This is a genomic window from Escherichia sp. E2562, from assembly GCF_005781075.1.
In the GTDB taxonomy this organism is placed as follows: domain Bacteria; phylum Pseudomonadota; class Gammaproteobacteria; order Enterobacterales; family Enterobacteriaceae; genus Escherichia.
This window is the reverse complement of the sequence record NZ_VATM01000005.1, coordinates 85,104-200,446: the sequence shown is the minus strand read 5'-3', so window position 1 is coordinate 200,446 and position 115,343 is coordinate 85,104. Positions and strand designations below refer to the sequence as shown.

At 51.6% G+C, this 115,343-nt stretch carries 101 protein-coding genes, 6 tRNA genes and 3 pseudogenes (1 of these 110 only partly in view); 45 read left to right on the top strand and 65 right to left on the bottom strand.

From position 1 onward, the window contains the following. From ypdF to glk, 4 genes are all read right to left on the bottom strand, one after another. Window positions 1-613, bottom strand: the 5' portion of a protein-coding gene (gene ypdF / locus FEK43_RS09880; protein WP_130207344.1) for an aminopeptidase. Its footprint begins 473 nt before the window's first position; the window shows 613 of its 1,086 coding nt (coding positions 1-613); it begins with the start codon at window positions 611-613; the stop codon falls past the left edge of the window. A gap of 15 nt (window positions 614-628) precedes the next feature. Then, window positions 629-1,876, bottom strand: coding sequence for a PTS fructose transporter subunit IIC (locus FEK43_RS09875; RefSeq protein ID WP_000985352.1), 1,248 nt, complete (start codon window positions 1,874-1,876; stop codon window positions 629-631). Window positions 1,877-1,897: 21 nt separating this feature from the next. Beyond that, window positions 1,898-2,224: a PTS fructose transporter subunit IIB gene (locus FEK43_RS09870; RefSeq protein ID WP_000038455.1), complete on the bottom strand. Its 327-nt coding sequence runs from the start codon at window positions 2,222-2,224 to the stop codon at window positions 1,898-1,900. 218 nt (window positions 2,225-2,442) lie between these two features. Next, the gene (gene glk, locus FEK43_RS09865) at window positions 2,443-3,408 is read right to left on the bottom strand and encodes a glucokinase (RefSeq protein ID WP_130207348.1); all 966 of its coding nucleotides are present in this window, start codon (window positions 3,406-3,408) and stop codon (window positions 2,443-2,445) included. Window positions 3,409-3,612: 204 nt separating this feature from the next. Here glk and FEK43_RS09860 point away from each other — a divergent pair, with 204 nt between their 5' ends. Together FEK43_RS09860 and ypeC are read left to right on the top strand one after the other, a co-directional pair. Next, entirely contained in the window at window positions 3,613-4,698 is a 1,086-nt protein-coding gene (locus FEK43_RS09860) for an ion channel protein (RefSeq protein WP_135408091.1), read from the top strand. 114 nt (window positions 4,699-4,812) lie between these two features. Further along, window positions 4,813-5,139 carry a DUF2502 domain-containing protein YpeC gene (ypeC, locus tag FEK43_RS09855; protein WP_130216879.1) on the top strand — a complete coding sequence of 109 codons (327 nt, stop codon included), beginning with the start codon at window positions 4,813-4,815 and terminating at the stop codon, window positions 5,137-5,139. A gap of 142 nt (window positions 5,140-5,281) precedes the next feature. On the opposite strand, the gene FEK43_RS09850 is transcribed toward ypeC, so the two are convergent. Further along, window positions 5,282-6,520 (bottom strand): Nramp family divalent metal transporter, encoded by a 1,239-nt coding sequence (locus tag FEK43_RS09850; RefSeq protein ID WP_130216878.1) that lies wholly within the window; start codon window positions 6,518-6,520, stop codon window positions 5,282-5,284. A 335-nt stretch (window positions 6,521-6,855) separates the two neighbouring features. On the opposite strand from FEK43_RS09850, the gene nupC reads away from it, so the two are divergent. Next, window positions 6,856-8,058, top strand: coding sequence for a nucleoside permease NupC (nupC, locus tag FEK43_RS09845; RefSeq protein WP_064526382.1), 1,203 nt, complete (start codon window positions 6,856-6,858; stop codon window positions 8,056-8,058). A gap of 227 nt (window positions 8,059-8,285) precedes the next feature. Here nupC and FEK43_RS09840 read toward each other — a convergent pair whose 3' ends face one another. From FEK43_RS09840 to FEK43_RS09825, 3 genes are all read right to left on the bottom strand, one after another. Beyond that, window positions 8,286-10,475, bottom strand: a complete 2,190-nt coding sequence (locus FEK43_RS09840) for a sensor domain-containing phosphodiesterase (protein WP_130207356.1) — start codon at window positions 10,473-10,475, stop codon at window positions 8,286-8,288. Between the two features lie 208 nt (window positions 10,476-10,683). Continuing rightward, a tRNA-Ala gene (locus FEK43_RS09830) sits at window positions 10,684-10,759 on the bottom strand. 39 nt (window positions 10,760-10,798) lie between these two features. Then, window positions 10,799-10,874, bottom strand: a tRNA-Ala gene (locus FEK43_RS09825). Window positions 10,875-11,094: 220 nt separating this feature from the next. On the opposite strand from FEK43_RS09825, the gene FEK43_RS09820 reads away from it, so the two are divergent. Further along, entirely contained in the window at window positions 11,095-11,454 is a 360-nt protein-coding gene (locus FEK43_RS09820; RefSeq protein WP_130207360.1) for a YfeC-like transcriptional regulator, read from the top strand. Window position 11,455: 1 nt separating this feature from the next. Further along, window positions 11,456-11,848 (top strand): YfeC-like transcriptional regulator, encoded by a 393-nt coding sequence (locus FEK43_RS09815; RefSeq protein ID WP_130207362.1) that lies wholly within the window; start codon window positions 11,456-11,458, stop codon window positions 11,846-11,848. Window positions 11,849-11,900: 52 nt separating this feature from the next. Here the strand turns inward: FEK43_RS09815 and gltX are convergent, their stop codons facing one another. Beyond that, a complete protein-coding gene (gltX, locus tag FEK43_RS09810) occupies window positions 11,901-13,316 on the bottom strand; it encodes a glutamate--tRNA ligase (RefSeq protein WP_130207364.1) in 1,416 nt (471 codons plus the stop codon). Window positions 13,317-13,574: 258 nt separating this feature from the next. On the opposite strand from gltX, the gene FEK43_RS09805 reads away from it, so the two are divergent. The 5 genes from FEK43_RS09805 (at window position 13,575) to FEK43_RS09785 (ending at window position 15,322) form a co-directional block, all read left to right on the top strand. Further along, window positions 13,575-13,650, top strand: a tRNA-Val gene (locus tag FEK43_RS09805). 44 nt (window positions 13,651-13,694) lie between these two features. After that, window positions 13,695-13,770 (top strand) — tRNA-Val (locus FEK43_RS09800). 46 nt (window positions 13,771-13,816) lie between these two features. Beyond that, window positions 13,817-13,892, top strand: a tRNA-Val gene (locus FEK43_RS09795). A 4-nt stretch (window positions 13,893-13,896) separates the two neighbouring features. Further along, a tRNA-Lys gene (locus tag FEK43_RS09790) sits at window positions 13,897-13,972 on the top strand. A gap of 351 nt (window positions 13,973-14,323) precedes the next feature. Then, entirely contained in the window at window positions 14,324-15,322 is a 999-nt protein-coding gene (locus FEK43_RS09785) for a bile acid:sodium symporter family protein (protein WP_135407484.1), read from the top strand. Here the strand turns inward: FEK43_RS09785 and FEK43_RS09780 are convergent. The 3 genes from FEK43_RS09780 to zipA form a co-directional block, all read right to left on the bottom strand. Continuing rightward, window positions 15,319-15,537, bottom strand: coding sequence for a DUF3820 family protein (locus FEK43_RS09780; RefSeq protein WP_111948453.1), 219 nt, complete (start codon window positions 15,535-15,537; stop codon window positions 15,319-15,321). The genes FEK43_RS09785 and FEK43_RS09780 overlap by 4 nt on opposite strands. A gap of 1 nt (window position 15,538) precedes the next feature. Then, entirely contained in the window at window positions 15,539-17,554 is a 2,016-nt protein-coding gene (ligA, locus tag FEK43_RS09775; RefSeq protein WP_130207368.1) for an NAD-dependent DNA ligase LigA, read from the bottom strand. Between the two features lie 70 nt (window positions 17,555-17,624). Then, a complete protein-coding gene (zipA, locus tag FEK43_RS09770; protein ID WP_130260672.1) occupies window positions 17,625-18,605 on the bottom strand; it encodes a cell division protein ZipA in 981 nt (326 codons plus the stop codon). A 229-nt stretch (window positions 18,606-18,834) separates the two neighbouring features. On the opposite strand from zipA, the gene cysZ reads away from it, so the two are divergent. The 5 genes from cysZ to crr all read left to right on the top strand — a co-directional run bounded on the left by cysZ (window position 18,835) and on the right by crr (window position 23,714). Beyond that, window positions 18,835-19,596 (top strand): sulfate transporter CysZ, encoded by a 762-nt coding sequence (gene cysZ / locus FEK43_RS09765; protein ID WP_130207372.1) that lies wholly within the window; start codon window positions 18,835-18,837, stop codon window positions 19,594-19,596. A gap of 184 nt (window positions 19,597-19,780) precedes the next feature. Next, on the top strand, window positions 19,781-20,752 hold the full coding sequence (gene cysK / locus FEK43_RS09760; protein ID WP_000034402.1) for a cysteine synthase A: 972 nt from the start codon (window positions 19,781-19,783) through the stop codon (window positions 20,750-20,752). A gap of 382 nt (window positions 20,753-21,134) precedes the next feature. After that, entirely contained in the window at window positions 21,135-21,392 is a 258-nt protein-coding gene (gene ptsH, locus FEK43_RS09755; protein ID WP_000487600.1) for a phosphocarrier protein Hpr, read from the top strand. Between the two features lie 44 nt (window positions 21,393-21,436). Further along, window positions 21,437-23,164 (top strand): phosphoenolpyruvate-protein phosphotransferase PtsI, encoded by a 1,728-nt coding sequence (ptsI, locus tag FEK43_RS09750; protein ID WP_000623129.1) that lies wholly within the window; start codon window positions 21,437-21,439, stop codon window positions 23,162-23,164. 40 nt (window positions 23,165-23,204) lie between these two features. Next, window positions 23,205-23,714 (top strand): PTS glucose transporter subunit IIA, encoded by a 510-nt coding sequence (gene crr, locus FEK43_RS09745; protein WP_000522247.1) that lies wholly within the window; start codon window positions 23,205-23,207, stop codon window positions 23,712-23,714. Between the two features lie 41 nt (window positions 23,715-23,755). Here crr and pdxK read toward each other — a convergent pair whose 3' ends face one another. Next, a complete protein-coding gene (gene pdxK / locus FEK43_RS09740) occupies window positions 23,756-24,607 on the bottom strand; it encodes a pyridoxine/pyridoxal/pyridoxamine kinase (protein WP_130257428.1) in 852 nt (283 codons plus the stop codon). Between the two features lie 103 nt (window positions 24,608-24,710). Here pdxK and FEK43_RS09735 point away from each other — a divergent pair, with 103 nt between their 5' ends. Then, window positions 24,711-25,079: a YfeK family protein gene (locus FEK43_RS09735; RefSeq protein ID WP_000719945.1), complete on the top strand. Its 369-nt coding sequence runs from the start codon at window positions 24,711-24,713 to the stop codon at window positions 25,077-25,079. Window positions 25,080-25,081: 2 nt separating this feature from the next. Here FEK43_RS09735 and cysM read toward each other — a convergent pair whose 3' ends face one another. From cysM to murR, 7 genes are all read right to left on the bottom strand, one after another. Further along, on the bottom strand, window positions 25,082-25,993 hold the full coding sequence (cysM, locus tag FEK43_RS09730; RefSeq protein ID WP_135407487.1) for a cysteine synthase B: 912 nt from the start codon (window positions 25,991-25,993) through the stop codon (window positions 25,082-25,084). A gap of 133 nt (window positions 25,994-26,126) precedes the next feature. Further along, entirely contained in the window at window positions 26,127-27,224 is a 1,098-nt protein-coding gene (gene cysA / locus FEK43_RS09725) for a sulfate/thiosulfate ABC transporter ATP-binding protein CysA (protein ID WP_135407489.1), read from the bottom strand. Then, window positions 27,214-28,089, bottom strand: a complete 876-nt coding sequence (cysW, locus tag FEK43_RS09720) for a sulfate/thiosulfate ABC transporter permease CysW (RefSeq protein ID WP_000852695.1) — start codon at window positions 28,087-28,089, stop codon at window positions 27,214-27,216. The genes cysA and cysW overlap by 11 nt, the downstream gene beginning before the upstream one ends. Next, entirely contained in the window at window positions 28,089-28,922 is an 834-nt protein-coding gene (cysT, locus tag FEK43_RS09715) for a sulfate/thiosulfate ABC transporter permease CysT (RefSeq protein WP_000458420.1), read from the bottom strand. Before cysT ends, cysW begins: the two co-directional genes overlap by 1 nt. Continuing rightward, on the bottom strand, window positions 28,922-29,938 hold the full coding sequence (gene cysP / locus FEK43_RS09710; RefSeq protein WP_130221987.1) for a thiosulfate/sulfate ABC transporter substrate-binding protein CysP: 1,017 nt from the start codon (window positions 29,936-29,938) through the stop codon (window positions 28,922-28,924). The genes cysT and cysP overlap by 1 nt, the downstream gene beginning before the upstream one ends. A gap of 172 nt (window positions 29,939-30,110) precedes the next feature. After that, window positions 30,111-30,902: an SDR family oxidoreductase UcpA gene (gene ucpA, locus FEK43_RS09705; RefSeq protein ID WP_000517431.1), complete on the bottom strand. Its 792-nt coding sequence runs from the start codon at window positions 30,900-30,902 to the stop codon at window positions 30,111-30,113. A 128-nt stretch (window positions 30,903-31,030) separates the two neighbouring features. Continuing rightward, window positions 31,031-31,888, bottom strand: a complete 858-nt coding sequence (gene murR, locus FEK43_RS09700; RefSeq protein ID WP_131162080.1) for an HTH-type transcriptional regulator MurR — start codon at window positions 31,886-31,888, stop codon at window positions 31,031-31,033. Window positions 31,889-32,059: 171 nt separating this feature from the next. Between murR and murQ the strand changes: the two genes are divergently transcribed. The 3 genes from murQ to pbp4b are packed head-to-tail and all read left to right on the top strand — an operon-like array spanning window position 32,060 to window position 35,691. Further along, on the top strand, window positions 32,060-32,956 hold the full coding sequence (gene murQ, locus FEK43_RS09695; RefSeq protein WP_131162081.1) for an N-acetylmuramic acid 6-phosphate etherase: 897 nt from the start codon (window positions 32,060-32,062) through the stop codon (window positions 32,954-32,956). 3 nt (window positions 32,957-32,959) lie between these two features. Then, window positions 32,960-34,384, top strand: a complete 1,425-nt coding sequence (gene murP, locus FEK43_RS09690) for a PTS N-acetylmuramic acid transporter subunit IIBC (protein WP_135407492.1) — start codon at window positions 32,960-32,962, stop codon at window positions 34,382-34,384. Window positions 34,385-34,386: 2 nt separating this feature from the next. Next, on the top strand, window positions 34,387-35,691 hold the full coding sequence (gene pbp4b / locus FEK43_RS09685) for a penicillin binding protein PBP4B (RefSeq protein WP_135407494.1): 1,305 nt from the start codon (window positions 34,387-34,389) through the stop codon (window positions 35,689-35,691). A 238-nt stretch (window positions 35,692-35,929) separates the two neighbouring features. Here pbp4b and yfeX read toward each other — a convergent pair whose 3' ends face one another. The 4 genes from yfeX to FEK43_RS09665 form a co-directional block, all read right to left on the bottom strand. Next, window positions 35,930-36,829 carry a porphyrinogen peroxidase gene (gene yfeX / locus FEK43_RS09680; RefSeq protein ID WP_000084590.1) on the bottom strand — a complete coding sequence of 300 codons (900 nt, stop codon included), beginning with the start codon at window positions 36,827-36,829 and terminating at the stop codon, window positions 35,930-35,932. Between the two features lie 95 nt (window positions 36,830-36,924). Next, complete coding sequence (locus tag FEK43_RS09675; protein WP_130207392.1) at window positions 36,925-37,497, bottom strand: RpoE-regulated lipoprotein; 573 nt, start codon at window positions 37,495-37,497, stop codon at window positions 36,925-36,927. 206 nt (window positions 37,498-37,703) lie between these two features. After that, on the bottom strand, window positions 37,704-38,153 hold the full coding sequence (locus tag FEK43_RS09670) for a DUF2919 domain-containing protein (protein WP_130207394.1): 450 nt from the start codon (window positions 38,151-38,153) through the stop codon (window positions 37,704-37,706). After that, on the bottom strand, window positions 38,140-38,565 hold the full coding sequence (locus tag FEK43_RS09665; protein WP_000406000.1) for a GNAT family acetyltransferase: 426 nt from the start codon (window positions 38,563-38,565) through the stop codon (window positions 38,140-38,142). The genes FEK43_RS09670 and FEK43_RS09665 overlap by 14 nt, the downstream gene beginning before the upstream one ends. Window positions 38,566-38,778: 213 nt before the next feature. On the opposite strand from FEK43_RS09665, the gene amiA reads away from it, so the two are divergent. The 6 genes from amiA (at window position 38,779) to FEK43_RS09635 (ending at window position 43,182) form a co-directional block, all read left to right on the top strand. Then, complete coding sequence (amiA, locus tag FEK43_RS09660; protein ID WP_130207396.1) at window positions 38,779-39,648, top strand: N-acetylmuramoyl-L-alanine amidase AmiA; 870 nt, start codon at window positions 38,779-38,781, stop codon at window positions 39,646-39,648. A gap of 3 nt (window positions 39,649-39,651) precedes the next feature. Beyond that, a complete protein-coding gene (gene hemF / locus FEK43_RS09655) occupies window positions 39,652-40,551 on the top strand; it encodes an oxygen-dependent coproporphyrinogen oxidase (RefSeq protein ID WP_138158522.1) in 900 nt (299 codons plus the stop codon). A gap of 120 nt (window positions 40,552-40,671) precedes the next feature. Next, window positions 40,672-40,965 carry a DUF1778 domain-containing protein gene (locus FEK43_RS09650; protein ID WP_131162085.1) on the top strand — a complete coding sequence of 98 codons (294 nt, stop codon included), beginning with the start codon at window positions 40,672-40,674 and terminating at the stop codon, window positions 40,963-40,965. After that, window positions 40,949-41,353 (top strand): N-acetyltransferase, encoded by a 405-nt coding sequence (locus tag FEK43_RS09645; RefSeq protein WP_240783033.1) that lies wholly within the window; start codon window positions 40,949-40,951, stop codon window positions 41,351-41,353. Before FEK43_RS09650 ends, FEK43_RS09645 begins: the two co-directional genes overlap by 17 nt. Before the next feature lie 208 nt (window positions 41,354-41,561). Beyond that, a complete protein-coding gene (locus tag FEK43_RS09640) occupies window positions 41,562-42,824 on the top strand; it encodes a DUF1963 domain-containing protein (RefSeq protein WP_135407497.1) in 1,263 nt (420 codons plus the stop codon). A gap of 40 nt (window positions 42,825-42,864) precedes the next feature. Further along, complete coding sequence (locus tag FEK43_RS09635; protein ID WP_131162088.1) at window positions 42,865-43,182, top strand: hypothetical protein; 318 nt, start codon at window positions 42,865-42,867, stop codon at window positions 43,180-43,182. 70 nt (window positions 43,183-43,252) lie between these two features. On the opposite strand, the gene eutR is transcribed toward FEK43_RS09635, so the two are convergent. The 18 genes from eutR to maeB form a co-directional block, all read right to left on the bottom strand. Next, window positions 43,253-44,311, bottom strand: a complete 1,059-nt coding sequence (gene eutR / locus FEK43_RS09630) for an HTH-type transcriptional regulator EutR (protein ID WP_131162089.1) — start codon at window positions 44,309-44,311, stop codon at window positions 43,253-43,255. Between the two features lie 45 nt (window positions 44,312-44,356). Next, window positions 44,357-44,857: an ethanolamine utilization microcompartment protein EutK gene (gene eutK / locus FEK43_RS09625; RefSeq protein WP_130207402.1), complete on the bottom strand. Its 501-nt coding sequence runs from the start codon at window positions 44,855-44,857 to the stop codon at window positions 44,357-44,359. A gap of 12 nt (window positions 44,858-44,869) precedes the next feature. Further along, on the bottom strand, window positions 44,870-45,529 hold the full coding sequence (eutL, locus tag FEK43_RS09620) for an ethanolamine utilization microcompartment protein EutL (protein WP_001111027.1): 660 nt from the start codon (window positions 45,527-45,529) through the stop codon (window positions 44,870-44,872). A gap of 9 nt (window positions 45,530-45,538) precedes the next feature. Then, complete coding sequence (gene eutC, locus FEK43_RS09615) at window positions 45,539-46,426, bottom strand: ethanolamine ammonia-lyase subunit beta (protein ID WP_135407499.1); 888 nt, start codon at window positions 46,424-46,426, stop codon at window positions 45,539-45,541. A 20-nt stretch (window positions 46,427-46,446) separates the two neighbouring features. Then, window positions 46,447-47,808, bottom strand: a complete 1,362-nt coding sequence (gene eutB, locus FEK43_RS09610; RefSeq protein WP_000769975.1) for an ethanolamine ammonia-lyase subunit alpha — start codon at window positions 47,806-47,808, stop codon at window positions 46,447-46,449. Window positions 47,809-47,819: 11 nt separating this feature from the next. Continuing rightward, a complete protein-coding gene (eutA, locus tag FEK43_RS09605; RefSeq protein WP_135407501.1) occupies window positions 47,820-49,223 on the bottom strand; it encodes an ethanolamine ammonia-lyase reactivating factor EutA in 1,404 nt (467 codons plus the stop codon). Then, entirely contained in the window at window positions 49,220-50,446 is a 1,227-nt protein-coding gene (gene eutH / locus FEK43_RS09600; protein ID WP_000512347.1) for an ethanolamine utilization protein EutH, read from the bottom strand. The genes eutA and eutH overlap by 4 nt, the downstream gene beginning before the upstream one ends. Window positions 50,447-50,562: 116 nt before the next feature. Next, window positions 50,563-51,750: an ethanolamine utilization ethanol dehydrogenase EutG gene (gene eutG / locus FEK43_RS09595; RefSeq protein WP_135407503.1), complete on the bottom strand. Its 1,188-nt coding sequence runs from the start codon at window positions 51,748-51,750 to the stop codon at window positions 50,563-50,565. Continuing rightward, window positions 51,740-52,576, bottom strand: a complete 837-nt coding sequence (gene eutJ, locus FEK43_RS09590) for an ethanolamine utilization protein EutJ (RefSeq protein ID WP_135407505.1) — start codon at window positions 52,574-52,576, stop codon at window positions 51,740-51,742. The genes eutG and eutJ overlap by 11 nt, the downstream gene beginning before the upstream one ends. Window positions 52,577-52,586: 10 nt before the next feature. Next, window positions 52,587-53,990: an aldehyde dehydrogenase family protein gene (locus FEK43_RS09585; protein ID WP_135407507.1), complete on the bottom strand. Its 1,404-nt coding sequence runs from the start codon at window positions 53,988-53,990 to the stop codon at window positions 52,587-52,589. A gap of 11 nt (window positions 53,991-54,001) precedes the next feature. Next, the gene (gene eutN / locus FEK43_RS09580; RefSeq protein ID WP_000762196.1) at window positions 54,002-54,289 is read right to left on the bottom strand and encodes an ethanolamine utilization microcompartment protein EutN; all 288 of its coding nucleotides are present in this window, start codon (window positions 54,287-54,289) and stop codon (window positions 54,002-54,004) included. A gap of 106 nt (window positions 54,290-54,395) precedes the next feature. Continuing rightward, on the bottom strand, window positions 54,396-54,689 hold the full coding sequence (gene eutM, locus FEK43_RS09575) for an ethanolamine utilization microcompartment protein EutM (protein WP_000387713.1): 294 nt from the start codon (window positions 54,687-54,689) through the stop codon (window positions 54,396-54,398). A gap of 38 nt (window positions 54,690-54,727) precedes the next feature. Next, window positions 54,728-55,744 (bottom strand): phosphate acetyltransferase, encoded by a 1,017-nt coding sequence (gene pta, locus FEK43_RS09570; protein ID WP_138158520.1) that lies wholly within the window; start codon window positions 55,742-55,744, stop codon window positions 54,728-54,730. After that, complete coding sequence (eutT, locus tag FEK43_RS09565) at window positions 55,741-56,544, bottom strand: ethanolamine utilization cob(I)yrinic acid a,c-diamide adenosyltransferase EutT (protein WP_135407510.1); 804 nt, start codon at window positions 56,542-56,544, stop codon at window positions 55,741-55,743. The genes pta and eutT overlap by 4 nt, the downstream gene beginning before the upstream one ends. Beyond that, window positions 56,541-57,242 (bottom strand): ethanolamine utilization acetate kinase EutQ, encoded by a 702-nt coding sequence (gene eutQ / locus FEK43_RS09560; protein ID WP_130216810.1) that lies wholly within the window; start codon window positions 57,240-57,242, stop codon window positions 56,541-56,543. The genes eutT and eutQ overlap by 4 nt, the downstream gene beginning before the upstream one ends. Continuing rightward, window positions 57,217-57,696 (bottom strand): ethanolamine utilization acetate kinase EutP, encoded by a 480-nt coding sequence (eutP, locus tag FEK43_RS09555; RefSeq protein ID WP_135407512.1) that lies wholly within the window; start codon window positions 57,694-57,696, stop codon window positions 57,217-57,219. The genes eutQ and eutP overlap by 26 nt, the downstream gene beginning before the upstream one ends. A 12-nt stretch (window positions 57,697-57,708) precedes the next feature. Then, window positions 57,709-58,044, bottom strand: a complete 336-nt coding sequence (eutS, locus tag FEK43_RS09550; protein ID WP_000356956.1) for an ethanolamine utilization microcompartment protein EutS — start codon at window positions 58,042-58,044, stop codon at window positions 57,709-57,711. 286 nt (window positions 58,045-58,330) lie between these two features. After that, window positions 58,331-60,610: an NADP-dependent oxaloacetate-decarboxylating malate dehydrogenase gene (maeB, locus tag FEK43_RS09545; RefSeq protein ID WP_135407515.1), complete on the bottom strand. Its 2,280-nt coding sequence runs from the start codon at window positions 60,608-60,610 to the stop codon at window positions 58,331-58,333. A 287-nt stretch (window positions 60,611-60,897) separates the two neighbouring features. Between maeB and tal the strand changes: the two genes are divergently transcribed. Continuing rightward, window positions 60,898-61,848 carry a transaldolase gene (tal, locus tag FEK43_RS09540; RefSeq protein ID WP_135407517.1) on the top strand — a complete coding sequence of 317 codons (951 nt, stop codon included), beginning with the start codon at window positions 60,898-60,900 and terminating at the stop codon, window positions 61,846-61,848. A 20-nt stretch (window positions 61,849-61,868) separates the two neighbouring features. Then, window positions 61,869-63,872, top strand: coding sequence for a transketolase (tkt, locus tag FEK43_RS09535; protein WP_130222005.1), 2,004 nt, complete (start codon window positions 61,869-61,871; stop codon window positions 63,870-63,872). Window positions 63,873-63,923: 51 nt separating this feature from the next. Here the strand turns inward: tkt and FEK43_RS09530 are convergent, their stop codons facing one another. From FEK43_RS09530 to aegA, 3 genes are all read right to left on the bottom strand, one after another. Further along, the gene (locus FEK43_RS09530) at window positions 63,924-64,967 is read right to left on the bottom strand and encodes a DUF1176 domain-containing protein (RefSeq protein ID WP_135407519.1); all 1,044 of its coding nucleotides are present in this window, start codon (window positions 64,965-64,967) and stop codon (window positions 63,924-63,926) included. A 125-nt stretch (window positions 64,968-65,092) separates the two neighbouring features. After that, entirely contained in the window at window positions 65,093-65,668 is a 576-nt protein-coding gene (gene nudK / locus FEK43_RS09525) for a GDP-mannose pyrophosphatase NudK (RefSeq protein ID WP_000193711.1), read from the bottom strand. 67 nt (window positions 65,669-65,735) lie between these two features. Beyond that, a complete protein-coding gene (gene aegA, locus FEK43_RS09520; protein WP_135407521.1) occupies window positions 65,736-67,715 on the bottom strand; it encodes a formate-dependent uric acid utilization protein AegA in 1,980 nt (659 codons plus the stop codon). A 205-nt stretch (window positions 67,716-67,920) separates the two neighbouring features. On the opposite strand from aegA, the gene narQ reads away from it, so the two are divergent. Next, window positions 67,921-69,621, top strand: coding sequence for a nitrate/nitrite two-component system sensor histidine kinase NarQ (gene narQ / locus FEK43_RS09515; RefSeq protein WP_130207433.1), 1,701 nt, complete (start codon window positions 67,921-67,923; stop codon window positions 69,619-69,621). 163 nt (window positions 69,622-69,784) lie between these two features. Then, window positions 69,785-72,898 carry a multidrug efflux RND transporter permease AcrD gene (gene acrD / locus FEK43_RS09510; protein ID WP_130207435.1) on the top strand — a complete coding sequence of 1,038 codons (3,114 nt, stop codon included), beginning with the start codon at window positions 69,785-69,787 and terminating at the stop codon, window positions 72,896-72,898. A gap of 92 nt (window positions 72,899-72,990) precedes the next feature. On the opposite strand, the gene ypfM is transcribed toward acrD, so the two are convergent. Then, entirely contained in the window at window positions 72,991-73,050 is a 60-nt protein-coding gene (gene ypfM / locus FEK43_RS09505; RefSeq protein ID WP_001386977.1) for a protein YpfM, read from the bottom strand. A gap of 378 nt (window positions 73,051-73,428) precedes the next feature. Between ypfM and FEK43_RS09500 the strand changes: the two genes are divergently transcribed. Genes FEK43_RS09500 through FEK43_RS09490 form a run of 3 tightly spaced genes read left to right on the top strand, consistent with a single transcriptional unit; the run spans window position 73,429 to window position 75,144 of the window. Beyond that, the gene (locus tag FEK43_RS09500) at window positions 73,429-73,785 is read left to right on the top strand and encodes an ArsC family reductase (RefSeq protein ID WP_135407523.1); all 357 of its coding nucleotides are present in this window, start codon (window positions 73,429-73,431) and stop codon (window positions 73,783-73,785) included. Window positions 73,786-73,788: 3 nt separating this feature from the next. Next, window positions 73,789-74,916, top strand: coding sequence for a succinyl-diaminopimelate desuccinylase (gene dapE / locus FEK43_RS09495; RefSeq protein ID WP_130207439.1), 1,128 nt, complete (start codon window positions 73,789-73,791; stop codon window positions 74,914-74,916). Window positions 74,917-74,943: 27 nt separating this feature from the next. Beyond that, on the top strand, window positions 74,944-75,144 hold the full coding sequence (locus FEK43_RS09490) for a YpfN family protein (protein WP_000383836.1): 201 nt from the start codon (window positions 74,944-74,946) through the stop codon (window positions 75,142-75,144). A gap of 97 nt (window positions 75,145-75,241) precedes the next feature. Here FEK43_RS09490 and ypfH read toward each other — a convergent pair whose 3' ends face one another. The 6 genes from ypfH to dapA form a co-directional block, all read right to left on the bottom strand. After that, window positions 75,242-75,940 carry an esterase gene (ypfH, locus tag FEK43_RS09485; RefSeq protein WP_135407525.1) on the bottom strand — a complete coding sequence of 233 codons (699 nt, stop codon included), beginning with the start codon at window positions 75,938-75,940 and terminating at the stop codon, window positions 75,242-75,244. A 73-nt stretch (window positions 75,941-76,013) separates the two neighbouring features. Beyond that, the gene (gene tmcA, locus FEK43_RS09480; protein ID WP_135407528.1) at window positions 76,014-78,029 is read right to left on the bottom strand and encodes a tRNA cytosine(34) acetyltransferase TmcA; all 2,016 of its coding nucleotides are present in this window, start codon (window positions 78,027-78,029) and stop codon (window positions 76,014-76,016) included. A gap of 14 nt (window positions 78,030-78,043) precedes the next feature. Continuing rightward, window positions 78,044-78,907 (bottom strand): neutral zinc metallopeptidase, encoded by an 864-nt coding sequence (locus tag FEK43_RS09475; protein ID WP_130207445.1) that lies wholly within the window; start codon window positions 78,905-78,907, stop codon window positions 78,044-78,046. A gap of 167 nt (window positions 78,908-79,074) precedes the next feature. Then, window positions 79,075-79,788, bottom strand: coding sequence for a phosphoribosylaminoimidazolesuccinocarboxamide synthase (gene purC, locus FEK43_RS09470; RefSeq protein ID WP_001295467.1), 714 nt, complete (start codon window positions 79,786-79,788; stop codon window positions 79,075-79,077). Between the two features lie 211 nt (window positions 79,789-79,999). Then, window positions 80,000-81,034, bottom strand: coding sequence for an outer membrane protein assembly factor BamC (gene bamC, locus FEK43_RS09465; protein ID WP_130207447.1), 1,035 nt, complete (start codon window positions 81,032-81,034; stop codon window positions 80,000-80,002). 16 nt (window positions 81,035-81,050) lie between these two features. Next, a complete protein-coding gene (gene dapA, locus FEK43_RS09460) occupies window positions 81,051-81,929 on the bottom strand; it encodes a 4-hydroxy-tetrahydrodipicolinate synthase (protein WP_130207449.1) in 879 nt (292 codons plus the stop codon). A 146-nt stretch (window positions 81,930-82,075) separates the two neighbouring features. Between dapA and FEK43_RS09455 the strand changes: the two genes are divergently transcribed. Next, window positions 82,076-82,648, top strand: a complete 573-nt coding sequence (locus FEK43_RS09455) for a glycine cleavage system transcriptional repressor (protein ID WP_130207451.1) — start codon at window positions 82,076-82,078, stop codon at window positions 82,646-82,648. Further along, window positions 82,648-83,118: a thioredoxin-dependent thiol peroxidase gene (gene bcp / locus FEK43_RS09450; RefSeq protein ID WP_130207453.1), complete on the top strand. Its 471-nt coding sequence runs from the start codon at window positions 82,648-82,650 to the stop codon at window positions 83,116-83,118. The genes FEK43_RS09455 and bcp overlap by 1 nt, the downstream gene beginning before the upstream one ends. 108 nt (window positions 83,119-83,226) lie before the next feature. On the opposite strand, the gene FEK43_RS09445 is transcribed toward bcp, so the two are convergent. Further along, window positions 83,227-84,288: an AI-2E family transporter gene (locus FEK43_RS09445; RefSeq protein ID WP_130207455.1), complete on the bottom strand. Its 1,062-nt coding sequence runs from the start codon at window positions 84,286-84,288 to the stop codon at window positions 83,227-83,229. Between the two features lie 212 nt (window positions 84,289-84,500). Between FEK43_RS09445 and bepA the strand changes: the two genes are divergently transcribed. Both bepA and arsC read left to right on the top strand, forming a co-directional pair. Next, a complete protein-coding gene (bepA, locus tag FEK43_RS09440) occupies window positions 84,501-85,964 on the top strand; it encodes a beta-barrel assembly-enhancing protease (protein WP_130260490.1) in 1,464 nt (487 codons plus the stop codon). A 20-nt stretch (window positions 85,965-85,984) separates the two neighbouring features. Then, window positions 85,985-86,344 carry an arsenate reductase (glutaredoxin) gene (gene arsC, locus FEK43_RS09435; protein ID WP_130222014.1) on the top strand — a complete coding sequence of 120 codons (360 nt, stop codon included), beginning with the start codon at window positions 85,985-85,987 and terminating at the stop codon, window positions 86,342-86,344. A 137-nt stretch (window positions 86,345-86,481) separates the two neighbouring features. Here the strand turns inward: arsC and FEK43_RS09430 are convergent, their stop codons facing one another. From FEK43_RS09430 to upp, 3 genes are all read right to left on the bottom strand, one after another. After that, window positions 86,482-87,183: a DnaA inactivator Hda gene (locus FEK43_RS09430; protein WP_074399451.1), complete on the bottom strand. Its 702-nt coding sequence runs from the start codon at window positions 87,181-87,183 to the stop codon at window positions 86,482-86,484. Window positions 87,184-87,278: 95 nt separating this feature from the next. Then, window positions 87,279-88,568, bottom strand: coding sequence for a uracil permease (gene uraA, locus FEK43_RS09425; protein WP_130207461.1), 1,290 nt, complete (start codon window positions 88,566-88,568; stop codon window positions 87,279-87,281). A gap of 88 nt (window positions 88,569-88,656) precedes the next feature. After that, window positions 88,657-89,283 (bottom strand): uracil phosphoribosyltransferase, encoded by a 627-nt coding sequence (upp, locus tag FEK43_RS09420; RefSeq protein WP_130207463.1) that lies wholly within the window; start codon window positions 89,281-89,283, stop codon window positions 88,657-88,659. A gap of 168 nt (window positions 89,284-89,451) precedes the next feature. Here upp and FEK43_RS09415 point away from each other — a divergent pair, with 168 nt between their 5' ends. Further along, window positions 89,452-90,228, top strand: a complete 777-nt coding sequence (locus tag FEK43_RS09415) for a hypothetical protein (protein ID WP_135407530.1) — start codon at window positions 89,452-89,454, stop codon at window positions 90,226-90,228. 30 nt (window positions 90,229-90,258) lie between these two features. On the opposite strand, the pseudogene FEK43_RS09410 reads toward FEK43_RS09415, so the two are convergent. Together FEK43_RS09410 and FEK43_RS23050 are read right to left on the bottom strand one after the other, a co-directional pair. Continuing rightward, window positions 90,259-90,606: pseudogene (locus FEK43_RS09410) on the bottom strand (family 1 glycosylhydrolase); the annotation flags it as partial. Continuing rightward, window positions 90,599-90,703: pseudogene (locus tag FEK43_RS23050) on the bottom strand (family 1 glycosylhydrolase); the annotation flags it as partial. The pseudogenes FEK43_RS23050 and FEK43_RS09410, both read right to left, overlap by 8 nt. A 398-nt stretch (window positions 90,704-91,101) precedes the next feature. Between FEK43_RS23050 and purM the strand changes: the two are divergent. The 4 genes from purM to ppx all read left to right on the top strand — a co-directional run bounded on the left by purM (window position 91,102) and on the right by ppx (window position 96,564). Then, window positions 91,102-92,139: a phosphoribosylformylglycinamidine cyclo-ligase gene (gene purM, locus FEK43_RS09400; RefSeq protein WP_130207469.1), complete on the top strand. Its 1,038-nt coding sequence runs from the start codon at window positions 91,102-91,104 to the stop codon at window positions 92,137-92,139. Then, the gene (purN, locus tag FEK43_RS09395; protein WP_135407533.1) at window positions 92,139-92,780 is read left to right on the top strand and encodes a phosphoribosylglycinamide formyltransferase; all 642 of its coding nucleotides are present in this window, start codon (window positions 92,139-92,141) and stop codon (window positions 92,778-92,780) included. The genes purM and purN overlap by 1 nt, the downstream gene beginning before the upstream one ends. 172 nt (window positions 92,781-92,952) lie before the next feature. Further along, complete coding sequence (gene ppk1, locus FEK43_RS09390) at window positions 92,953-95,019, top strand: polyphosphate kinase 1 (protein WP_130207473.1); 2,067 nt, start codon at window positions 92,953-92,955, stop codon at window positions 95,017-95,019. A gap of 3 nt (window positions 95,020-95,022) precedes the next feature. Then, complete coding sequence (ppx, locus tag FEK43_RS09385) at window positions 95,023-96,564, top strand: exopolyphosphatase (RefSeq protein WP_130207475.1); 1,542 nt, start codon at window positions 95,023-95,025, stop codon at window positions 96,562-96,564. A gap of 44 nt (window positions 96,565-96,608) precedes the next feature. Here ppx and FEK43_RS09380 read toward each other — a convergent pair whose 3' ends face one another. Next, window positions 96,609-98,852 carry a sensor domain-containing phosphodiesterase gene (locus tag FEK43_RS09380; protein ID WP_135407535.1) on the bottom strand — a complete coding sequence of 748 codons (2,244 nt, stop codon included), beginning with the start codon at window positions 98,850-98,852 and terminating at the stop codon, window positions 96,609-96,611. Window positions 98,853-99,033: 181 nt separating this feature from the next. Beyond that, window positions 99,034-99,174: a hypothetical protein gene (locus FEK43_RS22820; protein ID WP_165383276.1), complete on the bottom strand. Its 141-nt coding sequence runs from the start codon at window positions 99,172-99,174 to the stop codon at window positions 99,034-99,036. 28 nt (window positions 99,175-99,202) lie between these two features. On the opposite strand from FEK43_RS22820, the gene FEK43_RS09375 reads away from it, so the two are divergent. The 3 genes from FEK43_RS09375 to FEK43_RS09365 all read left to right on the top strand — a co-directional run bounded on the left by FEK43_RS09375 (window position 99,203) and on the right by FEK43_RS09365 (window position 100,780). Then, window positions 99,203-99,394, top strand: a complete 192-nt coding sequence (locus FEK43_RS09375; protein WP_165383277.1) for a YfgG family protein — start codon at window positions 99,203-99,205, stop codon at window positions 99,392-99,394. A gap of 312 nt (window positions 99,395-99,706) precedes the next feature. Continuing rightward, on the top strand, window positions 99,707-100,225 hold the full coding sequence (locus tag FEK43_RS09370) for a glycine zipper 2TM domain-containing protein (RefSeq protein WP_165382790.1): 519 nt from the start codon (window positions 99,707-99,709) through the stop codon (window positions 100,223-100,225). Window positions 100,226-100,240: 15 nt separating this feature from the next. Then, entirely contained in the window at window positions 100,241-100,780 is a 540-nt protein-coding gene (locus FEK43_RS09365) for a DUF5384 family protein (protein WP_138158518.1), read from the top strand. Window positions 100,781-100,912: 132 nt separating this feature from the next. Here the strand turns inward: FEK43_RS09365 and guaA are convergent, their stop codons facing one another. Both guaA and guaB read right to left on the bottom strand, forming a co-directional pair. Beyond that, entirely contained in the window at window positions 100,913-102,490 is a 1,578-nt protein-coding gene (guaA, locus tag FEK43_RS09360; protein WP_135407537.1) for a glutamine-hydrolyzing GMP synthase, read from the bottom strand. Window positions 102,491-102,558: 68 nt separating this feature from the next. Next, complete coding sequence (gene guaB / locus FEK43_RS09355; protein ID WP_001296289.1) at window positions 102,559-104,025, bottom strand: IMP dehydrogenase; 1,467 nt, start codon at window positions 104,023-104,025, stop codon at window positions 102,559-102,561. 161 nt (window positions 104,026-104,186) lie between these two features. Between guaB and xseA the strand changes: the two genes are divergently transcribed. Further along, window positions 104,187-105,563, top strand: coding sequence for an exodeoxyribonuclease VII large subunit (gene xseA, locus FEK43_RS09350; protein ID WP_135407539.1), 1,377 nt, complete (start codon window positions 104,187-104,189; stop codon window positions 105,561-105,563). Between the two features lie 68 nt (window positions 105,564-105,631). Here the strand turns inward: xseA and FEK43_RS09345 are convergent, their stop codons facing one another. The 3 genes and pseudogenes from FEK43_RS09345 to sinH form a co-directional block, all read right to left on the bottom strand. After that, window positions 105,632-112,081: a DUF823 domain-containing adhesin gene (locus FEK43_RS09345; protein ID WP_138158516.1), complete on the bottom strand. Its 6,450-nt coding sequence runs from the start codon at window positions 112,079-112,081 to the stop codon at window positions 105,632-105,634. Between the two features lie 116 nt (window positions 112,082-112,197). Beyond that, window positions 112,198-113,163, bottom strand: coding sequence for a SinI family autotransporter-associated protein (locus FEK43_RS09340; RefSeq protein WP_131162108.1), 966 nt, complete (start codon window positions 113,161-113,163; stop codon window positions 112,198-112,200). A 55-nt stretch (window positions 113,164-113,218) separates the two neighbouring features. Continuing rightward, window positions 113,219-115,343, bottom strand: a pseudogene (gene sinH / locus FEK43_RS09335) (intimin-like inverse autotransporter SinH); the annotation flags it as partial.

The window sequence follows — 115,343 nt, the reverse complement described above, 5'->3', positions numbered from 1 at the left end:
CTGCAACAATCTTGTCGCTGGCTTTACCGTGCGGCAGCGCCCCACGCCAGCCGCTGGCGACAATGGTGTCAAAAGAGGCTTTTTCTGCGCCCTGCTGGCGCATAAACCACTCCAGTTCAGCGGCTATCTCGCATTCGCTCATCCCCGCCTGAATAAAGCGGCGAATATGCTCTGCGCCACGATCGGCAATCCCACAGGCGAGGCGGATTTTCTCCACCTCCTCTGGCGTTTTGATTTGCCGCAGCACATCCGGCGTGGCGCTTACCAGTTTCGCATTGAGTTCAGACTGCCAGCGGTGCGCGGTTTCCCAACTCACCTGCTGGCCTTCAAAACCGAGCGTTTGCAACTGCTCATCGGCAATGATTTGCCTGACGATGGTGGCAAGCGTGTGCATCGCGTCGAGCAAATGCAGCTGGTAGCCTTGCGTGCGGGCTTCTACATCCGCGTAATAGCGCGAGTCCACCAGAATGTGCGCACTTTCACGGCTAATCACCACATAACCTGATCCGGTGGAGATCCCCAGATGCGGCTGTTTGTTCTGCCGTGAGGAAAGGAGCACCGCATCCAGTTGTTGCGCCTTAAGCCAGTCGCGCAGCGAAGCGAGTAATGTCATCTGGATTTTTCCTTCTTACAGGCTATCGATTAACAATTTGCCTTTGCGGAACATCATCAGACGCAGGAACACCACCATCAGCGCAGTAATGATTGCTCCCAGCGCGATCCCCGCCATATAGACGCCCAGATTAGTGACCAGCGGCCACGCCCAGATAGCGGATTCCGGGAACCATTGCACTGCGCCCAGCCAGACAGCAGCAGTGGAACCGACAATCGCGCCAACCATATAGGACGGAATAGCGGTGATGGGGCTTTCCAGCGCAAACGGAATCGCACCTTCACTGATCCCCATAAACGCCAGGAACATCGCGGTTTTACCCTGCGGATAAAGCTGGGCGTTAAACAGGCGTTTGCCAGTTAAGCGACGATCGATAATGGTCGCCAGACCCAGACCAATCGGCGGAATAACAATAGCGATAGAACGCGCGGTGACTGGTAATACATGGTCGGTGGTAAAGCTGAAGGCGACGAAACCAGCTGCTTTGTTGATTGGACCACCCAAGTCGATTGCGGTCGCCGCAGCAATGCCCATTGCGTACATCAGCGCGCCCTTCTCACCAGCAGCGGTCAGCACGGTACGGATCCCGCCGTTGATCCAGCCACCAAACGGCGTGATCACGTAGTACATCGCCAGCATGACAAAAATGGCGGAAAGAATCGGTAGCAAAAATGTGGTTTTGAACGCTAACAGGAAATCCGGTAACTGGATTTTCTGGTTCATCCATTTCACGAGGTAACCCGCGACGATAGAAATAATCAGCGCACCAATGAAGGTAGACGGAACTGGTGAAGAGGTCGCCCACTGCATAGTGCTGGGATCGAAGTTCAGCAGTTGCGTGGGCTGGGTAGACATCAACCCGCCGATAAACCCAGCCGGGAACGCCAGTTTGCCGCCAATAGAATTCGCCACAAAAGCGGCAAACATCGGAATGGCAAAGCCAAACAGCACGCCGCCAAAGGACTGCGACAGCCAGGCAAATTTCAGTAAGGAGAGGTCGAAACCGGAAAATTTCCCGCTATTAAGAGCATCCATAATGCCGATGTCTGCGGGAATTTTAAGCCAGCTATAAGCAATCAGCTGGCTGAAAGCGAGGATCACACCGCCCATAATTAAGGTCGGCACCATGCGTGAAATCCCTGACATCACATGCTGCGGGAGTTCACCCCAGAAGCTGGTTTTAGAGGCCTGCGGATTCTTAACTGCCGCTGCCGCACCGGATGCGCCAGGCACAACGGTTGCACTGCGTTTTTTAATGGCCATAACAATTATCCCTGTCGAATATTACTGTTGTTCAGCGGCAATCATCTCTTCGATTTCTTTGATGATGCCCGCAGCGTTTTTAATTGCGTCCTGCAAAGTGATTTCATAAACGTCGCGTGATTCGAAACGCTCGTTATCTTCTGGTGTTACTGCCACGGAATGAATGATGATGGTCGCTTCGGCAATATCCTGCGCCGTCAGGCGGTTCTGGATGCCGTCCGCGCCCTGGGTTTCAATTTTCACTTCATAGCCGGCTTCCACTGCCGCTTCTTCCAGCGCCTGGGCGGCCATAAAGGTGTGAGCCAGGCCCATTGGGCAGGCACATAAGGCAATCAGTTTCTTACTCATCGTTATTTCCTCGTTTGTTTATAGTTGACGAATGAAATTATGAACGTGCAAAACAAATTGCCGTTACCAGACAAATAATGCATTTACTGGAGAATTAATCCCGTAGTGCGGAAGTGTGACGCAGGTCGGCCTTGTGAAGAGACACAAAGAAAAATTGAATTAACTGATTGATTTAAAAGATTATCGGGAGAGTCACCTCCCGATATGACAGGAAGGATTTACAGAATGTGGCCTAAGGTCTGGCGTAAATGTGCACCGGAACCGAGAAGCCCAGGGTTATCGTGCACAATTAAATAGACCGGAATATCATGAACATAATCTTTAAAGCGCCCTTTGTCTTCAAAAGCGGCACGGAAACCGGAGGCTTTGAAGAACTCAAGGAAACGCGGAACGATACCGCCCGCAATATAGACGCCGCCAAATGTTCCGAGATTGAGCGCCAGATTGCCGCCAAAACGCCCCATAATGACGCAAAACAGTGACAACGCGCGGCGGCAATCGGTGCAGCTGTCAGCCAACGCGCGTTCGGTAATATCTTTTGGCTTGAGATTTTCCGGCAGGCGGTTGTCCGCTTTCACAATCGCGCGATACAAATTCACCAGTCCAGGGCCAGAGAGCACGCGTTCAGCCGAGACATGGCCAATTTCCGCGCGCAGTATTTCAAGGATAATGGCTTCTTCTTCACTGTTTGGCGCAAAATCAACGTGACCGCCTTCACCAGGCAGGCTTACCCAGCGTTTATCGACATGGACCAGATGTGCGACCCCAAGCCCTGTCCCGGCACCGTACACCGCGACAGGTTTACCTTCAACTGGTTCTGCGCCGCCAAACTGGATCAGATGCTCTTTTTTCAGCATCGGGATCGCCATCGAAACCGCCGTAAAATCGTTAATAATCTCCAGGTGGCTAAAACCGAGATTCTTTTTCATTTCGGCAATCGAAAACGCCCAGGTGTGGTTGGTCATTGCCACCCAGTCACCGGTAATTGGGCAAGCAATGGCGATGCAGCCATCTTTCACCTCGACTTTATTCTCTTCAAGATAAACGCGAATGACCGCTTCCAGGCTGGGATAATCAAGCCCTGAATAGGTTTTAGCCTGCGAGATTTCACCACTGGCAATATCACACAGAGCAAGACGTGCGTTAGTACCGCCCACATCACCGACTAATGCATACTTTGTCATTCTTCAACTGCTCCGCTAAAGTCAAAATACTTCTTTCTCACACTGTAAATACGTGGGGGCATAACAACAACGCCGAAAAGGCAGGCTCCCTGTAAATATCGATCTGGGTCACACATTTACTTTATCGTTTCAGCATCAATTGCAGCGATGTCTTTGTGCAAGCTGGGCAAACTAAATATCTGAACCCGCATAAAGGAATAGAACATGCTCCATCCGCGAGCCAGAACCATGTTGTTATTATCGCTCCCCGCGCTGGCAATTGGGATTGCGTCCAGTCTTATTCTGATGGTGGTAATGAAAATCGCCTCGGTATTACAGAATCTGCTCTGGCAACGACTGCCGGGAAGTCTGGGGATAGCCCAGGATTCACCGCTCTGGATCATCGGAATTTTAACGCTGACAGGGGCTGCTGTTGGGCTAGTCATCCGTTTCAGCCGGGGTCATGCCGGGCCGGATCCTGCCAGTGAAGCGCTGATAGGCGCGCCAGTCCCTCCCTCTGCGCTACCAGGACTGATCGTAGCATTAATTCTCGGTCTTGCTGGCGGCGTCAGTCTTGGGCCGGAACATCCCATTATGACCGTCAATATCGCCCTCGCGGTGGCGATTGGCGCGCGTCTGTTACCACGAGTGAACCGGATGGAGTGGACTATTTTAGCCTCTGCGGGCACCATCGGCGCACTGTTTGGCACACCTGTTGCGGCGGCGTTGATATTTTCGCAAACCTTAAATGGCAGCCACGACGTTCCACTTTGGGATCGTCTCTTTGCGCCGTTAATGGCAGCGGCGGCTGGTGCGCTAACCACCGGATTGTTTTTCCATCCTCATTTTTCGCTGCCCATTGCTCGTTACGGACAGATGCAGTTAGCAGACATCATCAGTGGTGCAATTGTGACGGCGATCGCCATTGCGGCAGGTATGGTTGCAGTGTGGTGTTTCCCACGGGTGCACGCGATGATGCATCAGATTAAAAATCCGGTCCTCATGCTGGGGGTTGGCGGCTTTATTCTCGGTATTCTGGGTGTTATTGGTGGGCCTGTTTCGCTATTTAAAGGGCTGGACGAGATGCAGCAAATGGTGACAAATCAGGCTTTCAGCACCAGCGATTACTTTTTGCTGGTGGTAACGCGCGATGGCTGGCTAAGTTTGTTTATGGCGGCGGTCGTTGTACCTGATTCCACATTGTTACCGCTATTGTGTATCGTCATGCTTCCGGCATGGTTATTACTGGCAGGTAAACCGATGATGATGGTGAATCGTCCAAAACAACAGCCACCCCACGATAACCTTTAGCAAAAAATGCTCTGCCTTATGATTTAAGAGTTATGGCGATGAAACGGGGCTTTACCTCCCCGTAATATTGCGTTAACAGGCCGCTGACGGCTTCGATCGTGAAGGAGAATAACAATGTTCAGGTCACTGTTTCTGGCGGCCGCCCTGATGGCATTTATCCCGCTTGCAGCAAACGCAGGTGAAATTACCTTGCTGCCATCAATTAAATTACAAATTGGCGATCGCGATAATTATGGTAACTACTGGGACGGTGGTCACTGGCGCGATCGTGACTACTGGCACCGTAATTATGAATGGCGTAAAAACCGCTGGTGGCGTCATGATAATGGCTATCACCGTGGCTGGGATAAGCGTAAAGCGTATGAGCGTGGCTATCGCGAAGGCTGGCGTGACCGTGATGATCATCGCGGAAAAGGCCGTGGACATGGGCATCGTCATTAAACACATTCGCTAATGAAGCACAATGCCTGATGCGACGCTTGCGCGTTTTATCAGGTCTACAAACCCGCAACATTTAACGCGTAGGGCGGATAAAGCGTTTACGCCGCATCCGCCAGTGGTGCCTGATGCGACGCTCATTCAACTACAGCCCCAATGCCGTTCCCACCAACAACCAGATATTCAGCGTTACCACCAGCACCACAATCATCCAGCCGATTTGTTTAACCCATTTGCTATTCACCAGATCGCCCATCAACTTGCTGTCACTGGTGAAAATCAGCAGCGGCACCAGCGCCAGAGCAATACCAAAACTGAGCAGCACCTGACTCATAACCAAAATCCGTGTCGGATCCAATCCCATCAGAATGACAATAAATGACGGCAGCATGGTTACCGTACGGCGTACCCACAGCGGAATATGAAAGCGAATGAACCCCTGCATCACCACCTGCCCTGCCAACGTACCCACTACCGTTGACGAAAGCCCCGCCGCCACCAGACTTAAACCAAAAACCGTTGCCGCAGCATTGCTTAACAGCGGTTGCAGCGTAAGGTAAGCCTCATCAAGATCGGCAACACCAGTATGACCAGAAAAGTGAAACGCGGCGGCAGCCGTTGCCATCATTGCCAGATTGACAAAGCCAGCGATGGTCATGGCAATCGCCACATCCCATTTAGTCGCAGAGTAACGTTGCTGGCGTGAACCACCGTGTAGATGCTGGGTAAGCGAAGAGTGAAGATAAATCACATGCGGCATAATCGTCGCCCCTAACACGCCAGCCGCCAGGAAGACCGCTTCCGAGGTCGGTAAACTCGGTATCGCCATACCTTTGCTCAACTGCACCAGATTCGGTTGGGAGAAAATCAGCTCAACAATGTAGGCCGCCGCGACAAACAACAGAAGCCCACCAATCACTTTCTCCAGCGGTTTTTGCCCGCGACGTTGCAGCATTAAAATCAGGAAAGTGGCGATACCTGTCAGCACCGCCCCCTGCAATAAAGAAACACCAAGAATGAGTTTGAAACCGATCGCCGCACCAATAAATTCCGCCAGATCGGTCGCCATCGCAATAATTTCCGCCTGGACCCAATAGAACCAGACTACCGGACGTGGGTAGTGATCGCGAATTTGCTCCGCCAAATTTTTACCAGTGGCAATCCCGAGTTTGGCCGAGAGGATCTGAATCAGCATCGCCATCAGGTTGGCCCAGACGACCACCCACAGCAGTTGATAGCCGAAGCTGGCGCCCGCCTGAATATTGGTCGCAAAGTTACCGGGATCGATATAACCAATCGCCGCAATGAACGCAGGTCCCATTAATGCGAGCCTCATCTTGCGCGCTGCCCGACCGCTGCTACTCTCAACGCGATAGTTCGTCATCTTGTGCCTCTAAAACATAGCCTTTGCTATGTTTCATGCTATGTCAAACGAGAATGATTATCAAATTCATTTAAATGGATTGTGGTGATTTCTCTGATAGACCAGGATTATGACTACGAAAAGATTGATGATTTGAATGTTATAATTATGTTTAATGTTAGCACATTTACATAACTTTCAGCTTCCATACACAACATAGCAAATATGTATGACAGGTCACTATTTTTGAAGCTTGTCACAGGACGTCATTATAGTGTGTGTCAGATCTCGTTTTCCTTACCCATGTTACATAGAATGTGCACGGAAATTTAACCTGCCTCATATTTGGAGCAAATATGGACCGCGTCCTTCATTTTGTACTGGCACTTGCCGTTGTTGCGATTCTCGCACTGCTGGTAAGCAGCGACCGCAAAAAAATTCGTATCCGTTATGTTATTCAACTGCTTGTTATCGAAGTGTTACTGGCGTGGTTCTTCCTGAACTCCGACGTTGGTCTGGGCTTCGTAAAAGGCTTCTCCGAAATGTTCGAAAAACTGCTCGGATTTGCCAACGAAGGGACTAACTTCGTCTTTGGTAGCATGAATGATCAAGGCCTGGCATTCTTCTTCCTGAAAGTGCTATGCCCAATCGTCTTTATCTCTGCGCTGATCGGTATTCTCCAGCACATTCGCGTATTGCCGGTGATTATCCGTGCAATTGGTTTCCTGCTCTCCAAAGTCAACGGCATGGGCAAACTGGAATCCTTTAACGCCGTCAGCTCCCTGATTCTGGGTCAGTCCGAGAACTTTATCGCCTATAAAGATATCCTCGGCAAAATCTCCCGTAATCGTATGTACACCATGGCAGCCACGGCGATGTCCACCGTTTCTATGTCCATCGTTGGTGCATACATGACGATGCTGGAACCGAAATACGTAGTTGCTGCGCTGGTACTGAACATGTTCAGCACCTTTATCGTGCTGTCGCTGATCAACCCTTACCGTGTTGATGCCAGCGAAGAAAACATTCAGATGTCCGACCTGCACGAAGGCCAGAGCTTCTTCGAAATGCTGGGCGAATACATTCTGGCAGGCTTCAAAGTGGCCATTATCGTTGCCGCAATGCTGATCGGCTTTATCGCCCTGATCGCTGCACTGAACGCTCTGTTTGCTACCGTGACTGGCTGGTTTGGCTACAGCATCTCCTTCCAGGGCATTCTGGGCTACATCTTCTATCCGATTGCATGGGTGATGGGTGTTCCTTCCAGTGAAGCACTGCAAGTAGGCAGCATCATGGCGACCAAACTGGTTTCCAACGAGTTCGTTGCGATGATGGATCTGCAGAAAATTGCGTCCACGCTCTCTCCGCGTGCTGAAGGTATCCTCTCTGTGTTCCTGGTATCCTTCGCTAACTTCTCTTCTATCGGGATTATCGCAGGTGCCGTTAAAGGCCTGAACGAAGAGCAAGGTAACGTGGTTTCTCGCTTCGGTCTGAAACTGGTTTACGGCTCTACGCTGGTGAGTGTGCTGTCTGCGTCAATCGCAGCACTGGTACTGTAAGCGAATCCATTAAAAAAGCCGGGGATAATTCCCCGGCTTCAGTTTGTTGACAAAGTGTGCTCTGTTTATGCCGGATGTGGCGTGAACGCCCTACCCAGCCTACAAAACAACGCAAATTCAATAAATTGTGTTTCCATGTAGGCCTGATAAGCGCAGCGCATCAGGCAATTGTCCGTTTGTCATCAACCTCAAATGCCGGGGATAATTCCCCGGCATTTTTACGCCTGTTAATCAACTAATGGTTGCGGGCGACCAATTAAATACCCTTGCAGATATTGCACCCCGAGCTTATGCAATAGCGCCTGCTGCTGTTGCGTCTCGACAAACTCCGCGACCACACTCAATGACTTCGCTTTCGCCAGATCGGTAATTGATCTCACTATCATCGCATCCAGTGTATTAGTGACGATATCCTTAACGAAGACGCCATCAATCTTGATGATATCAGCCTGCAAACGTTTTAACCGTTCGTAGTTGGCATAGCCTGTGCCAAAGTCATCAATCGCAATACGGAAGCCAAACTTATGCAGTTGTTCGATATTGTACATACTGCTTTCTGCGTTAGAAAACGCCTGCTCCTCGGTGATCTCAATAATCACAGCCTCCGGGGAGACACGGTAACGTTTAAACAGACGAATAATTCGCCCGGCGATATTCTTTTGCAGCAGAGTGAGCGGCATTAAATTGACTGAAAAGCGCGGGCCTTTCTTGTCACAAGGGTGGGTTGCCAGCCACTTCAGCAGGGATTCCAGCACCTGTAAATCGAATCGCGCGCTAAGGTTAAACTGAGCAATAAGGGGCAGAAACTTATCCGGGGTCATAATGCCGCCGTCATACTTCAGTCGCGCGAGGATCTCATCATAACCTTCACCCTCTTTGTTGCGAATTGGCTGGGCGTAGAGAAGCAAATCACCCTGATCTAACGCCGTGCGAATGGTATTCAGCAATAGCACCTGTTTAGTGGTCTGCCCGGAAACCATCTCCTCTCTGCTGTCCAGCGCCAGCACATGATGATGTGCGCAGGATTGCTCCGCCAGCCAGCTTAACTGCCCCAGCATTGGCTGCAGAGTATCCTGATTACCGTCAAAACGTCCCCAGGCAGCACCATAGCCCATATCCAGCCCGGTATTGTTCCAGTGGATTTGCCGACTGTTGAGAATGTTAACCATATGCTGTAACCGCCCTTCCGTTTCCGGCCCGGTCAGTACCAACAGCAATTCGCTCCCCGGCAATTGATACAACTTTTCGTTTTCCTGCATCAACGGCAGCAATGTACGGTAAATTGAGCGAATACAATGAACGCGCATCATTAACCCGTAATGGCGACTCATAAACTCAAGATTATCAATGCGCAGACAGCAAAAACTCTTACCAGCCTCTTGCTCCTGCGATTGCTCCAGTGCGCGAAAGTTGGGTAATAGCGTTAACGGATCGGTCAGTGCCTGCAAATGCCAGCGACGGTTAAGCCATTCGCTACGATAATAAATGCGTACCATATAGAGCAGGCAAACGCTAAAGGAAATCAGCACTGCGAGAATAAATGCCAGCGAATATTCGGTTAGTACCCCTTGCAAAAAGTTCTGGTTGTAATTCAGAAGGCAAAGCGTTGAAACAGCCCAAGTGAGATTTAAAAACGGATAGCGAAGCTTACCGACACCGAGGGTAAAGATGATAAAGAAAACAGGTACCAGATAACCGGCAATAAAGTCATTTTCATACGGTGTGCACATCAGAAGTAGCAACACGCTAAGAGCTGCCAGCCAGCTTAAGGTAAATGCGCGTTTCTCTTTGCTCAACGACGGAGCGATATCCCTACGCCACAATATCTGTGCAAAGTGGGGACTTACAATCATGCGGGTGAGATAGTAAAAAAGCATGTTGTAAATCAGCACTGCGGTGAAAAGGCTTAGCAAATCAACGACCGTGAAAATGGCATCCGCATCGCCGAAAAAGGTAGATATCTTTAGCGGGAAATCAAAGAAGCTCCCCACAAGATACATGCTGCATTTGATGCCGATCGGTGTCACCAAACCAAGCCAGAACAGACGTTGCCAGACATATCGGCTGGTCAATCCATAACGCCAACGCGTCCCCAGCTGCCAGCGTAATATTGCGCAGGCACACAACACGACAAACGTCTGGCTACCGAGCATGACCGCGGTCTGTAAAAAAGAGAGATGAAAGTTCCACAGATTGGTGCAAAACATCCCGCATAAAACAGGAACGACACCGCGCCAGCCAAAGATAAACAAGATTGACAGCATTACGCACAGTGGCATCCACGCCAGGAAAATATAGCTGGAATGGATAACAGCAAGTGGCGAGATAAAACGGGATAGCTGAATAAGTACCACGGTGAGCGTAAACGCTAGTGCAAATATCTTGATATTTTTTATCAGGTTATGCTCCACAAACATGAGTACACTACTCTCACTGATCGGGGTTTTAAGGCACACAAATAATATGTTTATTCGCATCGCGAAGCAAACAGGGACCGACCTGTTGCCGATATTTCATCCAATGATGTTTCCAACAGGCAACACTAACCTGGAAGGTAGACTGTATTACAAAAGCGGCAAAAAGCAGAGACAAAAAACCCCCGCTTCGCAGCGAGGGTTTGAAATTTGGTGGAGCTAAGCGGGATCGAACCGCTGACCTCTTGCATGCCATGCAAGCGCTCTCCCAGCTGAGCTATAGCCCCACGAGTCGTTTACGTACCAAATTTGCTGGGTGCAAAATTTGGTGGAGCTATGCGGGATCGAACCGCAGACCTCCTGCGTGCAAAGCAGGCGCTCTCCCAGCTGAGCTATAGCCCCATCACGTAAAGCTTGTCGAGTTGACGGGCGGCATCATATGAATTCCGCCCGAATGTGTCAACGGCAAATTGCAAGGCGTAGTTTCAATCGCTGAAAAATCAGGCAAATGAACTATTTTGGATAGTCGCTCGCATTCAGTAGTTATTCCTGTCACGGTTTCTTGTAAAGTGGTGTTATAAAATGAACCACTAATAGACCCGCAATCATTCAGGGAATTGTTATGTTCAAGGAGAGGATGACGCCAGATGAACTTGCCAGGCTGACCGGTTATAGCCGCCAGACCATTAATAAATGGGTACGCAAGCAAGGCTGGACGACATCACCAAAACCAGGTGTCCAGGGTGGCAAGGCCCGGCTGATTCACGTCAATAAACAAGTTCGTGAATATATTCGTAATGCAGAACGTCCGGACGATCAAAGAGAGGCACCTGAACTGTCTGCCGATACGCCTCTTGAAGTGCTGCTGGTGACGCTGGCGAAAGAGATGACGCCTCTTGAACAAAAACAGTTTACATCCTTGCTTCTGCGGGAAGGGATTATCGGATTATTACAACGCTTAGGGATTCGCGACAGCAAATAATATGAAAAGATTACGTAATAAAATGACCACCGAAGAGCTGGCGGAATGCCTGGGTGTGGCTAAACAAACTGTTAACCGTTGGATCAGAGAAAAAGGCTGGAGAACGGAAAAATTTCCCGGCGTGAAAGGAGGTCGTGCCAGACTTATTCTGGTCGATTCGCAGGTTTGCGAGTTTATTCAGAACACGCCTGCGTTCCATAACACACCAATGTTGATGGAAGCTGAAGAGAGAATTGCTGAATACGCTCCTGGAGCACGCGCCCCGGCGTATCGACAAATTATCAACGCGCTAGATAATATGACTGACATTGAGCAGGAAAAAGTCGCGCAATTTTTGTCACGTGAAGGAATTCGCAATTTCCTCGCCCGTCTCGATATTGACGAATCAGCATAAATAAAAAAACGGCAGGATATTATCTCCTGCCGTTTATCTTTTTATACGCTAATTACTGCTGATTTTCGCGTTCAGCAATAAAGGCCAGCGCTTTGTTGATACGCTCAATGCTACGTGTCTTACCGATCGCGTGAACGGTAACGTCCAGCGCCGGAGACTGCCCCGCACCGGTAACGGCGACACGCAGCGGCATACCAACTTTACCCATGCCCACTTCCAGCTCATCCGCCGTTGCCTGAATTGCGTGGTGAACATTTTCCGCCGTCCAGTCAGTGATAGCAGACAGTTTATCGCGCACTACTTCCAGCGGCTGACGCGCTACCGGACGCAGATGTTTTTTCGCAGCATCGGCATCAAACTCAGCAAAATCTTCGTAGAAATAACGGCAGCTTTGCGCCATCTCTTTGAGCGTTTTGCAGCGTTCGCCCAGCAGTTTCACCAGCTCAGCAAGCTGCGGACCGTTACGGGTATCAATATTTTCCTGCTCGATGTGCCACTGTAAGTGAGTAGCCACATACTCCGGCGGCAGCGCGTTAATATAGTGATGGTTCAACCACAGCAGTTTGTCAGTGTTGAACGCACTGGCAGATTTGCTGACGGCATTCAGGGTGAAGTACTTGATCATCTCTTCACGGGTGAAGATTTCCTGATCGCCGTGAGACCAGCCCAGACGCACCAGATAGTTCAACAGTGCTTCTGGCAGATAGCCGTCGTCGCGGTACTGCATTACGCTGACTGCACCGTGACGTTTGGACAATTTTTTACCGTCATCACCGTTGATCATAGAAACGTGCGCGTAAACCGGTACGGGCGCTTTCAGTGCTTTCAGGATGTTGATCTGGCGCGGCGTGTTGTTGATATGGTCTTCACCACGGATGACGTGAGTGATTTCCATATCCCAGTCGTCAACCACCACACAGAAGTTATAGGTCGGAGAACCATCGGTACGGCGGATAATCAGATCATCCAGCTCCTGGTTGCTGAACTCGATCGGACCACGGATCTGATCGTCAAAAACAACGGAACCTTCCTGTGGGTTAGCAAAACGTACAACGCACGGTTCATCATCAGCGTGATGTTCATGGCTGTGGCGGCAACGGCCGTCATAACGCGGCTTCTCGCCTTTTGCCATCTGCTCTTCACGCAGCGCTTCGAGGCGCTCTTTAGAGCAGTAGCATTTATAGGCAGTACCCTCTTCCAGCATCTGATCGATCACCGCGTTATAGCGATCGAAACGTTTGGTCTGGAAGTACGGGCCTTCATCCCACTCCAGACTCAGCCAGTTCATGCCATCCATAATGGCTTCGATAGCTTCCGGCGTGGAACGCTCAAGATCGGTGTCTTCAATACGCAGCACGAACTCACCGCCGTGGTTACGTGCAAAAAGCCAGGAGTAAAGAGCAGTACGCGCGCCGCCAACGTGCAGATAGCCTGTTGGGCTTGGCGCGAAGCGAGTTTTGATTTTCATGAAATGGCCTTACGTTTAGAAAGATGCCGACAACCGGCAAATCCTGGAAAAATTGAGTGGGCGATATTCTATCACTCCCGCCTGATTCCTCAATGTAGTTCGGGTTGCTACCTTACGCATTATTGTTTTCGTTGACAAATTGCGCAATACGGTCTGTTTTGTGATCGCCTTGCTTAAATTTACGACGAACGAACAATTTCTTTAGAAAATGCGTTGACTCATTTCCAACTCTCCCTATAATGCGACTCCACACAGCGGGGGTGATTAGCTCAGCTGGGAGAGCACCTCCCTTACAAGGAGGGGGTCGGCGGTTCGATCCCGTCATCACCCACCAACTACTTTATGTAGTCTCCGCCGTGTAGCAAGAAATTGAGAAGTGGGTGATTAGCTCAGCTGGGAGAGCACCTCCCTTACAAGGAGGGGGTCGGCGGTTCGATCCCGTCATCACCCACCACCTTCTCGCCAGCTAAATTTCTTGTAAAAATGTGAAGTACCGAAGTGGGTGATTAGCTCAGCTGGGAGAGCACCTCCCTTACAAGGAGGGGGTCGGCGGTTCGATCCCGTCATCACCCACCACTTCGGGTCGTTAGCTCAGTTGGTAGAGCAGTTGACTTTTAATCAATTGGTCGCAGGTTCGAATCCTGCACGACCCACCAATGTAAAAAGGCGCCCTAAAGGCGCCTTTTTGCTATCTGCAATACTCAAAGATTCGAACCTGCAGCAGGTTCGAGTTGAGCGCAGCGAACTCCGTGTAACATTCTTTATTCAATAAAATACCCGTTCTAAAACCAGCGCTGACCACGCTAAAACTGCTATGTACATCAGTAGTAATAACCTTCTGTGATTTTTTCGGCTGTCACATAGTTTCCTCAGTTAACAGCCCCTATTTGCCAACCAGGTGAAGCTCCCTCTGACTTCCCATTACCACGCACAAATTGATAAGCAATTCAGTTTTATTTATCAATCAGAACAACGCACAATGAAAGCATCGGTCATCTGGAGTCTTTATGAAACTTTTTCGTATCCTCGATCCTTTCACTTTAACCTTGATCACGGTGGTATTGCTGGCTTCTTTCTTTCCGGCCAGCGGCGGTTTTGTCCCCTTCTTTGAAAATCTGACCACGGCAGCTATTGCCCTGTTGTTCTTTATGCACGGTGCGAAGCTGTCGCGTGAGGCGATAATTGCTGGCGGTAGTCACTGGCGATTGCATTTGTGGGTAATGTGCAGCACCTTCGTACTGTTTCCGATTCTGGGCGTACTGTTTGCCTGGTGGAAACCGGTAAATGTCGATCCGATGCTCTATTCCGGTTTTCTCTATTTGTGCATTCTCCCGGCTACCGTGCAGTCTGCAATCGCCTTTACTTCAATGGCGGGCGGTAATGTCGCGGCGGCGGTTTGTTCTGCGTCGGCATCCAGCCTGCTGGGGATTTTCCTTTCGCCGTTGCTGGTCGGTCTGGTAATGAATATCCACGGAGCAGAAGGCAGTCTGGAACAGGTCGGTAAGATTATGTTGCAACTACTGCTGCCGTTCGTGCTGGGACATCTTTCTCGGCCGTGGATTGGTAACTGGGTAGCACGCAATAAAAAGTGGATAGCAAAAACCGACCAGATATCCATTCTTTTGGTCGTTTATACGGCATTCAGCGAAGCCGTCGTTAACGGCATCTGGCACAAAGTCGGTTGGGGTTCGCTGCTGTTTATTGTGGTAGTTAGCTGCGTATTGCTGGCTATTGTGATTGTGATTAACGTCTTTATGGCGCGTCGACTGGGTTTCAATAAGGCGGATGAAATCACTATCGTCTTCTGTGGCTCGAAAAAGAGTCTGGCGAATGGTATTCCGATGGCGAACATTCTGTTCCCCACATCGGTGATCGGTATGATGGTACTGCCGTTGATGATTTTCCATCAGATCCAACTGATGGTTTGCGCGGTACTGGCGCGTCGTTATAAGCGCCAGACCGAGCAACTGCAGGCGCAGCAGGAAAGCAGCGCCGGAAAAGTTTAAAGCGGACGTTTCAGGGGCTGGACCAGTTGCGTCAGCCCCTCGGTTTTAATCAGCAACGTGATTTGCATTAACTCACCGAGTTTGCCTGCCGGAAACTCATCTTTGCGGGCAAACCACAGCAGATACTCTTCCGGCAGGTCGATTAAGCGACGCCCTTTGTACTTGCCAAACGGCATCACCGTATTGGCAATTTCAATCAGCTGCTCTTTCTCCACCTCAGCTCCCCAGCAAACGCAGCATTTCAGCTTCGTCGATGACTTCAATACCCAGTTCCTGCGCTTTCGCCAGTTTAGAACCTGCAGCTTCTCCGGCAATCACCAGATCGGTTTTCTTCGACACGCTGCCCGCCACTTTCGCGCCCAGTTCGATCAAGCGAACTTTAGCGTCATCACGCGACATCTGACTTAAGCTACCGGTGAGCACCACGGTTTTACCGGCAAACGGGCTGTCGATCTCTTCCGCGTTAATCACCACCGGCGCAGGCCAGTGAACGCCTTCCGCCAACAGCTCGCTGATGACATTGCGGTTGCTTTCTTCGGCAAAGAAGTTGTGAACATGAGATGCCACCACGATCCCGACGTCTGGCACTTTTTGCAGCTCTTCAATCGAGGCTGATTCCAGCGCTTCCAGCGTGCCAAAATATGCCGCCAGACCGGCTGCGGTAGCCTCACCGACTTCACGGATGCCAAGGGCATAGAGGAAGCGGGCAAAGGTGGTTTCTTTCGCTTTTTCCAGCGCGTTAACCACATTTTGTGCCGATTTCGGCCCCATTCGCTCCAGCCCGGTAAGTTTGCCTGCGGTGAGTTTGAACAGGTCCGCCGGAGTGTGAACGTATTCTTTTTCAACCAGCTGGTCGATAATTTTGTCACCCATGCCATCAACGTCCATCGCACGACGGGAAACAAAGTGTTTCAGCGATTCTTTACGTTGAGCACCGCAAATCAGGCCACCAGTACAGCGGGCCACCGCTTCGCCTTCCACACGTTCCACGTCAGAACCACATACCGGACAATGCGTCGGGAATACAACCTCACGGGTATCTTCCGGGCGTTCAGAAAGCACGACGTTCACCACTTGTGGGATCACGTCACCTGCGCGGCGAATCACCACTTTATCGCCAATGCGTAAACCGAGACGTTCAATTTCGTCGGCATTATGTAGTGTGGCGTTGCTCACCAGCACGCCTGCAACATGGACAGGTTCTAGACGCGCAACGGGCGTAATCGCACCTGTACGCCCAACCTGAAACTCTACATCGCGCACAAAAGTCATTTGTTCCTGCGCAGGGAATTTAAACGCAACAGCCCAGCGCGGGGCGCGGGAAACAAAGCCAAGTTGCTCCTGCTGCGCCAGCGAGTTGACCTTAATGACTACACCGTCAATATCAAAGCCCAGCGTCGGGCGGTCTTCTTCCACTTTGTGGTAAAACGCCAACACGTCTTCTGCTGATTCGCAAAGCGTTACCCGATCGCTGACTGGTAATCCCCACGCTTTAAACTGCATTAAGCGGCCCAGATGAGTGTCCGGCAACTCGCCACCTTCCAGTACGCCAACGCCATAGCAGAAGAAAGTAAGCGGTCGCTTCGCAGTAATACGCGGATCAAGCTGGCGCAGAGAACCTGCCGCCGCATTACGTGGGTTAGCAAACACTTTTCCGCCCGTGCGTCGCGCCTCTTCGTTAATCTTCTCAAAGCCCGCCTGCGGCAGGAACACTTCACCACGCACTTCCAGACGTGCTGGAATATTCTCACCATGCAGTTTCAGCGGAATGGCGCGAATGGTACGCACGTTAGACGTGATGTCTTCCCCAGTAGTGCCATCGCCACGGGTTGCCGCGCTTACCAGTACACCATTCTCATACAGAATGCTGACGGCAAGCCCATCGAGCTTTAACTCGCAGCACCAGGTCACTTTTTCGTTGCTTTTCAGACGATCCTGTACGCGTTTGTTGAAGGCGAGAAAACTCTCTTCATCAAATACGTTATCCAGCGACAGCATTGGTACTTCATGACGGATCTGGCTAAAGGCTGCCAGCGGCGCAGCACCTACACGTTGGGTAGGTGAATCAGGGGTAATCAGCTCTGGGTGTTTGGCTTCCAGCTCACGCAACTCGCGCATCAGCCTGTCGTATTCAGCGTCGGGAATTTCCGGCGCATCCATCACATGATAAAGATATTCATGGTGGCGAAGCGTCGTTCGCAGTTCTGTCAGTTGTTGTTCGATTGATTCCATATCGCACCATCAATGCTAAAAACCCCCGACAAGCGGGGGTTCGAAAAGAAGTTAATTTGCCCTAAGTGTATCAGGCGTTGGCGTCTTTGACTTCGCGGATGATGTCCTGATACTCGCGCAGTTTCTGCGGAGTCATCATACGGCGCTGATCGTCAAGCACTACGCCGCCTACTTCATCGGCAATATGCTGCGCGGATTGCAGCATCAGCTTGAAGTTTTGCAGTTCATCACCGTAAGACGGCACCTGCATGAAGATAGTGACACCCGGCGTTGTGAAATCCTTCATTTCAGGATCAAAGGTTCCCGGTTTCACCATATTCGCCAGGCTGAATAATGCCGGGCCGCTGCCATCCGGGCTAAGATGGCGATGATAAATATTCATATCGCCAAAGATAAAGCCCGCCTGTTGAATGCTATTAAGAAGCAGTTCACCGTTTAGCTCGCTACCGTGATGCGCCGCGACGTTCATGATGATCACCGCTTCTTTGCGCTTCGGCTTATCCATCACAGGCGCTGGTTCAGCTACAGGTTCAGGCTGTGGTGCCGCTACAGGTTCCGCGGTCTGGAAAGTAGGCTGCGGAGCTGGAGGCACCTGCGAAACAACCGGCTGTTCAGGCTGCGGCGGGTAAGCCGGCTGCTGTACTGGCTGCGGTTGTTGCACTGGCTGCGGTTGCTGAACAGGCTGCGCTGAATGCGGAGCATGTTGCGGCGGTACCTGCGCTTCAGGCGGCTGCTGAACCGGTTGACGCGGTTGCGCAGACGCATAAGGCGGTTGGTACTGGTGTTGCGGCGACGGACGAGCAGCCTCATGCTCCTGGGCGTTAGCCGGGGCATGATTTACGCGGTGAACACGAACCTCACCAACGCCCTCATCATCTTCGACATCCTCGTCATAAGAATCGTCGTCACGTTTTGACTTCATTCGTTTTAGTGGCCGATCGCGAAACATAGAAGATCGTTCTTTACGGCTGGTCCAGAAACCATGTACCAGTAAAGCGATTATGGCGATCGCGCCAACAATGATTAATATCAGACGCAAATCCTGCATCATTATATTCTCTGTTGTTCTAACACCTTGCCACCACGGCAAACATTTACTCACTAAGAGTATTTGTCGATTACCTCAAGTGCAAGTGCACTATTAACTTTCACAGCACAAAGATAGATGAAATCGTGCTTTTTGCTGGTTTTTCGAACATATCCTAACTGTCCATTGCGCAAATACCCGGTAAAATACGAAGAACTTTCCTGGGATTGGTCAAAAGGAGCATATCCTGATTATGGTTTCAACATTCACATCTGCCTCACGCAGCGGTTTTTACTATTTTGCGCAAGGCTGGAAGCTCGTCTCGCAACCTGGGATTCGCCGTTTTGTCATCTTACCGCTGTTGATCAATATCTTGTTGATGGGAGGCGCGTTCTGGTGGCTCTTTAGCCAGCTGGATGTTTGGATCCCGTCGTTAATGAGTCACGTACCTGACTGGCTGCAATGGTTGAGCTATTTGCTGTGGCCTGTAGCGGTTATCTCCGTGCTACTGGTTTTTGGCTATTTTTTCTCCACCATCGCCAACTGGATTGCCGCACCATTTAACGGTTTGTTGGCTGAACAACTGGAAGCAAGACTGACTGGCGCTACGCCACCGGATACCGGTATTTTCGGCATCATGAAAGATGTGCCGCGGATTATGAAACGTGAATGGCAAAAGTTTGCCTGGTATCTGCCGCGCGCGATTGTATTGCTGATCCTTTACTTCATCCCTGGCATTGGGCAAACCGTTGCACCGGTGCTGTGGTTCCTGTTCAGCGCCTGGATGTTAGCCATCCAGTACTGCGACTATCCGTTCGATAACCACAAAGTGCCATTCAAAGAGATGCGCACTGCCCTGCGCACGCGCAAAATCACTAATATGCAGTTTGGTGCTTTAACCAGCTTGTTCACGATGATCCCGGTACTCAACCTGTTCATCATGCCGGTGGCCGTTTGTGGCGCTACGGCGATGTGGGTCGATTGCTACCGCGCTAAACATGCATTATGGCGGTAACAATTTACCGATTATTTTGTAAACATTATGTGTGGAACAGGGGTGGCTTATGCCGCCCCTTATTCCATCTTGCGAGCCATTATTTCCCTTCTGCATATAGATATGCTAAATCCTTACTTCCGCATATTCTCTGAGCGGGTATGCTACCTGTTGTATCCCAATTTCATACAGTTAAGGACAGGCCATGAGTAAGATTTTTGAAGATAACTCGCTGACTATCGGTCACACACCGCTGGTTCGCCTGAATCGCATCGGTAACGGACGTATTCTGGCGAAGGTGGAATCCCGAAACCCCAGCTTCAGCGTTAAGTGCCGTATCGGTGCCAATATGATTTGGGATGCCGAAAAGCGCGGCGTACTGAAGCCGGGCGTTGAGTTGGTGGAGCCAACCAGCGGCAATACCGGGATTGCACTGGCGTATGTGGCTGCCGCTCGCGGTTATAAACTCACTCTGACCATGCCGGAAACCATGAGTATTGAACGCCGCAAGCTGCTCAAAGCGTTAGGTGCAAATCTGGTGCTGACCGAAGGTGCTAAAGGCATGAAAGGTGCGATTCAAAAAGCGGAGGAAATTGTTGCCAGCAATCCAGAAAAATACTTGCTGCTGCAACAATTCAGCAATCCGGCAAACCCGGAAATTCATGAAAAAACCACCGGCCCGGAGATCTGGGAAGATACTGACGGTCAGGTCGATGTGTTTATTGCTGGTGTCGGCACTGGCGGTACGCTGACCGGCGTCAGCCGCTACATTAAAGGCACCAAAGGCAAGACTGACCTCATCTCTGTTGCCGTAGAACCAACCGACTCTCCCGTTATCGCCCAGGCGCTGGCAGGTGAAGAAATCAAACCCGGGCCGCATAAAATCCAGGGCATCGGTGCTGGCTTTATCCCAGCTAACCTTGATCTCAAACTGGTCGACAAAGTTATTGGCATCACCAATGAAGAAGCCATCTCTACTGCGCGTCGCCTGATGGAAGAAGAAGGCATTCTTGCCGGGATCTCTTCTGGCGCGGCTGTTGCTGCGGCGTTGAAACTACAAGAAGATGAAAGCTTTACCAATAAGAATATTGTGGTTATTCTTCCATCATCGGGTGAGCGTTATTTAAGCACTGCACTGTTTGCCGATCTCTTTACCGAGAAAGAATTGCAACAGTAATGCCAGCTTGTTAGAAATGCGTAAAAAAGCACCTTTTCAGGTGCTTTTTTGTGGCCTGCTTCAAACTTTCACCCCTCCTGGCATTGATTCAACTTGTCGGAACTGGTATTTAACCTGACTAATTATTTTGATGCGCGAAATTAATCGTTACAGGAAAAGCCTTAGCTGAATCGATTTTATGATTTGGTTCAAGTCTTCCTTTAGCGGCATAATGTTTAATGATGAACGAAACGTCAGCGGCCAACATCCGCCAGCAATGGACTGTATAGAGCACTTCGTGCGTCGCGTCTGTTAAAACTGGCGCTAACAATACAGGCTAAAGTCGAACCGCCAGGCTAGACTTTAGTTCCACAACACTAAACCTATAAGTTGGGGAAATACAATGTTCCAGCAAGAAGTTACCATTACCGCTCCGAACGGTCTGCACACCCGCCCTGCTGCCCAGTTTGTAAAAGAAGCTAAGGGCTTCACTTCTGAAATTACTGTGACTTCTAACGGCAAAAGCGCCAGCGCCAAAAGCCTGTTCAAACTGCAGACTCTGGGCCTGACTCAAGGCACCGTTGTGACTATCTCTGCAGAAGGCGAAGACGAGCAAAAAGCGGTTGAACATCTGGTTAAACTGATGGCGGAACTCGAGTAATTTCCCGGGTTCTTTTAAAAATCAGTCACAAGTAAGGTAGGGTTATGATTTCAGGCATTTTAGCATCCCCGGGTATCGCTTTCGGTAAAGCTCTGCTTTTGAAAGAAGACGAAATCGTCATTGACCGGAAAAAAATTTCTGCCGACCAGGTTGATCAGGAAGTTGAACGTTTTCTGAGCGGTCGTGCCAAGGCATCTGCCCAGCTGGAAACGATCAAAACGAAAGCTGGTGAAACGTTCGGTGAAGAAAAAGAAGCCATCTTCGAAGGGCATATTATGTTGCTCGAAGATGAGGAGCTGGAGCAGGAAATCATAGCCCTGATTAAAGATAAGCACATGACCGCTGATGCAGCTGCTCATGAAGTTATCGAAGGTCAGGCTTCTGCCCTGGAAGAACTGGATGACGAATACCTGAAAGAGCGTGCGGCCGACGTACGTGATATCGGTAAGCGCCTGCTGCGCAACATCCTTGGGCTGAAGATCATCGACCTGAGCGCCATTCAGGATGAAGTAATCCTGGTTGCCGCTGACCTGACGCCGTCTGAAACCGCACAGCTAAACCTGAAGAAGGTGCTGGGTTTCATCACCGACGCGGGTGGCCGGACTTCCCACACCTCTATCATGGCGCGTTCTCTGGAACTGCCAGCCATCGTGGGTACCGGTAGCGTCACCTCTCAGGTGAAAAACGACGACTATCTGATTCTGGATGCCGTAAACAATCAAGTTTACGTCAATCCAACCAATGAAGTTATTGATAAACTGCGCGCCGTTCAGGAGCAAGTTGCTTCTGAAAAAGCAGAGCTTGCTAAACTGAAAGATCTGCCAGCAATTACGCTGGACGGTCACCAGGTCGAAGTGTGCGCTAACATCGGTACTGTTCGTGACGTTGAAGGTGCAGAGCGTAACGGCGCTGAAGGCGTTGGTCTGTATCGTACCGAATTCCTGTTCATGGACCGCGACGCGCTGCCAACCGAAGAAGAACAGTTTGCTGCTTACAAAGCGGTGGCTGAAGCGTGTGGCTCACAGGCAGTTATTGTTCGTACCATGGACATTGGCGGCGATAAAGAGCTGCCGTACATGAACTTCCCGAAAGAAGAGAACCCGTTCCTCGGCTGGCGTGCTATCCGTATCGCGATGGATCGTAAAGAGATCCTGCGCGATCAGCTTCGCGCTATCCTGCGTGCCTCTGCTTTCGGTAAATTGCGCATCATGTTCCCGATGATCATCTCTGTTGAAGAAGTGCGTGCACTGCGCAAAGAGATCGAAATCTACAAACAGGAACTGCGCGACGAAGGTAAAGCGTTTGACGAGTCAATTGAAATTGGCGTAATGGTGGAAACACCGGCTGCCGCGACAATTGCGCGTCATTTAGCCAAAGAAGTTGATTTCTTTAGTATCGGCACCAATGATTTAACGCAGTACACTCTGGCAGTTGACCGTGGTAATGATATGATTTCACACCTTTACCAGCCAATGTCACCGTCCGTGCTGAACTTGATCAAGCAAGTTATTGATGCTTCTCATGCTGAAGGCAAATGGACAGGTATGTGTGGTGAGCTTGCTGGCGATGAACGTGCTACACTTCTGTTGCTGGGGATGGGTCTGGACGAATTCTCTATGAGCGCCATTTCTATCCCGCGCATTAAGAAGATTATCCGTAACACGAACTTCGAAGATGCGAAGGTGTTAGCAGAGCAGGCTCTTGCTCAACCGACAACGGACGAGTTAATGACGCTGGTTAACAAGTTCATTGAAGAAAAAACAATCTGCTAATCCACGAGATGCGGCCCAATTTACTGCTTAGGAGAAGATCATGGGTTTGTTCGATAAACTGAAATCTCTGGTTTCCGACGACAAGAAGGATACTGGAACTATTGAGATCATTGCTCCGCTCTCTGGCGAGATCGTCAATATCGAAGACGTGCCGGATGTCGTTTTTGCGGAAAAAATCGTTGGTGATGGTATTGCTATCAAACCAACTGGTAACAAAATGGTCGCTCCGGTTGACGGCACCATTGGTAAAATCTTTGAAACCAACCACGCGTTCTCCATCGAATCTGATAGCGGCGTTGAGTTGTTCGTTCACTTCGGTATCGACACTGTTGAACTGAAAGGCGAAGGCTTCAAGCGTATTGCTGAAGAAGGTCAGCGCGTGAAAGTTGGCGATACTGTGATTGAATTCGATCTCCCGCTGCTGGAAGAGAAAGCCAAGTCTACCCTGACTCCGGTTGTTATCTCCAACATGGACGAAATCAAAGAACTGATCAAACTGTCCGGTAGCGTGACTGTGGGCGAAACCCCGGTTATTCGCATCAAGAAGTAATTCTTGCCGCAGTGAAAAATGGCGCCAATCGGCGCCATTTTTTATGCTTCCGCCAACGGCGGCAAAATCAATTCATCGCTCTCATGTTGCTGGGTGTAGCGCATCACCTCCAGTACGCGTAAGCCTGCGCTATGTACCGCGTCAGTTAATTCCTTACCTTTCAACAAGCCACTGATGAGCTGGGCGCAAAACAGATCGCCTGTTCCTTTAAGGTCCGTCTTTACCCGAGAATGGGAAATGACATTCACGCTGTCGGCACTGACCACTACCACCTGCATCTCCTGATTTTCTTCGTTACCAGAGGCGCTGGTAATAACCACCCATTTTAATGTGTCTGAAAGCAAACTTTTTGCTGCGGCAATGGCGCTGTCGAGATCGCGGCAGTTTTTACCGGTCAGGATTTCCAGCTCAAAGATATTTGGCGTAATTCCCTGCGCCAGTGGCAACAAATATTGCCGATACGCCTCCGGAAGATCAGGTTTGACGTAGATACCGCTATCAATATCGCCAATGACCGGATCGACCATAATCAATAAGTCAGGATGGTTTTCTCGTAATACAGTCAGCCACTCGGCAAGTATTTTGATTTGCGACGCGGTTCCCATATAACCGGTGGTGACAGCGCGCAGCTGGCGCAGCGCATCACGCTCCTGTAGTGCGCGTAAATATCCGCTAAACCATTCGTCCGGAATCGCACCACCGTAGAACGTATCATAATGTGGCGTATTGCTGAGCAACACGGTCGGCACGGCAAAGACATTCAGGCCGTTCTGTTTAATAGCAGGCACGGCAATGCTGTTGCCTACGCTGCCATACACCACCTGCGACTGCACAGCGACAATATCCGCCTGCAACGCTCTGCTCTTATCGTTAAACAACAACAAACTACTCATTTAATTTTTCTCCTTGCCGATGATCCTCATCGCATCCCAACCGAAACTTTACCTGATTTTGGCAGTCAAATCGGCTATCACAAAACAAGGATATGGTAATTCAGTGAAGAAAATCATTTGTCTGGTCATTACGCTGCTAATGACACTCCCCGCTTACGCGAAGTTAACTGCCCACGAAGAAGCCCGCATCAACGCCATGCTGGAGGGATTAGCACAGAAAAAGGATTTGATATTTGTGCGCAACGGTGATGAACATACCTGCGATGAAGCAGTTTCCCACCTGCGCCTGAAGCTGGGCAACACCCGAAACCGCATTGACACTGCCGAACAATTTATTGATAAGGTTGCCTCGTCATCATCGATTACCGGGAAGCCTTACATCGTGAAGATGCCCGGTAAGAGCGATGAAAATGCGCAACCTTTTTTACATGCACTGATTGCGCAGACGGATAAAACAGTGCCTGCGCAATAATCTTAGATCCCCGCCCCCTGGCTAAAGTGCTCTTCCCCGAATACCCCGGTGGAAAGGTAGCGATCGCCGCGATCGCAGATGATCGCCACCACCACCGCGCCAGGGTTAGCTTTTGCCACGCGTATCGCGCCAGCAACCGCACCGCCAGAGCTTACGCCGCAGAAAATCCCTTCCCGCACCGCCAGTTCGCGCATGGTGTTTTCCGCATCGCGCTGATGAATATCCAGCACCTCATCCACCAGCGAAGCGTTAAAGATGCCAGGCAGATATTCCGCAGGCCAGCGGCGAATGCCGGGAATACTGCTGCCCTCTTCCGGCTGCAGGCCGACAATGGTCACCGGTTTGGATTGCTCACGCATAAAGCGTGACACGCCGGTAATGGTGCCGGTCGTCCCCATGCTGGAGACAAAATGGGTAATGCGACCGCCAGTTTGCTGCCAGATTTCCGGCCCGGTGGTGGTGTAATGCGCATAAGGGTTATCGGGATTATTGAACTGATCGAGCAGCTTGCCTTCACCACGATTTGCCATTTCAAGCGCCAGATCGCGCGCTCCTTCCATGCCCTGTTCTTTGGTAACCAGAATCAGTTCCGCGCCGTAAGCCAACATCGCCGCACGGCGTTCCTGACTCATGTTGTCCGGCATCAGCAATTTCATGCGATAGCCTTTTAGCGCGGCAATCATCGCCAGCGCAATGCCAGTATTGCCACTGGTGGCTTCAATCAGGACATCACCCGGTTTGATTTCTCCGCGCTTTTCCGCCTCGACAATCATCGATAGCGCGGCACGATCTTTTACCGAACCTGCCGGGTTATTGCCTTCCAGTTTTAACCACACTTCACTGCCGTTATTCGGCCCCATTCGCTGCAACTTCACCAGAGGCGTATTGCCTATTGTTTGTTCTAATGTACTCACGATCTCTATCCATACGTGGTGTTGCCTGATGCGACGCTTGCGCGTCTTATCAGGCCTACAGGTTACAAACCTTGCCATTAAAAAGCCCGGATCGCGGGAAGCGCCTCCGGGCGTTTAACATTCACTCAACCTATCAGGCGCTTTGTGCGAGAGCAAGTTCCTCATCTCGGGTTTCGATACGCTCGTCGCCGTTATACAGCCGCGCATGTTGCAGACCAACGAATAAACGCTCGCCACGCTGCGGGGCATCGTCGCCATGCATCACGACCGTCAGCGGTTCGTTGTACCACCCCAGCGGCTGCACCACTAATTGGGTGTAGTGACCTTTCGGGCTGGCTTCCAGCACCTGGACCGGCAGTGGCGATTCAAGGCTGGTGCGGCGGCTGATATCCACTTCCCACGGGCGCAGGAAGAGATCCACTGGCCCCTGATACGCAGGCGTGTAGCCCAGCGGCCAGCGATGTGCGCCAACGTGGAACTGCCCACCGCGAATGGTGCCACGCAGGCGGTTCACTTCGCCCATAAATTCGAGCACAAAACGGGTCGCCGGTTCGCGCCAGACCTGATCCGGTTCATCGGCCTGTTCGATATTGCCCTGGCTCATCACCACCACGCGGTTGGCGACTTCCATCGCTTCTTCCTGGTCGTGGGTAACGAACACGCTGGTGAATTTCAGTTCTTCATGCAGTTGACGCAGCCAGCGACGCAGCTCTTTACGCACCTGCGCATCCAGCGCGCCAAACGGTTCATCGAGCAGCAGAATTTGCGGTTCCACAGCCAGCGCACGCGCCAGTGCCACACGCTGTTTCTGCCCGCCGGAAAGCTGCGCCGGATAACGATCCGCCAGATGGGCAAGCTGCACCATTTCCAGCAATTTTGTCACTTTCGCTTTGATCGCCGCCGCATTCAGGCGCTCGCGACGCGGCAGCACCGTCAGGCCAAAAGCGATATTGTCGAATACCGTCATATGGCGAAACAACGCGTAATGCTGGAAGACGAAACCGACTTTACGGTCGCGCGCGTGCAGGCGGCTGACGTCGGTGCCGTGGAAGCGAATATGCCCGCTGGTTTGATGCTCCAGCCCGGCAATAATGCGCAGCAGCGTGGTTTTTCCGGAACCGGACGGCCCCAGCAACGCGACCATCTGACCAGAAGGAATATCCAGTGAGATATCGTTCAGCACCTGGGTGCGACCAAAAGACTTCTTAATATTGGCAATCTCAATGCTCATGATGTTCCTCCTGCTGCGCGCGTTTTTCCTGATTTTCCAGGCGCCACTGCAACATACTCTTTAAAAACAGGGTGATAATCGCCATCAGCGTCAACAACGCGGCGGCGGTAAAGGAGCCGACGGTGTTGTAGTCCTGCTCCAGCAATTCAATCTGTAACGGCAGCGACAGGGTTTCGCCGCGAATCGAGCCGGAAACCACAGATACCGCGCCAAACTCGCCAATCGCGCGGGCGTTGGTCAGCACCACGCCATAAAGCAGCGCCCAGCGAATATTCGGCAATGTGACGCGGCGGAACATCTGCCAGCCAGACGCGCCAAGCAAAATCGCCGCTTCGTCTTCCTGGCTGCCCTGGCTTAACATCACCGGCACCAGCTCGCGCACCACAAACGGACACGTCACGAAGATGGTGACCAGCACCATTCCCGGCCAGGAGAACATAATTTGCAGATTATGTTCATCCAGCCAGCCGCCCAGCGGGCCGTTAGAGCCGTAGAACAGCAGATACACCAGGCCTGCGACCACCGGAGAGACGGCAAACGGGATATCCAGCAGCGTCAGCAGCAACTGACGCCCAGGAAAATCAAAACGTGTCACCAGCCAGGCCAGCAGGATGCCGAACACCAGGTTCACCGGCACGGCAATCAGCGCAATCATTACCGTCAGCCAGATGGCGTGCAGCATGTCTGGATCGGCCAGATTCTGTAAAACCGGCATCAACCCTTTGCTGAATGCCTGTACGAAGATGTAAATCATCGGCACCAGCAGGATGAACGCCGAAACCAGCATCCCGGTGCCAATCAGAAACCATTTGCCCCAGTTAATCGGGCGCGCGTCATAACGCTTCAATTGGGTAACTTCCGCCATTAATGACCTACCACACGCCGACCAAAGCGACTTTGCAGAGTGTTAATTGAGAACAACAGCAGGAGGGATGCCGCGAGGATCACCGAGGCAATCGCGCTCGCCGCCGGGTAATCAAACTCCTGTAAGCGAACGAAAATCATCAGCGACGTCACTTCCGTCTTCCAGGCGATGTTCCCGGCGATAAAAATTACCGCGCCAAACTCACCGAGGCTACGGGTAAACGACAGCGCCACGCCCGCCACCAGCGCCGGAGAAAGCTCCGGCAGCACCACTTTACAGAAACTCTGCCAGCGCGTTGCGCCGAGCGTTTCTGCCGCTTCTTCATATTCCGGGCCTAACTCTTCCAGCACCGGCTGCACGGTACGCACCACAAACGGAATGCTGGTAAAGGCCATCGCTACCGCAATCCCCAGCCAGGTGTAGGTGACTTTGATATCAAACTTCGCCAGCCATTCACCGTAAAAACCGTTCACAGAAAAGAGCGAGGCCAGCGTCAAACCGGCCACCGCCGTTGGCAGCGCAAAGGGTAAATCCATCAGTGCATCAAGCAGCGTGCGGCCAGGGAAGCGATAACGGGTTAAAATCCACGCCATCAGCAGGCCGAAAACGCCGTTAAAAATCGAAGCCACAAACGCCGACAGCAGCGTCACTTTGTAGGCCGCGACCACCTGCGGGTTGGTGATCACTTCCCAGTACTGCGCCCAGCTCATCTCAGAAAGCTGCATCACCAGCGCGGAGAGCGGCAGCAGCAAAATCAGGCACACAAACAGCAGACTGGTGCCAAGGCTTAAGGTAAAGCCCGGCAGCACGCGTCTTGATGAAACTGCAAACATCAGTTACGCCCCGCCGCTAACAGCTTGTCTAACTCGCCGCCGCTGGTGAAGTGAGTTTTCATCACTTCCGGCCAGGAGCCAAATTTGTCTTCCACGCGGAACAGCTCGGTCTGCGGGAATTTATCTTTCAGTTTGTCCATGACTTCCGGATTATTTACGCGGTAGTAATAGTCGGTGATGATGGTCTGCGCCTGCGGGCTATAGAGCCAGTTCAGGTAGGCTTTGGCAGCTTTTTCTGTGCCGTTGGCCTGCACGTTTTTATCGACCCATGCCACCGGAAATTCCGCCAGAATGTTGGTTTTCGGAATAACGACTTCAAAGCCCTGCGCTTCGTACTGTTTGCGGATATTGTTCACTTCCGATTCAAAGCTAATCAGTACGTCGCCCAGGCCGCGCTCGGCAAAAGTGGTGGTCGCACCACGACCGCCGGTATCGAACACTTCAACGTTTTTCAGGAACTGGGTCATAAACTGTTCGGTTTTGGCTTTATCGCCACCGTCGGCTTTATCCGCCGCACCCCATGCCGCAAGATAGGTGTAACGCGCGTTACCGGAGGTTTTCGGATTCGGGAAAATCAGCTTCACGTCGGAGCGCACCAGATCGTTCCAGTCGTGGATATTCTTCGGGTTACCCTTGCGCACCAGGAAGCCCATGGTGGAGTAAAACGGCGAACTGTTATTCGGCAGGCGCGACTGCCAGTCCGCCGGGATCAGCTTGCCTTTGTCATGCAGGATTTGTACGTCGGTCACCTGGTTATAAGTTACAACGTCTGCTTTTAAGCCCTGTAAAATCGCCAGCGCCTGTTTTGATGACCCGGCATGAGATTGTTTAATCGTCAGTTTGTCGCCGCCGTTATCTTTTGCCCATTGCTGTTCAAACGGCGGGTTCAGGGCGGCAAACAGCTCGCGGGAGACGTCATAAGAACTGTTCAGCAGTTCTGTTGCCTGTACATGGCCTGCCAGCAGCAGAGAAGCAACCAACGCGAGATATTTCTTTTTCAGTAAGTTAACAGCCATTGCGCACCCTTTTATATTTAATGACTTTCTAATAGCCATCATATTTATAACGGGCATGAAAGGAGTAACGGTTTTATATACCGTTTGGTGATTTGGAAGTTGAAAAGGGAATAAGAACCGGGTTCAAAACGAAATCCTCCCCACACACATGCAGGGAGGAAACAGAGGTGAATCAGATACCGACGCTAACCGTCTCCGGCAGTGTGCTGCCGCCATCAATCACATTCTGTGTACCGGTTAAATAGCTGGATTCATCCGATGCGAGGAAGGCTGCCAGTTCGCCGACTTCCAGCGGATCGGCGAGGCGACGCATCGGGATTGCTTTTGCCATTTCAGTCAACACCGATTCTGGATCTTCCGGGTTCGACTGACGGGCAATACTTTCCGCCATTGGCGTGCGCACGTAGCCCGGACAAATCGCATTTACGCGAATACCAGACTGCGCGTACTCCACCGCCAGCGATTTAGTCAGGCCAACAATCGCCGCTTTCGTTAAGGCATACGCCGTTTCGCCAGGATCGGCCACCATATCGCCAGTGACTGAAGACATCATCACAATGCGGCCATCTTTGCGGGCAATCATCTCCGGCAGCACCGCCTTTGTGACGTTCCATACGCCTTTAATATTGATATCAATATGGAAATCGCGATCGTCATCGCTCATATCGAGGAAACTGCCCAGGCGACAAACGCCTGCGTTATTCACCAGGATATCAATGCGCCCTTCTTTTTCCTTCGCGCGCTTGATAGCAGCAGCTACCGACGCCGGGTCTCGCACATCGGCGACAACCGCCGTACAGCGATGACCACGACCACACAGTTCGTCCGCCAGCTTTTCGATCTCAGGGGAGATATCCAGCAAGATTAGATTCGCGCCATGACGTGCAAAAGTTCTGGCAATTCCTTCGCCAATTCCCTGCAATGCGCCTGTAATCAGTGCTGTCTTGCCCGTGAGTTTACCCATTTTAATGCTCTCCTTGTTAATACAGAGCGTTACACTCCATTCCCTCTGAAAATACAGGATAAACAAAATATTGCTGCGTATCAGCTCACTAATTCAGGAAAATCTCAATCCAGTCGCTGCTTTATGCATCATTTTAGGCGTTGTGTTAGCTCACTGCTGCGCTCAATCATTTTCAATGACTCCACATCATTGAGTTGCACCAGGCCAACAAACAGTAAATCGGTAACAGAATTTTGCGCCGTGCGGGTAGACATCGACGAGCTACGCCATTCGGTTTCGCCGGAAACGGTATCGAGCGTGAAATGCGCCAGCCGCCGCAGCGGAGAGTCAGTCAGAGAAGTAATGGCAATCACCGTTGCCCCCTGCTTTCGTGCCGCTTCTGCGCACAAGACAATCTCTTTTTTACTGCCGCTGTAAGAGATAGCGATTTGTACATCGCCTTTTTTTAACGCCTGGGAAACGGTGGCTTGTACGTGCGTGTCGGCTTCGCAGGCCACGCGATAGCCAATTTTCATCAGTTTGAACGACAGATCGCGCCCCACCAGCGCCGATCCGCCCAGGCCCGTTATCTGAATAAATGGCGCTTTACTGATGACATCAATGATTTTTTGCAGCCGCGCGTAATCGAGCAACGCGCAGGTTTGCTCCAGCGCTAGCTCTTTTTCGCGATTCAGTTTGCGCGCGATCACTTCCAGCGAATCATCACTGGTAATCGAACTGTGCAGGTGCAGTGCCGTGGCATTCGTTTTCTCCCGGCTGGCACTGTATTCGCCAATTAACGCCATACGCAATTCAGTAAACCCTTGCGCGCCGAGTTTCTGAGCGAACTTCACAATACTCGACTGGCTAATACCGAGCTGTTTCGCCATATTTCGTGAAGAAACAGATTTCAGTTCGCTCACCCTGGCCTGCAGAAAGTCGGCTATCTTTTGCTCATTTTCAGTAAAGTCACTTTCTGCATTGCGTAATTTTGTCAGGTACAACATCTTCCACTCCCTCACCACATCCTGCGCGCAGCATAGCACACGGATTTTGCCCTTTGACGCTCTTCACACTCTGTGATTTCAGACTCAATGATTCCTTTAAAGCTAGCAAATTGAGATATATGATTCCATCAATATGCAATTATTTGATTGTGAATACTAAGGTCACCACTGATGCAACTTGAAAAGATGATTACAGAAGGCTCGAATGCCGCCTCGGCTGAAATTGACCGCGTTTCGACGCTGGAAATGTGCCGGATTATCAACGATGAAGATAAAACCGTACCACTCGCCGTTGAGCGCGTACTGCCAGATATCGCAGCGGCGATCGATGTTATTCACGCCCAGGTGAGCGGCGGCGGCCGTCTGATTTACATCGGTGCGGGGACTTCTGGTCGTCTGGGTATTCTTGATGCCAGCGAATGCCCTCCCACCTACGGCGTGAAACCGGGCCTGGTGGTTGGTTTGATTGCTGGGGGCGCATATGCCATTCAGCACGCGGTGGAAGGCGCGGAAGATAGCCGGGAAGGCGGCGTTAACGATCTGAAAAATATTAATTTAACTGCACAGGATGTGGTGGTCGGTATTGCCGCCAGCGGTCGTACGCCGTATGTGATTGCCGGACTGGAATACGCCCGCCAGCTCGGTTGCCGCACGGTCGGTATTTCCTGTAATCCGGGAAGCGCGGTTTCCACCACCGCAGAGTTTGCCATTACGCCAGTCGTCGGGGCTGAGGTAGTTACCGGTTCTTCGCGAATGAAAGCTGGCACGGCGCAGAAACTGGTGCTCAATATGCTCTCCACCGGTCTGATGATTAAGTCAGGCAAAGTGTTCGGCAACCTGATGGTCGATGTGGTCGCCACCAATGAAAAACTGCATGTACGCCAGGTCAATATCGTCAAAAACGCCACCGGATGTAGCGCTGAGCAAGCGGAAGCGGCATTGGTTGCCTGCGACCGCCACTGTAAAACGGCTATTGTGATGGTGCTGAAAAATCTCGATGCCGCAGAAGCTAAAAAACGCCTGGATCAACATGGCGGCTTTATTCGCAAAGCTCTGGAAAAGGAATAACCCATGGCTAAAGAGATCAGCAGTGAACTTCTGAACACCATTCTTACCCGGGTCGGTGGCCCGGGAAACATCGCCAGCTGTGGTAACTGTATGACGCGTCTGCGTCTAGGTGTACATGACAGTTCACTGGTTGATCCCGATATCAAAACCCTGGAAGGTGTAAAGGGCGTCATTTTGACCAGCGATCAGGTGCAAGTGGTCTTTGGGCCGGGCAAAGCGCATCGTGCCGCAAAAGCCATGAGCGAGTTGCTGGGCGAAGCACCCGTGCAGGATGCCGCAGAGATCGCCGCCCAGAATAAACGCCAGTTAAAAGCCAGACAAACTTCCGGCGTGCAACAATTTCTCGCCAAATTCGCCACCATCTTTACACCGCTGATCCCCGGTTTTATTGCTGCGGGTCTGTTGCTGGGGATAGCGACGCTAATCGCCACGGTGATGCACGTTCCGGCAGATGCTCAGGGAACGCTGCCCGACTCGCTGAATTTTATGAAGGTGTTCAGCAAAGGCTTGTTCACCTTCCTGGTAATTCTGGTGGGCTATAACGCGGCCCAGGCGTTCGGCGGCACGGGCGTCAATGGCGCAATTATTGCCGCGCTCTTTTTGCTCGGTTATAACCCTGCTGCCACCACTGGTTACTACGCCGGATTTCACGATTTCTTCGGTCTGCCCATCGATCCGCGCGGCAATATTATCGGCGTGTTGATTGCCGCCTGGGCCTGCGCCCGCATTGAAGGCATGGTGCGCCGCTTTATGCCGGACGATCTCGACATGCTGCTGACCTCGTTAATCACTCTGTTGATCACCGCTACGCTTGCGTACCTGATCATTATGCCGCTGGGCGGCTGGTTATTCGAAGGTATGTCGTGGCTGTTTATGCACCTGAATAGTAATCCGCTCGGTTGTGCGGTTTTAGCCGGGCTGTTCCTGATCGCCGTGGTGTTTGGCGTGCATCAGGGCTTCATTCCTGTTTATCTGGCTTTAATGGACAGTCAGGGGTTCAACAGCTTATTTCCAATCCTTTCGATGGCGGGCGCGGGCCAGGTGGGCGCGGCGATGGCGCTCTACTGGCGGGCGCAACCGCACAGTGCACTACGCAGTCAGGTGCGCGGGGCGATAATTCCCGGTCTGCTGGGCGTTGGTGAACCGTTGATTTACGGCGTCACCCTGCCCCGCATGAAGCCGTTTGTTACCGCCTGTTTAGGCGGCGCGGCGGGCGGTTTGTTTATCGGGCTGATAGCCTGGTGGGGTCTGCCAATGGGCTTAAACAGCGCCTTCGGACCGTCTGGCCTGGTGGCACTACCGCTGATGACTTCCGCTCAAGGTATCCTTCCGGCAATGTCGGTATATGCAGGTGGGATTCTGGTGGCATGGGTTAGTGGGTTTATTTTCACCACGTTCTTTGGCTGCCGTAACGTCAATCTGGACTGATTATGAAACGGACAATGCTCTATCTTTCTCTGCTGGCTGTCAGCTGTAGCGTCAGCGCCGCAAAATACCCCGTTCTGACAGAAAGTTCGCCAGAGAAAGCAGGGTTCAATGTCGAACGGCTTAACCAGATGGATCGCTGGATTAACCAGCAAGTTGATGCCGGTTATCCCGGCGTAAACCTACTGATTATTAAAGATAATCAGATTGTGTATCGCAAAGCCTGGGGGATGGCGAAAAAGTACGATGGCAGCGTGTTGATGGCGCAGCCTGTAAAAGCTACCACCGAGACGCTGTATGACCTGGCCTCAAATACCAAAATGTACGCCACTAACTTCGCTCTGCAAAAGCTGATGAGCGAAGGCAAACTGCATCCTGACGATCTGATTGCGAAATATATTCCAGGGTTTGCCGACAGTCCAAATGACACCATCAAAGGCAAAAACACGTTGCGGATTTCTGATCTGCTGCATCACAGCGGCGGTTTCCCGGCGGACCCACAATACCCGAATAAAGCGGTCGCGGGCGCGTTATATTCCCAGGATAAAGGCCAGACGCTGGAGATGATCAAGCGCACGCCGCTGGAGTATCAGCCCGGCAGCAAACATATCTACAGCGATGTCGATTATATGTTGCTTGGATTTATCGTCGAGTCAGTTACTGGCCAGCCGCTTGACCGCTATGTTGAAGAGTCGATTTATCGTCCACTCGGCCTGACGCATACGGTATTTAACCCGCTGCTGAAAGGCTTTAAACCGCAGCAAATTGCCGCGACGGAACTGAACGGCAATACCCGCGATGGCGTGATCCACTTTCCGAATATCCGCACCTCCACTATCTGGGGTCAGGTGCACGATGAAAAAGCGTTCTATTCGATGGGCGGCGTTTCCGGACACGCAGGTTTGTTTTCCAATACCGGCGATATTGCGGTGTTAATGCAAACGATGCTGAACGGCGGTGGCTATGGTGATGTGAAGCTGTTCAGTGCGGAAACGGTGAAGATGTTCACCACCAGCTCAAAGGAGGACGCCACTTTTGGCCTTGGCTGGCGCGTGAATGGTAATGCCACCATGACGCCGACGTTTGGCACGCTGGCAAGCCCGCAAACGTACGGTCACACGGGCTGGACCGGGACGGTAACCGTTATCGATCCGGTCAATCATATGGCGATTGTGATGTTAAGCAACAAGCCCCATTCGCCAGTTGCCGATCCACAAAAAAATCCCAATATGTTCGAAAGCGGTCAGTTACCGATTGCAACTTATGGTTGGGTAGTTGATCAGGTGTATGCGGCGTTAAAGCAGAAGTAATAAAAAGGCCAGTCAGTTTTGTTACTGGCTGGCCTGAGACTGCTGACAAACGCAATACTGCCTGATGCGCTACGCTTATCAGGCCTACGCGGCCCCTGCAATGTATTGAATTCGCACGATTTGTAGGCCGGATAAGACGTTTACGTCGCATCCGGCGTGTACAACGCGCACTTTATCAACAATCTGAAGCCAGTCAGTAATGCTATTGGCTGGCCTTTAATCATCGAATCAGAAACGCTTACAGCGCCATCAACTTGTCCAGCGACGGCGCGAAGTAATAGCCGCCAGTGACCGGTTTGGTAAAACGCAACATCGCATCACGTTTGCCATCGGTATCGCCAAACATGCTCAGCAGTTGCTGCTCAATGTTATGCAGACGCGCGCAGTAGGCGCAGAAGTACAGACCGTGAGTGCCACTGGCGGTGCCGTACGGCAGGCTCTGACGAACAATCTTCAGTCCTTTGCCATCTTCTTTTAAATCAACACGGGTCAGGTGAGAGGTTTCCGGACGCTCGTCGCCATCAATCTCTTCGTTGGCTTCTTTGGTACGGCCGATCATCATCTCTTGATCGTGAACGCTCATACGGTTGAGTTGCTTCAGGTTGTGCTCCCAACGCTGCACAAACACATAGCTGCCGCCCGCATCCACGCCGTCTTTGATAACCGCCACTTCGCGACGCGTCTCTTCACCCGCCGGGTTTTCTGTGCCGTCAACAAAGCCGCTCAGGTCACGCTCTTCCACCCAACGGAAGCCATGGATCTCTTCTTTCACTTCAATGCAGTCGCCAAAGGCTTCCATCGCTGCCTGAGCGACAGAGAAGTTTACGTCGTGACGCAGAGAAAGAATGTGGATTAACACATCGAACTGAGTGGTCGGCGCAAGACCTTTGCCGTAGCCCGGAAAATCTTTCAGCTCTTCGGCACCAACGCCGCCGCTCAGAGCACGCCAGGTGTTGTTACCAAAGGCAACGACTGCACCAAGATGTGCGTCCGGGAATTTCGCTTCAAAAGTTGCCAGTTTGTCGGCAAATGTTTTACTGGCCGCACGCAGGGCATCAACTTCCCCTTTTACGTTGGCTTCGATCCAAATCGCCGCGCGGCAATGTTCTGGCAAAATGCCACTCTGAACCTGAGACATTGTTCCTCCTGAAAATAATAATGCCACGCAATCCGTGGCATTGTTGGGCGCTATTTTACGTGTTTTTTGTGATTAGCGGTTTGCTCAGACGCAAATTAACGTCGCCAGATAATTTTACTGACTTTCCAGTTTTTCAAGGTATCGTCCGAAGGCATTAACCCTTCAGGACCACTCCATTCACCGCTGAACTGGTAGCTAATATGTTGACTGCCTTCAGCTTTACATTCGACAGCACGATCATCACCATCTGCTTTTTGGCAATTGCCAAATGCTTTGCTGTAAAGGTCGCTAAACGGTGTACCGATTTTAACACCGGAGTCCGCAGGAATATCGCTATCTGAAACGTCAATGCGGCTGATTGTACCTTGATCACCATTGATGACCATCGCCACGCTGTCGCCTTTCATCACTTCAAAAAAGCGCACTACATTACCGTTAGCGGTTTTCATTCCGCTGCGCAGGCGATAATCACCATCAAGCGCATCGGCAATAGCTTGTTCTTGTAATGGTGTGGACGCCGTTAATTCACCCACGCCCTGCTCGCTCACTTTGGTAGATGAACCAAACCAGTTCCACGGATTAGCGGCAGACCAGTTAACTGACGACATAGTGGAACAGCCGGTCAGCATCAACGGCATAGCGCATAACATTAAACGCAGCGATTTCATCTCACTTCCTTTGGTTATTCAATAACGTTGCTTGGAGTGCAAATTTGCAAAAAAGTGCCGCTAGAGGTAGATGACAAACACAAAATTGCCTGATGCGCTACGCTTATCAGGCCTGCTTTTTCCTGCAATATCTTGAATTTTCGATGTTTTGTAGGCCGGATAAGGCGTCCACGCCGCATCCGGCATAAACAAAGCGCACCTCTGCGTTATTCTTTTTCTTCATTAAAACAAGCGCGTAAACGTCGATTAGTCAGCAGCCAGATTAACGCCACAATATCCGCCACTACCAGCGCCAGACCGATTCCGCTAACCGATTCACCGTTCAGCCACAGCCACGGTTGCCAGCAAAGTAAAACCACTTGCGCCAACAGCAACAGAAAATAGAGCCCATGCCAGATACGGGGAAACGTAGCCCGCCGACCACTCAGCAAAAACGCCAGCACTGCTGGAATGCCGGGAATTAACCCCAGCCAGAAATTATCATGATCGGGATAAAACAGATTCAGCAGCGCAGTACCCTGCTCACGCGACGCACCGGCAATCACAAACAGCACCCAGGTTCGCGCCTGAAGCAGTAGCACAAGCCAGAAGAGAAAAGGTAAACGCAGGCGTCCGTGCGCATCATAATGGACAGGATGAAACTCAGTACTCTTCATCTTCAATCAAACGCTTACCCAGACTCAGCACATCAGCGTGTTCATATCCCAGGCGTTCGTACATTCCGAGCACCATGTCATTGTCTTCCGGCACGTTGATCTGAATTTTCGGGCAACCGCGGGCAATCAGCTTTTTCTCCAGCCGATTAAGCAAGGCGTTAGCAATGCCGCGCCCGCGAAACTCCGGATGCACGCCAAGATAATAAGCAGACCCACGATGCCCGTCATAACCGCCCATCACCGTTCCCACCACTTCACCATTCACTTCCGCGACCAGGAACAAACTGACGTCATGGTTCATCTTGCGTTCGATGTCCATTTCCGGATCGTTCCACGGACGCAGCAAGTCGCAACGCTCCCAAAGGGTGATGACCTCTTCGAAATCTTCCTGGCGAAATACGCGTATCTCCATGGTATGAGTTACCTTTTTGGGGGTTAAAAGGGTGATTATGGCGTGAACGACCGAATTAGCCAATATCTGACGAAAATCGGTTGAAAAAGTGGCATAATGACGCGTTGTCATTTATTGAAATGAAAAGTAAAACAATTCTCACCAGCAAACCGTCGTAACGGATTACGCGATACGATATAACATCTGGAACTTCATTATTACAACTCAGGCCGTATGAGCACTTTTAAACCACTAAAAACACTCACTTCGCGCCGCCAGGTGCTGAAAGCCGGATTGGCTGCCCTGACGTTGTCAGGAATGTCACAAGCCATCGCCAAAGAAGAACCTTTAAAAACCAGCAACGGACACACTAAGCCGAAAGCCAAAAAAGCTGGGGGCAAGCGGATAGTCGTTCTCGATCCGGGTCACGGCGGGATTGATACCGGTGCGATTGGCCGCAACGGGTCAAAAGAAAAACACGTGGTGCTGGCGATTGCCAAAAACGTCCGTTCAATTTTGCGCAATCATGGCATTGATGCGCGGCTGACGCGTTCTGGCGATACCTTTATTCCACTGTACGATCGCGTTGAAATCGCCCATAAACATGGCGCTGACCTGTTTATGTCAATTCACGCCGACGGCTTTACCAACCCGAAAGCCGCTGGTGCATCGGTCTTTGCCCTCTCTAACCGTGGCGCAAGTAGCGCGATGGCAAAATATTTGTCGGAACGCGAAAACCGTGCTGATGAAGTTGCCGGGAAAAAGGCGACCGACAGGGATCACCTATTGCAACAAGTGCTGTTTGATCTGGTGCAAACAGATACCATTAAAAATAGTCTGACGCTCGGCTCGCATATTCTGAAGAAGATTAAGCCGGTGCATAAACTGCACAGCCGCAACACCGAACAAGCGGCATTTGTGGTGTTGAAATCACCGTCGGTTCCTTCGGTGCTGGTGGAAACTTCGTTTATCACCAACCCGGAAGAAGAACGGCTATTAGGCACGGCGGCGTTTCGTCAGAAAATCGCCACAGCGATTGCTGAAGGCGTGATCAGTTATTTCCACTGGTTTGATAACCAGAAAGCACACTCGAAAAAGCGGTAAGTTATGAAACCCGACGCACACCAGGTTAGACAGTTCCTCCTCGACCTTCAGGATACAATTTGCCAGCAACTGGCCGCCGTAGATGGCGCAGAGTTTGTCGAAGATAGCTGGCAACGTGAAGCTGGTGGCGGCGGGCGTAGTCGGGTGTTGCGTAATGGTGGCGTTTTCGAACAGGCGGGCGTCAACTTTTCTCACGTCCATGGCAACGCGATGCCCGCTTCCGCGACCGCTCATCGCCCGGAACTTGCCGGGCGCAGTTTCGAGGCGATGGGCGTATCGCTGGTAGTGCATCCGCATAATCCGTACGTTCCCACCAGCCACGCGAATGTGCGGTTTTTTATTGCCGAAAAACCGGGTGCCGATCCCGTCTGGTGGTTTGGCGGCGGCTTCGACTTAACTCCATTCTATGGTTTTGAAGAAGACGCCATTCACTGGCATCGCACCGCCCGTGACCTGTGCCTGCCATTTGGTGAAGACGTTTATCCCCGTTACAAAAAGTGGTGCGACGATTACTTCTACCTCAAACATCGCAACGAACAGCGCGGCATTGGCGGGCTGTTCTTTGATGATCTGAACACGCCAGATTTCGACCACTGTTTTGCCTTTATGCAGGCGGTAGGCAAAGGCTACACCGACGCTTACTTACCGATTGTTGAACGGCGTAAAGCAATAGAATACGGCGAACGCGAGCGCAATTTCCAGTTGTACCGCCGCGGGCGCTATGTCGAGTTCAACCTGGTATGGGATCGCGGGACGCTGTTTGGCTTACAAACCGGCGGGCGCACCGAGTCTATTCTGATGTCGATGCCGCCACTGGTACGCTGGGAGTATGATTATCAGCCAGAAGCAGGCAGCCCGGAAGCAGCGTTGAGTGAGTTTATTAAGGTCAGAAATTGGGTGTAACATCATGAAAATAAAAGAAAAATCATAATTCTCTGTTTGTGATTTGAAATTGCCCCTGTTTAATTTGTGTGCCATAGTGACACCATAATTGTTAGTCATCACTAACATTGAGGTATTATTATGGCTAAGAACATCGAACGAAAAGACACTCGCCTGGTTGCCAGAACATCTTTAGAAATACAGGAAATGATTCAAAGAGCTGCAGATTATTGTGGTTCAACTGTGTCACAATTTCTTATTGAATCTGCTGTGGATAAAGCACGCAACGTCATTGAACGTACTGAAGCGTTGCATTTATCTATGGCAGGAGCAGATGCACTGGTTGCTGCCCTTGAGAATCCACAAAGACCTAATCAAAAACTGCTAAAAGCAGCGCAAAACTACAAGGATGTAGTGAATGTCCGTGATAATTGAAGAGATAACTCAGCAGCATAATCGGAAACTTTTTGACTGTGGGAATCACGAATTAAATCAGTTTTTACAACAGCAAGCCCGGCAGAAAATAGTCAAACATATAGCAAAAACCTATGTGGCCTGCCGAAAATCAGCCCCCACAAATATCATTGGTTATCATACTTTATCAGGATATTCTGTTATTATTCCTCCTGTTTGCAGAGAATATAAAAACTATCCTCATCCTCTTAATGCGGTAAAACTGGCAAGGCTCGCGGTCGATTGTTTAAATCAGGGCGAGCGTTTGGGAGAAAAATTACTTATTGATGCCATCTATAGAACTGTATTAGTTGCCGAGCAAATTTCAGCTATTGGGCTGTTCGTAGATCCACTCCCCCCCCCAAAGTGATGCCTTTTTACGAACAATATGGATTCTTAAAAGCTGATTGTGGTGATACATCACGTACAGAAATGTGGCTGCCGATTAAAACGTGTATTGAAACAGCCAGTATATTGTTATAAATAAAGTACGTTATTAACGGCAGAGAATTAACCATATATGTGACTTCTAATAACCTTATCTTTCAATTTATTATCTTCAGGCAAGGAGCGCCCCAATGACTGACCGTATTCCCTGTAAAAGCCCCGCGTGTACATCAACCATTCTGCCACAAACCGCGGCGCGTACTGACGGATACTGTATGCCCTGCGTTCAGGCCCAACAGCAGCGTGAGCACGATGAATATATCAGGAAAAACAAAAAGACCGTGAATGCGTTTGCAGGGTTAAGCGATCCAGTTGCTATGCTGAAATTAGTTCACCAGCCGCGAAAATTCGATGCGTTAATCGAGTGGACTCCCTGCCCCGTTCCCACCGATGCCCTGTATCAACAACTGACCGCCGATCAAGCGCAGCAGATGGCTGATTACGCCACAGACCGCTTTGCATCTGGTGAATATAAGCTCGCTCAGGAGATTTGTCTTTGTCTGGCGGCGTTTACCCAGGCGAATCTGGATGCGTATTTCAGAGAATGGATCTCTTACGATGATTTGGACAGTGATTCTTACATGCCTTTTCACCGTGCCCCCATGAACGTTCGCGATACGCTGTTAGAACGGGTTGAGGTTGATGCAGACAACAGAAATTGTATTCTGCAATGTCTGGCATGGATCGGGGATGACATTGTTGTCGAACGTTTTGCCCACTGGCGCAATAGCCCGCCGCCGTGGCGCAGTTCACTTTACATCGCGCCTGAAGAATATGCGCATGAGGCCGGTTGGGAGCTAACCGCTGAAGGGCAAAGGCGTAATCTCTATTTTCCTCAATGTTTTCATCTGGAGATGAAAAACACCGGGTATTGCGAAGCTTTGCGTGTTGTTGATGAACGCAGCGATACCTGTCCAAATTGCGCATTGCCACTGATAAATCTTTTCGACGTTGACCTGAAGGCAACGGGTCTTAGCAATAACGGTAGGTTTCGCGTCGTGACTTGTGAATGTTGCACCGCCTACAGCACCATTTTCGGTTACATGGACTCACGAGGTAACGCTCATTTGTCTGCAAAAAATATCCCGCCAGCCTGGCTGCCGGATGATGTATCTGAATGGCGTCGGCTACCTGTAAACAGCATGAGACGAGGAAACCTTCGGCCACCATTATTCGCCGCAGACCCATTTTTACCTGTCTCTTTCTCGCAACTTGGTGGGCATCCAACCTGGATTCAGGACGCGGAATATCCTCTCTGCCCGGAATGCTCCTGCTCAATGACGTTTCTTGCGCAACTGGATTATGCCGATATTGAACAATATGGCGTAGGAATAATTTACGCGTTTATCTGCCCGGAGTGCCGGACAACGGCGACGTCTTATCAACAATCGTAGGAATTAATTTGCGCCAGTTTGCTCACGGGAGCATTTAAAAATGTCAGACACATCACATAAAGAAAGTAAATGGCACCCTCATCTGGATATGAGTTTTCTGGGATGCGTGCTGGCATTTGCTATGGAAGTTTATTTTGAAGAACACATTTTTATTCCCCACGGTGGAGGAGCAAGTTTTGGATTGATAGCACTCATCGTTATTAATTTTATGACTATTCCGGTAGTGATCGTGGTAACAACACTATTTTGCTATTTATTTGGAATTTCGCGAAAGCGCGTAAATCGTATTTTGATATTCCTGTTGGCATGTATTTTGACAATTATCGGTTTGTTTATCGCATATCCCGTCGGGCAATAAAAAACAAAGCAACTCAATGTAATTGATAACTTCACTATTGGCCGGATTAAACACCCTCCCCATCCGGCCCTCAACCGCCCCCCAACTCCTGCATCCGCTGATGCAGTGTCAGTGACGGCTTCTCGGCAAACAGTTGCTGATAATCCGTGGCGAATTGCCCCAGATGCCAGAATCCCCACTGCATGGCGGCGTCTTTTACCGTCATACTTTGCGACCATGGGCTTATCAGTTCACGGCGCACGGCGTTCAGGCGAATGCGTTTTAGCCACGCATTCGGGCCAATGCCCAAAATAGCGTGAAATGCGTTTTGTAAGGTACGGCGGCTGACGTGCAGTTGATTACACAAGTCCAGTACGGTTACCGGTTCGGACATGTTTTCCAGCACATATTCACGGGCGCGGGAAAGCAACCGTCGGTAACTCTGATGACTAATACTTTCCGCTGTCACCATTGGTTGCGCTTCTTCCAGCATCGCCCCCATCGCCATCAGCAAATTATCCCCCAGCACTTTACGCACCGCAGGCTGATGAAGATTCTCCGGGTTCTCGCAAAATGTCGCCAGCGCCTGTTGCACAAAGCCCCACAGCGCGGCTTTATGCTGCTCTTTCACTTCCAGCGCCGACTGGTTACGTAACATATGCAGCACCCTTTCCGGGTTATGCAAAAAGTTAGCCTGCCGGGTAATGACATCTTCAGAAAGCACTACGCCAAGGATCGTATAATCATCTGGTGTACTCAGTTCAAACTCGGTGCCGCCAGGGCGCGTGGCAATTTCCGCGCTTCCCAGGCATTGTGAGCCGATAAATCCCTGTTCGCCGCGTGTCGCCGGAATACCAAACCAGAAAGAGTTCGGCCAGACCAGGCACGACTGACGCAGTGCCAGACCGGTGTATTCACGGAAAACCTGAATATCATCAAGCAGAATTTCCGTAAATTCACCATGAAACTTGCCCGGATGCAGCTGATCGTAAATCTGCTGCCAGGCGGTAATCGTCAAAGCATGTTCATAGACATCCGTTGTCTGTCGTTGATGAACATTATCCACTTCGACCTTCGGCGTAAGCTTCAGGTTTTCGGATAAGGGTTCATGATAAAGATGGTGCAAATTAGCTGTACGGGGCTTTTTCATGATGTTAATGCCGGGTGTTATATGACACCCGGCACCTCCGACAGATTAATGGGGCTTGAGACGATAACGGCTACTGCGTTTACGCAACGTCCCGGCAGAAAAGAGCTGTTCGAGCGCATTTCTGGCTTTTTCCAACGGCCAGCCAAAGTGGGCAGCCACTTCTCCTGCCGTCATTCCCTGACGTACTGATGTTAACAGCGCCAACAACTCGTCAGCAGATTCCGCAACGATAGCTGGCACGCAGGGTTCCTTTACAGCTTGCTTCGGCTGGCGGTTAAAGCCAGTAACCAGCCACTGGGTGTCATCGTCTGGCCGACCGATCTCCTTGCGGCTAATGACGCGCCCGGTACGCATCGCAGCAGCACAACCTGCGTCCAGCGCCGCACGACACGCCGCCAGATCGCCTTCCACCACCAGCGTCAACCTACCAGGGTCAAGTACTTCATGACTGAGCAGACGTACGTTGGCCGCTTTCAGCATCGCATCCGCCGCATCGATTGCTGCGACCATGCCGTCCACTTCCAGCAATCCCAGTGCATTGATCATCGGCAACCTCCGTTACGCACGCTGGATTGGATTCCGCGCGATTTCCAGCACTGCATCGGTAAAGGCATTACAGGCCGCTTTACACGCCGCCTGGCTTCCCGTTAAGAATGCGGCGGAATAGTTGGTTTCTGACGGCGGCGGGACATAAGTCACCAGCTGTACGTCGGCAGATTTTAACGCTGCATCAATGCCATAAGTCGCTTCCAGCGGCGGCGCCACCAGATACGCCATCGGATCGCCAAGCGTAATACCCGCAGTGGAAGAGAGATAAGAACCAGTGCGCGAAACCACATGTGCAAGGAATGCCGTATCTTGTGCATCGTTGGCCCACTGGAAGGCCGCACCGTTTTCAATATGCGCAACCATTGCATCCAGACCAGCACGCACTTCCGCCGGGTTTGGCCCGCCCAGCATAATCAACACTTCACCGGCAGTCGGTGACGGGCCGTGTGCGGCTCCTGCATACAGCGAGCGGCCATACACCACTTCCACCATCGCCTGTTTGGTCGCTTCATCAGCGGCAATGTAGGTGACGTCATCGGAGTCGGCGGAAATCAGCCCAAGGCTACGAATATGCGGCGGCAATTTCAGCTCACGCGCAAAATCGGCGTTAACGGAGGCAATCACCCGCATGGCGGTGACCGACGGTCGAATCAAATCTAAAGCTGGCATGATGCCTCCTTATCGGGTCATGTTGATGCCGGATGCTTTCTGCTCCAGCATACGTTTCGCCAAATCCACAATAACTGCTGCGGCTTCAACTGGCGGCGTGCCGCCCTGGTGAATGTTAGAGATACAGGTGCGATCGGCCTCAACGGTGGTCGCCATACGCGGTGAGTAAACGGCGTAGCAGGAAAGACTTTCTGACTGCCCTAACCCCGGGCGTTCGCCCACCAGCAGGATCACCACTTTCGCGCCGAGGATCTCACCGATCTGATCTTCAATTTTCACGCGACCGTAACGCACAAAGAACGGCGTGCCGACTTTCAAACCAGCCTGTTTCAGGCCCGCCATCAGCGGTGGCAGGATCTCTTCATAGTTCACGGTGATCGCGTCAGTAGACAGGCCATCAGAAATAACGACCTGTACGTCCGGATTAGCAACACACTGCGCTTTCAGCGCTTCAACCGCTTCTGCACACAGGCGGCGACCCATATCCGGGCGAGTCAGGTAGAGATTTTTGTCGCTAATTTCAGAGCGCACTTCCAGCAAGCCCTGCGCTTTCACCCACTCTTCCGGCACTTCTTTCAGTACGGTATCTTTCGAACGAGAGTGATCGGCCAGGAAACGCAGCAGCGCCTGGGTACGCGGACGCGGACCAGCACGGCCGGTACAAACGCGGGCCACGGTGCTGCGACGCAGTTCTGTTAATACGTCTGCGCGATGCGGATTTTCAACGCCAATCCACGCCTTCGCTTCAGCGGAACCTAAATCCAGCACACAGCTTTCCGAGGTCACCGGTGCCGAACAGGCTGTGGTGGTGCATTTGGCTTCTGATGGCGCGGGGGCTGCTTGTCCCATTGACGCCATCACGCTGCGTACAATTTCTTCAATCTGTTTTTGATCCATGATGTGTTATCTCCGCGTCATCAGAAGAACAGTGACGGATCGCCCGCCCGTTTGGTCAGGCGACCGTTTGCCATAATGCCCATGCTTTCCAGCCAGCGTTCAAACTCCGGTGACGGACGCAGGTTGAGTAACTGACGCACAGTGGCGGTATCGTGGAACGCCGTGGTCTGGTAGTTGAGCATGATGTCATCGCCCAGCGGCATCCCCATGATGTAGTTGCAGCCTGCGGTGGCGAGCAGGATCATCAGGTTTTCGTTGAGGTTCTGGTCAGCGTCAGCGTGGTTGGTGTAGCAGCAGTCACAGCCCATAGAGATGCCGCTCAGCTTGCCCATAAAGTGATCTTCTAAGCCCGCACGAATAATCTGGCGGTCGTTGTAGAGATACTCCGGCCCAATAAAGCCGACCACGGTGTTGACGATAAACGGATCGTAATGACGCGCCAGCCCATAGTTACGCGCTTCCATCGTCACCTGGTCAGCGCCGAAGTTAGCACCTGCGGACAGCGCAGAACCTTGTCCGGTTTCGAAGTAGAGGCAGTTTTCCCCGGCGATACGGTTGAACTCCGCGCCCACTGCGCGCGCTTCATCGAGCATCGCCAGTTCCACGCCAAACTCTTTCAGCCCTTTTTCGCTGCCGCAAATACTCTGGAAAATCAGCCCGCCCGGCGCGCCGCGACGAATCGCTTCAATCTGGGTAGTGACGTGCGCCAGCACGCAGCCCTGGGTCGGAATGTTGTATTTGTCGATCACGCCATAGATGGTATCCAACACGCGGCTTAAGTTTTCCACGTCGTCAGTCACTGGGTTAACGCCGATCACCGCATCGCCCACCCCGAAGGAAAGCCCTTCGTAGATTTGCGCGGCGATACTTTGCACGTCGTCACGGGTATCGTTCGGCTGCAAACGGGCGCTAAAGGTGCCCGGAATACCGATGGTGGTATTGGCCTTTTTGATAACCGGCATTTTCTTCGCGCCGTAGATCAGGTCCGCGTTGGAGCAAATCTTCGCTACCGCCGCGACCACTTCCGAGGTCAGCCCTTTGCGGGTAAAGGCAATGTCGTCTACGCTGGTTTCATCGCTCAGCACATACTCACGCAGTTCGCTGATGCTCCAGTTTTTAATCTGGTTGTAGGCCGTTTCGTTAACGTCGTCCTGAATCAGCCGCGTGACGCAGTCATCTTCATAGGCAATCACCGGATTATTGCGGATGTCCGCTACGGTCATTTCCGACAACACCTGCTTTGCCGCCACGCGCTCCTGTGAGCTTGCCGCTGCAACGCCCGCCAGCACATCCCCCGAACGCAGTTCGTTGGCTTTTGCCAGCACCTCTTTTACATCCTTAAACTGATATACATTGCCGAACAATGTGGTCTTTAGTTTCATAAGTCGTTCCCTCAGGAAGGAAATGCGAGTGATTTCACCGTCACCGGCACAACCGATCCGCCAAAAAGAGGCGTACCAATGTCGATATAGTCCCCCGCGCGGACAATCACTTCGTCAATGACTGCCAACGGGAGTTGTTGTAGCTGTGGGCGCAACAACATGCCCAGAGCTTTACCAAAGTCCTGCCCGGCCACCACCAGCAGGGGATGCGGATTCGGAAAACGCGCGACGAAATCGACCAGCGCGTTGATGACCGTCAGTACCGCGGCGTAACGCACAGGCAGCGAGGCGGGAAGCGCCAGCACGTACGCGTCAGTTTTGGGATCAAGATCCAGCTGAATCAGCGCCTGTTGCCAGGCACTCACCAGATCCGTTTCATCAATTGGGATCGCCACCGGCAAATTACGCAGCGGCAGTTGTACGCCCTCCAGCCAGATTGTGCTGCCAGAGAGCGAAAGAGTATGTGCGCCCGCGCCAATCACCGTGGCGCGCAGGGTTTGCGCCGGAAACTGCACGTTCATCTCACGCAGGCGCGGATGGTCATGCAGCGCCGTTGCCAGAAGCGGGCCAATATCGGCAAAACAGAACGGATCGGCGGGCTGGTGGCGATAACATTCGCCCACGCCGCCAGAAAGCGTAATGATTTCGGGCGTAACACCTGCGGGCAGTAAACCGGTTTGCATCAATGCCTGCGCGAGCGGCGAGAGCGTTCCGTCAATCACTTCGACAATCAGTTCCGCCATCCGCCGGGTAACCTGCACCAGCTGCGCGCCAGTCAGCGAACGGGCGTCAGTGCCTGCGCCGAAACACTCATCCACAATCATCTGCCCCGGTTTATGGGCGTAAACCACGCGTCCCTGGCTGTCGGTTTCCAGCAGGCGACCGCCAACGTTGAGGCAGGCAGTACCGCTGATTTTTCCGGCATCGAACAGGGCGTAGTTCGCCGTGCCGCCGCCGATATCGATATTCAGTACCCGACACAGCCGTTGTTCAGAGAGGGTTTGCGCCCCGGCACCGTGACCGGCAATCACGGATTCGAGATGCGGTCCGGCGCTGGCGACCACAAAATCGCCCAGCGACTGGGAGAGCGTCATCACCGCCGGACGAGCATTGCGGGTTTTTGCACTTTCGCCGGTGATGATGATGGCACCGGAATCAACGCTTTCCGGTGCAATGCCCGCAGCCTGATATTGCTCGAGGATTAAAGTTTTCAGCTCCGCTTCTTTTAAACCGCCCTGTTTATCGACAGGGGTAAAGAACACCGGACTTTGCCAGCTAATTTCGCGTTTGATGAATTCGTAGCGCGGCACCTGCGACACTGCCGCACGGTTAACCAGCTCCAGGTGGGAGAAAATCACCTGGGTGGTGGTGGTGCCGATATCGATACCGACGCTTAGTAGCTGGCGAGTGTTCACGATTGCGCCTCCGCTTCGGTTTTAGCCGCAGTCGCGTCTTCTTTTGGTACCAGCATCATCGCCACGCCAATCGCCGTTACGCCGCCGATCAACTTGCCGACAATCATTGGGAAGATCATGGCGTTCATGTTGGCAGCGGCGAAGCCTAAGTGGTCGCCCAGAGCGAAGGCTGCGGAAACGGCGAAGGCGCAGTTGATGACTTTGCCGCGAGTATCCATCTGCTTCATCATGCCGAACATCGGGATGTTGTTAGCAAGCGTTGCCACCATGCCAGCTGCCGCGATATTGTTCATATTCAGCACTTTACCGACGCTCATCAGCGGTTTTTCAAACCAGCGGGTCAGCAACAGCACCATCGGATATGCCCCTAACAGCACGCAGGAGATAGAACCGATAACTTCAATGGCGCGCATCACCTCACCTGGTTTATCGCCAGGGGCCATGAAGATCGGATCCAGGCCCGGGATCAGTTCCCAGCCAAGCAGGAATTTCACCACCGCGGCAGCAAGGCCGAGGGTAATCAATGCAACGAGGAATTTGGCGAAGATCTGGAAGCCGTTGATCATTTTTTCCGGGATGAATTTCAGCCCCAGCGCCACCAGTACCGCGACGATCAGTACCGGGATCATGTTCATCAGGATCAGGGCAAAGGTGAATTCCACAGGCTGGCCGTTGATTTGCACGCCGGAATACATAGCTACCAGACCACCAGCAATACAGCCAATTGGAATGGTCACAATGCCGGCCAGCACACCGAGCGCCAGATAACGACGGTCAGAAGGTTCGATAATGCCGAGCGCCACCGGAATGGAAAACACAATCGTTGGCCCCATCATCGACCCGAGAATTAACCCAGAGTATAGCCACGCTGCTACGTCGCCGCCCGCCAGCTCTTTGGCGAGGAAGAAGCCGCCCATATCGCACGCCAGCAGCGTACCGGCGAACATTGACGGGTTGGCGCCGAGCATTTCGTAAACCGGGATGATCACCGGCCCGAGTACGTGGGCCAGTACCGGTGCCAGCGCGGTCATACCGACCATCGCCAGGCCCAGAGCGCCCATTGCCATAAAACCTTCTTCGAACTGCCCGCCGGCTCCTTCGATACTTTTACCGAACTTACCGAGGAAACGAGCAGAACCGCCGAACTGCGACAGGATCCTGTCTACGGCAGCTATCAGCATAAAGAACATCATGATGTACATGATGATTTCGTTAATTCCCATCGCCTTTACTCCCTGTTAGTTGTTATTTATTGGCGGATACGGTGTAAACACCTTATCCGCCCTACATGTGCAATCCTGTAGACCGGATAAGACGCGACAAGCGTCGCATCCGGCATTTATTGCGCCGCTGCGTACAAGCCGACAATCTGCTCCAGGCTGGCGGTACGCGGGTTGCTGCGCAGACAAATATCTTCCTGCGCGGCCTGCGCCCATGCACCGTAATGCGCAGATGTCGCACCAACATCGCCCAGTCGTTTACCAATCCCAACTTCCGCTATCAGCTCACTTACCGCATTAATAGCGTCACGATCGTCGGATTTTTTAGTTCGCAGCGCCCGACCAACCTGGCTAAAGCGTTCGCGACAAACCATCCGGTTAAACTCCATCACCGTTGGCAGCAGCATGGCGTTCGCCAGACCGTGCGGAATATGCAGCGCCGCCCCCGGCTGATGCGCCATCGCGTGGCATAACCCAAGCCCCGCACTGGAAAACGCCATTCCCGCCATACATGAAGCCAGCAACATGCTCTCGCGGGCGGTAAGGTCGTGACCGTAGCCCACCGCTTTCGGCAGCGATTGACCAATCATCGCAATGGCGCCAATCGCCAGACTGTCGGTAAATGGGGTGGCGTTCAGCGCGCTATACGCTTCAATGGCGTGAGTTAACGCATCGATGCCAGTCATCGCCGTGACATGCGACGGCACGCCTTCGGTTAGCGCAGCGTCGAGAATCGCGACATCCGGCATCAGCGAGGCATGTGCTAACACCTGTTTGCGCCCGCTTACCGCATCGATAATCACCGTCACGTTAGTCGTTTCAGAGCCGGTTCCGGCGGTCGTTGGAATGGCAATTAACGGCAATCGTGGTTGCAGAACGCTGGTTTCTGACATTTTTGCCAGCGTGCTATCGGAATTCGTCACCAGCAACGCTACGGCTTTCGCTGCATCGAGCACCGAGCCACCGCCAAACGCGATGACACCATCGCAGCCTGATTCACGCAGCTGCGCCACGGCTGCGCACACGTCTGTAATGCACGGTTCGCCCACCGGACACGGCCAGAGCGTCATAGCGATACCTTTGACGGTCAGACTGCGAATCAGCCCGGCGGTCATCCCCGACTGATGCAAAAAGCCATCCACCATCACAAACAAATGTTTCAGCCCGCGCGTTTGTGCTTCCTGCCCGCAACTGCTCACTGCGCCCAGACCGCAGAGTGTGACAGGCGGGACGCTAAATATTTTTACCCGTTGCAGATTCAGGGTATCGAACGCCTGAAAGAGCGCGGTCTGCAATTCATTTTGCATAGATCCCCTCCGCTTTCTCTCGCCCACTACTGGCGATCGCCAGCGGGGTCATAAACAAACTGTGCTGCGGTAGATGCACCTGTAACGCCGGGAATTGTTTGCGAAACAGTTCCGCCACGCCCGGTTGCATACAGGAGCCGCCCGCCAGCCATAAATCAGTAATGCCCTGCCCTTCAATATGCCGGGCGACAATGTCCGCCATTTTTTCGTACACCGGCTTCACCGCAGGCCAAATCTCTTCACCATGTCCGCGCTTGTACTGCTCCGCCTCTTCCAGCGAAATTCGGCGATTTCCGGCGAGAGTCAGAGAGATGTGATGTCCGCCGGTGGCTTCATCCGCCGAGTAAGTCACCTTGCCCTTTTTCACGATGGCAATGCCGGTGGTGCCGCCGCCGATATCCACTACACCTGCGTTATCCAGTTGCAGCAGATCCGCCACGGCAGTTGGCTCATCCAGCACATGGCTCACTTCCAGCCCGGCGGATTCCAGCACGTTGATGGATATACGCGGGTCCGTACCAGGAGGAAATGAGGTCGCCGCATGGCTAAAACGGCGACCGAATTGCTGCTCAAGCGTGTCGAGATGGCGACGAACAATGGTGACAGCGCCGAAGAAATCCCAGACGATGCCGTCGCGGACCACATCGGCCCAGTCGAGGCATACCGCCACCGGCTGACCGTCGCGATCGACAACCATCGACACCACATCGCAGGTGCCCAGATCCACCCCCAGCCACAGCGGAGATTCCGTCGCGGCGGGCGTCTGGTTACACCGCGTTGCCGCCGTTTGCAAACGCGGGGTGAGCCATTGTTCGTCGTGCGCCATCGGTTACTCCTTAAACAATGCGAAACGCATCGACTAATACACAGCGACGCAGACGGACAAAAGTACGCGCGCTGGTTACCCCTTCACCGGTTGGCGTGGTGATGGTCATGGTGGTCCAACCTTCCCCGCCCAGCCCCAGCCCGGCAATGCACGGTCCGTTTTTGACGAAAATGCTGGTATCAATAGCGTTTGCCATCTGGTTCATGTTTTCGATATTGCGCGAGTGCATCGCCGCCGTGTGGTGGCAACCGCCTTCCAGTTTCACCGCCAGCGCAATGGCATCCGCCACGTTGGCGACGCGCACGACGGGCAGCACCGGCATCATCAGTTCGGTCACGGCAAACGGATGTTCTGCGGTGGTTTCTACAAACAGCAATCGCGTTTCTGACGGGACGTTCAGGCCGATTGCCGCCGCGATTTTCGCCGCATCGCGACCAACCCAGTCACGGCTGACGGAGCCTTTTCCGCGCTCGTCGATATTTTTCAGCAACACCGGTTGCAGCTGCTGCGCCTGCTCTGTGGTCAGTTTCACCGCGTGCTGGCCTTCCATCAGACGCATCAGTTCATCGGCTACGCTATCAACAACAATCAGCACCTTTTCATCGGCACAGATGATGTTGTTATCGAAAGAAGCGCCTTTGACGATGGACTGAGCGGCACGGGCGAGGTCGGCGGTTTCATCCACCACCACTGGCGGATTACCGGCACCTGCGGCAATCAGGCGTTTATTGGTGTGTTTGCGCGCCGCTTCCACTACCGCTTCGCCGCCCGTCACCACCAGAAGGCCGATGCCTGGAAACTTGAACAAGCGTTGCGCGGTTTCGATATCCGGATTGGCCACGGTAACCAGTAAGTTTTCCGGCCCGCCTGCGGCAACAATCGCCTGGTTGAGCAGCGTAATCGCCCGCTGGGAGACTTTTTTCGCCGCCGGATGCGGGGCAAAAATGACGCTGTTGCCCGCGGCAATCAGGCTGATGGCGTTATTAATTACGGTTGCCGCCGGGTTAGTGGAAGGCGTCACCGAAGCCACCACGCCCCAGGGCGCGTTTTCAATTAAGGTCAGGCCGTTGTCACCCGTCAGCACCTGCGGAGAGAGACACTCAACGCCCGGCGTACCGCGCGCCTGGGCGACGTTTTTGGCAAATTTATCTTCAACGCGGCCCATACCGGTTTCACTGACGGCAAGTTCCGCTAAATCTCTGGCGTGTTTTTCGCCTGCTTCACGAATGGCTGTTATCGCCAACTGGCGCATTGCCACACTTTTTAATCCTTGCTGGGCAATTTTGGCTGCCGCAACGGCGTCATCCAGGGAAGCGAAAACGCCCATCTCATGAACGGCGGCGGGCGGCATGTCACTGCTTTGCATTTTCAGCAGTACCGCTTTCACCACCTGTTCAATATCCTGTTGATTCATGATGTTCTGCCTTATTTGTGGAAAATAACCTGACCGCCAGACACCACCTCATCGACGATGCCAATCACGCACAGATCGACCGGTGACGTTTCGCTTTTATGCGCCTGGCGGGCGGAACTGCCACTCACCAGCAACACCCACTCCCCGGTTCCCGCGCCAATATTGTCGATGGCGACGGCACATTGCCCGTCAGGATTACCTTGTGGATCAATCATTTCCACCATCAGCAATTTGTCATGCGCCAGTCCGTGATGGCGTACGGTACAAACAATTTGTCCAGTGACGACTGCCAGTTTCATACCCGCCTCCGTGGCGTATTTCAGGTAAAAGCTCCCCCTACCCTCCGCGGAAGGTAAAATGAAAAAGGAGAGAGCGTGACGCCCGAATCGACGTCACACAGGGTGATTACAGGTTGCTGCTGTCGCCTTTCAGGCCGATCGGGAAGACTTCTTCCAGGTCGCCGTGCGGACGCGGGATAACGTGTACGGATACCAGCTCGCCAATACGCTGTGCCGCTGCGGCACCAGCATCGGTCGCGGCTTTACAGGCTGCAACATCACCGCGAACCATCGCAGTGCACAGGCCGCCGCCAATCTGCTTCACGCCGACCAGTTTGACGCGCGCAGCTTTCACCATCGCGTCAGAAGCCTCAATCAGTGCAACCAGGCCCCGGGTTTCGATCATTCCTAATGCTTCCATTGTGTTTTCCTCTTTATCAGGGTCCAGAACGGGACCGTTCATTCAACCAGTGTTTGTAAACTGCTTTCGCGGTTCACTTCTGTCTGACGCGGTACGGCTGCCACCAGCGCCAGTTCGATAATTTCCTGCACGCTACAACCACGAGAGAGATCGTGCATCGGCGCGGCAAGTCCTTGTATCAATGGCCCGACGGCACGATACCCGCCAAGCCGTTGTGCGATTTTGTAGCCAATATTTCCGGCTTCCAGCGACGGAAAAACCATCACATTGGCTTTGCCCTGTAGCGGGCTGGCAGGCGCTTTTTGCGCCGCGACATCCGGCACGAAAGCGGCGTCAAACTGCAACTCGCCATCGACTACCAACTGCGGTGCGCGTTCACGGACGATTTCTGTCGCCTGTTGCACATTGGCAACGCAGGGGTGACGGGCGCTACCGTTGCTGGAAAACGACAGCATCGCCACGCGCGGCTCTTCTCCGGTGATGGCCTGCCAGGTTTCGGCGCTGGCAAGCGCAATATCCGCCAGCTGCGCCGCCGTCGGCTGCGGCACCACGCTGCAATCGGCAAAGCCCAACGCCGGACCGCTGTACTGTGGCAGCATCAGGAAAATGGAAGAGAGCGTTTTACAGCCAGACTGCAAGCCAATAATGCGTAATCCGGCACGCAGCACATTCGCCGTGGAAGAGAGGTTGCCCGCGATACAGACATCCGCTTTACCGGCGCTGACCATTGCGGCGGCGAACATCAGCGGTTCGGTGAGTTTTTCCAGCGCATCCGGCGGCGTTTTTTCGCCCGCGCGGGCCAGCCAGCGATGAGCAAATTCTTCCCGCATTGCGAGGTTGCCATGCGGATCAATCACCTGTAGCCCGTCCATCGCCACGCCGTGACTGAGCGCAAACTGACGAAGTTCAAACGGATTGGCGACCAGAATGGGCGTTGCCAGACCTTGTTGATGTAAATATTGCGCAGCTTTCAGCACACGTTGATCTAACGCATCCGGAAAAACCACTCTGGCGGGCGCTCGCAACGCCAGTTCACGACAACGTTCAATAATCATTGCGTCTCCCCCAGTCGTTGTTGGATCTGCTTCACCGTTAGCGGCTGCTTCGTAACGCTCAGGATCATCATCACGTAAACCGCGCTCGAAAGGCGGTTCAGCGCCTGCAAGATGTCCGGGCGTAATACTTCAAAACTGCGGGTGATAAACACCTGCGCCGCTACGGTTTCGGTTTCACGCACTTTGGTGCGTAGCAGATTCAGCAACGCCGCATCGCGCCCGTGGCTAGCTTCCGGCACCAAATGATCGTGGTCGAGATAGCGCAGCGGCTGGTGAGAAAGTCGATGCAGATCTTCGTCAGAAAGCCCGACAATCGCCTGGCAGCCCAGCGGTTCCCCCAGCGCATCGGCACGCATAATGTTGCCAAGACGCGAGCGAATATCCGCCAGCCACGGCTGCCACGGTTCCGCCAGTTCAATTTGCAGCCACACAGCCAGCGCAATGGTGCTGTCGAGAACAGCGCGAAAACCCAGGCGCGGATCGCTTTTGGCAACCATTTTTTCCGCCGACAGATGAGTCAGTGTGTCTGGTTTTTTCGCCACCGGCTGGCGGCACAGTTCGCAGCACGCCTGCGGATGTTCATCGCTACTGGTCAGCCCGTGAACGGGCTGCGGCTGCTGCTGTTCATCATCAACAAACAGGCTACCCTGTTCGTCAATAAACTTGATGCGCAGATGGCGGCTTTCCAGTAACTCCCGGGCAGAGGGCGTCAGGCGACTGTCCGCAGGGAGATGGATCTCTGCGCCTTCGCTGAGCGTATGGTTCGCTCTTAGCCATGCTTCGGTGATGAAATCTTTCATAGGGATTGCCAGTTAGCCGGCCAGGCGACATACAGGAATTTCACGCTGGATGTCGTACCAAATTCGATGCTGGAACCTTTCGGGATAAACATCACGTCGCCCGCTTTGGCGATCATGGTTTCGCCTTCGTGGCGAACATGCAGTTCCCCTTCCAGTACCATGTCGATTTCGTCATAGTTCAGGGTCCACGGGAAGAAGGCGTTGTCCCACTGCATGAAACCAGCGGCCATACTGCTGCCATCGTCTCCGGTCACAAGATCAGTTAAGCCCACGCAGTGCGGTTCAGCGCCATCGAAACGACCAAACTTGACGCTGCTGCCATCAATCACTTTAATGCCGCCTTTGCCGGTCACCGATTTGAAGCTCGGCTGCATTGCCCCCTGCTCCAGTGACTGTTTTTCCTTCATCACTTTTTCCATCAGCTGCGCGACCAGGCTTTCGGTAAACTGGCCTTCTGGCAGCTGGGCAATGATGGTTTCGCGGATGCGCTGGCTTTCGGTTTTATCGGCTGATGCACTGGCGGGAACGGATGCCGTTACAGGCGTCGATTCATCGCACTCGGTGATGGTAAAACCCAGTAGATCCGCCACTTCGCGTGCTTCAGGGGTAATAATGCTGGCGCGCAGAACCACGGACATTGCCTGTTCGCCGCGCGCGTGTGCTTCACGAATATCATTCGCTGTGATGAGTTTTTTCACCTGCTTCCTCCTGTTCGGTGAGAGATGCCAGATAATCCACCAGTTGCTGCACGCTTTGCGGGTCGTGGTTGTTTAGCGCGAAAATTGGCTCCTCAAAGCCAGTCTCAAGCAATAACTTTCGCGTTGCGGCGACGTCAGCATCCGGCATGTCCGTTTTACTGATGACGGCGATTTGCCGTTTACTGGCGCCAATATCCAGCAGCCCGGCAGGTAATCGGCTTTCTGGATCATTTGCGCCGTGGACATATATCAGCATGTCCACATCCTGTAGCGTGGTTATTAAGGCGTGATACCAACGGGGATGGCTAAAATATTCACCCGGAGTATCAATATCGCCATTATCATTAAATTCCACGGCCTGTGTTTTTCTGGCGAGGGTATAATTTCCCTGCAACGCATTAAATAACGTTGTTTTTCCTGCCCCGACGCTACCCACAAACGCAATTCGTTTCATGAATGCCTCGTATTAACTTTTAGTCATTTCACACAGCGTATAATTTAATAAGCGTCCTAAACCACTGACGGTTTGTGATAACGCTTCTTCTACTGCGCCCACCGAGCCATAAATCACCAGCGCGCCGCTAAAACGGTCGAGAAAACCGATATGCACATCAGCGGCTTTCAGCGCTAAATCACCGGCAATCATCGCTGTTTCGCCGGGAGTTAGCGTCATAATGCCAATTGCGCCAGCATCCGGAACGCCGATTTTCTTCGCCAGTTCTTCACCCGGATGCGCAATCAGATGCGCCAGCGTGACCTGTTTCCCGGGTACAAATTCCTGAATGATGCGTTCTTTGTCCATGAGTCGCCGCCTGTAAAAAACGTGCGTGTATCGTGACAATTTTTCGTCAGAGTAAATAACAAAATTCGGCAAACGCGTTTAAAAGGTGAGGTAGATCACTAATAATGGAGAGATATTTACCGTGATACATAAACTTTCATATGCAGAGCATGAATAAATATAAAGATATTGCTTTATTTTATGTCGGGTAATTTATTTGCTATTAGTAAAAGCAGTAAGACGTATTAATAATATAAAAATCGCTTACCCCGAATTACTCAGGGTAAGCGTGATAGTTAAGCAAGAATTACAGCGGTTGGGTTTGCGCTTCAACCACGGCAAGCGCCACCATGTTGACGATACGACGCACTGACGCGATCGGTGTTAACACGTGAACCGGTTTCGCCACGCCCATCAGCACCGGGCCGACGGTGACACCTTCCGAGCTGGAAACGCGCAGTAAGTTGTAACTAATACGAGCAGCTTCCATGTTCGGCATCACCAGAATATTAGCGGAACCTTTCAAGGTGCTGTCCGGCATACGGTCGTTGCGAATCGCTTCTACCAGCGCCGCATCACCGTGCATTTCGCCATCAATCATCAGCTCAGGCGCACGTTCCCTGACCAGCTCCAGCGCTTGACGCATTTTGCTCGACGACGGGCAGTTGGAAGAACCGAAGTTGGAATGCGACAACAGAGCAACACGCGGCTCAATACCGAAACGACGGACAGTTTCTGCCGCCATCAGCGTGATCTCCGCCAGCTCTTCTGCGTCTGGGTCATCATTAACATAGGTATCAGCAATAAAGGTGTTACCACTCGGCAGCAACAGCGCGTTCATTGCGCCTGCGGTGTGAACGCCATCGCGATAACCAAAGACATTTTTCACTACGCTAAAGTGTTCGTGATAATCGCCCACCGTTCCGCAGATCATCGCATCGGCTTCACCACGCTGAACCATGATCGCACCGATCACCGTCGGGTTGCTGATCAGCGCACGTTGTGCCTGTTCCTGAGTGACACCACGACGCTTCATGATCTGGAAGTATTCGCTCCAGTACTCTTTAAAGCGTGGATCGGATTCGTTATTGACGATCTCAAAATCAACGCCAGCTTTGATCTGCAAGCCCAGTTTCTGAATACGCATTTCGATCACGTTCGGACGACCAATAAGGATCGGTTTTGCCAGTCCCAGGGTTACCAGTTCCTGCGTCGCATGCAGAACGCGCGCCTCTTCCCCTTCCGGCAGAACAACGCGCTTCGGCGCTTTGCGAGCCTGGGAGAATATCGGCTTCATAAACAGGTTGGTTTTGTAAACGAACTCGGTCAGCTTGTCGATGTAGACGTCAAAATCGGCAATCGGACGCGTCGCCACGCCGGACTCCATTGCCGCTTTGGCGACCGCAGGGGCGATCTTAACGATCAGACGCGGATCGAACGGTTTTGGAATGATGTATTCAGGGCCAAAGCTCAGATCCTGATCGCCATACGCAGAAGCCACCACTTCGCTCTGTTCGGCATGGGCCAGTTCCGCAATCGCGCGGACTGCCGCCAGTTTCATCTCTTCATTGATAGCCGTTGCGCCAACATCCAGCGCGCCTCGGAAGATGAACGGGAAGCAAAGCACGTTGTTAACCTGGTTCGGATAGTCGGAACGACCGGTACAGATGATGGCATCCGGACGCACTTCTTTCGCCAGCGGCGGCAGAATTTCCGGTTCTGGGTTCGCCAACGCCAGGATCATCGGCGCGCGGGCCATTTTCTTCACCATATCCTGAGTCAGCACTTTCGGGCCGGAACAACCAAGGAAAATATCCGCGCCTTCAATCACATCGTCGAGGGTACGTTTGCCGTCATCCACCACCGCGTAAGCCGCTTTGGTTTCCGCCATGTTCGGCTCACGGCCCTGATAAATAACACCTTTTGAGTCGCACACCACGATGTTATGTTTTTGCAGACCCAGCGCCACCAGCAGGTTCATACAGGCAATTGCCGCTGCGCCCGCACCAGAAACTACCATCCGTACGTCGGAGATATTTTTCTCTACTACGCGTAATCCGTTGAGAATGGCGGCGGTGCTGATGATTGCCGTACCGTGTTGGTCGTCATGGAATACCGGAATGTTCATCCGCTGGCGCAGTTTCTGTTCAATATAGAAACATTCTGGCGCTTTAATATCTTCGAGGTTGATACCGCCGAAGGTCGGCTCAAGTGCGGCGACCACTTCGATAAATTTGTCCGGGTCGAGTTCATCAACTTCGATGTCAAACACATCTATCCCGGCGAATTTCTTAAACAGAACGCCCTTACCTTCCATCACCGGTTTGCCTGCCAGCGCGCCAATATTACCCAACCCCAGCACGGCAGTACCGTTAGAGATAACTGCCACCAGGTTACCGCGCGCGGTATATTTGTAGGCGTTTAACGGATCTTTTTCGATTTCAAGACAAGGCGCGGCGACACCCGGTGAATAGGCCAGCGCCAGATCGCGCTGCGTTGCCAGAGGTTTGGTCGGAGAAACCTGGATTTTTCCTGGTACAGGAAATTCATGGAAATCAAGTGCACTTTGTTTTAACTGCTCATCCATTTGGTTGTTCCTTTCACGTAACGTTCACAAAAATAGGTGTGGGCAACTGCCTCAGCCCACAACGTGGCGCACATTATTACCTTGCCGGAGCTTCGAGACTCTGAGCAAGCCCAAACTCTCCCCCATCAAATAATGTTTTGGTAATAATCCCATAACACTGATGTTACCTGCTTCATCCAGCAATACCATGCCTGTCTGCTATGCTTTTTTGATGCGTTTAGCGAAATTTCTCAGAAGTGTGAATTAACGCACTCATCTAACACTTTACTTTTCAAGGAGTATTTCCTATGAACGAGTTAGACGGCATCAAACAGTTCACCACTGTCGTGGCAGACAGCGGTGATATTGAGTCCATTCGCCATTATCATCCCCAGGATGCCACCACCAATCCTTCGCTGTTACTCAAGGCTGCCGGTTTATCACAATATGAACATTTAATAGACGATGCTATTGCCTGGGGTAAAAAAAATGGCAAGACCCAGGAACAACAAGTCGTCGCGGCCTGCGACAAACTGGCAGTCAATTTCGGTACAGAAATTCTCAAAATCGTACCCGGTCGCGTGTCGACAGAAGTTGACGCACGCCTCTCTTTTGACAAAGAAAAAAGTATCGAAAAAGCACGCCATCTCGTGGAGTTGTACCAACAACAGGGCATTGAGAGATCTCGCATTCTGATCAAGCTGGCCTCCACCTGGGAAGGAATTCGCGCAGCAGAAGAACTGGAAAAAGAAGGCATTAACTGCAACCTGACGCTGCTGTTTTCCTTTGCTCAGGCACGGGCCTGTGCAGAAGCGGGCGTTTTTCTGATTTCGCCGTTTGTAGGTCGTATTTATGACTGGTATCAGGCGCGCAAACCGATGGACCCGTATGTGGTAGAGGAAGATCCGGGTGTCAAATCTGTGCGCAACATCTACGACTACTATAAGCAGCATCGCTACGAAACCATTGTGATGGGTGCCAGCTTCCGTCGTACCGAACAAATCCTCGCGTTAACCGGATGTGACCGTCTGACCATCGCGCCGAATTTGCTGAAGGAGTTGCAGGAAAAGGTTTCGCCAGTGGTTCGCAAACTGATCCCGGCATCGCAATCCTTCCCTCGCCCCTCCCCGATGAGCGAAGCGGAATTTCGTTGGGAGCACAATCAGGATCCGATGGCGGTAGAAAAACTGTCTGAAGGCATCCGCCTGTTCGCCGTTGATCAACGCAAACTGGAAGATCTTCTTGCCGCCAAATTCTAAAACCAGCCACGGAGTGTTTTATGTCCCGAAAAGACCTTGCCAATGCGATTCGCGCGCTCAGTATGGATGCGGTGCAAAAAGCCAATTCCGGTCATCCCGGCGCGCCGATGGGCATGGCCGATATTGCCGAAGTGCTGTGGAACGACTTTCTCAAACATAACCCCACCGATCCTACCTGGTATGACCGCGACCGCTTTATTCTTTCCAACGGTCACGCCTCGATGTTGCTCTACAGTTTGCTACATCTGACTGGTTATGACCTGCCGCTGGAAGAGCTGAAGAACTTCCGTCAGCTGCATTCGAAAACCCCAGGTCACCCGGAGATTGGCTATACGCCAGGTGTTGAAACCACCACCGGTCCACTTGGACAAGGTTTGGCGAACGCGGTTGGACTGGCGATAGCGGAGCGCACGCTGGCAGCGCAGTTTAACCAGCCGGATCATGAGATTGTCGATCACTTCACCTATGTGTTTATGGGCGACGGCTGTCTGATGGAAGGTATCTCTCACGAAGTCTGTTCACTGGCAGGAACGCTGGGACTCGGCAAGCTGATCGGCTTTTACGATCACAACGGTATTTCGATTGATGGTGAAACCGAAGGCTGGTTTACTGACGATACGGCAAAACGGTTTGAAGCCTACCACTGGCATGTTGTCCACGAGATCGACGGCCACGATCCGCAGGCGGTCAAGGAAGCGATCCTCGAAGCGCAAAGCGTGAAAGATAAGCCGTCGTTGATTATCTGCCGCACGGTGATTGGCTTTGGTTCGCCTAATAAAGCGGGTAAGGAAGAGGCCCACGGCGCCCCGCTGGGCGAAGAAGAAGTCGCGCTGGCACGGCAAAAACTGGGCTGGCATCATCCACCCTTTGAGATCCCCAAAGAGATTTATCACGCCTGGGATGCCCGCGAAAAAGGTGAAAAAGCCCAGCAGAGCTGGAATGAGAAGTTTGCCGCTTATAAAAAGGCCCATCCACAACTTGCAGAAGAGTTTACTCGCCGAATGAGCGGTGGTCTGCCGAAGGACTGGGAGAAAACGACTCAGAAATATATCAATGAGTTGCAGGCGAATCCGGCGAAAATCGCTACCCGTAAAGCGTCGCAAAATACGCTTAACGCCTACGGCCCTATGCTGCCGGAGCTGCTTGGCGGTTCGGCGGATCTGGCCCCAAGTAATCTCACCATCTGGAAAGGGTCTGTGTCGCTGAAGGAAGATCCCGCAGGGAATTATATTCACTACGGGGTACGCGAATTTGGTATGACTGCTATTGCCAACGGCATTGCACACCACGGTGGCTTTGTGCCGTATACCGCAACGTTTCTGATGTTTGTTGAATACGCCCGTAACGCCGCGCGGATGGCGGCACTGATGAAAGCGCGGCAGATTATGGTTTATACCCACGACTCAATTGGTCTGGGCGAAGATGGTCCGACGCACCAGGCGGTGGAGCAACTGGCAAGTCTGCGCTTAACGCCGAATTTCAGCACCTGGCGACCGTGCGATCAGGTGGAAGCAGCGGTGGGCTGGAAGCTGGCGGTTGAGCGCCACAACGGACCGACGGCGCTGATCCTCTCTAGGCAGAATCTGGCACAGGTAGAACGAACACCGGATCAGGTTAAAGAGATTGCTCGTGGTGGTTATGTGTTGAAAGACAGCGGTGGCAAGCCGGATATCATTTTGATTGCTACCGGTTCAGAGATGGAAATCACCCTACAGGCCGCAGAGAAACTGGCGGGAGAAGGTCGCAATGTTCGCGTGGTTTCCCTGCCCTCGACCGATATTTTCGACGCCCAGGATGAGGAATATCGCGAGTCGGTGTTGCCTTCTAACGTTGCGGCCCGCGTGGCGGTAGAAGCGGGTATAGCCGATTACTGGTACAAATATGTTGGTTTGAAAGGGGCGATTGTCGGAATGACGGGTTACGGGGAGTCTGCTCCGGCGGATAAGCTGTTCCCGTTCTTTGGCTTTACCGCCGAGAATATTGTGGCAAAAGCGCATAAGGTGCTGGGAGTGAAAGGTGCCTGATGCTGATTGCCGGATGCGTCTTATCCGGCCTACCTGTCCCCGCCATGATGTTTAACGGGTGATCCACAACGTGGGCCAGGCGTCTGGCCCATGCCAGTTATCGCAGGTCGGTTCTGCGGCGTAACGCACCAGGCGAAAACGCTGGCCGTCAAAACGCCAGCGCGCCTGAATGCCACAATCGCTTAATCCGCGACCTTTCGCTAAGGTCACCAGTTCACGCGTTTTTTCATCAAATGTTGCGTTCATCAACTCCAGTTCATTCGTCTCCTGACCGTTGTTGAACGGCAAACGTAACCGTACCGGGCGCGAGGCCAGTGGCTTTTTACGCGATACAATCCATGCCAAATCAATGGTGTTATAAGCACCAGCCTCACAGCTAATCATCATTAATGCTTTATCATCGGTCAGTGCCGTAACGCTCACTTCACGACGCAACGGATCAAGCGAGCAGCGCAGACCATTCATCCGCCAGTTACCATAATCCAGCAAATCGTTACGTTCTTCGAGTGAGAGTGGTGTCGGCGTTGGGTTAACCACCGCGACCTCTTTCAGCGCAGGCGCGGGCGGTACGCTGAGCGGCGGTTCGTCCCCTTTCTTTATCCACGCGGTTTCACTGCCAACGCGCTTTTGCTGGGCATCAATAAACAACAACGCCGCTTTTAAGCCATTCAAAGAAATGGTCTGATCGCCATCGCGTAAGGTGATTGCCTTCCCTTCCTGAATCATCTGCAAAAACGCGGTGATGGTTGCCGTATCATCGGTTACTAATAACCATGGTGAAATCCGCCACTTGTCACCACTTAACGCCAACGGCTCACCATCTAACAGCAGCCGTGGCGCTATTTCCCCTTCCGACACATCCGGTGATTTCAACCCGCCGCGCTCAATACGTAAAACGGCGTCGGTATGCGCCCCGGCGCTGCGGCTCAGGGTCATCACCAGTCCATTATGATCGCCAGTATTGCGTGCCACACAGAAGTTTTGGTTATTACAGGTGACCTGCCAGTCGGAAAACGCCCGTTGCGCTGGTGCCGCCCACGCCAAAGACGTCGGCAACAAAGCGAAAAAAAAGAGAAGAAAAATGCGATAGCGCATGGACGGTACGACCCCAGAAGTTCAAACAAACAGCACAAGTCGTATCTTCGTTGCGCAGGTAGCGCGGCTCAATCGGATTTATCGGATTGAGCCAATAATAAACAACGAAATATTATTGTTATTTTTCAGTCCATTAAATGTGACGTTTGCAAATAGTTAAGCAATAACACCGTCTTACCGTCACGTATCTCGCCGGTTTTGATCATCTCCAGCGCCTGGCTGAACGGCAGCTCGAGCACTTCAATATCTTCATCTTCGACACCGCCACCGGCGTTAGCGCGCTGATTGTCACTGTATTCGGCGATAAAAAAGTGGATTAGCTCAGTCACACCGCCTGGCGACATATACAGTTCAAATAATTTGCGCACTTCGCCCACTTCATAGCCCGTCTCTTCAATCGCTTCTTTGCGAATACAGACTTCCGGTTCGTCGTTATCCAGCAGCCCGGCGCAGGTTTCAATCAGCTGCCCGCTTTCATTGCCATTAACCCAGGTAGCGACGCGGAACTGACGAATCAGAACTACGGTCTTTTTCTTCGCGTTGTAGAGGAGGATCGTCGCACCATTACCGCGATCGTAAACTTCACGTTTATGGCGGATAACTTCGCCATCTTTGCGCGTGAGATCGTAAGTAATGTTGTGCAGGGTGAAATAGTTATCGGAGAGAATTTTGTCTTTGATGAGGGTGATTTGTTGCGTCATACCGACTCCACAGCGCGAAATGAACAATTATCTTACGCTGTGAAGTCGGGTTTGTCTGCGTAGGCTATCAGTGAGATTTGACTGATTTTACGCCTAGCCAGTCAATGATCCCCTGTGCCGCATGACGTCCTTCTGCCATTGCGGTAACCACCAGATCCGCGCCACGCACGGCATCGCCACCGGCGAAGATTTTCGGATTGGTGGTCTGGTAACGGTACTGGCTTTCAACGTCCGCCACGATGCGGCCCCACTTATCCACCGTTACACCGTGCGACTCCAGCCACGGCATCGCGTGCGGGTTGAAGCCAAATGCCATGATCACCGCGTCGGCTGGCATCACAAATTCACTGCCCTCAATCGGTACCGGACGCCGACGCCCTTGTGCATCCGCTTCGCCAAGACGCGTGCGCAGGAAACGAATCCCGCAGACGTGACCTTGTTCATTCAGCTCAATCGCCACTGGCTGAACATTAAACTCAAAGTTCGCCCCCTCTTCGCGGGCGTTCTTCACCTCTTTCTTCGAGCCTGGCATGTTGGCTTCATCACGACGGTAGGCACAGGTGACATTGCTCGCGCCGTGGCGCAGCGCGGTACGCACACAGTCCATCGCGGTATCCCCACCGCCCAGTACTACCACATTCATCCCGGCGGTATTAATAAACGGCTCTTCCGGTAGCTCTTCTAGTCCCATCACCTGTTTGGTGTTGGCAATGAGGAACGGCAGCGCGTCATAAACGCCCGGCGCATCTTCATTAGGTAAACCCGCTTTCATGGAACGGTAAGTGCCTACGCCAACGAAGACCGCGTCGTATTGTTCCAAAAGCGAACCCAAAGAGACATCTTTACCCACTTCACAATTGAGTTCGAAGTGAATCCCCATCGCGCTGAAGATCTCCCGGCGGCGTGCCAGCAGGGATTTATCCAGTTTGAAAGAAGGAATGCCGAAAGTGAGCAAGCCACCGATTTCGGGATGGCGATCGTACACCGTCACCGCCACGCCATTGCGGGTCAGAACATCCGCACAGGCCAGCCCTGCCGGCCCCGCGCCAATAATCGCCACTCGCTTGTCGACTTTGGTGACATGACTTAAGTCAGGACGCCAGCCTTTCGCCAGCGCCTGATCCGAAATGTAGCGTTCAATATTGCCGATAGTCACCGCACCGTGCTCATCGCGAATAGTACAGGCACCTTCGCACAGACGGTCTTGCGGGCAGACGCGTCCGGTAATTTCCGGCAGGGTGTTGGTCTGGTGAGAAAGCTCAACGGCGGCGTCGATGTTTCCAGATTTCACCAGTTCAATCCATTGTGGAATGTGGTTATGCAACGGGCAGGTCCATTCACAGACGCTATGCTCGCCGCACTTCAGGCAGCGCGAGGCTTCCCGTTGAGCCTGGTCGGCACGAAACGGCAGATAAATTTCATCAAAACCAGTTTTGCGCGCTTCAATCGCCAGTTTATCCGGCTCGCCACGCGCGGGCGTTGCCTGCATTTGCTCGACTTTACTCATTACCGGCATTTCTTGTGCCGCGGTACTGGCATGCCACGGTTGATGTTCCTGGCGCGCGGTGCGCAGGCGGCGGGATTTCGCCATGCCGGAGAGTGCAGCGTCAGTGACCAGTTGCAGCGCGTCCGCCGGGCAATTCTCGACACAGGCAGGGCCGTTTTCGCGCCCTGCACACAGGTCGCATTTATGCGCGGTGGCTTTAACTTTGCCCTCCGCGACGGGCGTCAGGACGATTTGCATCGTACCAAATGGACAGGCCACCACGCAGGATTTACAGCCAATACACTTTTGCTGATTGACCTGAATGCTGTCATCAACGTGGCTGATCGCGCCATTAGGGCAGCTACGGGCGCAGGGCGCATCTTCACAATGGTGACAAGTCACTGCGCTACGTTGCTGCTGATGTTTAATAACCGTAATTCGGGGGTGGAAATGGTGCTGACTCAACACGTGTTGCTCATCATTGTGAGCCATCACACAGGCCACTTCACAAGCATGGCACCCCAGACATTGCTGACTGTTGGCCATAATAAAACGATTCATAACGACCTTCTTTTTTGGTTGTAAAAACCTTATTCTTTATATGAGTGTTGTTATTACCCGACTTAGACGGGGATCGGCAATGTTCATGTGCCCAGAACAAGTAACTATTTCGCTATAAACTGTGGCAGATCAAATAATCTCATCGCTTATCAAATTGCGTTTCAGCGAGCTGTAACATTCATTATTTTATGTGGAGAAGACGCGTGTGATTGTCAAACGCCCCGTCTCGGCCAGTCTGGCCCGGGCCTTTTTTTACATTGTGCTGCTGTCGATTCTTTCCACGGGTATCGCTCTGCTAACTCTGGCGAGCAGTTTGCGCGACGCTGAGGCTATCAATATTGCCGGATCGCTGCGTATGCAGAGTTATCGTCTGGGTTACGATCTGCAAAGCGGAAGTCCACAGCTTAACGCACACCGCCAACTGTTCCAGCAGGCACTGCATTCACCGGTATTAACCAATCTCAACGTCTGGTATGTGCCAGAGGCAGTAAAAGCCCGCTATGCGCATCTGAATGCCAACTGGCTGGAGATGAATAATCGGCTCATCAAGGGTGATTTGCCGTGGTATCAGGCCAATATTAATAATTATGTCAATCAGATAGACCTGTTCGTGCTGGCTTTGCAACACTACGCTGAACGCAAAATGCTGCTGGTAGTGGCGATTTCACTGGCTGGCGGCATCGGTATTTTCACGCTGGTCTTTTTTACTTTGCGCCGCATACGCCATCAGGTGGTAGCCCCGCTGAATCAACTGGTTACCGCCAGTCAGCGTATTGAACACGGGCAGTTCGACTCGCCGCCGCTGGATACCAGCCTGCCCAATGAACTGGGCCTGCTTGCAAAAACCTTTAACCAGATGTCGAGCGAGCTGCATAAGTTGTACCGCTCGCTGGAAGCGTCAGTAGAAGAAAAAACTCGCGATCTCCACGAGGCCAAGCGTCGCCTGGAGGTGTTGTATCAGTGTTCGCAGGCACTGAACACCAGCCAGATTGATGTGCATTGTTTCCGCCATATTTTGCAGATTGTTCGCGACAATGAGGCTGCTGAATATCTGGAGCTGAACGTTGGGGATAACTGGCGGATTAGCGAAGGGAAGCCAAACCCTGAGCTGCCAATGCAGATTTTACCGGTCACCATGCAAGAGACGGTTTACGGCGAGTTGCACTGGCAAAATAGCCACGTGTCATCATCAGAACCGCTACTTAACAGCGTTTCATCGATGCTGGGACGCGGTTTGTACTTTAATCAGGCGCAGAAGCATTTTCAGCAGTTGCTGTTGATGGAAGAACGCGCGACCATCGCCCGCGAACTGCACGACTCGCTGGCCCAGGTGCTTTCTTATTTACGTATCCAGTTGACGTTACTGAAGCGTTCGATACCCGAAGATAACGCCACTGCACAAAGTATCATGGCCGACTTCTCCCAGGCGCTGAATGATGCTTATCGGCAGTTACGCGAGCTGTTAACCACTTTCCGACTGACGCTACAGCAGGCGGATCTTCCCTCTGCGCTGCGTGAAATGCTGGATACATTACAAAACCAAACCAGCGCCAAACTGACGCTCGACTGCCGTCTGCCAACCCTGGCGCTGGATGCGCAGATGCAGGTGCATTTGTTGCAAATTATTCGCGAAGCGGTGCTGAACGCCATGAAGCACGCCAACGCCAGCGAAATTGCCGTTAGCTGCGTCACCGCGCCGGATGGCAATCACACAGTTTATATTCGCGACAACGGTATTGGCATCGGTGAACCGGAGGAACCCGAAGGCCATTATGGTCTGAATATCATGCGCGAGCGCGCGGAAAGATTGGGTGGGACGCTGACTTTTTCGCAACCTTCCGGCGGCGGCACGTTAGTGAGTATTAGCTTTCGCTCTGCGGAGAGCGAGGAAAGCCAGCAGATATGATGCTGCCTACTATTCATTAAATACTGGCATTTTAGGTTCAGTATAAAAGGGCATGATAATTTACATTATCTCCTTTTTTTCTCCACGATTGGCTCGTACCTTGCCGCTACAGTGAAGCAAGGCATGCCCATAACGATACGCAGAACTACGAGGTCCTCTTTTAATGGCGAATTTCTTTATTGATCGCCCCATTTTTGCCTGGGTGCTGGCAATTCTGTTGTGTCTGACAGGAACCCTGGCCATTTTCTCATTGCCCGTTGAACAGTACCCGGATCTCGCGCCCCCCAACGTGCGAGTGACCGCTAACTATCCTGGCGCGTCAGCCCAGACGCTGGAAAACACCGTGACCCAGGTTATCGAGCAGAATATGACTGGTCTCGATAACCTGATGTATATGTCATCACAAAGCAGCGGTACTGGACAGGCGTCAGTAACGCTCAGTTTTAAAGCTGGTACAGATCCGGACGAAGCAGTGCAACAGGTGCAGAACCAGTTGCAGTCGGCCATGCGTAAACTACCGCAGGCGGTGCAAAATCAGGGCGTGACGGTGCGTAAAACCGGCGATACCAACATTCTGACCATTGCCTTCGTCTCAACCGATGGTTCGATGGATAAACAGGATATTGCCGATTACGTTGCCAGTAATATTCAGGACCCGTTAAGCCGCGTGAACGGCGTTGGTGATATCGACGCTTACGGTTCGCAATATTCGATGCGTATCTGGCTGGATCCGGCAAAACTGAACAGTTTCCAGATGACCGCCAAAGATGTCACTGACGCCATTGAGTCGCAGAACGCACAGATTGCGGTTGGGCAGCTTGGCGGTACGCCGTCTGTCGATAACCAGGCACTCAACGCCACCATTAACGCCCAATCACTGTTGCAAACGCCAGAACAGTTTCGTGATATCACTCTGCGGGTAAATCAGGACGGTTCGGAAGTGAAACTGGGTGATGTCGCCACCGTCGAAATGGGAGCGGAGAAATACGATTATCTTAGCCGTTTCAACGGTAAACCAGCCTCGGGGCTGGGGGTAAAACTGGCCTCCGGTGCGAACGAAATGGCAACGGCAGAACTGGTGATCAACCGTCTGGATGAACTTGCGCAGTATTTCCCGCCCGGACTGGAGTACAAGGTGGCGTATGAAACCACCTCGTTTGTTAAGGCCTCCATTGAAGACGTAGTGAAAACTCTGTTAGAAGCTATCGCGCTGGTTTTCCTCGTCATGTATCTGTTCCTGCAAAACTTCCGCGCTACGCTGATTCCAACTATCGCCGTGCCGGTAGTGTTGATGGGAACCTTCTCGGTGCTTTATGCCTTCGGCTATAGCGTCAACACCTTAACCATGTTCGCGATGGTGCTGGCTATCGGCCTGCTGGTGGATGACGCCATTGTGGTGGTGGAAAACGTCGAACGTATTATGAGTGAGGAAGGACTCACTCCTCGCGAAGCCACACGTAAATCGATGGGGCAAATCCAGGGCGCACTGGTCGGGATTGCAATGGTGCTTTCTGCTGTATTTGTGCCAATGGCCTTCTTTGGCGGCACCACCGGGGCTATCTATCGCCAGTTCTCTATAACCATTGTTGCGGCAATGGTGCTGTCGGTTCTGGTGGCGATGATCCTGACTCCGGCATTGTGCGCTACGCTACTTAAGCCACTGAAAAAAGGTGAACATCACGGGCAGAAAGGCTTTTTTGCCTGGTTTAACCAGATGTTCAACCGCAACGCCGAACGCTACGAAAAAGGGGTGGCGAAAATTCTCCACCGCAGCCTGCGCTGGATTTTGATTTACGTCCTGCTGTTAGGCGGCATGGTGTTCCTGTTTCTGCGTCTGCCGACGTCGTTCCTGCCTCTGGAAGACCGTGGCATGTTTACCACCTCGGTACAGTTACCCAGCGGTTCGACTCAGCAACAGACTCTGAAAGTGGTGGAACAGATCGAGAAGTATTACTTCACCCATGAGAAAGACAACATCATGTCGGTGTTTGCCACTGTCGGCTCTGGCCCAGGGGGGAACGGGCAAAACGTGGCACGAATGTTTGTCCGCCTGAAAGACTGGAGCGAACGCGACAGTAAAACAGGCACCTCGTTTGCCATTATCGAACGTGCAACAAAAGAATTTAATAAAATCAAAGAAGCTCGCGTTATCGCCAGTAGCCCGCCTGCTATCAGCGGTCTTGGCAGTTCCGCTGGATTTGATATGGAGTTGCAGGACCACGCCGGGGCTGGTCACGATGCGCTGATGGCCGCGCGTAATCAGCTGCTGGCGCTCGCGGCGGAAAACCCAGAACTTACTCGTGTGCGCCATAACGGTCTGGACGACAGCCCGCAATTGCAGATTGATATCGACCAGCGCAAAGCGCAGGCACTGGGCGTTGCCATTGACGATATTAACGACACGCTGCAAACCGCGTGGGGCTCGAGCTATGTGAATGACTTTATGGATCGCGGTCGCGTGAAGAAAGTCTATGTGCAGGCTGCCGCGCCGTATCGCATGCTGCCAGATGACATTAACCTGTGGTATGTGCGTAACAAAGACGGCGGCATGGTGCCTTTCTCCGCCTTCGCGACCTCTCGCTGGGAAACAGGCTCGCCGCGTCTGGAACGCTATAACGGCTATTCTGCGGTAGAAATTGTCGGGGAAGCCGCCCCGGGCGTCAGTACGGGTACCGCGATGGATATTATGGAATCGTTGGTGAAGCAGTTGCCGAACGGCTTTGGACTGGAGTGGACAGCGATGTCGTACCAGGAACGACTTTCCGGAGCACAAGCTCCGGCGCTGTACGCCATTTCATTGCTGGTGGTATTCCTGTGTCTGGCTGCACTTTATGAAAGTTGGTCAGTACCGTTCTCGGTAATGCTGGTTGTACCGCTGGGGGTTATCGGCGCGCTGCTGGCAACCTGGATGCGTGGGCTGGAAAACGATGTTTACTTTCAGGTTGGCCTGCTAACAGTCATTGGTTTGTCGGCGAAAAACGCCATCCTGATTGTTGAGTTTGCCAACGAGATGAATCAAAAAGGCCACGACCTGTTTGAAGCGACACTCCACGCCTGCCGTCAGCGTTTACGTCCGATTCTGATGACATCGCTGGCGTTTATCTTCGGCGTATTGCCGATGGCGATCAGCAGTGGTGCCGGTTCCGGTGGTCAACACGCCGTCGGTACTGGCGTAATGGGCGGGATGATTTCTGCCACCATTCTGGCGATTTACTTCGTGCCGCTATTCTTTGTGCTGGTGCGTCGTCGCTTCCCACTGAAGCCTCGACCAGAATAAGCAATAAAAAAGGCGACATACGTATGTGTCGCCTTTTTCAACTTTCTGATAAAGAACCTGACGTCAGGTTCTTTCATTTCCTGTTCTGAAAATTACTTACGAAGCATAACTTCGATAAAGTCTTTCCAGTTCCCCAGTTCACGTTCAATCATAACAACCTCTCTTATAATTATGGGTATTCTACGGAAACAATATACCGTGGTGAAGCTAATTTATTCGATTGCTGTGATTACTACCTCCGGGGTGAAGCCTACGTTAATACTATGGCCCTGTGACAGGGATTTTTATGTGATGAACAGCAACATTTCGACATATTCATACGGATTCTAATACTGAATTAATTCTGTTTAAAATACAAAAATATACCAAGAGGAACATTCTTAATAATTGCATTAAAATTGTTCACAACCATTTAATAATTGTTAAGTTAAATACCTTAATAATGTTATATTGCCTGATAATCATTTGCGGGAAATATGTATTGACCGTTAAATGATTAGTTATTCTTAATAATCGCAAAAGGATTCATTATGGTTACCCTTTACGGTATCAAAAATTGTGACACCATTAAAAAAGCACGTCGTTGGCTGGAAAGCAATAACATCGACTTTCGCTTTCACGATTACCGTGTTGATGGCCTGAACAGTGAATTGTTGAACTCTTTTATCAATGAATTAGGCTGGCAAGCGTTACTTAACACCCGTGGCACCACCTGGCGCAAGCTGGACGAAGCTACCCGCAACAATATCACCGATGCGGCCTCCGCTATGGCATTAATGACTGAAATGCCTGCAATCATCAAACGCCCATTGCTCTGTGCGCCAGGGAAGCCTATGCTGCTGGGTTTCAGTGAATCCAGTTATCAGCAATTTTTCCATGAGGTGTAGTCTATGTCGTGTCCGGTTATTGAGCTGACACAGCAGCTTATTCGCCGCCCATCCTTAAGTCCTGATGATGCAGGATGTCAGGCAATCATGATCGACCGTCTGCAGGCAATCGGTTTTACCATTGAACGCATGGATTTTGCGGATACGCAGAATTTTTGGGCGTGGCGTGGACAGGGAGAAACCCTGGCCTTTGCCGGACATACTGACGTAGTCCCTCCAGGCGATGCCGATCGTTGGATCAACCCACCATTTGAGCCAACCATTCGCGATGGCATGTTGTTCGGGCGCGGCGCGGCTGATATGAAAGGCTCGCTGGCGGCAATGGTAGTGGCAGCAGAACGTTTTGTCGCGCAACATCCCAACCATAAAGGCCGACTGGCATTTCTGATCACCTCAGACGAAGAAGCCAGCGCCCACAATGGCACGGTCAAAGTAGTCGAAGCGTTAATGGCGCGTAATGAACGGCTGGATTACTGCCTGGTCGGTGAGCCGTCGAGTATCGAAGTGGTTGGCGATGTAGTGAAAAATGGCCGTCGCGGATCGTTAACCTGCAACCTCACCATTCATGGCGTGCAAGGGCATGTGGCCTACCCGCATCTGGCTGATAATCCAGTACATCGCGCAGCACCTTTCCTTAATGAATTAGTGGCTATTGAGTGGGATCAGGGCAATGAATTCTTCCCGGCGACCAGTATGCAGATTGCCAATATTCAGGCGGGAACGGGCAGTAACAACGTTATTCCGGGTGAACTGTTTGTGCAGTTTAACTTCCGCTTCAGTACCGAACTGACTGATGAGATGATCAAAGCGCAGGTGCTTGCCCTGCTTGAAAAACATCAACTGCGTTATACAGTGGATTGGTGGCTTTCCGGGCAGCCATTTTTGACCGCCCGCGGTAAACTGGTGGATGCGGTAGTGAACGCCGTTGAGCACTATAATGAAATTAAACCGCAGCTACTGACCACAGGCGGAACGTCCGACGGGCGCTTTATTGCTCGCATGGGGGCGCAGGTGGTGGAACTCGGGCCGGTCAATGCTACCATTCATAAAATTAATGAATGTGTGAATGCTGCCGACCTGCAGCTACTTGCCCGTATGTATCAACGAATCATGGAACAGCTCGTCGCCTGATGAGTCGTTCTGTAAGAGGAAATAAGCATGGACTGGCTGGCTAAATATTGGTGGATTCTGGTGATTGTCTTTTTGGTGGGCGTCCTGCTGAACGTGATTAAAGATCTCAAGCGCGTCGACCATAAGAAATTTCTCGCCAACAAGCCGGAGCTTCCCCCGCATCGTGATTTCAACGATAAGTGGGACGATGACGACGACTGGCCGAAAAAGGATCAACCGAAGAAGTAAGCTGAGGGGCCGGATAAGGCGTTAACGCCGCATCCGGCAACGGTGAACAATGCCTGATGCGACGCTCACGCGTCTTGTCAGGCCTACGCAGCTGTTATTACATCATTTCAATTACATCATCATCGCCAGGCTTACCGCCACTTAGCGCTTCGTCGAAATAATGTTTCGGAATGGTATAACGCAAGTGATCCAGGGCAAATTGCATACTGCGATTGTCGATCGCATGGCCTAAATCCTCCACGATATCCAGCGTCACATCACCACCGGCACTGATTAACGCTTCCTGCGCCGCAACCGCATGCGCCAAATCGATAACCGGATCTTCACCACCATGAATCAAGTGAATTGTCGTGGCTGTAGACGCGGTTTCCGGCAGGCTGGCATAGCGTCCGTTAAAAGCAATGACGCGTGAGGCAAGGCCCGGTTCGGCTTTAATGCTCTCCAGCGCCATAATCGCGCCTTGGGAGAAACCGATTAGCGCCGTGGCGTTAGCCGCTACTCCGCTCTGTTTCTGCCAGTAGCGCACCGTCTCAATAAAGGTCGGCATGATGGCATCCACACGCGCCTGGCGATTATCTTCCGTTATGCCCTGCACCGAAAACCACTGACGCCCCGCCGGATTACCGCTCGGCTCCGCGCCACCGACACTCACCACCAGCGCATCCGGGAACAGCGGTGCAAACCAACTGCCGATCTCCCCCATCGCTACCGGGTTATCGCCGACACCGTGAAAAAGCAGCAACAACTGTTGCGCAGGTTTATCCGGGCTTTGAACAACAAAATGGTCATGTTTCATGGCGAACTCCTTAACTGATGTCATTAATTTTACGCCGCTGACTCACAATGACCATGGGATAAAATTGAAGGAGTCAGTGAAAAAATTGCCATTGCGTTATGCGATCGCGCAGGCGTTCAGTGCGGGTATCATCAAGCGCGAATAGCGCCTGTGCCGCCTCTTCACGCTGACGGGCCAACAACGCCTTACGCCCCGAAAGTTTAAGTGTGGTACATAACTGCGCGTCGCTGACGTTTTTCTGCAAGCGCCCACGCAGCGCTGGTAATGTCAGTTCGCTGATTTGCAGCAGACGCATTAAACAGCCTAATGACGTTAAAAGCGGACGATGAGCGAAAGCAAAACCAGCCAGCTCCAGCCAGTCGCCGTCAGTAACCACGATATCGTTAAGTGGATCGACTGGAATAGTTTCGCCATTCCACTGCGCGATAATTTGCGCATCGCGGCGTAAACGAAAATGCTCACGTTCTGCCAGCTGTTTACCCGCTTCGCTAATCGGTAACAACGCCATCGCCGTATAACAGCCGCTGCTGGCTTCGCGATGATTGCCCATCCGCACCAACACAAAACCGCATCGTTGCCAGAAACGCCATAATTCCTCGGTGTAGCCAAAGCTTACCGAAAGGTAGTCGAGGCCATGCGTATATTGCAAAGCGCTGGCAATGAGCTGTTGCCCAACGCCTTCGCGCTGACGCGCCGGATGGACTGCAATCCGGCTGACCCGCCGTCCGCGCAACGTAGCCGCCACTGGATTGTCACCATGTGCCGCCAGCGACTGGGCCACCAGATTACCCCGCGGGCGACGAAAACCCGCCCATACCGCCTGACTGAGTTCTTGAGATAATCCGCCCTCATCCACCAGCCACAGCGCCCCGGCGATCTCGTTTTCGCCAGCCGCCTGTAAAAAATGTTGCCCTGGTGCATCCATCATCCGGCGTAAATCCAGCGGCGAGGTCCGGTAGTGCGCACCAGACAATAGCTGATATACCTTTAACGGTGTATCTGGTTCGCTTCTCCATAACGCCTGTTCAAAAGCGGAAATGACGATGTCACCTTGTGGTTCGTGAGTGAAGTTTTCATCGTCAAAAACCAGTGCCTCACTGACTATTTTTTCCAGCGGGCATCCCTGCGCCCAGCGGATCGGCTGTTGCAGTTCAAAACGGTGTAAATGCGGAAAGCGGGCGCAAAATTTCAGCAAAAAACCACGTCCGGTGCCTTCATAGCCCTGTACCGTTGTAGTTAACAAAGTGCGTGAGAAACGCGATACAAGCTGATGCAACAGTGGTGCAGGAATGGCTGCGGCTTCGTCAACCACCAGCCAGTCGGCTTTTTCATCACTGGCTAATAAGGCATCTGGCGCCACAAAGCGATACTTCTCGCCCGCAAACTGCGCCAGCACATCCGTTGCAGCCTTCGCAGGTGCTGTAACAATCGCACTGCCAGAGATACGGGAAATGAGTTGCCCCGCCAGCGCCGACTTACCGCGCCCGCGCGCAGCAATTACCGCAGCCACGCCCGGCGGCATGGTCAGCAGTTGCTGTAATATGTGCTGTTGTTCTGGTTGCGGCTCGCCAGTAGCAGGACGCCAGTCTGGATAAGGAGCAAAATGCGCCAACTTGAACGGCTGATTTTGTCGCCAGAGGATAGCGTTGTTATCCGCCGCAAGTACGCGTTTGAGATGTTGGACAAAATGCGGAGTCGCAATAGGACCAGGGCAATCACTCCAGCGCAGCGAATCGACATCAGGATGGTTTTCCCATTCTTCCCACGCAGGGAGCAACAACACCAGCCAGCTTCCCGCTTTCAGCGTTCCGCTAAGTGCCGCAAAAGCGGCGGCATCAAAACCCTGGCGGGCGTCGAATACCGCATGCTGAAACTCGCGCCCAAGTAAAGTTTGTAGCGCTGATGGCGTACAGTGGTTTTCAGAAGCTGGCTGCGGCGAAATCCACAGCCAGTCGCCCGGTAATACGTCACGCAACTTAAGCGCATGCTCACCGCACCAGCTTCCTTCGCCGCTCAACACTAACAAGCGGCGAATCCCTTCACGTTTCATTTGCGCTGTTAATGTGTGAAGCGCAGTCAGTTCAGCCATCCCTGCCCCGGAAGTTAAATGCTTTTACCAAAAGTATTGCATTGTGCCGGATCGCCGCTGTCGAAACCACGTTTAAACCAGCTGTAGCGCTGCTGAGATGTACCATGGGTAAAGCTGTCTGGCACCACCTGCCCCTGACTTTGCTGTTGTAAACGGTCATCGCCGATGGCCTGCGCCGCGTTCAGCGCCTCTTCCAGATCGCCGGTTTCCAGAACGCCTTGCTGCTGCATGCTGTGCCCCCAGACACCGGCAAAGCAGTCGGCCTGGAGTTCCATACGCACAGATAAGCGGTTGGCTTCCGCTTGCGTCGCGTTTTGTTGCAGTTGACGGACTTTCGGCTCGATACCTAACAGTTTCTGCACGTGATGACCGACTTCATGGGCGATAACGTACCCTTGAGCAAAATCACCATCCGCGCCCAGTTTGTCTTTCATGTCATCATAGAAGGAGAGATCGATATAGACTGTGCCATCCGCCGGGCAATAAAACGGTCCCATAATGGACTGCCCCGCCCCGCAACCGGTGCGAGTCATTCCACGGTACATGACCAGCTTCGGTTGCTGGTAGGTCTTACCCATCTTCTCGAATTGCTGTCCCCAGGTGTCTTCCGTGGTTGCCAGAATCACCGAAGTGAATTTTGCTGCTTCGTCTTCATTTGGGCTAATTGAACGCGTTGATTGCTGTTGGGAAACGGGCTGCCCGGTCATTAATCCAGTTAAATCAACACCATAGTAGCCAGCGACCAACACAACCACCAGTAAAATTAACCCGCCTTTACCGGTTGGTAGGCGAAAACCGGGACCGCCCATTGACGGACCACCGGAACTGTTTCGCCTGTCTTCAACATTGTCACTTTCACGACGCCCTTGCCAGCGCATAGATACCTCAACAATATATTCATTATAGGAATGATCGTAGGTGGTTCAGGGGAAGATTACCACAGGAAAACGGGAGGAAATGATGGAGGAATGAGCGTTCAATGCACATCTTACGAGAGCGGTTGTCTTGCCGTGCCAGCAGCACGGCAAGACGATGAACAGAAAAATCAGTCCAGCTGTACACCCAGGCGGCGGGCGACGGCTTCATAGGCTTCGATCAGGCCACCGAGGCTCTGGCGGAAACGGTCTTTGTCCATTTTCTCCAGCGTTTCTTTGTCCCACAGGCGGCTACCGTCCGGGGAGAACTCATCACCCAGTACCACTTCGCCTTTGTACAGACCAAACTCCAGCTTGAAATCGACCAGAATCAGACCGGCATCGTCGAACAGTTTTTTCAGCACGTCGTTCGCTTTGTAGGTCAGCTCTTTCATGCGCGCCAGGTTCTCTTTGCTTACCCAGCCAAAGGTTTCGCAGTAAGATTCGTTGACCATCGGATCGTGCATGGCGTCGTTTTTCAGGAACAGATCGAACAGCGGCGGGTTCAGCTCAATACCTTCTTCGATTCCAAGACGTTTCACCAGAGAGCCAGCAGCACGGTTACGCACGACACATTCAACCGGCACCATATCCAGTTTTTTCACCAGACATTCGGTATCAGAGAGCAGACGCTCCATTTGAGTCGGGATACCCGCTTCAGCCAGTTTGCTCATAATGAAGTAGTTGAACTTGTTGTTCACCATACCTTTGCGATCAAACTGCTCAATGCGCGCGCCATCCCCTGCTGACGTATCATTGCGGAATTCGAGCACCAACAGATCCGGGTTTTCCGTGCTGTATACGGTTTTCGCTTTACCACGATACAACTCAGCTTGCTTTTGCATCTTTATCACTCCTGGGTGTGAATTAACGTTTTAAAATCTTTTGCTGTCTGGTGTGCCTGTCGTTTTGTCGGCTGTGCCGTGAACGCCTTAACCGACCTACGCCGACAAACAAATTTCGTGCGAATTAACGCTAAAATCGCGATTTTCTGCTGACGCACACGTTTGCGTATCATATCAGAAAAAAGGGCCGGATGACTCCAGCCCTGTATTTTTACTTGCTAAACGCAGCCTGGAAGACTGATACCAGTGCGTCGTTTTGGCTTTGGGTCAGCGTATGACCTTTTGGATCAATAAACTGTAAGCTGCTGCGGTTATCTAAATCACCGACCTGCAATTTGTAGTCGCCGGATGCCAGTTCAGGATCACGGGCGCCCAGTTCCTGCCAGTCGCTGTCAGACAGTGGCTTGTAAGTTACGGCCATGCTGCCCTGTGAACGAGTGCTGTCGGTCACTTTCATGCCCACTTTTTCCAGCGCAGCAGGCAGACGTTGCCATACTACGTTGAACGGACCACGCACGACCAGCATCGGTAAACCAGTGTCGTCAGCGCCGCTTTGTACATCCATTGTTGTGGAAGCACGGTTTTGCGCCGCATTAGCCGCGTCAGTGACGGATTTATCCAGGCCAGCGGAAATGACGTTCATCATCTCAGCACTGTAACGCTGCATAGACGCCGCATCTGCAACCGGCTTGCCAGCCTGCTCCAGGTTCAGCAATTTCACCGTTACCGCCTGCTGATACCCCTGCGGTTTAACGGAGATTTGATAACGACCACGATATTGCTCGTCTTCGTCCAGACGGTTCCATTGTACCCAATCGGTGGTCAGAGTCTGACCGGCATCATCGCGTTGGGTAATGGTATAGTTTTTCGCCTGCAGCACGCTAACGACCTGCGGCCACAGAGTATTGCCACGACCATTTTCCACCAGCAGCGAAGCGGTATCGCCCGTGAACTGGGTACGCGCACCTGAAACCAGCGCCAGCGGCTGGGCTGGTGGACGAATATCTAACGCTTTGCCAACTGCGCCACTACCGTTAGTTACCGGAATCGCATAGTCGCCGGAGGTCACCGGCAAAATCATTCCTGCCGGGGCGTGAAGTTCTGCAAGCGGTGCCGCTTCCAGGTAGGCTTCATCGCCGCTCACCTGACGCTTATAACGTGAGTCCGAACTACAGGCTGCGAGTAAAAGAACAAGCGAAACACCCGCAACCTTCGCCAGGCGCGACTTTTGTACAGAGTAAGCCATCAAATCTCCCTAAACTTTACAGCAAACCGGCATGCTTAAGCGCCGCTCTGACCGTCTCACGACCACTGTCGGTGATTGGCGTCATTGGCAGGCGTAGCGTATCGGTCGCCACAAGACCCAGTTCCTTACATGCCCATTTCACAGGGATTGGATTGGGTTCGACAAATAGTTTGTTGTGTAATGGCATCAGACGCTGATTAATAACGCGTGCCTCGGCAAAATGCCCTTCTGCCGCCAGTTTGCACATCTGGGCCATATCTCGCGCTGCGACGTTAGCCGTAACGGAAATTACGCCATGACCGCCTAACTGCATGAAATCCAGCGCGCTCGCATCATCGCCGCTCAGCAGAACAAAATCGTCTGAAACCAGCTCTTTGATCTGGTTTACCCGCGTTAAGTTCCCTGTTGCTTCTTTGATTCCGACAATATTTTTTACTTTCGCCAGACGGCCCACCGTTTCTGGTAGCAGATCGCAACCAGTACGGGACGGCACATTATACAGAATTTGCGGCAGGTCAGTATGTTCAGCGATGGCTTTGAAATGCTGATACAGACCTTCTTGCGATGGGCGGTTGTAATAAGGGGTTACCGTCAGGCAGCCAACAACACCGCTGTCGTTGAAGCGCTGCGTCAGGTTAATGGCTTCTGTGGTGGCGTTAGCACCGGTCCCGGCAATCACCGGAATGCGCCCATCAGCCAGCTCCAGCGTCATCATCACGACATCGACATGCTCGTCATGGTTCAGAGTGGCGGACTCACCAGTAGTACCAACAGAAACGATCGCCGAAGTACCGCTGGCGACATGATAATCAATCAGTTTTTTTAAGCTAGCCCGACAGACATTACCTTTTTCATCCATCGGAGTAACAATCGCGACAATACTTCCCGTGAACATGGGCCATCCTCTGTGCAAACAAGTGTCTCAATGGTACGTTTGGTATGGCATTAAAAGCAAGCAAACAGAACCGTTCTGATTGTTGTATGCATGTTTTTTTTATGCTTTCCTTAGGAACATCTCACCCCCTTAAAGGAATAACCAGTTTGACACTGTCATCGCAACATTATCTGGTGATCACTGCGCTGGGTGCCGATCGCCCAGGAATTGTGAATACCATCACCCGTCATGTCAGTAGTTGCGGCTGTAATATCGAAGACAGTCGCCTGGCGATGTTGGGAGAAGAGTTCACGTTTATCATGCTGCTTTCCGGTTCATGGAACGCCATCACCTTGATTGAATCAACGTTACCGTTGAAAGGCGCCGAGCTGGATCTTTTAATCGTGATGAAACGAACGACCGCTCGCCCACGTCCACCTATGCCCGCATCTGTCTGGGTTCAGGTCGATGTGGCGGACTCCCCGCATTTAATTGAGCGCTTCACAGCACTTTTCGACGCGCACCATATGAACATTGCAGAACTGGTGTCACGCACGCAACCTGCTGAAAATGAAAGGGCTGCGCAGCTACATATTCAGATTACCGCCCACAGCCCGGCGTCTGCGGACTCAGCAAATATTGAGCAAGCGTTCAAAGCACTATGTACAGAACTCAATGCGCAAGGCAGTATTAACGTCGTCAACTATTCCCAACATGATGAACAGGATGGAGTTAATTAATGAATCCACTGAAAGCCGGTGACATCGCACCGAAATTTAGCTTGCCGGACCAAGACGGAGAACAAGTTAATTTGACCGACTTCCAGGGACAGCGTGTTCTGGTTTATTTCTACCCGAAAGCCATGACCCCCGGCTGTACCGTACAGGCCTGCGGCTTACGCGATAACATGGAAGAGTTAAAAAAAGCGGGCGTTGATGTGCTCGGTATCAGCACCGATAAACCTGAAAAACTTTCCCGTTTCGCAGATAAAGAACTGCTTAACTTTACGCTTCTGTCCGATGAAGACCACCAGGTATGCGAACAATTCGGCGTCTGGGGCGAGAAGTCTTTCATGGGCAAAACCTACGATGGTATTCACCGTATCAGCTTCCTGATCGATGCCAACGGCAAAATCGAACACGTATTTGACGATTTCAAAACCAGCAATCACCACGACGTAGTGCTTAACTGGCTAAAAGAACACGCCTGATTACTTTGCTCCATTCCGTGCTGGCTGCGCTTGCGGCCAGCACATTTCACATCCGGTGATGTAAATCACGCCCTGCGACACTCGTTTCAAAGCCCTTTTCGCTGAAGATTACTCTTGCGGGATTTGACCATCCGGCCAGGCATGGATTACTGCTTTGATTAGCGTTGCCAGTGGGATAGCGAAGAATACGCCCCAGAATCCCCACAGCCCACCGAAAATCACCACCGATAAAATAATCACCAGCGGATGCAGGTTCACGGCTTCAGAGAACAACACCGGTACGAGTAAGTTACCGTCCAGCGCCTGGATAATCAGATACACCGCGAAGCAGCTCCAGAACTCGGTGCCAGCGCCAAACTGGAATAGCGCCACGCCGACCACCGGAATGGTCACCACAAATGCGCCAATGTACGGAATAAGCACCGAGAAACCAACCAGCACCGCCAGCAGCAGCGAATAGTTCAGCCCGAAGAGTAAGAATCCCAGCCAGGTGGCGATCCCCACCACGATCATCTCCAGTACCTTGCCACGGATGTAGTTGGTGATTTGCTGGTTCATCTCCTTCCACACCTGCCCTGCCAGTCCACGATTGCGCGGCAGCACCCGACGAACGGCATTCAGCATTTGCTCTTTGTCTTTCAGCAGGAAGAAGACCATCAATGGCACCAGCACCAGATAGACGGCAATGGTCAGCAAACCGACCAGCGAGGCGAGGGAGATTTTCACCACTGAATCGCCCATGGTAAGCATCCGGCTACGCATATTCTCAGCCATCGCATCAATAATGCCCGCGTCCATCAACGCCGGATAGCGGCGCGGCAACGTGGCGGCAAAATCAGAAAGCTTATTGAGCATACCCGGCATATCGCGGATTAAATAAATGCCCTGTTGCCAGGCGATAGGCATGACCACAAATGCCATCAGTAGCAGGATGCCAACAAACAGGACCAGCACAATCGACGTCGCCCAACGGCGGGAACAGCCAATAGATTGCAGGCGCACAGTGGGCCATTCCAGCAAATAGGCCAGCACAATAGCCACCAGCAGCGGCGCGAGTAATCCACTAAAGAAAAAGATAATGCCAAAACCGGCAACTAAAATAACCAGCAAGGCAATCGCTTCCGGGTCGCTAAAACGGCGGCGATACCATTGCATCAACATTTCGAGCATAAAGACCTTCCCTGAACCTCAAGAGGGGGATTGCGATCCGCAATTGTATCGAAATGTCACAAAAAAGACTTCGCTTTTTATGACGGATTCAGGAAACTGAAAAGTCATTTGAGTGGGCTAGTCTTCACCGTTACACTCAAAGGCGGCGCGGTGGGAACGATATTTCACAGTATCGGTCAAATGACTATCTCCAGAAATACAGGACAGAGGTTATGTTCAGGCAGTTGAAAAAAAACCTGGTTGCTACCCTCATTGCTGCTGTGACCCTCGGTCAGGTGGCCCCGGCGTTTGCCGATAGCGCAGACACCTTGCCGGATATGGGAACCTCCGCAGGAAGCACGCTTTCCATTGGTCAGGAAATGCAAATGGGCGACTATTATGTTCGCCAGTTACGCGGCAGCGCGCCGTTAATTAATGATCCGCTATTAACGCAATACATTAACTCGCTGGGGATGCGTCTGGTTTCGCATGCCAATTCAGTTAAGACGCCATTCCATTTCTTTCTGATCAATAACGACGAAATTAACGCCTTTGCTTTCTTTGGCGGCAACGTAGTGCTGCATTCTGCCCTGTTCCGTTATTCCGATAACGAAAGCCAACTGGCTTCGGTTATGGCGCATGAAATCTCCCACGTCACCCAGCGCCACCTGGCGCGAGCGATGGAAGATCAGCAACGTAGCGCACCACTCACCTGGGTCGGGGCGTTAGGCTCTATTTTACTGGCGATGGCCAGCCCGCAGGCGGGAATGGCAGCGCTGACCGGTACGCTGGCGGGAACACGCCAGGGGATGATCAGCTTCACCCAGCAAAACGAACAGGAAGCAGACCGCATTGGGATTCAGGTGCTGCAACGCTCGGGGTTCGATCCGCAGGCGATGCCGACCTTCCTCGAAAAATTGCTCGATCAAGCGCGTTACTCTTCGCGTCCGCCGGAAATTTTGCTGACTCACCCGTTGCCGGAAAGCCGTCTGGCTGATGCTCGTAACCGTGCTAATCAGATGCGCCCGATGGTGGTGCAATCGTCAGAAGATTTCTATCTGGCGAAAGCGCGTACTCTAGGGATGTACAATTCCGGACGTAATCAGCTCACCAGCGACTTGCTGGATGAATGGGCGAAAGGCAATGTTCGTCAGCAACGGGCGGCACAGTATGGCCGTGCTTTACAGGCGATGGTAGCCAATAAATTCGATGAAGCACGGAAAACGCTTCAGCCATTATTGGCGGCAGAACCGGCTAACGCATGGTTTCTCGATCTGGCAACCGATATTGACCTTGGGCAACACAAAGCCAATGACGCGATCAATAGGCTGAAAAATGCCCGCGATTTACGCACCAGTCCGGTGTTGCAGCTCAACCTGGCAAACGCGTATCTGCAAGGCGGTCAACCGCAGGAAGCGGCCAATATTCTGAATCGCTATACTTTTAATAATAAAGATGACAGCAATGGCTGGGATTTGCTGGCACAGGCGGAGGCCGCGCTAAATAACCGCGATCAGGAACTGGCTGCGCGAGCAGAAGGTTATGCGCTGGCCGGGCGACTCGACCAGGCCATTTCTCTGTTAAGTAGCGCAAGTTCGCAGGTGAAATTAGGCAGCCTACAACAAGCGCGTTACGATGCGCGCATCGACCAGTTGCGCCAGTTGCAGGAACGCTTTAAGCCTTATACCAAGATGTAATTCGCATTAAAGGAAGAATAATGACCAAACAGGTAAAAATCTACCACAACCCACGCTGCTCAAAGAGCCGTGAAACGCTGAACCTGCTGAAAGAAAATGGTGTGGAGCCGGAAGTGGTGCTCTATCTTGAGACACCCGCCGATGCGGCAACGCTACGTAATTTGCTGAAAATGTTGGGTATGAATAGCGCCCGTGAACTGATGCGCCAGAAAGAGGATCTTTATAAAGAGCTGAATCTTGCAGACAGTTCGCTTAGCGAAGAAGTGCTGATTCAGGCGATGGTGGATAATCCGAAGCTGATGGAACGCCCGATTGTGGTCGTGAATGGCAAAGCGCGTATTGGTCGCCCACCGGAGCAAGTGCTGGAAATCGTGGGTTAAGATGTACCCCTTCGGTAGCTAAGGCATATTGCCGGATGCGACGCTTGCCGCGTCTTATCCGGCCTACAAATACAATGAACTTGATTCGAGTAGGTCAGATAAGGCGCTCGCGCCGCATCCGACAATAAACGTCCTGTCTACAGCTTCAGGATCTCTTTCACAAACGGAATGGTCAACTTACGTTGTGCAGTAATCGATGCGCGATCCAGCTGATCCAACGTCATAAATAACGTGCGCATCTCTCTGTCGAGCCGCTTCAGCAAGAAACGTCCCACATCTTCCGGCAGTTCAAAACCACGCAAACGGGCGCGTAACTGTAAAGCCTGCAATTTGTCTTCATCAGAAAGTGGCTGCAACTTGTAGATCTGCCCCCAGTCGAGACGTGACGCAAGATCCGGTAACCCCAGATTCAACTGACGTGGTGGACGATCGCCAGTGATCAGCAATCGTGTTTTACCTGACTCCAGAATCCGATTGTAGAGATCGAAAATCGCCATCTCCCACAACTCATCGCCAGCAATACACTCAATATTGTCGATGCAAACCAGCGACAGTTGTTCCATACCATCGAGCACTTCCGGAACAAACCAGGTGCGTTTATCCAGCGGGACATAACCTACCGCATCGCCACGCTGCGACAATTCCGCGCAAGCCGCGTGCAGCAGATGGCTGCGCCCCGCGCCTTCGCGTGCCCAGAGATAGATGTAACCGCTATGTTCCTGACGCAGCACGTTTTTCATCGCGGCCAGTAAAGAGGAGTTATCCCCCGGCCAGAAACTTGCAAAGGTTTCGTCGTCAGGAAGATAAAGTGGCAAAGAGAGCTGTGCCGGTGTGTTCAGAGATACCTCAACCAGGGATTTCACAAAATCACGAGAAGTTTACCACAGAATTCCATCATGTTTGAACCGGGCAGCATTACTGCCCGGTCGCTACATTATTTTTCTGTTATATCGGCGTCTTCTGCATCCAACACCACTTCTTCCGGACGGAGCACGCTAATCAATTTAAAGATCAGGCTTAAGCCAATGCCGACGATGGTCGCCAACGCCATACCTTTCAGCTCTGCCGCACCGATGTTTACCTTCGCACCGCTGACACCGATGATCAGGATCACGGAAGTCAGGATCAAGTTCTGTGCTTTGTTGTAGTCCACTTTCGATTCAATAAGTACACGAATACCAGAAGCGCCGATGACACCGTAAAGCAGCAGCGAAACGCCACCCATCACCGGCAGTGGGATCATCTGGATAGCCGCAGCCAGTTTACCAACACAGGAGAGCAGAATGGCGAAGATCGCCGCACCACCGATTACCCAGGTACTGTAGACGCGGGTGATCGCCATAACGCCGATGTTTTCCCCGTAGGTAGTGTTTGGCGTGGAACCAAAGAACCCGGAGATAACGGTCGACAGGCCGTTAGCGAACATGGAACGGTGCAGGCCCGGATCGCGCAGCAGATCTTTTTTCACGATGTTAGCCGTTACCACCAGATGCCCCACGTGTTCGGCAATAACCACCAGCGCCGCAGGCAGAATGGTCAAAATGGCAAACCACTCAAAGCGCGGCGTGTAAAAGGTCGGCAGAGCAAACCAGTGAGCGTTAATAATCGGCGTGGTATCGACAATACCCATTGCGAAGGAGAGCGCGTACCCCACCAACACGCCAATCAAAATCGGGATAATCGCCAGGAAACCGCGGAACAGAACGGAACCTAAAACCGTAACCGCAAGGGTAGTAATGGAGATAATGATGGTTTTGGAATCTGGCATTTGCCCTTCAGTCGGGAGTAAGCCAGCCATGCCAGCGGCCACGCCCGCCAGCTCCAGACCGATGACAGCAACGATTGCCCCCATTGCCGCTGGAGGAAACAGCACATCCAGCCAGCCAGTCCCTGCTTTCTTCACAATAAAAGAAACCAGACAGAACAGCACGCCGCACATAATAAAGCCGCCCAGCGCGACTTCATAACCCAACGGCAACAGCAATAACACCGGAGAAATAAAGGCAAAGCTCGAACCAAGATAAGCCGGGATTTTCCCTTTACAGATGAAGAGATACAGCAGCGTTCCGATACCGTTAAATAACAGTACGGTCGCCGGGTTGATATGAAATAAGACGGGCACCAGGACGGTTGCACCAAACATGGCGAACAAATGTTGTAAACTAAGCGGGATTGTCTGTAAAAGTGGCGGTCTTTCACTCACCCCGATAGCACGGCGCGTCATAGTATTATCCTCTGTATATTATGTGTTATAGGCGCTTTACTCAAAAAAAAGCCGACTCTTAAAGTCGGCTTTAATTATTTTTTATTCGTTATTTCGTACCAAAGATTTTATCACCAGCATCGCCGAGGCCCGGGATAATGTATCCGTGCTCATTCAGCCCCTGGTCAATCGATGCGGTATACAGCTCGACGTCCGGATGCGCTTTTTCCAGCGCAGCGATACCTTCTGGCGCAGCCACCAGCACCAGCACTTTAATGCTGCTGCAGCCCGCTTTTTTCAGCAGGTCGATGGTCGCGATAACGGAACCACCGGTTGCCAGCATTGGGTCAACGATCAGCGCCATACGCTCATCGATGTTAGAAACCAGTTTCTGGAAGTACGGTACCGGCTCCAGTGTTTCTTCATCACGGTACATACCGACTACGCTGATGCGCGCGCTCGGAACGTTTTCCAGAACACCGTCCATCATCCCCAGACCCGCACGCAGAATTGGCACCACGGTAATTTTCTTACCTTTGATCTGGTCAATTTCTACCGGGCCGTTCCAACCTTCGATAGTGACTTTTTCCGTTTCGAGGTCGGCGGTCGCTTCGTAAGTCAGCAGGCTACCCACTTCGGAAGCGAGTTCGCGAAAGCGCTTGGTACTGATATCTTGCTCACGCATCAGTCCCAGCTTGTGTTTGACGAGTGGGTGTTTGACTTCCACGATCTTCATACTCTTTCTCCTTTGAGGGCAGCCACAAAAAAAATCGACGGATTATACCGCCATTCTTTTCATCGACAACATTTTTTTACTTGATGCTGATCAAGCATAGGCGGGGTTGCCAGGAATAGAGTAGCAAATCTCAGTACTCATCAGCTTTTGCGCCAGGATGCGCGAGACATGAAAAAACGGAAAAGTAAAAAAGAGCAAGCGTGGGCGGAAGCCTCTGCTTTTGAGAAGGTGTTATACCGGAGCTATCAGGCAGCTTTTGTGATTTTTAGCCTGTGGACTGGCTGGGTGGTTTATGATGAAGTGCAGATGCGGCAAGACTCAGTTGCGACGATGGCGATGATTTACAACGTGCGTTTCATCTCACCGGAAGAAGCTGCAAGTAAAGGCTTATGTAAACTACGTGGCCGGAACGCGGATTGCGATTTTCGATACACCTTCACCGTTGAATTTCAGGCGAGTGGACGCAAAAGAACGGCAGAATTTACTGATACATCCTGGAATCCCGGCAACAGAAAGTCTGTCTGTATCAATTATGTGAAAAGCGACCCCGAAATTGTAAAATTTTGCCACGCCTTCTGGTTCAAACTTCACAAAGGCTATTTTGGATTCCCCTTTGGCTTCTGGTCATTGACCATAATGGGTGCATTAGGCATCGCTGTAACCATTGCCGCTGAAAAAGTAAAACAGCGATTTCGGCGAGCATCTCAACCGCCACCAAAACAGCAGTGGTATCGGATTAGCGACAGGCAAACCGGACAGCTACTGTTGGAAACAAATAATAAAAAAGAGGTCAATATTCTGCTGAATCAAAAGAAAATAACCGCCATCAGAGGCGGGGGAAACAGCGAGATTGTGACGATCAACGGCAGGAAAATAGCGCGTTCCTGGGTTATTTACGAGGTGATTGAACGCAATTCCAGGCGCACGAAGAAAAAAGCATCCTAACGCGGCCAGCTTTCGCTGGTCGTTCCATGATTACAGCTTCTCGCCGTTAGAGACGATCACCTCTTTATACCAGTTGAACGATTTTTTACGGCTGCGTGCTAGCGTGCCGTTACCTTCGTTATCTTTATCAACGTAAATAAAGCCGTAGCGTTTTTTCATCTCGTTAATATGGGCTGCGAGATAATCAATACGGTACTGGTCGTTCACCGTACCGTCGCTTTCCTGCACGTCGATCGAGCCAAAACCGTTCTCTACGATAAACAGCTGTAGCTGATAGTGGTCACAGAACCAGTTCAGCGAATAGCGCAGCCCTACCGGGTCAATCTGCCATCCCCAATAGAATTTATGCACGTATGGGTTAGAAACCAGGCTGGTTGTTTATCTCGTTAAAGGTCATCCAGTACTTCACTGGATGCTGATAATGGGTGAAGACAACCTGGGCAAAGCGCACGAAGAAGTCGATGAGTTTACGGTTACGCCTGCCGTCATTACATCAGCCACGTTTTCATAGCAAAGTTATCGAAGCGACGGATAGCGCCGCCCATTTTTAGCGCGGTGCCGCCAATATCAAATGCTGCAATGCCCATCGTTCTCATCCTTCCCGAATGGTAAAACGACACGCTGACTTCTCGTTTCCGCAAAAACAGAAACCGATTTCAGTTGCACCATGTGCATTCAACGCAACTGATGCAAGGACAAAAATGTACCCGGTTTCATTTTCGTGAATAGTATCAAAGTTGACCGCGTTCTCAGGCCGAACGGCAAAAATCCACCCCCTAAAAAATGGATGCACAATGGGCTCGCAAACGTTTGCTTAGGCTGTTAGAATTGCGCCGATTTTTCTTGCTAACGCAAACGCGTGGAGACTTAGCAGTGACCGACAAAACCTCTCTCAGCTATAAAGATGCCGGTGTTGATATTGACGCAGGAAACGCTCTGGTTGACCGAATCAAGGGGACTGTGAAGAAAACCCGTCGCCCGGAAGTGATGGGGGGATTGGGTGGATTCGGCGCATTGTGCGCGCTGCCGCAAAAATATCGAGAACCCGTACTGGTTTCCGGCACTGACGGTGTAGGCACCAAGCTACGTCTGGCGATGGACTTAAAACGTCACGACACCATTGGTATTGATCTGGTCGCCATGTGCGTTAATGACCTGGTGGTGCAAGGCGCGGAACCGCTGTTTTTCCTCGACTATTACGCAACCGGAAAACTGGATGTTGATACCGCTTCAGCGGTGATTAGCGGCATCGCGGAAGGTTGTCTGCAATCGGGCTGTTCGCTGGTGGGTGGCGAAACGGCAGAAATGCCGGGGATGTATCACGGCGAAGATTACGATGTCGCTGGTTTCTGTGTTGGGGTGGTAGAAAAATCAGAAATCATCGACGGTTCTAAAGTTAGCGACGGCGATGTGCTCATTGCGCTCGGCTCCAGCGGCCCGCACTCGAACGGTTACTCGCTGGTACGCAAAATTCTCGAAGTCAGCGGTTGCGACCCGCAAACTACAGAGCTGGACGGAAAACCTTTAGCCGATCATCTGCTGGCGCCAACCCGTATTTATGTGAAGTCAGTGCTGGAATTGATTGAAAAGGTTGATGTTCACGCCATTGCGCACCTGACCGGCGGCGGTTTCTGGGAAAACATTCCTCGCGTATTACCAGAAAACACTCAGGCAGTGATTGATGAATCCTCCTGGCAGTGGCCGGAAGTGTTCAACTGGCTGCAAACGGCAGGTAACGTCAGCCGCCATGAAATGTATCGTACCTTCAACTGCGGCGTCGGGATGGTTATCGCCCTGCCTGCTCCGGAAGTGGACAAAGCTCTCGCCCTGCTCAATGCCAACGGTGAAAACGCGTGGAAAATCGGTATCATCAAAGCTTCTGATTCCGAACAACGCGTGGTTATCGAATAATGAATATTGTGGTGCTTATTTCCGGCAACGGAAGTAATTTGCAGGCAATTATTGATGCCTGTAAAACCAACAAAATTAAAGGCACCCTACGGGCAGTTTTCAGCAATAAGGCCGACGCGTTCGGCCTTGAGCGCGCCCGCAAAGCAGGTATCGCAACGCATACGCTAATTGCCAGCCAATTTGACAGTCGGGAAGACTATGATCGGGAGTTGATGCACGAAATCGACATGTACGCCCCCGATGTAGTAGTTCTGGCCGGTTTTATGCGCATTCTCAGCCCAGCGTTTGTTTCCCACTACGCCGGACGTTTGCTAAACATTCACCCTTCCCTGCTACCGAAATATCCCGGTTTGCATACCCATCGTCAGGCGCTGGAAAATGGCGATGAAGAACACGGTACATCAGTGCATTTCGTCACCGATGAGCTGGACGGCGGCCCGGTGATTTTGCAGGCTAAAGTTCCGGTTTTTGCCGGTGATACGGAAGATGAAATCACCGCTCGCGTGCAAACTCAGGAACATGCTATTTACCCGCTGGTCATTAGCTGGTTTGTTGATGGTCGTCTGAAGATGCATGAAAACGCCGCGTGGCTGGATGGTCAGCGTCTCCCACCGCAGGGCTACGCCGCCGACGACGAGTAATCTTCCGCATATTTAAAGCGCCAGCGCTACTGCTGGCGCTTCTCATTTCTCCTGTAAATCGCAGGCTTCAGCAGTTTTTTTCCCCCTTTTCTGGCATAGTTGGACATCTGCCAACATTGCTCGCCATAATATCCAGGCAGTGTCCCGTGAATAAAACGGAGTAAAAGTGGTAATGGGTCAGGAAAAGCTATACATCGAGAAAGAGCTCAGTTGGTTATCGTTCAATGAACGCGTGCTTCAGGAAGCGGCGGACAAATCTAACCCGCTGATTGAAAGGATGCGTTTTCTTGGGATCTATTCCAATAACCTTGATGAGTTCTATAAAGTTCGCTTCGCTGAACTGAAGCGACGGATCATTATTAGCGAAGAACAAGGTTCTAACTCTCATTCCCGCCATTTGCTGGGCAAAATTCAATCCCGCGTGCTGAAAGCCGATCAGGAATTCGACGGCCTTTACAATGAACTGTTACTGGAGATGGCGCGTAACCAGATTTTCCTGATTAATGAACGCCAACTCTCTGTTAATCAACAAAACTGGCTGCGTCATTATTTTAAGCAGTATCTGCGTCAGCACATTACGCCGATTTTAATCAATCCCGACACTGACTTAGTGCAGTTCCTGAAAGATGATTATACCTATCTGGCAGTGGAGATTATTCGTGGCGATACCATCCGTTACGCGCTTCTGGAGATCCCATCGGATAAAGTTCCGCGCTTTGTGAATTTGCCGCCGGAAGCACCACGTCGACGCAAGCCAATGATTTTGCTGGATAATATTCTGCGTTACTGCCTTGATGATATCTTCAAAGGCTTCTTTGATTATGACGCGCTGAATGCCTATTCGATGAAGATGACCCGCGACGCCGAATACGATTTAGTACACGAGATGGAAGCCAGCCTGATGGAGCTGATGTCTTCCAGTCTGAAACAGCGTTTAACCGCAGAGCCAGTACGTTTTGTTTATCAGCGTGATATGCCTAACGCGCTGGTTGAAGTGTTGCGTGAGAAACTGACTATTTCCCGTTACGACTCTATCGTCCCTGGCGGTCGTTACCACAATTTTAAAGACTTTATTAATTTCCCTAATGTCGGCAAAGCGAATCTGGTTAACAAACCACTGCCGCGTTTACGCCATATCTGGTTTGATAAAGCCCAGTTCCGCAACGGTTTTGATGCCATTCGCGAACGCGATGTTCTGCTCTATTACCCTTATCACACCTTTGAGCACGTACTAGAACTGTTGCGTCAGGCTTCGTTCGATCCGAGCGTGCTGGCGATTAAAATCAACATTTACCGTGTGGCAAAAGATTCACGCATCATCGACTCGATGATCCACGCAGCGCACAACGGCAAGAAAGTGACCGTGGTGGTTGAACTACAGGCACGTTTTGACGAAGAAGCTAACATTCATTGGGCGAAGCGACTAACCGAAGCTGGCGTGCACGTTATCTTCTCTGCGCCGGGGCTGAAAATTCACGCCAAACTGTTCCTGATTTCACGTAAAGAAAACGGTGAAGTCGTCCGTTACGCGCATATCGGGACCGGGAACTTTAACGAAAAAACCGCACGTCTTTATACCGACTATTCGCTGCTGACCGCCGATGCGCGCATCACCAACGAAGTGCGGCGGGTGTTCAACTTTATTGAAAACCCATACCGTCCGGTGACATTTGATTATTTAATGGTGTCGCCGCAAAACTCCCGCCGTCTGTTGTATGAAATGGTGGATCGCGAGATCGCCAACGCACAACAAGGGCTGCCCAGCGGTATTACTCTGAAACTGAATAACCTGGTCGATAAAGGACTGGTCGATCGTCTGTATGCGGCATCCAGTTCCGGCGTGCCGGTAAATCTGCTGGTACGCGGGATGTGTTCGTTGATCCCCAATCTGGAAGGCATTAGCGACAATATTCGTGCTATCAGCATTGTTGACCGTTACCTTGAACATGATCGGGTATATATTTTTGAAAATGGTGGCGATAAAAAAGTTTACCTCTCTTCCGCCGACTGGATGACGCGCAACATTGATTATCGTATTGAAGTGGCAACGCCGCTGCTCGACCCGCGCCTGAAGCAGCGGGTACTGGATATCGTAGATATTCTGTTCAGCGATACGGTGAAAGCACGTTATATCGATAAAGAACTCAGTAATCGCTACGTTCCCCGCGGTAATCGCCGGAAAGTTCGGGCGCAGTTGGCGATCTACGACTACATAAAATCACTCGAACAACCAGAATAACCTATGCCAATACACGACAAATCCCCTCGCCCGCAGGAGTTTGCTGCGGTCGATCTTGGTTCAAACAGTTTCCACATGGTTATTGCCCGTGTGGTGGATGGCGCCATGCAGATTATTGGCCGCCTGAAACAACGGGTACACCTGGCAGATGGTCTGGGGCCAGATAATATGTTGAGTGAGGAGGCGATGACGCGCGGTTTAAGCTGTCTGTCGCTGTTTGCCGAGCGCTTGCAAGGTTTCTCTCCCTCTAGTGTCTGCATTGTCGGGACACATACACTGCGTCAGGCGCTGAACGCTACTGATTTTCTGAAACGCGCCGAAAAGGTTATTCCCTATCCGATTGAAATTATTTCCGGCAACGAAGAGGCTCGTCTGATTTTTATGGGTGTGGAACATACCCAGCCGGAAAAAGGTCGCAAACTGGTTATTGATATTGGCGGCGGCTCAACGGAGCTGGTAATTGGAGAAAATTTCGAACCGATTCTCGTCGAAAGCCGCCGGATGGGTTGCGTTAGCTTTGCCCAGCTTTATTTTCCGGGCGGGGTCATCAATAAAGAGAATTTTCAGCGCGCACGCATGGCGGCTGCACAAAAACTGGAAACATTAACCTGGCAATTCCGTATTCAGGGCTGGAACGTTGCTATGGGGGCTTCCGGCACCATTAAAGCCGCCCACGAAGTGTTGCTGGAAATGGGCGAGAAAGACGGCATCATCACACCAGAGCGCCTCGATAAACTGGTGAAAGAGGTTTTACGGCATCGTAACTTCTCGGCGTTAAGTTTGCCGGGTCTTTCGGAAGAACGTAAAACAGTTTTTGTTCCTGGTCTGGCTATTTTGTGTGGTGTATTTGATGCCTTAGCTATTCGTGAACTGCGGCTTTCTGACGGGGCGCTGCGTGAAGGCGTTTTGTATGAAATGGAAGGACGTTTCCGCCATCAGGATGTGCGTAGCCGCACCGCCAGCAGTCTGGCCAACCAGTATCACATTGACAGTGAACAGGCCCGACGGGTGCTCGACACAACTATGCAAATGTACGAACAATGGCGGGAACAGCAACCGAAGCTGGCTCATCCACAACTGGAAGCATTACTGCGCTGGGCCGCCATGCTGCATGAGGTCGGATTAAGCATTAATCATAGCGGCCTTCATCGCCATTCGGCGTATATCCTGCAAAACAGCGACTTGCCAGGGTTTAATCAGGAACAACAACTGATGATGGCGACGCTGGTGCGTTATCATCGTAAAGCGATTAAGCTCGACGATTTGCCACGCTTTACGCTGTTTAAGAAAAAACAGTTCCTGCCGTTAATTCAACTGTTGCGTCTTGGCGTATTACTTAACAATCAACGTCAGGCAACCACAACACCGCCGACATTGACTCTGATTACTGATGATAGCCACTGGACGTTACGTTTTCCGCATGACTGGTTTAGCCAGAACGCGCTGGTATTGCTTGATCTGGAAAAGGAGCAAGAATACTGGGAAGGCGTGAGTGGCTGGCGGTTAAAAATTGAAGAAGAAAGCACGCCGGAAATCGCGGCTTAATATGAAATGAAAACGGGCCAACCTGTTGCGTTGGCCCAAATGAATTACGCGCTTTCTCGAACAGGTTCTCTTTCAGCCGTAATCGCAATTAACGGCTGCGGTTCACCAATCAAAAAGCCTTGCAGGTAATCAATACCCAAAGAGTGTACGGCTTTGCGAATCTCTTCATTTTCAACATACTCCGCAACCACTTGCATTTTCTTCATTCGTGCCAGATGACAAATCGATGCCACTATCTGGTAATCCAGACTATTCGAGGCAATATTACGGATGAAGCTGCCATCAATTTTTAATAAATTGGCATTCACATTTTTTAGCCGCGCATAACTTGCGTATCCGGTGCCGAAATCATCAATAGCAATCTGGCATCCTAACTCCTGAAGATGTTGTAACGTATTCTGTGCCTGCTTAACATTGGTAAGGGCATTACTTTCGGTGACTTCAAAGATAAGCTGCCACGCCTCTATTTGGTATTTCGCTAATAACTTACTAATTTTAACAGGAAAGCGGGCCTGACAAACTGAAGTTGGCGACAAATTAATCGCAAATCGTTGGGCGGGCATTTTCTCTTTATTTTCCGCCATAAATTGCAATGTATGTTCGATGACCCACATGTCGATACTGGACGATAAGCCAAATTCATGCGCAACCGGCAAGAAATTATCAGGATTGATGAGTTCATCATTCTCCCCTCGCATACGCAGCAAAATTTCATGATAGATATCGCCGCGCACTCCAGTAATTGGCTGGGCCATAAGGCAAAAATCGTCGTGCTCAAGCGCCTGCTGTAGCCGATTCATCATTGCCACTTTGTCTTTTAATTCTCGCTGCAGATACATTGCCCCGCGACGCTGCATATTTTCCGGGGTATTAGTCACTATTGAGAGTTCAGCAACCGTACTTAGCTCGCCTAACAGCAAATAAATATGATTCACTGGCGAACGGACATAGCAATAGCTGACGCCAATCTGTGGTTGCAATGGCATATCATCCCAAAAGAAACGAAACTGCTTAAGATGGTTATCCAATGCGATAATGCGCTCCTGGTGAGACTCTGTATTCAGTCGCAGCGCGAGATCATTGCCAGAAAGCTGATAAACGTCTTCTCCGGGTTCCAGTAAAGGTGCCAGCCAATGTGAAAGCTTTTGTTTGTATTGGATACGCAGCATGATGCCATAGTTCTTTACCAGCATTTCCATACCGGGAATGCGTAAAAAACATAGCGCGGACCAGGGCGCATCACGCAGCGCGCGATTCAAAGCTCGAATATTCGGCAGATGAACAACCGGGTCCACGTAAGCCAGCCGCTGAATGCGTTTGGTCACCGCTCGTTGACGCGTTGCCAGAACCGCCATGTAATTGACGATAAAAGAAAATACCAGATAGCTGGAGGAGGTTATGGTTAGTTGAGTGGTATACCCATGATAAAGGGGAATATAATTCTGGTAGCTATGGATACTGATCATCAGCACTATTGCCCAGAGCAACGAGATCAGCTTGTAGCCATAACGCATCGCTCCCCACATCATCAGCGGCAGCAATAACGACAAGGTATAGTTGGTGCTGAAAATTGTGCTTTTTTCATTTAAAGGCATACATAGCAGAAATAACAATGCGCCCAGAGCAAGCAACCACAGCGCGAACTCTTTTTTTGTAACTTTACTGTCAATCTGTTGTTTTAATTGAGAATAATAGCTTCGCAAATAAAATGGATTTCGTACAGAACGAACGATGAAGTAGCAAAGCGGGACGCCTATCAGATTACCCACCAGCAAAGCCTGATAATTAATTAAGGTTCCCAGATTAAAGGGCATGACGCCAACCAGATTTGTTCTGTTCGCCAGTAAACCTACAAACGCCGCAAACTGGAAGAGCACCAGAAACAACGTTGCAGGGAAAACAATCTGCCAAAAAATGCGCTGGGAAATTAAGCGGGTATCGCCATGTGAAACGTTGTTACGTCGGGGAGTAAACACCCTGTAGCCGCCCCAACAAAGAATGATAATGATAATGAAATTAACCGTTAACGAGAGCGTTTCATAAAAACCAAGCTCGGCATACTTGCGAATAAAAATCCCTAAAGCAATACCTGGCAATGCTGCCCAGCTAAAAAACATCATCATACTGATCATCAGCGCTAGCGGCAGATAAAAGAGAAAAACTTCACCAGAAGAAATATGTGCGTACGTATTTATATGGGCAAAAACAGGCAAGATTATAGACGGCAGGATCAGCGGAAGCCCCCACCATTTATCACGTATATTTATATAAGTTGCATTCAGTTTCATAGATGCTCAGCAGAACCCCTTACATCCTGAAAGGGTGTATTCAGACAGGCATCCCACCTGACTTCGATGGATGATTATTCATCGCAATTAAGGAGCATTGATTCTAATTGTCATATGAAAGTTCCAATTGATATATATCAAACAAAATTACCCTGTTCAATGAATTATTACGTTTATCATGTTAACCCGTCATTATTACATCATTATTGTAAATAATTAAATTAACTTCCATAACATTAAAATATGTATCAACTGACGCTTTTTTACATAATGAACAATTGACCATTGCGCCCGGGTATGCCTTAATGTAAGTACCGTCCATGGCATGGACATACCTTGAGGAACCCTTTGTGAGTCAGCCAACCAGTATGCGAAAACGACACCGATTTAACAGTCGCATGACTCGTATCGTATTGCTTATCAGCTTTCTCTTCTTCTTTGGCCGCTTTATCTACTCCTCCGTTGGCGCCTGGCAGCATCATCAGAGCAAAAAAGAAGCTCAGCAATCCACATTCTCTATCGAATCCCCGGTACAACGTTAGCGGTTACCTTCGTCACCTTTACTGAACAAGACGGCTCAATGCTGTCAGATACGGTTGCTCTTTGTTGTTATCAAAGCGGCAGGCATTTATTTATCTAAATTTTTACATCTTTGTTCTGATTTCGAATCATTCTGCAATAAGACGCAATGTATATTAGACATAATATATATGTTTTTATTATGCGTTAATGCATATATATTTATTCAATGAATTTAAATAAATTTAATCTATTCCTTCATAGTCTATACATTTACTTTCCTCTTTCGATGATCTTAAATGTCTTGTTTTTCGTAAAGTCTATAACAAGGAATAGTGATGAAATTTAAAAAATGTCTTCTGCCTGTGGCAATTTTAGCGTCATTCATGTTGGCAGGATGCCAATCAAATGCTGACGATCATGCCGCCGATGTTTATCAAACTGATCAACTGAATACCAAGCAAGAAACTAAAACCGTTAATATCATTTCCATTCTTCCCGCAAAAGTTGCCGTAGACAACTCCCAAAATAAACGGAACGCACAAGCCTTCGGCGCACTTATTGGCGCAGTCGCTGGCGGCGTTATCGGCCACAACGTCGGGTCTGGCAGTAATTCCGGAACGACGGCAGGTGCAGTTGGCGGCGGAGCTGTAGGCGCAGCAGCAGGTTCTATGGTGAATGATAAAACCTTAGTGGAAGGTGTTTCTTTAACTTATAAGGAAGGCACCAAAGTGTATACATCCACACAGGTGGGTAAAGAATGCCAGTTTACGACGGGTTTAGCTGTCGTTATTACCACGACGTATAACGAAACGCGTATTCAGCCAAATACCAAATGTCCTGAAAAGAGCTAATAATCAGGAGGAGTCATGAAGAAAGTTTTTCTTTGCGCCATCTTAGCCTCCTTAAGCTATCCGGCTGCCGCCTCATCATTGCAGGATCAACTCTCGGCTGTCGCAGAAGCGGAACAGCAAGGTAAAAATGAAGAGCAAAGGCAGCATGACGAATGGGTCGCGGAGCGCAACAGTGAAATTCAACAAGAGAAACAGCGTCGCGCAAACGCTCAGGCCGCCGCCAATAAAAGAGCGGCGGCAGCAGCAGCGGATAAGAAAGCTCGCCAGGATAAACTGGACGCCGAAGCCACTGCGGATAAAAAACGCGATCAAAGTTATGAAGATGAGCTGCGCAGCTTAGAGATTCAGAAACAAAAACTGGCGCTGGCGAAAGAAGAAGCCCGCGTTAAGCGCGAGAACGAATTTATCGATCAGGAGCTGAAGCACAAAGCCGCGCAAACTGATGTCGTGCAATCTGAAGCTGACGCTAACAGGAATGTGACAGAAGGTGGTCGCGATTTGATGAAAAGCGTGGGTAAAGCAGAAGAGAATAAATCGGACAGTTGGTTTAATTAATCGCTGTCAGTAACTTCAAGCCTATGATTCGTGAGGATTACAGGCTTTTTTATATTGCTGACTTTAGTCCGCAATATAAAAAACCCTCTGTAGCAACAGAGGGTTTTGTTCATTCATAGTGCAGGAATTAAATCATTCCCACTCAATGGTAGCTGGTGGCTTGCCGCTGATGTCATACACCACGCGGGAAATACCGTTCACTTCATTGATAATACGGTTGGAAACGCGGCCGAGGAAATCGTACGGCAGATGTGCCCAGTGTGCGGTCATAAAGTCGATGGTTTCGACAGCACGCAGAGAGACAACCCAGTCGTATTTACGACCATCGCCCATTACGCCAACGGAACGTACCGGCAGGAAGACAGTAAACGCCTGGCTGACTTTGTCGTACAGATCCGCTTTATGCAGTTCTTCAATGAAAATGGCATCAGCACGGCGCAGCAGGTCACAATACTCTTTCTTCACTTCGCCCAGCACACGAACGCCGAGGCCCGGTCCCGGGAACGGGTGACGGTACAGCATGTCGTATGGCAGGCCCAGCTCCAGACCAATCTTACGCACTTCGTCTTTGAACAGCTCTTTCAGCGGTTCAACCAGGCCCATCTTCATCTCTTTCGGCAGACCGCCCACGTTGTGGTGAGATTTGATGACGTGTGCTTTACCGGTTGCAGATGCGGCAGATTCGATAACGTCAGGGTAGATGGTGCCCTGCGCCAGCCACTTCACGTCTTCCAGTTTTAGCGCTTCTTCATCGAATACTTCAACGAAAACGCGCCCGATGATTTTACGTTTTGCTTCTGGATCGTTTTCGCCAGCCAGCGCTGCCAGGAAACGCTCTTCTGCCGGAACGTGAATGATGTTCAGACCGAAACGATCGCCGAACATATCCATTACCTGTTCAGCTTCATTCAGACGCAGCAGACCGTTGTCGACAAATACACAAGTCAGGTTTTTACCGATTGCACGATGCAGAAGCATCGCGGTAACGGAAGAATCCACGCCACCAGAGAGGCCGAGGATCACTTTATCGTCGCCCACCTGCTCGCGAATGCGGGCTACAGCGTCGTCGATAATTTTAGCTGGCGTCCACAGCGCTTCACACTGGCAGATATCGCGCACAAAACGCTCCAGCATACGCATACCCTGACGAGTATGAGTCACTTCCGGGTGGAACTGAACACCATAGAAACGTTTTTCTTCGTTAGCCATGATGGCAAATGGGCAGCTTTCGGTGCTGGCGACGGTAACAAAGCCTTCAGGAATTGCTGTTACCTTATCGCCGTGGCTCATCCACACATCAAGCAGCGGCTTGCCATCTGCGCTTAACGCATCTTCGATACCACGAATCAGCGCACTATCAGTTTGAACTTCAACCTGCGCATAACCAAATTCACGTTCGTTGGAGGCTTCAACATGACCGCCCAGCTGCATTGCCATGGTCTGCATGCCATAGCAAACGCCGAATACCGGTACGCCTGCTTCAAAGACATATTGCGGCGCGCGCGGGCTATTTTCTTCGGTGGTGCTTTCCGGGCCGCCGGAAAGAATAATGCCGCTTGGGTTGAAGTCACGAATTTGTGCTTCTGTCACATCCCACGCCCACAGTTCGCAGTAAACACCCAGCTCACGCACGCGGCGCGCAACCAGTTGAGTGTACTGAGAACCGAAGTCCAGAATGAGGATGCGATGCTTATGAATGTTTTCCGTCATTGACGCTTATTCCGAGGCAAGTGAAACAGATAATATAAATCGCCCGACATGAAGTCGGGCGAAGAGAATCAGGAGCCCAGACGGTAGTTCGGGGACTCTTTGGTGATGGTCACGTCGTGAACGTGGCTTTCCTGAATACCCGCACCGCTGATACGTACAAACTCCGCTTTAGTACGCAGTTCGTCGATAGTACCACAGCCGGTCAGGCCCATACAGGAGCGCAGGCCGCCCATCTGCTGGTGAATGATCTCTTTCAGACGACCTTTGTAGGCTACGCGACCTTCGATACCTTCCGGAACCAGTTTGTCGGCAGCGTTGTCGCTCTGGAAGTAACGGTCAGAGGAACCTTTGGACATCGCGCCCAGAGAACCCATCCCACGGTAAGATTTGTAAGAGCGGCCCTGGTAGAGTTCGATTTCACCTGGAGATTCTTCAGTACCCGCCAGCATAGAACCTACCATCACCGCGCTTGCACCTGCGGCGATAGCTTTGGCGATGTCGCCGGAGAAGCGAATACCACCATCTGCGATAACCGGAATACCGGTGCCTTCCAGCGCTTCAACTGCGTCAGCAACGGCAGTGATCTGCGGAACACCTACGCCAGTAACGATACGAGTCGTACAGATGGAGCCTGGGCCAATACCCACTTTAACCGCGCTGCAACCGGCTTCTGCCAGAGCGCGTGCACCCGCAGCTGTTGCCACGTTGCCGCCGATGATTTGCAGATCCGGATATTTAGCACGAGTTTCACGGATACGCTGCAGAACGCCTTCAGAGTGACCGTGAGAGGAGTCGATCAGCAGAACGTCAACGCCTGCGGCAACCAGCGCATCAACACGCTCTTCGTTACCCGCACCTGCGCCAACCGCAGCACCAACACGCAGACGACCTTGTTCGTCTTTACAGGCGTTCGGTTTACGTTCCGCTTTCTGGAAGTCTTTCACGGTGATCATGCCGATCAGGTGGAATTCATCATCAACCACCAGCGCCTTTTCAACGCGTTTTTCGTGCATTTTTGCCAGCACAACTTCACGGGCTTCGCCTTCACGCACAGTTACCAGACGCTCTTTCGGCGTCATGTAAACGCTAACCGGCTGGCTCAGGTCGGTGACAAAACGCACGTCACGACCAGTGATGATGCCGACCAGTTCGTTTTCTTCGGTAACAACCGGGTAGCCAGCAAAGCCGTTACGCTCGGTCAGTTCTTTCACTTCACGCAGCGTCGTGGTTGGCAGAACAGTCTGCGGGTCAGTCACCACGCCAGATTCGTGTTTTTTCACGCGGCGAACTTCTTCCGCCTGGCGTTCAATGGACATGTTTTTGTGGATAAAGCCGATACCGCCTTCCTGAGCCAGAGCAATAGCCAGGCGCGCTTCCGTTACGGTATCCATTGCTGCGGAAAGCATAGGAATATTCAGACGAATAGTTTTCGTCAGCTGAGTGCTGAGGTCAGCAGTATTCGGCAGAACGGTAGAATGAGCAGGAACGAGGAGAACGTCGTCAAACGTCAGAGCTTCTTTAGCGATACGTAGCATGGGCAATATCTCGACCAGAGTGGTTAATAAATATTGCCGCGGCATTATACAGAGCGTAACCGATTGCATCTACCCCTTTTTGCAAATAATGCTTGCGCTCCCCGGTCAGCACGTTACTATCGATTGAATAACCTGCTGATTTAGAATTTGATCTCGCTCACATGTTACCATCTCAATCCCCCGCAATTTTTACGGTTAGTCGCCTGAATCAGACCGTCCGTTTGCTGCTTGAGCAGGAGATGGGGCAAGTGTGGATCAGCGGCGAAATTTCTAACTTCACGCAACCGGCTTCCGGTCACTGGTACTTTACGCTCAAAGATGATACCGCCCAGGTACGCTGCGCAATGTTCCGCAACAGCAACCGCCGGGTGGCCTTTCGCCCGCAACACGGGCAGCAAGTGCTGGTTCGCGCCAATATTACACTCTATGAGCCACGCGGCGATTATCAGATTATCGTCGAAAGTATGCAGCCCGCCGGTGAAGGTTTGTTGCAACAGAAATACGAACAACTCAAAGCGAAATTGCAGGCTGAAGGTTTGTTCGACCAAGAGCTTAAGAAACGACTCCCCTCCCCTGCGCACTGTGTAGGTGTCATCACCTCAAAAACAGGTGCCGCACTGCACGATATTTTGCATGTGCTTAAACGTCGCGATCCGTCATTGCCAGTGATTATTTATCCTACCGCGGTACAGGGTGACGATGCGCCGGGGCAAATTGTTCGCGCCATCGAACTAGCGAATCAGCGCAACGAGTGCGACGTGTTAATTGTCGGGCGCGGTGGCGGTTCGCTGGAAGATTTATGGAGTTTTAACGACGAACGCGTGGCGCGGGCAATTTTTGCCAGTCGCATTCCGGTTGTCAGTGCCGTTGGACATGAAACCGATGTGACCATTGCCGATTTCGTTGCCGATTTACGAGCACCAACTCCGTCGGCTGCCGCTGAAGTGGTGAGCCGTAATCAGCAGGAGTTACTGCGCCAGGTGCAGTCTGCGCAGCAGCGGCTGGAAATGGCGATGGATTATTATCTCGCCAACCGCACGCGTCGCTTTACGCAGATCCATCACCGATTACAGCAACAGCATCCGCAGCTCCGGCTGGCACGTCAGCAGACTACACTCGAACGTCTACAAAAGCGGATGAGCTTTGCGCTGGAAAATCAGCTTAAACGTGCCGGACAGCAACAGGTGCGGTTAACACAGCGACTGAATCAGCAAAATCCACAGCCGAAGATTCATCGCGCGCAAACGCGTATTCAGCAACTGGAATATCGCCTGGCTGAAACCCTGCGCGCGCAGCTTAGCGCCACGCGTGAACGTTTCGGTAATGCGGTGACGCATCTGGAAGCGGTTAGCCCACTGTCAACGCTGGCGCGCGGCTATAGCGTCACCAGCGCCGCAGATGGCGCGGTGTTAAAGCAGGTGAAACAGGTAAAAGCGGGCGATACGATGACCACGCGTTTAAATGATGGCATTGTGGTAAGCGTAGTGAGCAACGTGACGAAAACCCGCAAACCACGCAAAAAAGCGGCTAATCCGTAGGTCGGGCAAGATGCGCCAGCATCGCATCCGGCAATATCACCATGTCAGCACCAGATACAACCATGCCATCACTGAAAGCAGGCGATTAGACCTGCCTTATTTTGCAGAACTACACTACAATCCTGCGTCCCCGTGTCTTCAAACATTCCGCATTGCTCGGAGGATAAATAGGGATAGCTTGGCGTAATTGAAGGCCACCCCAACGAGCTAAAACTTGTGTGCAGCGTTTCTAACTCACTGTACGTTGGCGCATTGCTCATACTTCCACACTGCTTTGCTATATCCCATTTGGCTGAATCAACTCTGTGTCCCAACGCCCAGGTTTCGTTGACCACATTTGGAGCCAACACAGCAACCGCACCAGCAGGTAATTCTGTTTTCAGCAAAGGTCGATGTAATGTTTTGCCATTCACCACTACCGAGTCTGCCATATGTCCCCAGAAGTGCGCGGAAGAAACATTGGGACTGGTTAATACGGTGAAAATAGTGTCCATCGTTGCTGTCAATGTTGGGTAATTATCCAGCGTTACTGTCAGCGGCGTTTTATAACCCGGCGTATTGTCCTGACGAACAGTAAAGCTTGCCGTGCCGTCTGCACCTGTCACGCCACTGATCTCGTCCCCACTTGCAGCCAACCGAGTAGCCACTCCTGATGATGGCTGGATGGTGATATCATCCATTTCCGCTACACTAACTCCATTTGCAGGCGACAACGTCGCCCCGCTGTTACGCGGCGCAGCATCGCCGCGGTGTAACATAAAGGCCACGTTCGGCACCGCTCTTCCGGAACTGTCTTTCACCGTAACCATCACCGGCATGGCATCGCCTTTTTTTGCCACCGCCGCCTGATGAGCAGAATCAAACGTCGTCGAGGTCAGCGTCACGGCAGAAACCGTCGAGTGTGGATGCACCAGGCACGCCTCATAGGCCCAAGTTTTCCCTGATGCCAGTAGCCCCGTGTACAGATCTATTGCTTCACAAACAGTGGACCCTTCTTTCGCTGGACAGGTTGCATTGGTCCACCACGCATAACCGCTCTGCTTCACTGGCCAACCAATCTCTTTCACGATAGTGCCATTAGGGTAGCGAGCGTATAACGATTTAAGTTCGTCCAGCGAAGGGTGGCGCGCTTCTTCACACGGATCGGTTCCCCCCGCATCGCCTCTCTGCGAGGAATGTGGTGCAGGCCAGTCTTCATTATTAAGCTTCACTTTAGTGAGCGTTTTACCCGCACCGCTGGTGGCACCCATTTCAGCCCACAGTTTGGGTCGTTCAAATTCCGTACCGTCAGCCGCGGTGACCGTTTCCGGCATATGGCCCCACATATGCGCTTTGTCGCTGTTCGGGCTGGTGATAACGGTAAAGATAACGTCCAGCGGTGCTATAGGTTTATTGGCGTGCCCAAACGCCGTCGCGCTCATCGGGGTTTTCAGGCCGGTTGATTGATCCTGATGGAGCTTAAAGGTGACCTGCCCCTGAGCATCCGTTTGCAAGAGCAGATAGTTAAGGTTGGCACTTCCGTTGAGGATGCTGGATGTCATGGTTTCCGCCGGATTAAATTCATCCAGCACAAGATCATCGAAAGTAGAGGAACTCCCGATTGTCGTACCGTCTCGTTGCGTGCTGATGCCACGCTGGATCCCCACCGACTCATACGCCGCAGGCGAACCATCCGTATGGGTTACCGTTACCGTCACAGGCAGCGCTTCTCCCACCTTCGCTTTTCCGGCAGACAGCGTACTGTCCCAGTTTTCCGCTGTAGGCATAAAGGTCACGCTGCCAATCGGTTCCGCTGTCTCCAGGCACACCTGCGAATAGGTGTTGGACGTACTCGACGTCGCGCCGGCTTCGCCCGTTTTGAGATTCATATATTGATACAAAGGCGTGGTAGTTCCGGCGCTTGATTTCACATTACGCGACCAGAACAAAGGTGATGATGAATAGAGAGGCCATCCCTGCGCAGTCTGTAACGTTCCGTCAGGCCAGGCATCATACAATGACTGGAGATCGTTCATCACTGGCAATTTGTCTTTGCAGCCGCCATTGCTGCCGTCCAGTGCAGACGTGATGTTAACCCGCGGCCACACTTCATTATTTACCGTTACAGTAGCTGTTGATGCGGCTTCAGCCTGCAACAGTGGACGGCTGAAAACCTTGCCATTTTTTGCCGTGAGGGTTTCAGACATATGCCCCCAGTAGTTCGCTTTCGGCGTATCAGGGCTGGTCACAACCGTAAAGATCGCACTCAAAGTCTGGGAAGCTACGCTGGTATCATCCAGCGTAGCCTGCATCGGTATTCTTTCACCAAAACCGGTATTGGGCTGGTTGATGGTCAGCGTCGCCGTACCGTCCGACCCGGTCGTGCCATAAAAATTATCACCAGTGTTCAGCAGATAGGCCTGGTGATTATACTGGTCTGTCACTGAAATCAGTCTGGACTGATAATCGGTCACCTCGACATTCTGGCGACTAACCGTTTTCCCGTGACTCAGTAAGAATGGCGTGTTGCCTACAACATTCCCCTGGGCATCACGGGTCGTCACTTTGAACGTCATTTGCTCATGAACATCTTCATAATTGGTTTTGACTTTTACTGCATCAAGACCGTCGACGCTAACCGTTTGTTCTGACGTCAGCTCAATTTTCGCCACTTTCTTATTTGCCGTCGTCTGACAACTCAGGTATCCCCCGTTCGTCTCCAGCACGCTGCTGGTACCGCTACTGAGCTGTACGCCGAGATAATTACGATTTTCCACGCTGGCGCTATCCGCCGTACTGGAGTCATAAACTTTCAACACCGGCCAGCCGTCTACGGTATGCCCGCCCCAGTTGCCGGACAACATAGTCAGCGCGTCTTTTGTCGGGATAAAATCCGCGCCGCAGCCGTTATTTTTAGTATTTTTAGCAGCCTGCGCTTCGGTAAACAGCGCCCAAATCTCATTGTCTTCTTCAGGCCCTTTGCGCACATTGCCCGCTGAACCGCTCAGTTCCGAGAACAGCAAAGGACGTTTAAACGTTAGCCCGCCCGCCGTTAGCGTTTCCGGCATATGGCCCCACATTTTGGCATTTGCGCTATCCGGGCTGGTCACCACAGTGAAGATGGTGTCCATGCTGGCTTTTTTGGTCGGGTCGGAATACAACGCTGCGATCAGCGCCGTTTTAGTGCCGTGGGTATCCGGACGGGTAATAGTGAGGATCTTGCTGCCATCGCTGCCGGTCATTGCGATATAGCTCGTGGCGGTATCGCTCAGCGTTATCTCATCAGGCTGGCCGCCATCGACAACCACTGAGGATACAATGCCATCGCCGCTGCCCGCCACATGACGTTCCTCTGAACGGGTATAACCATCACCACGTTGAAGGATAAACGGCATATCTGCCATTGGATTACCCGCGGCGTCTTTTACTGTCACCTTGACCTGTAATGTCTCGCCCTTTTTCAGCTTTGCCGCATTGAGGCTACTATTCCACTGAGCTGGATCCACAATTTCTAACGTGATGCTGTTGGCAACAGTATTTGCAGTAGTCAGACAGCTTATATAAACAGGAGGGGTAACATTGCTTTGTACATTACCATTATTTAACCAGACTGCCGCAAAATGCGGCACCTTATCGACTGGAGTGCTACTCCAGTATTCCTGGAGCTGAGTCGGCCAACCGTGTACTGTCTGAATGGCATTGTTAGTGTTGCCACTGTACAACGCAGCAAGTTGGTTTTTGCGTGGTACTTTATTTTTTTCACAACCGCCCGCAGCATTGTTTTCAATATCCGCCTGAGTGACTCGTACCCAGCTTTCATTATTTTCTACTTGTGGACTACGACCGCCACTGACCTCCTGAATTAATTTCGGGCGATTAAAGGTCATGGTTCCAACAGTAATTGAGTCATCCATATGCCCCCACATTTGTGCCACAGAAACATCAGGACTTGTTGGCACGGTAAAGGTCACATTGTAATTTACAATATTATTCGGAACCGCTGATTGAGTTGGGGTAATTGTCAGTGGTGTACTTAAGCCAACGCCTGCGGGCTGCTCAATTACGATTGTCGCCACTCCCTGCGCATCCGTAAGACCTGAATAAATTACTGATGGTTGCGAGGTACCATAGGCGGTTCCGTTCATTGTGAGAGCACCACCAGACGGATCGGTAAAACCAGATACCAACCCAGCTCTGTTCTGACTCATCCCTTTGGTAACGGTAAATGCGGTAAAAGGGACAGGAGTATCATTGTTCATCGCGTTAACGGTACGAACCGTCATGGTTATTTTTTCACCCACCTTCGCTTTAGCAGAATTGGAACCGGGTGAGATATCTTTGTCTGTTTCTACCACGACACGAGCCACGAGATCATTGGCAGAACAAGTGAGATAGTTTTGCCTGAAACCAGAATAAGTGGTAACCGAGCCATTATCGAGAGCAACAGAGGAATGTGAATCTGCTTGTTCAACCGCTGTGAGGTAATCTTGTTTTATCGTCGGCCAACCATACTCAGTACCAATCGCATTTCCTTGATTTGCTACGTATAAAGCCTCAAGAGAACGTTGCCTCGGAATATGTCCAACGCCGCATTCCTTCTGCATACTGGACTCTTGATCAAACAAGGCCCAGTCCTCGTTGTTTTCGCGCATTACCCCCACTTCATGCGCCGTTTCATCTGCCAGCAGTGGGCGTTTATAGATATTCCCATCGGAAATAATCCCTCTTGCCATATGCCCCCACATCCGGGCCTGATCGCTGTCCGGACTGGTGATAACTGTAAAAATCACGTCCTTCTCATCCGATGCAGCAAAGTTGCTGCGCATTGTCGCGGTGATATGCGTTTTAACACCAGCACCGTCTGGTTGCGAAAGTGTAAGCGTAGCCTGACCGTTAAAGTCGGTTATGCCTTCATAGTTGTGTGCATCAATCTGGTGTAAATTCGAGTCGCCGGAAATATGTACTGGATGCGCTTCCCACGTGGGATCGGATTGATTTTTACGGTTAATTCCATCATCTAAATGAAGTGAGAAATAGTAGTAAGCCAGCGGCTGATTATTATTTTTTTTATCAGTAATGGTCAGGCGCATGAGTGTATCTTCACCCACCGGAACTTTTACTGCCTGCAAACTCTCATCATAGTTTTCGGGGGTCAGCACCAGTTCGGGATCAACCTCCGGTGCGTCTTTGTCCACACAACTCACCAGATACTTCGTACTATCTGCTTGCTGTGCTTCGCTATGGTTCGTAACATCTGCGGCATGATGCTTCCCGGAGGTCCCTGCCAGCGAAGACCAGTAATAATCTCCCTGCATTGGCCAACCGACGACTTCTTGCACTGAAGTAGGAATGACGGTTTTCATCGCACCAAACTGCCGCATACCAGGCAGAATGTCGCAGTGGTTATCTGCACCACTCCAGGTGAAGGTTGACCATGTTTCGTTATGATCGATGACTGTACCCGCTTCATTATCCACTTCTGCTGCCAGTTTCGGACGGCTGAAGGTGTATTGCATCGCCTTTAACGTTTCTGCCATATGGCCCCACATATTAGCCTGCGGGACATCCGGGCTGGTGAGAACGGTAAAGATCACCGCCGTTTCGCTGCTTTGCGTAATGCCAGAAAGACTGACAACCAGGGGCGTTTTTACACCGGGACCATTCGCCTGCGTTACCGTAACAGTAGCGGTGCCATTGGCATCGGTAGTACCACGATATTCCGTAGCTGTAGTCGTTAACTCTGTACTCCCGAGTCTTACTGGACCGGTGTTATTCACAACATTCTGCCGGTTTACCGCATCTTTACGTTTGATAATAAAAGGTATATTACCTGCCGTATTACCCTGACAATCTTTGGTCGTTACGGTTAAAGTGATTGAGTTGCCAACGGTAGTTTTAGCCGCGTTTAGTGTTTCATCATAGTCACTGGCACTGACAGTAACCAGATCACCCACTGCGCTGGCAATATTTAACGTGACCCGTTTTTCATTAAGTAACACCGTTCCCTGATTAGGTACGCCTGTAAGGGTAAAGAGATCCAATGTTGGGAGCGTTTTGTCTGGATCAAACTGCGGAATCGCCACCAGTTTATGACCCGCCAGGTTTTGTACACAAAAGGAACGATCAGGACGTGGTTGTGGGGTGAGCGGCACATCGGGCGTAGCGGCGTCTGCCCAGATAAGGGTGACGGCTGGCAACATTTGATCTTCCCAGCGCAGTAATGGCGGACTGTTGAATATGTCACCTTCATTGTCGCGCGGGTTGGTTAAAATCATGCTCGTTGCGCTGGCCTCAATGCTGAAATTACCGGGCATAGCTGTATTAGCAATATCATGCTCCACAGTGGGATCAAGCTGAACACTTCCTTGATAGACGGGTACACTGGCGCTATCTGCAAAGGGAACGGTGCCATTTATAGCATCAGTTGAAGCACTTGATTGTTGCCACTGTCCCCCTTTTAACACGGCCATTGCAGGCAAGGTCAGGGATAGCAATAAAATCGCCGTTATTACTTTTATTAGTTTCAAAGCCCCGTCCATGATTGAAACCTGCCCGTTAAAAGTTGCGTTTTCACCTCAACCCACTTTGCTTAACGCTGGCTAAGCAAAGTGCGCGGAAAAGCACCATTCCCTGGCGGGAATGGTGCTGGTAACGATTATTTTCTCTGGTAGTCGATAGATAAGCCGTAGCCCTGAACGCCATCGTTGCCGAGGACAACGCCACTTCCGGCAAAATCGAACGCGGTTTTCGCTTCGGCGTTGGTAACAGGGATAACCAGGTCGCTGTTGTTGTAAGTCGGATTAACAAGACCACCGGCTGTGCCCAACTGGAGGCTGGTTCCGGTAAAGCGCCAGCGATAGTTGTACTGGCTGGTAACCTCTTCGCCTGCATCATAAGTACTGTTGTTGTTTTTATCTTTCCACAACATGACTTGATAAGTGGTATTAGTTTTGAGTTTCGTCGTTTTACCCAACAGATTCGTATTGATGTCTTTTTCGTGAATTACGACGTGAACGGCATCATCAAATACCGGACCTTCCGGAATATCATCGCTGTCAGAACCACCGCCCGCATTGGTGGAAAGATCAAGCATCACCACCTCATCCGCAACATTCGGATCACCGGTAGTGGTAGTCGGCGTGATTTTCAAACCTATGTATCGATCAGCATCCGCAGCCGCGATGGTATATGTATCGCTCCCTACGGTACCAATCTCTTTAGGATCTGCTCCTGACTGGTCGCTATAACTCATCCACTGGAGGGTTGCTTTAGTCGCTGTGTTATTGTCATCAAGGTCCCCCTGAGTATCACCAATCGCCCAGTTGGCTGTCAGTGTGTCCCCCACATGAAACTGCTTATCACCGTCCGTTGTGACCGTGCGGCTACCACGATCAATATCAATAGTGACATGTGATTTATCAGCATCCGCTATCTCTGAAGCACTTCTGGTGATCCACGGCACGGTCCCCTGAATGGTGCCGGTACTTTGTGATTCTGATTGCCACTGCCCAGCTCTAAGATTGCCCTGCCCTTCAGCCATTGCGACAGGCACTGCACAGTACCCCGCTAAAGCCAGCGCTAGCGCGACTTTCGTCAACGGCCGCGTTAAATGATTGTTCATTCAATTCTCTCCTTGATTAATATCCAGCGACTGGCCGATCGGCCATTACGCCGATCTAGTGCTTGCTGTAAACCACACGTAATCCATACCCCTGCACGCCATCTTCTTTTTGGGCACCAAATTTCTGTACGGCCTCTTCGTTTGTCGCAGGGATGACAATATCTTCATTACTGGTATTCGATTGCGCACCTGTATAGCCATTGACGCTGTGCCCGGTAAACTCCCACTGGTAGTCGTATTGCGCCATTTCCTCTTCCGTCAGTTTTTCCGACTGCTGGAAAACGCCATCGTTGTTGACATCGCGCCACAAGACAAAGCGATAGGCATTATCAACAGGCAAATGCTCTTTCTCATTGCCGATAAGATTGACAGGGTTAGTCGCAGATACACGGTAGATAAAGGCATTAACATCATTGCCCCCCGCGCCGAGGAAAGTCACATCTACATAGTTACTGTCGTCATACGGCGCGGCTCTCGCTTTCCAGCGGAAAGTACCGGGTAGCGTACTGGAGAGCGTAACGGTGCCTTTTTCTTTATCCTGCTTAGCGATAAAGACGCAGGGATTCTCGGTTGAACAGGGTTTATTGGTGAGCGTAACTTTTTTATCCTGCGCATCGTAAAGCTGCGGCGAAAGGTTATCTACTGGCAGAGCATTGCCGTTGCGGTCAGTGTCATCCCCAAAGCTATCGGTGACGTCGAGATCCATCACCACGCCATCGACGCCGTCTGCCTGGGCGCTGGCTTCGTGGCTGTGATTGTTCTCATCCGGCACATCTGCGATGTTGTTGACGATCAGCTCAATTTTACGATCCTGCTGCACGGTGATTTCCACCACACCGGAATTCTGCCGATTACCCTTTTCATCTTCCAGCGCCAGACGCACGCGCCAGGTATTGAGTTTTTCCTGGTCGGCAGGATCGGAGCTGTACTGCCAGGCTGGCAGCACCAGATTCCAGTGGTTGTTGTTACCTTCAGTGATGGTATTCGCTTTAACAACAGGCATGACCAGCGTGCGGGAAGCGTTATTTTTCGCCTGCCACGAGGCGGCGACAATTTTGTAATGGTGGTTGATCAGCGCGTTGATGGTCCATTTACATTTTTCCAGGCCAACCGCTTCCTCTGGCGTGTCTTTAATCACGCATTCCGGGTGCTCATTGGTGGCGTCTGCTTTAAGCCACAAGGTGACATCAAGTGGGTCTTTTTCTTTGTATTCCAGCACGATAAAGTTATTACGTTCGACGAAGTCATGGCGACTGCCCATCAGCGAGTGAGCAACTTTGACGTTATCGCTATTCAGTTGATCTTTTAGCGGAACACCGAACTGATAGTTAATCGTGGCGTTAACACTAAGATCACTGTTATCTCCGGTACCTGCTTTATAGTCTGTCCCGACCGTCAGTAACGGAACGGGTTGATAGTTCACGCCGAGCGTCACTGCATAGGGATCTTTTTCTAAATTATCGGTGCCGAAGAGCGCCACTTCGTCACCATAATATTGCTCGAAAACAATTTTGCCCCCCAGCTGCGGATAAGAAGGTAACCAGGCTTCAGCCCGGATATCCCAGCCACGTGCGGGTCGTTCTAAATAGAAATCAAAATCTTTTGAATCTTTCCAGTCTGAAAGCGGATGATAATAGTTACCAGAAAATTTTAAATAATCCGTCCAGGCTTCTGTTCCTAAGCCTAAACGGCGATGTCCACGGGTGAAATCATAATCATAAAATATATTCCCCCCCAGAAGCCATTTATCAAAATTATGTCTTACGCCTAAACCTATATTACCTATCGTTCGATCTTCTTTTCGTTGCGCAGAAAACTGACTGAAATAGACCGTACTCTGATTATCATACCAGGGGACAAAATAGTCGATTGAACTGCCGTCCAGATCGCCATCCTGACCGATGGAAAGGTTAGAGCGAACTTTACCATAAGGAGAAAGCGCACCTTCGATATAAGACTGTGCGGATGATGTGATTTGCCCTTGCAGATAGCTTCTCGCCTGGGATTCAAGCGCTTCTGGAGTCAGGTTCTCAAAGCCCTGTTGGGCGGACTCGGTAACGTAATTGGCACCACGTTCCTTGACGGATTTGCCTTTGTTACTTTGTTCTTCTTGTTGAGCAGCTTCGCTTGCCAGATCAGGTAATGAAGATTCGCTTTGCTTAATATTTATCTCCGGTGCT

Coding starts and splice junctions, on each gene's coding strand:
- eutP (WP_135407512.1), bottom strand. CDS start 57,696: ATGAAACGAATTGCGTTTGTGGGTAGCGTCGGGGCAGGAAAAACAACG.
- pta (WP_138158520.1), bottom strand. CDS start 55,744: ATGATTATTGAACGTTGTCGTGAACTGGCGTTGCGAGCGCCCGCCAGA.
- FEK43_RS09380 (WP_135407535.1), bottom strand. CDS start 98,852: ATGAAACTGAATGCAACTTATATAAATATACGTGATAAATGGTGGGGG.
- dapE (WP_130207439.1), top strand. CDS start 73,789: ATGTCGTGTCCGGTTATTGAGCTGACACAGCAGCTTATTCGCCGCCCA.
- ptsH (WP_000487600.1), top strand. CDS start 21,135: ATGTTCCAGCAAGAAGTTACCATTACCGCTCCGAACGGTCTGCACACC.
- ligA (WP_130207368.1), bottom strand. CDS start 17,554: ATGGAATCAATCGAACAACAACTGACAGAACTGCGAACGACGCTTCGC.
- gltX (WP_130207364.1), bottom strand. CDS start 13,316: ATGAAAATCAAAACTCGCTTCGCGCCAAGCCCAACAGGCTATCTGCAC.
- upp (WP_130207463.1), bottom strand. CDS start 89,283: ATGAAGATCGTGGAAGTCAAACACCCACTCGTCAAACACAAGCTGGGA.
- FEK43_RS09475 (WP_130207445.1), bottom strand. CDS start 78,907: ATGCGCTGGCAAGGGCGTCGTGAAAGTGACAATGTTGAAGACAGGCGA.
- FEK43_RS09650 (WP_131162085.1), top strand. CDS start 40,672: ATGGCTAAGAACATCGAACGAAAAGACACTCGCCTGGTTGCCAGAACA.
- maeB (WP_135407515.1), bottom strand. CDS start 60,610: ATGGATGAGCAGTTAAAACAAAGTGCACTTGATTTCCATGAATTTCCT.
- eutH (WP_000512347.1), bottom strand. CDS start 50,446: ATGGGAATTAACGAAATCATCATGTACATCATGATGTTCTTTATGCTG.
- acrD (WP_130207435.1), top strand. CDS start 69,785: ATGGCGAATTTCTTTATTGATCGCCCCATTTTTGCCTGGGTGCTGGCA.
- murQ (WP_131162081.1), top strand. CDS start 32,060: ATGCAACTTGAAAAGATGATTACAGAAGGCTCGAATGCCGCCTCGGCT.
- FEK43_RS09585 (WP_135407507.1), bottom strand. CDS start 53,990: ATGAATCAACAGGATATTGAACAGGTGGTGAAAGCGGTACTGCTGAAA.
- FEK43_RS09415 (WP_135407530.1), top strand. CDS start 89,452: ATGAAAAAACGGAAAAGTAAAAAAGAGCAAGCGTGGGCGGAAGCCTCT.
- guaA (WP_135407537.1), bottom strand. CDS start 102,490: ATGACGGAAAACATTCATAAGCATCGCATCCTCATTCTGGACTTCGGT.
- FEK43_RS09785 (WP_135407484.1), top strand. CDS start 14,324: ATGAAACTTTTTCGTATCCTCGATCCTTTCACTTTAACCTTGATCACG.
- FEK43_RS09530 (WP_135407519.1), bottom strand. CDS start 64,967: ATGCGCTATCGCATTTTTCTTCTCTTTTTTTTCGCTTTGTTGCCGACG.
- eutR (WP_131162089.1), bottom strand. CDS start 44,311: ATGAAAAAGCCCCGTACAGCTAATTTGCACCATCTTTATCATGAACCC.
- dapA (WP_130207449.1), bottom strand. CDS start 81,929: ATGTTCACGGGAAGTATTGTCGCGATTGTTACTCCGATGGATGAAAAA.
- eutK (WP_130207402.1), bottom strand. CDS start 44,857: ATGATCAATGCACTGGGATTGCTGGAAGTGGACGGCATGGTCGCAGCA.
- cysZ (WP_130207372.1), top strand. CDS start 18,835: ATGGTTTCAACATTCACATCTGCCTCACGCAGCGGTTTTTACTATTTT.
- eutN (WP_000762196.1), bottom strand. CDS start 54,289: ATGAAACTGGCAGTCGTCACTGGACAAATTGTTTGTACCGTACGCCAT.
- eutG (WP_135407503.1), bottom strand. CDS start 51,750: ATGCAAAATGAATTGCAGACCGCGCTCTTTCAGGCGTTCGATACCCTG.
- eutS (WP_000356956.1), bottom strand. CDS start 58,044: ATGGACAAAGAACGCATCATTCAGGAATTTGTACCCGGGAAACAGGTC.
- bamC (WP_130207447.1), bottom strand. CDS start 81,034: ATGGCTTACTCTGTACAAAAGTCGCGCCTGGCGAAGGTTGCGGGTGTT.
- FEK43_RS09870 (WP_000038455.1), bottom strand. CDS start 2,224: ATGAGTAAGAAACTGATTGCCTTATGTGCCTGCCCAATGGGCCTGGCT.
- FEK43_RS09875 (WP_000985352.1), bottom strand. CDS start 1,876: ATGGCCATTAAAAAACGCAGTGCAACCGTTGTGCCTGGCGCATCCGGT.
- FEK43_RS09645 (WP_240783033.1), top strand. CDS start 40,949: ATGTCCGTGATAATTGAAGAGATAACTCAGCAGCATAATCGGAAACTT.
- eutJ (WP_135407505.1), bottom strand. CDS start 52,576: ATGGCGCACGACGAACAATGGCTCACCCCGCGTTTGCAAACGGCGGCA.
- FEK43_RS09815 (WP_130207362.1), top strand. CDS start 11,456: ATGAAAAGATTACGTAATAAAATGACCACCGAAGAGCTGGCGGAATGC.
- eutC (WP_135407499.1), bottom strand. CDS start 46,426: ATGGATCAAAAACAGATTGAAGAAATTGTACGCAGCGTGATGGCGTCA.
- yfeX (WP_000084590.1), bottom strand. CDS start 36,829: ATGTCTCAGGTTCAGAGTGGCATTTTGCCAGAACATTGCCGCGCGGCG.
- FEK43_RS09665 (WP_000406000.1), bottom strand. CDS start 38,565: ATGGAGATACGCGTATTTCGCCAGGAAGATTTCGAAGAGGTCATCACC.
- purN (WP_135407533.1), top strand. CDS start 92,139: ATGAATATTGTGGTGCTTATTTCCGGCAACGGAAGTAATTTGCAGGCA.
- eutM (WP_000387713.1), bottom strand. CDS start 54,689: ATGGAAGCATTAGGAATGATCGAAACCCGGGGCCTGGTTGCACTGATT.
- FEK43_RS09490 (WP_000383836.1), top strand. CDS start 74,944: ATGGACTGGCTGGCTAAATATTGGTGGATTCTGGTGATTGTCTTTTTG.
- pbp4b (WP_135407494.1), top strand. CDS start 34,387: ATGAAACGGACAATGCTCTATCTTTCTCTGCTGGCTGTCAGCTGTAGC.
- bepA (WP_130260490.1), top strand. CDS start 84,501: ATGTTCAGGCAGTTGAAAAAAAACCTGGTTGCTACCCTCATTGCTGCT.
- tmcA (WP_135407528.1), bottom strand. CDS start 78,029: ATGGCTGAACTGACTGCGCTTCACACATTAACAGCGCAAATGAAACGT.
- amiA (WP_130207396.1), top strand. CDS start 38,779: ATGAGCACTTTTAAACCACTAAAAACACTCACTTCGCGCCGCCAGGTG.
- eutL (WP_001111027.1), bottom strand. CDS start 45,529: ATGCCAGCTTTAGATTTGATTCGACCGTCGGTCACCGCCATGCGGGTG.
- FEK43_RS22820 (WP_165383276.1), bottom strand. CDS start 99,174: ATGGACGGTACTTACATTAAGGCATACCCGGGCGCAATGGTCAATTGT.
- eutB (WP_000769975.1), bottom strand. CDS start 47,808: ATGAAACTAAAGACCACATTGTTCGGCAATGTATATCAGTTTAAGGAT.
- FEK43_RS09340 (WP_131162108.1), bottom strand. CDS start 113,163: ATGAACAATCATTTAACGCGGCCGTTGACGAAAGTCGCGCTAGCGCTG.
- crr (WP_000522247.1), top strand. CDS start 23,205: ATGGGTTTGTTCGATAAACTGAAATCTCTGGTTTCCGACGACAAGAAG.
- cysT (WP_000458420.1), bottom strand. CDS start 28,922: ATGTTTGCAGTTTCATCAAGACGCGTGCTGCCGGGCTTTACCTTAAGC.
- guaB (WP_001296289.1), bottom strand. CDS start 104,025: ATGCTACGTATCGCTAAAGAAGCTCTGACGTTTGACGACGTTCTCCTC.
- FEK43_RS09365 (WP_138158518.1), top strand. CDS start 100,241: ATGAAGAAAGTTTTTCTTTGCGCCATCTTAGCCTCCTTAAGCTATCCG.
- uraA (WP_130207461.1), bottom strand. CDS start 88,568: ATGACGCGCCGTGCTATCGGGGTGAGTGAAAGACCGCCACTTTTACAG.
- xseA (WP_135407539.1), top strand. CDS start 104,187: ATGTTACCATCTCAATCCCCCGCAATTTTTACGGTTAGTCGCCTGAAT.
- eutT (WP_135407510.1), bottom strand. CDS start 56,544: ATGAAAGATTTCATCACCGAAGCATGGCTAAGAGCGAACCATACGCTC.
- FEK43_RS09635 (WP_131162088.1), top strand. CDS start 42,865: ATGTCAGACACATCACATAAAGAAAGTAAATGGCACCCTCATCTGGAT.
- tal (WP_135407517.1), top strand. CDS start 60,898: ATGAACGAGTTAGACGGCATCAAACAGTTCACCACTGTCGTGGCAGAC.
- FEK43_RS09670 (WP_130207394.1), bottom strand. CDS start 38,153: ATGAAGAGTACTGAGTTTCATCCTGTCCATTATGATGCGCACGGACGC.
- zipA (WP_130260672.1), bottom strand. CDS start 18,605: ATGATGCAGGATTTGCGTCTGATATTAATCATTGTTGGCGCGATCGCC.
- ypfH (WP_135407525.1), bottom strand. CDS start 75,940: ATGAAACATGACCATTTTGTTGTTCAAAGCCCGGATAAACCTGCGCAA.
- ypeC (WP_130216879.1), top strand. CDS start 4,813: ATGTTCAGGTCACTGTTTCTGGCGGCCGCCCTGATGGCATTTATCCCG.
- hemF (WP_138158522.1), top strand. CDS start 39,652: ATGAAACCCGACGCACACCAGGTTAGACAGTTCCTCCTCGACCTTCAG.
- FEK43_RS09640 (WP_135407497.1), top strand. CDS start 41,562: ATGACTGACCGTATTCCCTGTAAAAGCCCCGCGTGTACATCAACCATT.
- FEK43_RS09445 (WP_130207455.1), bottom strand. CDS start 84,288: ATGCTCGAAATGTTGATGCAATGGTATCGCCGCCGTTTTAGCGACCCG.
- FEK43_RS09840 (WP_130207356.1), bottom strand. CDS start 10,475: ATGTTTGTGGAGCATAACCTGATAAAAAATATCAAGATATTTGCACTA.
- murR (WP_131162080.1), bottom strand. CDS start 31,888: ATGTTGTACCTGACAAAATTACGCAATGCAGAAAGTGACTTTACTGAA.
- ucpA (WP_000517431.1), bottom strand. CDS start 30,902: ATGGGTAAACTCACGGGCAAGACAGCACTGATTACAGGCGCATTGCAG.
- cysA (WP_135407489.1), bottom strand. CDS start 27,224: ATGAGCATTGAGATTGCCAATATTAAGAAGTCTTTTGGTCGCACCCAG.
- FEK43_RS09860 (WP_135408091.1), top strand. CDS start 3,613: ATGCTCCATCCGCGAGCCAGAACCATGTTGTTATTATCGCTCCCCGCG.
- ppx (WP_130207475.1), top strand. CDS start 95,023: ATGCCAATACACGACAAATCCCCTCGCCCGCAGGAGTTTGCTGCGGTC.
- FEK43_RS09500 (WP_135407523.1), top strand. CDS start 73,429: ATGGTTACCCTTTACGGTATCAAAAATTGTGACACCATTAAAAAAGCA.
- bcp (WP_130207453.1), top strand. CDS start 82,648: ATGAATCCACTGAAAGCCGGTGACATCGCACCGAAATTTAGCTTGCCG.
- arsC (WP_130222014.1), top strand. CDS start 85,985: ATGACCAAACAGGTAAAAATCTACCACAACCCACGCTGCTCAAAGAGC.
- aegA (WP_135407521.1), bottom strand. CDS start 67,715: ATGAATCGTTTTATTATGGCCAACAGTCAGCAATGTCTGGGGTGCCAT.
- pdxK (WP_130257428.1), bottom strand. CDS start 24,607: ATGAGTAGTTTGTTGTTGTTTAACGATAAGAGCAGAGCGTTGCAGGCG.
- FEK43_RS09675 (WP_130207392.1), bottom strand. CDS start 37,497: ATGAAATCGCTGCGTTTAATGTTATGCGCTATGCCGTTGATGCTGACC.
- glk (WP_130207348.1), bottom strand. CDS start 3,408: ATGACAAAGTATGCATTAGTCGGTGATGTGGGCGGTACTAACGCACGT.
- FEK43_RS09345 (WP_138158516.1), bottom strand. CDS start 112,081: ATGGACGGGGCTTTGAAACTAATAAAAGTAATAACGGCGATTTTATTG.
- nudK (WP_000193711.1), bottom strand. CDS start 65,668: ATGACGCAACAAATCACCCTCATCAAAGACAAAATTCTCTCCGATAAC.
- cysK (WP_000034402.1), top strand. CDS start 19,781: ATGAGTAAGATTTTTGAAGATAACTCGCTGACTATCGGTCACACACCG.
- murP (WP_135407492.1), top strand. CDS start 32,960: ATGGCTAAAGAGATCAGCAGTGAACTTCTGAACACCATTCTTACCCGG.
- ppk1 (WP_130207473.1), top strand. CDS start 92,953: ATGGGTCAGGAAAAGCTATACATCGAGAAAGAGCTCAGTTGGTTATCG.
- cysP (WP_130221987.1), bottom strand. CDS start 29,938: ATGGCTGTTAACTTACTGAAAAAGAAATATCTCGCGTTGGTTGCTTCT.
- ptsI (WP_000623129.1), top strand. CDS start 21,437: ATGATTTCAGGCATTTTAGCATCCCCGGGTATCGCTTTCGGTAAAGCT.
- FEK43_RS09850 (WP_130216878.1), bottom strand. CDS start 6,520: ATGACGAACTATCGCGTTGAGAGTAGCAGCGGTCGGGCAGCGCGCAAG.
- tkt (WP_130222005.1), top strand. CDS start 61,869: ATGTCCCGAAAAGACCTTGCCAATGCGATTCGCGCGCTCAGTATGGAT.
- FEK43_RS09820 (WP_130207360.1), top strand. CDS start 11,095: ATGTTCAAGGAGAGGATGACGCCAGATGAACTTGCCAGGCTGACCGGT.
- nupC (WP_064526382.1), top strand. CDS start 6,856: ATGGACCGCGTCCTTCATTTTGTACTGGCACTTGCCGTTGTTGCGATT.
- purC (WP_001295467.1), bottom strand. CDS start 79,788: ATGCAAAAGCAAGCTGAGTTGTATCGTGGTAAAGCGAAAACCGTATAC.
- cysW (WP_000852695.1), bottom strand. CDS start 28,089: ATGGCGGAAGTTACCCAATTGAAGCGTTATGACGCGCGCCCGATTAAC.